The sequence below is a fragment of the Paenibacillus marinisediminis genome, assembly GCF_054343325.1.
Genome location: NZ_JBTGUH010000007.1, coordinates 57672 through 173014, shown reverse-complemented (window position 1 = coordinate 173014; position 115343 = coordinate 57672). Strand labels below are relative to the sequence as shown.

Below are 115343 nucleotides of genomic sequence, written 5' to 3'. Positions count from 1 at the left end.
CATCGCTTGCTCGTACTGTTCCATCCTGCATCACCCATAAAGCCTCCACACCATCCAGGCTGTCTATACATGCGCGGCTCTGCTCGTAAGGCATCAGAAATACGACGGTTGACAGAAAGTCAGCAAGCCCTGAATTCTCGGTTACGATCGTCACAGCGCGGTAATAATCTGCCGGCATCAATGTCTTAGGATCTATTAGATGATGAATTCGTTTGCCATCTACTTCATAGAAGCGCTGATAGTCCCCGCTGCTTACTACAGATCCTTCTTCTATGAATACAGTATCCAGCAAATTATCTTCATCTGTCACCGTAAGCTTATCTGGATTCTGTATGCCAATCCCCCAGCGCTCGCGTACACCATCATAGGGATGTCCAATCGTACGCACATTGCCTCCAGCGCTAATAATCGCAGATTCCAAGCCAGCGGCCTTCATTTCCTGCGCGACGAGCTCAGTTGCATATCCCTTGGCTACTGCTCCAACATTCAAGCTCATGTTTGGATCCGCTAGAAATACAGTGCTATTCTCAACATCCACTATCACTTTATTCATGTCCATATGCTCGGCAGCGGCTTGCAGCTCTTCCATAGGCGGAAGTTTTGCTTGGTCTGGATCGGCAAGGCCAACATCGCGATAGTCCTGCCATATATTCAACACAGTCCCCATAGCGATATTCGTTCCCTCACCCGCTTCTTCGTACCACTTTTTGCAGAATTGAATCAGATCTATGATCTCGGGCGCAACCTTGACGGGTTCTATGCCTGCCTGATCGTTGACTGTCTTCAGATTGTTCAGTCCTTCATAGTTGTTATAGATATCGTACAACTGATGCAACTCTATGAATCGATCATGAATTTGCTTGAAATATTGGTCGAACTCTTCTTTGCTCTTCGTGTAAGCTACGACTTGAATGATGGTGTCGAAAGAATCGAACATCGTGTCACTGTACTTCTGATAGTCGCTATAATCTATTTTTGAGGTGTTCGCACACCCGGTAAGCAGCGTTATGGATAGTAATAGTATAATTAATCGTTTAACTTTCATAAGCAAGTATTTCCCTCCTGCCGAATCCATCCATGTATCTCTTATCTAGATAAAAGGGCTGTCTCAAAATGGGAACGCCCCTTGTTTTTCGGCTCACTAATCGAATAGCTATCTACAGGGGGCGGGAGTGGACACACGAGCCGCTATTTACAGCAAACACCACTAATTCGACATACTAGCGGACCGTATAGCCGTTATTTGACCCGAAAAAGCCGTTTAGTGCTAGTTTTGAAGCTAATAGCGTCATCTGTGTCCGCAAGTCCTCAACAAATACCCCGAAATCATGAAATAGCGACCCCTGTGTCCGTTCAAGCGCGGGTCAATCGGCCTTACTGTCACCGTATGTGCTATCGGACAAAAAACCGCTGATCCAGTCTCATCGACTAGGTAAGCGGTTTTTATTGGTGTAGGAACAAAGATAATAATTACTGTGCTTTAGTGAAAGCTTCGTCAATACCAGCGATGTAATCTTGTACAGTTACAGTTACAGTAGAAGTAAGATCTGCTTCGGCAGGAACAGAAGGATGAGCGTCATCACGCTGTGTTGTCTTCATCCCTTTAATTTCGTCAACTGTCTTGCCTGTCATCCAATCGCCAAGTGCTTTGGCTTGCTCGTACCACTCTTTACCGATGGAAGAAGCTTTTTTCATGCCATATTCGTCGCCAAGCTCTACTTTCGTCTTTAACTCTGCACCTTTGTCAGATGTTACCTTGCCGTCTTTATCGAATTCTACCTTAGTTTGGGCATTGTCGATAATCGTGCCTACAACCTTGCCATCCTTATCAAAAGCGCCTACAACGATAGTTGTATCCACTTGAGCGACAGGAGTTTTATCTCCATTAAGTCCTTTGGACTTTTTAATCGAGATCGATTGTCCAACACCTAGCTTTTCACCGCCAGGCTTCACATCAATCGCGTTATTGTATGCTTTTTCAACAGCAGCGATATAGTCTTGAACCGTTACCGTTACTGTAGATGTCAGATCTGCTTCATCTGGGACTGCTGGATGAGCATCGTCACGCTTTGTTGTTTTCATACCTTTAATTTCATCAACCGACTTACCTACCATCCAGTCGCCGAGTGCTTTCGCTTGCTCATACCACTCTTTACCGATGGAAGAAGCTTTTTTCATACCATATTCATCGCCAAGCTCTACTTTCGTTTTAAGCTCACTGTTTACATCTGTAGAAACCTGAAGATCAGCGCCATATTCTACTTTAGTTTGTGCGTTGTCGATATCAACTTTAACAACCTTACCATCTTTATCAAATGCTGCGGCAACAATAACAGTGTCAACTTGTCCTACTGGGCCTTTGTCACCGTCTTTGTCCTTGGACTTGCCGATGCTAGTGATTGTGCCAAGACCGATCTTTGCGATTTCTCCAGCAGCTGCTTCAGCATCGGAAGCGGCTTCCTTGGAAGCGGGTTCAACTGTTTTAGTGTTTGTGTCTTCAACCTTCGTGTTATCTGTTTCCGGAGCTTTGCTATCTTCCTTAGCACCGCAACCTACAAGCATGGACAAAGCTAATGATGCAACTAGTACAATGGACAACATTTTCTTCATTAAGAAATCCCCCTATGTATTGTTGTTTTAATTGCTTGTGCAAGTGAATACTATCACATAATATACAAGTAATCAATATCAAAAATGGATAATATAGCCGCAAGTTGCTTAATACGAACAATTTAATGAAAATGCTATATTTAGCATATTTACCATGTGAATATGAAATGCAAAAATGGACCTGCAGCAACGTATGAATACGTGCGAGGTCCATCTCTATGAAACTAGGTTAATTTATAGAGCCATGATGGCGTAATGCCTTGCAGCCAGCTGTTGATCTGGGTCAATTGATCGGTAAACAGCAGTATCCCCATGATAATCATCAACACTCCCCCAACCTTCATCATAGGCTCAGAGTATTTGATCAGCCAGCGGGTAGAGCCGATAAAGAATGCCAATACAAAGAATGGAATCGCGAAGCCAATTGCGTAAGCAGTTGATAAACGGAACCATGATCCCGGATCCTGTGCGGCCAAAGTAAGAATGAAGCCCAAAATCGGTCCAACACATGGAGACCAGCCTGCTGAGAAACCGATACCGAATAGAAATGATCCGAAGTAGCTTCCCCTCTTCCCCGTTATCTCCAGCTTCCGTTCCCGCATGAGCAACTGCGGTTTAAAGATCCCCAGCAAGAGCAGACCCATCAGTATGATAAGAATGGCTGATACTTGTCGCACGATATCACGATACTGAATAAGCAACGAACCGAAAGCACTTGCGGTAAGTCCCAACGTATAGAACACAACGCTAAAGCCTAGTATAAAAAAGAAAGTATGAGACATGATCTTCATTCTTACTTCTCGCTTCGTTCTATCTTGCTTTAATTGATTAACTGACATCCCTGTAATGACAGATAGATAGGAGGGATACAGCGGCAAACAGCACGGAGTGATGAATGAAACCATCCCCGCCAGCAATGCTATCCATATTGTAACGCTCATAATCTAGTATGCCTCCATACAATAGTATATATGGATAGTTTAACCTTTAAATCCTCGCCGTACAAGTAACGTCACGATTAAGACCCCGATCAATGTCAACACGATCGTAGCGCCTGGAGCCAAGTTCCATATCCCTGCTACTAATAGCCCGAAGATAACCGATAATTCTGATACAAGTACCGAGATGATAATCGCTTTTTTGAAGCTTCTAGCGACAATTAAGCTCGTCGCCACTGGAATCGTAAGCAGCGCAGAAACAAGCAACGCGCCCACAATCTTGATAGCCGCACTGATTACGAGAGCTGTTAACACCGTTAAGGCTAGATTTAGCCACTTAACAGGCAGACCATTTACAGCTGCCGCATCCTCGTCAAATGTCAGCAGGAACATTTCCTTCTTGAACAGCGCCATAAAGACGATAACAATAGCCGTAACCCCGCCTACGACGAACAAGTCGGTTGTATTTAAGGTATAGATGCTTCCGAATAAGTAACTGGTTACGTTCGTGTTAAAGTTCTTGCCTAATGAAAAGAACAGAGATGCCAAAGCGATACCGCCAGACATAATGACAGCGATCGACAGCTCGGCATAGGTCTTATACGTTTTACGAAGCTTTTCAATGGCTACTGCTCCAATCAGTGCAAATACCATACCCACGCCAAGCGGATATACGCCGATCAAAAAGCCAAGCGCCACGCCCGCGATCGCGACATGGGAAAGCGTATCTCCGATCATCGATAATCGGCGAAGCACGAGAAATATTCCCATTAATGGGCCGGTTATTCCGATAAGCAAACCGCCGATGAGAGCCCGTTGAAAGAAACCTGAATTTAAAATATCTACTATCATGATACGCTCCTCTACATCATCACGCCGTGTGTAAGATCGGGCTCGACACAAGCCGCTTCATGCGAGTGCTTGCAATGGAAATTCAGCTTGCCGCAGGTTGCAGCGGGTGTCTCCCCCAGCCATGCGCGCACCATCTCCAAGTCATGAGACACCATGACAAAGGTCATCTGATGGTGTTCATGCAGATGCTGCAGCAGCTTGAAGAAGTCTTTCTGCGTCTCAGCATCAATCCCTACCGTCGGCTCATCTAGAATGAGCAGCTCCGGCTTGTTCACCATAGCACGCGCTAGAAATACGCGCTGCTGCTGTCCACCGGACAGCTCTCCGATTCGCTTCTGGGCCAGATCATCCACTCGCATGACTTTCATCGCATCCAAGCACTTCGCCTTATCCTCCTTGGATAAACGGCGAAACAGATTTCTGCGATTGTACATCCCGGATTGCACCACTTCCAGTACCGTTGCGGGGAACAGCGGATTAAAGCTGTTCTTCTGCGGTACATACCCGATGCGGTGCCAATCCCGAAATTGCTGTATCGGGGTCCCGAACAGTCGAATTTCACCGCTGGTCGGCTTAAGCAGACCGACAATAAGCCGCAGCAAGGTCGTCTTCCCTGCTCCATTCGATCCGATCAAGCCAACGAAGTCGCGTTCCTGTACTTCGAAATTAACATCGTCGAACACAATCTGATCAGCGTATCGATAACTCACGTGATCAATGGTGATGACGGGCTGATGACAGCCCCCTGTCTGTTTCATTTCCTGTATTCACTTCCTTACTTGGAGCTTTCCTGCTCCTATTGTAACGCCAACAACAAGTTGTTCAAGTTGCGTTCCATCAGAGTTATATAGTTGTCGCCATTCTGTTCTTGCTCTGTCGTCAATCCTTCCAACGGATTCAGCACAAGTGTCTCTACTCCCGCTTCCGAAGCGATCATATTCGCCATCTCGTCGGACACAAGCTCCTCGAAGAATACGTACTTCAGATCTTTCTCCTTCACGAGCTTCGTCAATTCCACGATGTCCTGCGCTCTAGGCTCAGAATCAGCGGAAATTCCCATCAAGGCATGCTGCGTCAGGTTGTAGTCGCGCGCCAGATAACCGAATGCCTGATGTGATACCACGATGTCACGATGCTTCACATTGCTTAACTCCCGCTCATACTTCTGATCCAGATCTACCAGCTGAGCATGCAGCGCTTCATAGCGCTTCTCAAAGTCAGCTTGATGCGATGGATCAACTTGAATCAGAGCATTCTTCACATTCTCCGCCATAACGAGCGCCGACTTCGGACTGACCCAAGTGTGTGGGTCGATGTTGCCATGATCGTGCCCATCTCCTGACGCTTCGTGATCATGATCCTCCTCAGCTGTGGAGATCAGCTTCACACCCTTGCTTGCTTCCACGATCTGTACCTGTGAGTCAGCTTCAAGGCCTTTCTTAAAGTCCTCAAACCAGCCTTCGAAGCCAGCTCCCTGGTATATGAGCAGCTGCGCATTAGAAGCATTCTGCAGATCCTTGCTCTTAGGAGTCCAATCATGAGGCTCAACACCAGTCGGGATCAGATTGATCACATTAACTGCATCTCCCCCAATCTGCTGCGTGAGAAAGTATAACGGGTAGAATGTAGTAACAACATTAACTTTATCCTCAATCAGCTGGGCTTGTTGACTTGTGCCGCAGCCCGCCAGAAATGTCATCATCGTCATCAGTACGGTCAGAACGGCAAGAAGCCCCTTGCTCTTGTGTATGATCTTCATTTCTTCAATCCCTTATTTCGTAATAATTACTATTAAGATTATAAACAGGAGCATTTCACCTGTCAAGTATAGTACTTATAGCATTTGAAGAGGGTTTTCATTTCATACTGAACACAAAAACACAGCAGCTTGCGGCGCAATACCTCAAACGCTGTGTCTTCATTACTTATGGCTCACTCACTAGCTATGATGTTCCCATTCATGCTTGTGAAGCAAATAAGTATTGTAGCTTTCGTTGTCAATCTCCATCCTACTGTGGAATTGGAAACCGCAATGCTGAATCACTCTATTGGATGGCATGTTCGTAACCAGAGCGATCGCGTTCAGCAACTTGACATTGGTATGTTCAAATAAATACGCAACCATTCCCTTAGCAGCTTGAGTTCCATACCCTTTGCCACGATGATCCTTCGATATCGCATACATAATCTCTCGGTTCGGATTCGGCAGCTCCTCCTTCATGCCCGAACAGCACCAGCCGATGAACTGGCCCGTTTCCTTCAAAACGACTCCTAATCGCAACCGAAGCTCCTCCACGTTTCCATCAGCCGCAACAGCGTTGAAAAACAGCTGGTTTTCCTTTAACTCATAGTTGATCAACCAGTCTTCACGGATCTCCTTAGGTACGTTCCATCCAGGTAAATAGTCATATATTTCTGGCTGCCAAGTCAGTGCGTGTAGATCATCTAAATCTTCAACACGATACTCACGTAAAATGACATCCTTGCATTCAATCCTGAGCGCTTCCATTTCTCCCCCCCTATTAACTGTTCTCGTATTCTCCTTATCATTATTCATGATAACAGAGTCCGCTTTCTATTATTGGTAATAATTCATTAATAGTGGAAGTCTCCTTTGGTTTAGCTCGGCTACCAATACAGGGCTGCCCCTCAGTCATAATTCATGTCTGAGAGACAGCCCTGATTAGTTACAGATGCAGCGATTATTTAACTTGAGCACCATTCGGCATGCTGTCCGGAACAGTAGCCAATGTCAATTGGCCGTCCTTCGAAGCGGCAAGCACCATGCCTTGCGACATAACGCCGCGCAGCTTAACCGGCTTCAGGTTCGTCACGCAGATCACCTTGCGGCCAACGAGCTCTTCAGGCTTATAGTACTGCGCAATGCCCGATACGACTTGGCGTACTTCATAGCCTAGGTCGAGCTGAAGCTTGAGCAGCTTATCAGCCTTCGGTACTGGCTCCGCATGCTTAACTTGAGCAACTCGCAGCTCCACCTTCGCGAAATCGTCAATGCCGATCTCCGGCAGCGATTCTGGAGCTTCTTCTGGTGCTGCAGAAGCTGCTGGTGCTGGTGTCGGTGCTGGAGCAGCCTGCTCCAGCTGAGCAGCGGCACCGCCCATTCCTTCTACGATAGCAGCCACTTCTGGTTCCACTTCAAGGCGCGGGAAGATCGGGCTTCCCTTCACTACCTTCGTGCCTGCAGGAATAGCGCCGAATACGCGCGCCGCATCCCATGCCGTTCCTTCACCTTCCGCCAAGCCAAGCTGTTCACGAATCTTGGCAGGAGTTTGAGTCAGGAACGGCTGAATGAGAATCGAGACGATACGCAGGCTCTCCGCCAAGTGATTCATAACCGAAGCAAGCTCATCGCGCTTCGCTTCATCCTTGGCCAGACCCCATGGCTGCGTCTCGTCGATATATTTGTTCGAACGGCTGATCAACTGCCAGATTGCCGTCAGTGCTACAGAGAACTCCATCTTCTCCATGGATTCTTCGACTCGCTCCACTGTTTGCGCAGCAAACTGCTCGAGCACGCTGTCGAATTCCGTCACACGACCTGCATAAGCAGGAATGGTGCCGTCAAAGTACTTATCGATCATCGCAACCGTACGATTCAGCAGGTTGCCGAGATCGTTAGCCAGATCATAGTTGACGCGCTCAACGAAGCTCTCTGGCGTAAAGGTGCCGTCAGATCCGAAAGGCACTTCACGCAGCAAATAGTAGCGCAGCGCATCCAAGCCGTAGCGATCGATCAGCATAACCGGATCCACCACATTGCCCTTGGACTTGGACATCTTGCCGTCCTTCATCAGCAGCCAGCCGTGACCGAATACTTTCTTAGGCAACGGCAGCTTCAACGCCATCAACATGATAGGCCAGTATATAGTATGGAAACGAATAATCTCTTTACCTACAAGGTGAACATCTGCCGGCCAGAATTTATTGTACAGCTCGGATTGCTCTGTGCCGTAGCCAAGCGCCGTGATGTAGTTCGACAAAGCATCGATCCATACATACACAACGTGCTTAGGATCTCCCTTGACCTTGACGCCCCACTCGAACGATGTACGAGACACCGCGAGATCTTCCAGACCAGGCTTGATGAAATTGTTGATCATTTCATTTTTACGCGATTCAGGCTGTATGAATTCTGGGTTGTTCTCGTAGAACTCCAACAATTGATCCGCGTACTTGCTCATACGGAAGAAATAGCTTTCTTCCTTCACGAGCTCCACCGCGCCTCCGCAGTCAGGGCAGCGTCCATTATCAAGCTGGCGCTCCGTAAAGAACGATTCGCACGGTGTACAGTACCAGCCTTCATATTCGCCTTTGTAGATATCGCCTTGCTGCACAAGCTGATCGAAGATCTGTTCCACGACCTTCTTATGGCGATCCTCTGTCGTACGGATGAAGTCATCATAAGAGATGTCCAGCTTCGACCACAGATCTTTAATTCCCGACACAATGTCATCCACGAATTGCTGCGGAGTCTTGCCTGCTTCCTGCGCCTTGCGCTCGATCTTCTGTCCATGCTCATCCGTACCAGTCAAGTAGTGTACGTCATAGCCACGCAGCCGCTTATAGCGAGCCATCGCATCTCCAGCCACCGTTGTATACGCATGCCCGATATGCAGCTTCGCGCTTGGATAATAGATGGGCGTTGTAATGTAGTACGTCTTATCTTGCTTAACCATACTCTATTCCTCCTTCAATAATGAACCTTACTCAAGTCATACTCCGAAGCTCGCTCAACTGCTCACATCACCAACATACAGGATGCCCCGCAAGCTTCAAAACACACAAAAAAACCCCCGTCCGTTTGGGACGAGAGTTGTTACTCACGCGGTACCACCCAATTTTCCATTGAACTCAGCTCAACTTCGTATCCGAAATATGCAGCAGCCCAATAGCTTCATTGTGTCTGCACAGCTATGTATGCAGTCTCTGATTCGATAACGGGAATAAACCGCCGACTGCTTACGCATGCGAGCATTGTGCATCGCCTTCGCTCACAGCCAGTTCCTCAAGGACCATCTTCCACAGCATCATCGTACCGGTTCACAGCAGCTCCGGCTCTCTGCAACGATTTCGCTAAGTACTCATCCTGTCATTGGACATGACTATCTACAGTTAAGTATGATTAATATATCGCATTCGTTGTTCACATGTCAAGGACATTGCACCCCGGCTGTATGTCTCAGCTGCCTTGATGTGATCCCTTCCCCTTGTCTTTGCGCGGTGGTACATAGTCAATACCGCCAGCGCTGAAAGGATGACAGCGCGCTATGCGCTTCATAGCCAGCCAGCTTCCCTTCAACGGGCCGTGGACATCGATTGCCTCAAGAGCGTAGGCAGAGCAAGTCGGATAGAAGCGGCAGGAAGGCGGCGTTAACGGTGAAATACATTTTCGATAAAAATGGATCGGGACCTTGACCACTCTAGCACCAACAGACTTGCGCTTCACAGCTTGCTTCTGTTCACTTTCGAATCCGCTGTCGCCATGTACAACATTTCCGTCATGATCGGTCATGTAGATGCGTCGCCTCTCGTCTCTATATCTTCATCAGCTCTGCAGCCTTCACAGTAGCCGAACAGCTCGTACTTATGCTTCACAACATGAAAGCGCGCCGGCACTTCAGTCAACGGCATCGGACAGAAATGAATCGGGTACGTCTTCTCGCATTGCAGGCATATCAAGTGATGATGATGATCATCCTCTTTACAATGGCAGCGGAACTTCATACCGTCTTCGAACACGATCTGCTCGAGCACCCCTAAGTCATGCATCACCCGCAAATTGCGATAGACCGTATCGAAACTGAGTCCCGAGTAACGTTTACCCATGTACTCATATACATCCTTGGGGGATAAGAATCCGTCCGTGTCCGCAAACAGCTTGGCCAGCGTACGCCGCTGATCCGTGATGCGCAGCCCTTGTTCAGACATCTTATTCAGCATTTCTTCGGCATTCAGCATGATTTATCCCTCCTCTCTTAATAATGCTTCATCCGTTTCTCCTTGTCAAACCTATTAGCAGTTAGCTTTCTAATATAGTGAAAGAGCCATTTCCAGCTGCGGAAATGGCCCTTCGATTCTATATTAAGCTTGAAAGATTGGTTCAGGCATACCTTTGTTCAACAATCGATTCCCCATAACTGTTCGATAGAATATACGTTCACCAATGTTGCAGAATGCATTAAACGTATAGTATATGCAAAGCGCCACTGGATACTGCCAAAATATAGTCAGCATAAACAAGGTGAATGCCAGCGGTAATCCGATTCGTTTAAGAAGCGTGCCAGTTTGATTATTCTGTGGAACGATCGGCAACATCATCACCGTGAACGAACATATCGCGTACAATGTCGGCATAATGTGCGTCGGGTCTGGCTGCGAAAACGACTGAATCCAAGGCAACAAGTCCGATGACATACTCGCACCGTATTGTGAGAAGAGATGATATAAGCTAAAGAAGATAGGCATCTGAAGGAGCGAAAGCCACATTGAACCTCCTACGCCATAATGCTTGTACAGCTTCGATGTTTCTTGCATCAGCTTCTCTTTATTTTCACTGTACTTCGAGCGAATAAGATCTAGTTCAGGACGCATCTGAACTTGCTTCAGCTGCGTTCTCGCCAGCTTCAGATTAAGGAAAAACAGTGCGAGTCGCACCAGTAAAGTCAGCAAGATGATCGAGATTGCCCAATCTCCTGTCCATGCGTAGCACCATTGAATAATCTGGTGTAGTACTTCTATAATTGGTTGAAGCATTTATCAAATCCCCTTTGCATGTCTGTGTATAGTGATATTCACGCAAAGTCTGGGAATGATCTTCTTCCTGAGCCCCTTTGCCGGAGCGCGGGATAATCTTTTGACGAATATGACGAATGAAATCTCTAATCGGATGAGCAGTATAATCGTTTGTCGTTCGACATATGCCTTGGATAAGAGATTCTGAATAATGCAGGCGAGTATGCTGCGGCGGTACAGCGAACCAATAGCCGATCAACAAGCCTGACAAACTGATGATCATAAATATCATCGATAGATCAAACTGTTCCAAGTCACGCACCTGCCTTTCGTCAACGTAGTATTAATCCATTACGTATCGGTATTACGCCCTATATGCTGTTTGGTTTCACACATGAAATATATAACAAAGACGCCCACATTAAATATGGACGTCTTTGAATTGCGCTATAAGTAATAAAGGATGATATCACTCTAATTTACTGATAAATAATAGATATTATGAGTGCTTCTTAGGCAATGGAGTAAAGATCAGATTGACCGGCATGCTGCTGCCAGCTGCTGGTGTAAACCAGATGTCGACTTTTTCTTCACGGTCACCTGTACGATAGACGACACTTGCCTCATTCGAGGTGTTTAACAAACCGTTGTTTGGTGTTTGAACCGTCTGCCCGTTAACCAACAAGGCGCCGGAATAAGAACCACCGCGAGCATTAAACGAGATTAAGGTGTTAGGTGCTACCCGATTGAGCTCTATGTGATACAAAACACCATAGTTGCCGGCATTGACACGGTTATCGCCGTTCATTGTGTCCCAGCCTTTAATGTATGTGTCGATCTTATTATCAGCAAATACTAAACGCGATGCAGTATCGCCTACCAGATCATTAACGACGAAGCTGCGGTCTGCGTTGTTAAATGTTCCACGGATATGGGTACCGTCCGAATCTAGCTTCGGCAGCGTTGGAATGGATTTCCAGATATCCTTGTTCGCATCTAAAGCTACAATCTGATACTGAAGGTTGTTATCACTGTCGAAGTCTGCATACATCGTATAGATTTGACCTGGCTTCAACGGTATATTGCTGAGTTCTGGAACCAGTATCGTCGACTCACCTGGCTTCAACACTTTTTCATACATGGCTCTATTGCCACGGTAGGACTCAAAGTATCGAACAGCCGCCATCTTGCCTGTTTGCTGTGGGTACGGGTTCGGTCCTGCTATCCCAGTGTGCTCCACTCGTACGACTGCATTTTCATCCGAAATATTTTTAGCGATGACGTACAGCTTCATGTCGCGATTCGTTGCATTCTTATGGTGCATCAATACACGAGTCTTGCCGGCGATCTTGTCTTGATACAGGATGCCGTCTTTGACAACGGATTCCGGACTGTTTGAACGATACAGCGTACGCTGCAGATGACGCATCTCCGGATCAATCACCTTCATGTTGGCAATAGAGCTGCCTACAAACGGATATTCATCTCCTACGTTGGTGTATACCAGATAGAACTCATCTATCGTATATAACGTTTCATTGGTAATCGTAATCTTCTTCAAGACCTCGTTGCTTGCGCCATGCTTATCGGTTACACGAAGCGTGATCGTATATTCACCTGGTTCAAAGAATGCCGGCTTATTGTTAAACCATTCACGTTTGACGATAGCATTCTCATCATCTGTACTGAGGTCGTTGTACGTGATGAGCTCACCCATCTTATACTCTTCTTTATCAGTCGTAAACGCCGCTACTGGTGCTTCATTCGGCTTCAATACGGTTATATTCACGCTGTATGGCTTACTCCAAACACCCTTCTCGTCCATAACGCGAAGTGTCACCGTATGAACTCCAGGATCTGAATAATAGGATTCCAAGCCAGTCCACTCAACATCTACGATGGTCAAACCGCGAGGATGGTAGGACTCATTCTTCACGGTCACTTCCGTTTCATTAGCGAATATTTCTTTTGGTACGACCGAGAACTTAGCTACAGGCGCGCTGCTCATTTGCACTATAATACGTTTCGTTGAATTCTCCCAATAATATGGCATATCGAACGCCTTCAACGCTGATGTCAAAGGCACCATAAACGTGTTGTTCTGCAAATAAGATGCACCGCTCATCTTCGTTGGAACGTTATCGACGAGATATGTATCTGTGCCAATCTTATAGCGCAGCTCGCGCCCTCCGCTCGAAATAATGGATTCTTTGGTCTTATTGTCAAAGGTAAGCTTGAATCCAAATCGATCCGTCAGCGTACGCAAGGATACATAGGATACTCCATTCTTCACCGTAATTGGTTCTGGAGCTTTGTACTGTACATTGTTATGAATCATAATGTCGCTATTAGCCAATATAACCAGAACGTCGTCACCATATTTGCTGGTGTCAATATCAGATATTGCAGTTCCATTGCTAATCGACTCTGGCTTAGCGTCGCTTGGGGAGCCATTCCCAACGCCTTGGACTTGCTCTCCTACATTATCTGTTGGTTCCGATTTCGGCTCCTCTTGTGAGGTCTGCTCTTGATCAAGAGCCGTCTTTTCCACTGTATTCGCGTTCTGTTGAACGTTCTGCACTGAACTTTGATCCGAGCTGTGATCCGGCTGTGCCATTGCAGCAGGTACGAATGCAAAGCATTGGATGGCTGCTAAACCACTGATTAACAACCGCTTCCAGAATTGATTCTTATTCATTGTTTGTCTCCCATCCATCTGTTTCTGACTTCATCTTTTTTGTGATTTCATCTGTTTATGACATCATCTGTTATGTATCCCTATGTGATAGTTCATATCAAAATGGCCTATCATAAACGAACAAACGCTATAGGACTTCTGTCCCCTCTGTTCATCTGGACATATAAATAGACGTTCGAAACTAAGAAAAGTTGCTCATTTATAACTATATTAATTTTGATGCTTGTTCTACTTATGACAACAACCCGCATGACCAGCATGCGGGTATAGTAGAAACGAACTGCTTTTCGACTATATTTTCAATCCGCAGCCATAACGAAATTGGTCATTTAACGTTACAGGAAGCTTACCTTGTGCAGTAATAGTTCCGGTCAGTACCTTGGCAAGCGCAGCCATCGTCGCAGGACGGTTCTCATAACAGCACAGATAAGTCTTCACATCCGGGAACTGATTCAGCTCATAGGGGTTGCGTGTCGAAGCTACAACGATGCGTTTATGTCCTTGCAGCTTGCTCAACTCTTTCACGATCTTCACTTGACCCTCATGCAGCTCTGATACCGCATTGTAAGTGACGATTACAACCTGATCAAACTGTCTGCCTAGCTGTATAGCAGTTTCTACTTCTTCTTCAGTTGGACTAGTACCTATTCGGTACTCCTCGACTTCGGTCATCGTTTCCGCCAAAGCAGTTGCAACGGTATACGACTGCACGATCGGTTCATCTACCTCTGTGTGAACGCGCACTTCCGGCCAAATAACAAGCGTACGCGTATTCTGGAGCGGAAGATTGCCATCATCCTTCACCAAGGTGATGCTGCGCTCGCAGATCTCGCGAACCGTTTCCTTCGAAGACGTTGTCCCGAATTGATCTTCGAACGACTCCGTAATGACAGGAAGCGCATGCATATTGCGCTTCTCCTTCAACGCCAATAAGCGATCTACTGAAGCATCAATCTGCGCTTCATCAATTCGTCCGCTGCGTACCGCTTCTACTAACGCTTGAATCGCCGCTACCTGTTCGCTAAACGTATGGCTGATCAGCACGAGGTCCGCCCCTGCTTCAACTGCCATAACTGCTCCTTCCGCGATTCCATATTCCTTCGAGATCGCATGCATCTCGAGACAATCCGTCACGATGACGCCATCGTAGCCTAAACGTGTGCGCAGAAGGTCCGTGATCACGCGGCGGGACAGCGTTGCTGGAACTGAATCTGGCTCAAACGCAGGGAACATCACATGCGCAGTCATAATCATATCTACGCCCTGCTCAATCGCTCGTATGAACGGCACCAGCTCAACCGACATCAATCTCTCCTCGTCATGCGGCACTGAAGCTAACCCATGGTGAGAGTCGACTGCTGTATCACCGTGTCCAGGAAAATGCTTGGCAGCTGCACTTACGTTTGCCTTCTGAAGCCCCCGTATTTGCGCAGCACCGAGCTCAGCTACCAGCTCCGGATTCTCACCGTAGGAACGCACACCAATAACGGGGTTCTTCGCGTTATTGTTCACATCCACACTTGGAGCGAAGTTCATATTGATGCCCATCTTCAACAGTTCGTCGCCGCATATGCGCGCCGCTTCATATGCAAGATCCGTATCACGAGCGGCTCCTATCGCCATATTGCCTGGGATTAAGGTTACCGAGTCCCAATCAATGCGAGCAACCATGCCGCCTTCTTGGTCAATGCATATGAAGAGCGGGATATCGCTTTGCTTCGCTGCCTGCTGCTGAAGGTCTAGAGACAGCTTCGCAACTTGATGCGGATTCTCCACATTTCGACGGAAATAGATAATTCCGCCCACATGATACTGCTCGATTAAAGTTTCTATTTCCTTGGAAATGTATGGTGTTGCAAAGCCTGCCATCACCATTTGCCCTATCTTGTGTTCCAATGACATCTTCGTTCGATCCATGTTCAACCCATCCTAACTCTATCGTATTCATGTGATCGCATATCATAGAATCGACTTGTACCTTCTTGCCCCCTAAATGATGCCTTCTGGATCGCCTTCGCCCGACGTTCCACAAGTCCTTCGTAAAGTCGTGCATAAACGAGCTTATCGAATCGATATTCTTCATCAATCTTGAAATTACCCGAATACCGGACGAAAGCCCATTATAACATTAATCATCATCTTCTCCTATGCAATTGCTCAAAAAGGCCAACCCAATAATCATGGGTAGGCCTTTTCAGACTGCATCGAATATACAATTCAATTATTTCACTGAAGCTTCAGTTTCTCGGCGTCCTTGTTCGATCAAGCGCTTCGCACGCTCAACTTCCTCTTCAGTCGGTGAAGGAACACCTTCCAACGGATACTGCTCGCCAAGCTCAGCCCATTTGTAGATGCCCATCTGGTGGTACGGAAGCAGTTCAAACTTTTCTACGCCTTTGAGCGTACCAATAAATCGTCCAAGGTTCAACAGATCCTGCTCGTCATCGCACTTCGTCGGTACGAAGACGTGACGAATCCACATCTTCTTGCCGTGGTCAGACAGCCAGCGTGCCGTTTCCAACGTGCGCAGGTTAGGAACTCCGACCAGTTCTTGATGCTTTTCATTATCAATATGCTTGATGTCGAGGAGAACCAGATCTGCGTTGTTATACAGCTCTTCAAGCTTCGATACTTCATTGAAGCCGTTCGTATCCAGAGTCGTATGAAGGTTCCATCGCTCCTTAACTTGCTTGAACAGCTCCGTCACGAATTCCGCCTGCAATGTTGGCTCACCGCCGGATACCGTTAGACCGCCGCCGGAAGTGCGATAGTAGCTAAGGTAAGGCTCGATCTCCGCGAGCACTTCGTCAATTGACATTCCCTTGCCGTCAGTATCAGATAAGCTCCAAGTGTCTCGATTATGACAGTACTGGCACTTAAGAGCGCAGCCTTGCATGAACAAGATAAAGCGAATACCAGGTCCATCAACGGTACCGAATGTTTCTACGGAATGAATGCGTCCCATCATCATTATCACATTTCCCTTCTGTCTAACCTATACCGCTTATTATACAAGAATAGAACAGAAAGAGCGCTATGAGCCAAACAAACGACCTGGCGGAACGTTTATTCGGATCGACAGCGCCCTTTCTAATTAGAATGCTCCGTACCATCTACCTGCATGTATGCGCGGCAGACTCATCAGCATTTTTATTACATCGAACCGTGGAATGTACGATGGATAACATCCATTTGCTGTTCACGAGTCAGCTTGATGAAGTTAACCGCATAACCGGATACACGGATCGTCAATTGCGGGTAGTTCTCTGGGTGATCCATAGCGTCAAGGAGCTGCTCACGATCAAACACGTTAACGTTCAGATGATGAGCGCCTTGGCCAAAGTATCCATCCATCATCGATACCAGGTTGGATTGGCGGCTATCCAGTTCTTTACCAAGTGCTTTAGGCACGATAGAGAACGTGTTGGAGATACCGTCCAAGCTGTAATCGTATGGAAGCTTAGCTACAGAGCTAAGGGATGCAAGAGCACCTTTCTTATCGCGTCCATGCATTGGGTTCGCACCTGGTGCAAACGGCTCGCCAGCTTTACGACCATCAGGAGTAGTACCTGTCTTCTTACCGTATACAACGTTCGAAGTGATAGTCAGAATCGATTGAGTTGGCAATGCATTGCGGTAAGCTTTATGCTTGCGAATCATCGTCATGAACTTCTCAACGAGTTCAACAGCGATGCTGTCAACACGATCGTCGTTGTTACCGTAGCAAGGGAACTCGCCTTCAACTTCGAAGTCAACTGCGATACCTTGTTCGTTACGGATCGGTTTAACTTTAGCGTATTTGATTGCGGACAAGGAGTCAGCTACTACGGACAGACCTGCGATACCGCATGCCATTGTGCGCAGAATTTCTTTATCATGCAGAGCCATTTCAATGCGCTCATAAGAGTATTTATCATGCATGTAGTGAATGACGTTCAATGTGTTCATGTACAATTGAGCAAGCCATTCCATCATGTTTGTGAAGCTTTCCATTACTTCTTTGTAGTCCAGAACTTCAGACGTAATTGGACGATACTTAGGACCAACTTGAGCGCCGGATTTCTCGTCTACACCGCCGTTGATTGCATACAGCAAGCATTTTGCCAAGTTCGCACGAGCGCCGAAGAATTGCATTTGCTTACCGATGCGCATTGCGGATACGCAGCAAGCGATACCGTAGTCGTCACCGTAGATCGGACGCATCAGATCGTCGTTCTCGTATTGAACTGCAGAAGTTTCGATGGATACCTTCGCACAGAACTTCTTGAATGCTTCTGGCAGTTGCTCTGACCACAATACAGTCAAGTTAGGCTCTGGAGCTGGTCCAAGGTTGTACAGTGTGTGCAAGAAACGGAAGCTGTTCTTCGTTACGCGAGTCTTGCCGTTCAATTGCATACCACCGATGGATTCTGTTACCCAAGTTGGGTCACCAGAGAACAATTGGTTGTATTCAGGTGTACGCAAGAACTTAACGATACGAAGCTTCATAACGAAGTGGTCAGCCAATTCTTGAGCTTGCTCTTCAGTCAATGTACCTTCTTTCAAGTCGCGCTCAACGTAGATATCCAAGAAGGACGATACGCGGCCAAGGGACATTGCTGCACCGTTTTGCTCTTTAACTGCTGCAAGGTATCCGAAGTATACGAATTGGAATGCTTCTTTCGCATTTGTTGCTGGCTTGGAAATATCGAAGCCGTGCATTTCAGCCATTTTCTTCAGTTCTTGCAATGAACGAATTTGCTCATTGATTTCTTCGCGGTCACGAATGACATCTTCAAGCAATTCTGCAACTTCAAGATCTTTCAGAACTTGCTTCTTCTCGTTAATCAGGTAATCGACACCGTACAATGCGGTACGACGATAGTCACCGATGATACGGCCGCGGCCATAAGCATCTGGCAAGCCTGTGATGATACCCGCTTTGCGAGCAGCGCGCATATCAGATGTATAAGCATCGAATACGCCTTGGTTATGCGTTTTGCGAATATGTGTGAATGTATCTATGATTTCTTCCGGAACTTCGAAGCCATATGCCTTACAAGCGTCGATCATCATGCGGATACCGCCAAATGGTTGCAAAGAACGACGGAAAGGAGCATCAGTTTGAACACCGACGATTTTCTCTTTGCTTTGATCCAAGTAACCAGGTTTGTGGGAAATGATCGTGGATGGTGTATTTACATCAACATCCCAAACGCCGCCGCGCTCACGCTCTTCTTTGGAAAGCTGGCTAACGATTGCCCATAGGTCTTTTGTATCTTGAGTTGCGCCTGCCAAGAACTTGTCGTCCCCGTAGTACGGGTTAATGTTGTGATCGATAAAATCAGCGACATTAACATGTCTTTGCCATTTGCCTGCTTTAAAACCGCGCCATGGGTTTTTAACTTCTGTTTCTGTAGTGTTCTTTTCTAATACCGACATCGAAATCCCTCCGTTAAGTAGGTTTTCTATCTATAGTTTAAATCTAACCTCTATTCACAAGGAACGCAACTGCATCAATTAGCTTCGTTCTTCCATGTCTGCCGCAGCATTTCCTTGCTATGACACTATTGTACTCTTAACAATCGCTATACAATGTGATGAAAATCACAATGAAACAGCTCAAGCATGCTTTACATCACACGAAATGTCTCAATTTTGTGAAATTAATCTCAAACCTAGAAAAGTGGAATATTTTCCATCACCCATTATGTTAAAAAAGGGCAGCAGACATGATGTCTGCTGCCAATCGCTATATCAAAGAGGTGGATGAATCCATTAGCAATTCTTACTCAAAGCGACCGTAGAAAGCATCACGGTATACTTCTGCAAGCTCTGTTACAAGCGGCATCTTCGGATTAGCCGTTGTACATTGGTCTTCGAATGCGCGGTCAGCCAAGCTGTCAACGCCTGCTTCGAATTCCTTCGCGTCGAAGCCGATCTCTTGGAATGTTTGCGGCAAGCCAAGCTGACGGTTCAAGTCACGTACCGCTTCGATCAAGCTCTTCACGCCTTCTTCAGTCGTGCGGCATGGTAATCCAAGGATGCGTGCAATTTCCGCATAGCGCTTATCTGCTACGAAATGATCGTATTTAGGGAAGGAAGCAAACTTCGTTGGCTTCTTCGCGTTATAACGGATTACGTGCGGCAGCAGGATCGCATTCGTACGTCCATGAGGCGTACCGTATTGAGCGCCCCATTTGTGCGCCAAGCTATGGTTAATGCCAAGGAACGCGTTCGCAAATGCCATACCAGCGAGCGTCGAAGCGTTGTGCATCTTCTCACGAGCGACTGGATCTGCTTCGTTAGCTGATTTAACCAGGTTTTCATAAACCAATTGGATCGCCTTGATCGCAAGCGCATCGGAATAATCGCTAGCCATAACAGATACGTATGCTTCAATCGCATGAGTCAACACGTCCATACCTGTATCTGCAACTGCTACGCGCGGCAAGCTGTATACGAACTCTGGATCAATGATCGCCACATCTGGAGTCAATTGATAATCAGCCAGCGGATACTTAGTATGACCATTTTCCTTATCTGTAATTACGGCGAACGATGTTACCTCAGAACCTGTACCCGAAGTTGTTGGAATCGCAACAAATTTCGCTTTTTGACCAAGTACAGGATATTTATAAGTCCGTTTGCGAATATCCATGAACTTCTGCTTCAAGTTATTGAAGTCTGTATCTGGGTATTCGTAGAACAGCCACATTGCTTTTGCAGCATCCATTGGAGAACCGCCGCCCAGTGCAATGATGCAGTCTGGTTTGAATCGGTTCATCATATCAGTACCGCGATTCACTGTGCTAGTGGACGGATCTGGCTCAACATCGTAGAAGATCTCGATTTGAACTGGATTGCGGCGTTTCAGCAAGTAATGCTCCAATTTTTGAACGTAGCCGAGCTTCATCATCATAGGGTCAGTAACGATCATGACGCGATTGATGTCAGGCATTTTTTCCAAGTATTGTGTAGCGCCTTTTTCAAAATAAATTTTGTTAGGAACTTTGAACCATTGCATATTCACAGTACGCTTCGCCACCCGTTTCACGTTAATGAGATTGACAGATGTTACGTTGTTGGATGTGGAGTTGCGTCCATAAGATCCACATCCAAGTGTCAGAGATGGAATATTCGTATTGTAAATGTCGCCGATCGCACCATGAGTGGATGGAGAGTTAACCAGGATCCGTCCTGTTTGCAATCGATCACCGAATTTTTTAATAATTTCATCATTGCGGGAGTGGATAACCGAAGAGTGACCCATACCGCCGAATTGTACGATTTCAACTGCGAGCTCAATACCAGCGTCCGCATTTTTAGCTTTGTAGCAGGCAAGGATCGGGCTCAATTTCTCAGCAGACAATGGGTAGTTTGGCCCTACTCCATCAATCTCAGCAACTAGGATCTTCGTATCTGCTGGAACCTTCAAGCCTGCAAGCTCAGCAATCTTCACTGCAGGTTGACCAACGATTGTTGGGTTTACTGCGCAAGTGCCCGATTTCATGGCAAGACCTTGCAGTTTAGCTGTTTCTTCTTTATTGGTAAAGTAGCAGCCGTTTTGCTGCATCAATTTTTTCACTTCGTTGTAGATCGGCTCTTCAATAATGACAGATTGCTCAGAAGCACAGATCATACCATTGTCAAATGTTTTGGAAAGGATCAAGTCTGTTACAGCTTGGTCGATCTTCGCGCTCTTCTCAATGAAGCATGGAACGTTACCTGGGCCTACGCCGAGAGCTGGTTTACCACAGCTGTATGCTGCCTTAACCATTCCAGCACCGCCTGTTGCCAGGATCAAAGCAACGTCAGGGTGATTCATCAATTCATTGGTCGCTTCCATGGATGGAATCTCGATCCATTGGATACAATGTTCTGGAGCGCCGTACTTGATTGCTGCTTCACGCAGAATGCGTGCTGCTTCCGAGCTGCTGAACTGTGCTGATGGATGGAAGCCAAAGATAATCGGATTGCGTGTCTTGATGGAAATAAGCGATTTGAACATAGTTGTAGAAGTTGGGTTCGTAACTGGTGTAATACCCATTACGATACCTACCGGCTCAGCGATCTGGATGCAGTTATCAAAGTCATTTTCATCGATTACGCCAACCGTTTTGCTATATTTAATGTTGTGATAAATATACTCGGTAGCAAAGATGTTCTTCGTGATCTTATCTTCGTAAACACCGCGCTTCGTTTCTTCAACTGCTGCTTTAGCCAGATACATGTGCTTATCAAGTCCAGCAAGCGCCATTTGTTGTACAATCGTGTCGATCTGCTCTTGATTCATATTCATGAATTCTTCTTGAGCTTTCTTTGCGTTGTCAATGAGCTGTTGAATGTGTGCAGCAACTTGATTCTCTTTGTTTTCTACAGTTGGTTTCACTTCGGTCTTCGCCATCATTCTCCGCCTCCATATAAATTACTTTAACTTCAACACCAATTGTACTTCTTCTTTAAAAACATCCATCTATATGTGTGTGTTAAAGTTATTTGTTTTGTGATTGTTTTCACAATGTAATCATATACGATTGCAACATTGAGGTATGTGATATTTTTCACGTAATTTCATGAATAACATCATTTTTTTAAAATATTCAAAATGCATGCGCTTTCATGCCGAAATTGGTATAATAAGAATGAAGAAGCATCATCCATTCATCTCATTATGCCACTACCCATAAGATGTATTCTATTGTAAAAAGAACAAGGTGTAATTCATCAATCAGGGGTACAAACTTATTTTAACAATCATTACGGGGTTTTACCTAATTATACCTTTTCATGAAAATTTGTCAAAAGTGATTAATATCACCGCACTTTTTTGGAACTATAATTAAATAAAATCGCTAAAGAAATTGACAATTACGTTGTTAACGCTCAATATAGAGGTAAAGAACAAAAAAAGTGAAACATGTCACAAGGTTTGTATGCGTTAGTTAACACTCGCGAATATGAGAACCAACCTTGAACATATAGGAGGGAAACCGAGTGGATCATATGAAGGAGCAATTCCACGAGCACTGTAACATTTCATGCTTCTCGGAACAGAATCAGGATCATCTAATATCTTTAGCTAAAGATCGGACATACCCTGAAGGCTCTCACCTGTTTTGGGAAGGTGACACTGCCGATAAATTGTTTTTGCTCAAGAGTGGGCGTGTTAAGATCACCAAGTCAACAGATGAAGGGAAAGAATTGATTCTCTACATGTATCAAGCTGGCGACCTCGTTGGTCAAGTCGATCCATTCCACAGCACGAAGCATAGCTTCACAGCGGAAGTTATTGAGGAAGGCGAAGTTGGCGTTATCGAACAACGTGATATTGAAGCTTTGATCTGTCAGCATTGTGACTTCTCCATTGACTTTATGAAATGGATGGGAATTCACCATCGACTAACTCAAACTAAATTCCGTGATCTGATGATGTACGGTAAACCAGGCGCATTATGCTCCACTCTTATTCGTTTGTCCAACACTTATGGCCAAAACCTAGATGATGGCGGCATTCTGATTAATAAGAAAATTACGCATACTGATCTATCCAACATGATCGGTGCAACACGCGAAAGCGTGAACCGGATGCTTAGCGATTTACGCAAGCGCGGTGTGATCGAATATGACAACGGCATGATAGTCATTCGTGAGCTTGAGCAGCTGCAGGAAATATGCCACTGTGAGTTGTGTCCGAAGGAAATCTGCCGGATCTAGTCTGGAAGAAATCGTGCAATTATATATGAATAGGCTGTAAGCGCTGTGTAGGAATCGCTCCTCAAATTCAGCGCTTTTCTATTTATTATGATATACTCACCTCTCCCATTCCACCTTCCTTTTCAACCCTTCATTTTTCATAATGGCAGACGGAGAAAGTACATCCTTTGAGCATTTCTAATCACTATATATTGAAGAAGAGGCTTGCCCATAGGTAGAATCATCTACTTATAGGCAAGCCTCCGAACTATCTTATATGTCAGTTTTTCGATACCTTAATGGTGATATTGTCATCAGGTTCCACTCTAATGGCGCTCATTTCCGTTATCTGAAATGGTTGATCATTCATCATCAATTCCACAGCGTAGTTATCCTTCAACGAGAAACCGTTGATCTTAATAATATCCTTGCTGTCCTCAGACAATGTAATGTTTCCGAACTCTTTCAAGACATCGACCAATTTCACTTCTTGTTCTAACGGCATAGCATACGTTGAAGTGATATCCGGCAGCGCTGTACCTCCATCAATCGTTAACGTGACACTCGGAATGATGGCACTGCTCGTATCTACTTCAAGCTCTTTAACATAAACCGTAAGCTGATCATTCTCTTTAATCGGTTGTGCAAGCTTTTCTTTTTGACGGATATTATAATCGTTCAGCATTAGCCCCCAGGTCATCTTCGGATCAAGAGAGATATCTCCTACTGAAGCTATTCCAGAAGAGTCGTTCTTAAGCTTAACAATACCTGTATGTGCCAATGCTTGACTTACCGTCATGCCTTGTTTCCATTCTATCGTTATTCGTTCTGTAATATTAGGGACATAAGAGCCCCCGTCAATCACCACAGTAACCTCTGGAAGCGTTTTCGTGTCTGCAGCCGTTAATGACGTAAGTGGTTGAGACTCTGATGCTTGAGAGCAACCTGTAAGCAGAATTACGCCGATTAAGCTTAACCAGCTTAATCGTTTCCACCAAGCTCGATGGTTATTCATCCGTTCCACTCACCTTCATGCCTAATGTATAAATAATCTGAATATGCAAGCTTATGATTATCATTATGCATGAATGTTGCACATAAAAGGTATCAAACATGTCATAATATTCGCAATTGTCTCGATATCGTTGGATTATCGGCAAGAACCGTGTGTAATTAGAGTTTTTATGTCATATTCCTATTCTCTTCTTAATTAAGGTCATGTACGCTCTTCTCGTAATCAAGAAATAAATATACTGGAATACAATGTAGATTCCAACTATGGTCAGCGCATACCGCATAATATTAGAAAACAAGAGATTGCACAATGTAATCATGGCAACTAGTGTATGGATGCTGCCTACTAAACACGGGAGGAAGAAGATCAGACCCATCTGCAAATTTACTACCTTGCGAATCTCTTCAATGGACAAGCCAAGTCTGGTTAGAGATTTGAAATAAGCTTGATCCTCCTGCAAATCGCTGAACAGCTTGAAATAAATGATGCTGCCGCTGGCAATAAAGAATAGCAAGCTAATGAACATGCCGATAAATAGAGCTAATGAGCTGACCTGATTGAAATCACTTATAGCTTCAATTCTACTACGAACTAGATAACTGTTTTCCCCTGCTTCGTTTAGAATCGCATCAGCTAACAGAAATGAATCTTGCCAATCGCTTATCATGTAACTGTGCACTGTTAATTTAGAATCATCCTCAACACGCTGCTCCAGCTCTTGAAACAAAGAGTCGGGAATGACCATTAGTCCGCTTGCCACATATGCTTCTGAAACAACCGTCCGATTCAGCCGGTCGATAATTGTGAAATTATGATACTGTTCTTCACCAGCTATTTTAATCCGTATATGACTACCCTTCTCAACTACTCCAGACATATCCATCGTCATGGCTCCAAATGGGCTCTGATCTATCCAATATGCCCCTTCTTCAAATGGTGCGATAAGCTCATGATTCAAGGGCTCTGCAAGCTGGTTATACTGGCTAGTACTAATCATGGATACCGTTAACGTCCAAGGAGTGTCTCCTTCAAGTTCAACCTCCAAGAAATTCGTTTCAACTTCAGCTGTAATCTCGTGACCATATTGCTCGGCCAATTCAAATATTCGTTCATTTTCTATCGGAATGGGATGATCAGAATCGCTTCGTATCGTCAACTCATACGGATTAGAATCTGTAATCAACTGTTTGTAGCCATAATTAAAGACGAATACAGTTGCAGTAGCTGTCAGTACTACCGTACTCAAGGTCGCTATCGTGAACAATACTCGAGCATTGCTTCGAATTCGGTGCGCAGATTGAGAGATGAATAGCAGGTTCGTTCCACGGTACATGATTCGTTTACTTCGTGACAGCATTCGAATAAACAAGATGCTGAACTGGGTGAACAGAAAGTAAGTACCTATGATCGTTAACAGTACAGTCGGAACAAAAGTAATGACAATATTCTCCCACTCTGTGTTCACAGCTAAATAATACCCTCCAGCAATAGATGCAATGGATAATAACGCCAATATCCAAGAAAATGAAGGGACTCGCTTTGAATGACGTCGAGATCGAATCAGCTCAATAATCTCTGTTCTGCCTATCTTACGCAGGGAGATCACGGTTATGACGAGGAACAGTGTCAGAAACATCGTGAACGTTAATCGCACAGCATCCCTGGACAAGTAGAACGGCAAGGGGCTGCTTACATATAAGATATGTCCCATGAACATATTGAACAGCTTGCTGAATAATGCTCCCGTCGCAATGCCTGTCACAATTGCAAACACGGAAATAAACAGCTGCTCATAGAGCACCATGCGGCGCAGCTGCCACTTGCTCATGCCAAGCAATGTAAACAGTCCGAGCTCACGCTTGCGAGAATGCAAAAATGAGGAGCTCGAATACCAAGCAAAAAATATAGAGAAGATGAAGATGAGTGCTTCACACATAAATAACAAAGTACTAATCGTCGATCCTTCTGGAAATGTATCGTTCTGCACATCGGGATGAAAGATGAACGAGGCATAAACGAAAAAGATCGCGACCGAAAACACACAGCTAAAGAAATAAGCACTATATCGATGCCAACTCTGCCGTATGTTACGTAATGCGATTTGACGAAAGGTCATCGAAGTTGCCTCCAAGCAAACTTAAAGTATCTAATATTTGTTGAAAAAATGCCTGTCGGTTTGAGCCGCGGCGAATCTCGGTAAACAATCTTCCATCCTTAATAAACAGCACGCGCTTGCAATAGCTGGCTGCAAATGGATCATGTGTCACGATCAGTATCGTACGGTTCGTATGCTCATTCAAATCTTGCAGGCGAGACATTACATCTTTGGCGGCCTTCGAATCCAGATTGCCCGTCAATTCATCGGCAAGCAGCAGTGAAGGACGGTGTATGACCGCTCTCGCTATCGCTGCACGCTGCATTTGTCCGCCTGAGACTTCATATATATGTTTATCTAGAATCGAATCTATGCCCAACCATTGAGCAATTGGAGCGATCCGTTGTTCTATCTCCTTCGGAGACACTTTATCCAGAGCTAAGGGGAGCAGAATATTTTCTTTAATTGATAGCGTCTCAATCAGATTGTAATCCTGAAACACATATCCTAATTCCTTCCGCCGGAATTTGGATATGCTGTGATTAGACAGAGTAGTCGGATCAACGCCGTTGATGAACAATCGACCTGAGGTTGGCTTGTCAAGTGTCGCCAATATGTTAAGCAATGTTGTCTTTCCACTGCCTGATGGCCCCATAATACCGACGAATTCCCCTGCTTCCACATGCAAATTAATATCTTCTAACGCAGTGTAGGTCATCTTCCCCTTTGTCCCATATATCTTGGTAATCTGCTCCGTTCGAAGCACAGTTGTCATTGCCATACTCCTTTCCTAGACGAATCAGTATATGTTTGAACTGATTATTGTTAATAGTCCAGACTTGAGACTGCATCCAATTCACGGTGAATGCTGTCTGATGCGAACCGGATCGTAAATGTTGTTCCTTCTCCGATGACAGACTGTACCGCAATGGTATGCCCCAATCTCGCACACACCTGCTTGACTAGGTACAATCCCATCCCTGTCGCATCTCCTTCCTTGCGTCCATTCTCCCCAGTAAAGAAAGCGTCGAAGACTCGCGGGATATCATGTCCAGCTATGCCGATCCCCTCATCACTCACATGCAGCAATGCTCCAAACGATGTCTGTTCAATATGAAACCGAATCAAGTTGGCATTCTCTTTATCACGCGAATACTTAATTGCATTAGTAATTAATTGCGTTAATATAAACTGAAGCCACTTATCATCGCTCTCTACATGCACGTCCTCACCGGTTATTTTCGGATATATTTGAGATCGAATCAACGATTTCTTGTGCTGATTAATAACCTGTCGGATCACATGCTGAAGGGAAACACGAGCGACACGCAGATCGAGCTCGAACTTTTCAAGTCGAGCTGTATGGAGCATCATTTCCAAGCCGCGCGCCAGTCGTTCTGTCTCTTCACTCACGCTCTGCAGCAAATTCTCCACGTTATCTTCATCCAGCGCCGTTGATTTCTGCTGCGTGATCAGATTCAGCACCGAGACAGGCGTCTTCATGTGGTGAACCCATTGGTTGGTAAAATGAACATGCTGCTCCCGCTGCTGACGCATCATAAGGAGTTCATTCATATAAGCGCTGTATTGTCTATTCATTAATGCCAGCATGATGGACTGCTCCTCTGTTACAGGATTCTGCATGCACAGAGTAAAGTCGCTGTCGGATGTATGCTGGGATGAATTGTTCATTTCTTTATACCATTCCCGCTGGCGCATATAGTCAAACACGAGGCCTCCGGATAAGATGATAAAACCAAGCACGATCGCGTACAAGAAGCTTGATCCGCGCACGAACTGCTGTCCTGTCTCTAGATCCAGATACAGCACCAAAAGTGACATTATCAATGCGAAAAGCCATGCAATAATTAGCACGGCACGATCTTTCAAATATGACATTAGGTTCATACCACTTCACCCGCTTCCGTCCAGCTCGGCAGAAGACGGTAACCTTGACCGCGAACAGTCTCGATGGCCTTCGTTATCCCAATCTCCTCCATCTTCTTCCGCACGCGAGTCACATTGACTGTTAAAGTGTTATCATCTACAAAGTCAACGTCGTCCCACAGGGTCTCCAACAGTGTTTCACGAGAGACGATATGATCGACATGCTCCATGAGGCAATCCATAAGCAGTGCTTCATTCTTTGTTAGATCTACGGTTTTCTCTTGCCACTCGAGCGTGTTCTTCGTCCGGTGCAGCACAAGGCCATGAACCTTCACTTCTTCGCCATTGCCGTTCTGTTGACCTGCATACTCGCCATAAGAGCGTCGAAGCACTCCCTTCACTTTCGCTAACAACACATCCAGATGAAACGGCTTGGTAATGAAGTCATCTCCTCCATTTTCAATAGCCATAACCTGGTCCATCTCTCCCGTTCGAGCAGACACAAATATGATAGGAGCATTCGTCGTCTTGCGGAATTGTCTGCACCAGTAGAATCCATCATATGCAGGCAGATGAATATCCAATAGAATCAGATCTGGTTGTGCGGCGCGCAAGTCAACATCCAACGCTCGAAAGTTAGTCGCTCGTGTAACATGATAATCATATTTCTCAAGAGTCGATTGTAGGATCGACCCGATCTTATCGTCATCTTCCACTATCATAATCCGGTACATCATAATTCCTCCGATTAATAATTTCAGTATGTATTAGACGCACGAGCTTTGTTCATTACTTCATATTAAATAGAAGAAGCATAATACTTATGTAGTATGAGCAAATGCGTAAGCGAGCATGACATAAAAAGGAGACCAACTCCACCTGCCAGGTGATTGGCCCCCTCCTTGAGCTGTATTTAAAATATAAGCTATTATATGCTGAAATTAACTAGTTGCGGTCGGTGCCTGGAACGTAACGAGAATTCCGCCCTCTCCTGCATACGTACCGATCACAGGTCCCATGTTAACGACCATTACATTATCAAATGGATACTTGTCCAAAAATTCGTCCATAAACTTCTTAGCTCGCTCTTCACAATTCGAATGCGCGAATGCGACCCAACCTTGATCCGCATGATGCCAAGCGTCACCTACTTTTTCGATAAGCCGCTTCAGAGCACGCTGTGTTCCGCGCACCTTTTCCATCATATCAATCGCGCCTTCTTCACTCGCACACATCAGGAGCTTAATATTAAGCATCGAAGCTACAGTGCCTTTAATACGGCTTAGGCGTCCCCCGCGAATTACATTCTCTAACGTATCAAGAGTGAAATAAGTTTTAGTCTGTATAATACATTGTTTAATCTTTGCTTGCATCTCGTGCAAGCTATCTCCAGCCTTTGCCATAATCGATGCGCGAATAGCCAACAGCCCAAGTCCAATGGATGCTGTCTTCGAATCAATGACCACTACACGGTTCGGATGGCCCTCTTCTTCATATAAATCTTTCGCCATTAGGGCATGATTGTACGTACTGCTCAATTGTGAAGTCATGCACAGCACGAGAATATCCTTGGAAGAATCCAATGATTGATAAATATTCAAAAAATCGCCTGGTGAAGGGCTCGATGTCTTAGGCAGCTCTTCTTGACCCTTCATCTTGTCGTAAAAATTGCCAGCGTCCATGTTAGAATTACAGGATTCCTGTTCAAAATGCACGTAAAGCGGCACTATGTTAATCCCAAATTGCTCCGCAAGTTCTGGAGTCAGATCAGAGCTACCGTCCGTAATGATGTGAATGGCCATGTTAATCCCCTGTCTTTCATATAGTCGACATCACCTTATCTGTCCCTTATTATTATATAGGTGTCTAGTAGGGTTTACAACGGCTAAAAGAAGGCATTACCGCGTTATTCGACTAATACTAACTTTTATCTCTATATACAAAAAACTGCCTCATGCGCAAGCATGAGACAGTGGATCAACCTTTATTACTTTATTCACCTTGATTATACGGTTGGCTTGAAGACATCATGATCAACATAACGCTCGCCGTTCAGTTCGCTGATGACATTGATCGCAACCTTGGCACCATCGCCTGCCGTAATGATCGTATGCATGCTAGTGCCGGCACCTGTACCTGCCGCCCATACACCAGGCATCGAAGTGCGGCCGTCACTGTCAACGGAAACAACCGTTGCGACCTTTGGCTCGCGGCCAGGAGCAGTTTCAATTCCGCTTGCAGTCACTACATCCATTCCGAAACCAGATGCGATGATCACATGCTTCGCCTCATAGACATTATCCTGTTCCGTCTTCACTTGCAGACCATCAGCTGTGGCCTCGATCATCATCGCTCGATCATCCACGAATACAGCTCCAAACTTCTCAGCCTGCGATCTTCCAATTGCAAGCAAGTCAGGACCCGACAATGCTTCTGTTCCGTAATGATTCTCAAGCCATGCTCGACGGGTTAAGCCTTTGTCATTGTCAATTACAACTACCTTCTTACCTGCTTTAGCCACAAATATAGCTGCGCTGCCTCCTGCTGGTCCTGCTCCGATAATGACGACATCCAACATCACGATCATTCCTCTCTGCCTCTATGGCTGCATCAATTCATTAGGATAATCATTCCTGTCTACCATTAACCGCAATTGTTTTCATGTGAACCAACATTTTCTAAGATGATCGTTCCATGTTATAAGTGTCAGAATCAGAACTTTGATCGCAAGGTGAAACTGCTCCCTGTTCATCTTCAACCCATGTTTCTGCCCAAGTCGAGATCGATTGCATCACGGGCATTAGAGCAAGTCCCTTCTCAGTCAGAGCGTATTCTATACGAACTGGTGTCTCAGGATAGACATTACGTTGAACGATTCCTGCGCATTCAAGATCTTTCATCCGTTCACTCAACATTTTGTCGCTCATGCTAGGGATGAGAGAGGAGATGTCCTTGAAGCGTTTAGGGCCGCTGAGCAGCCCCATTATAAGCAGACCATTCCAACGCTTACCCAATATGCAAAATGCAGCTTCAAATCGCGGACACAGACCTACAGCCTGCTGTTCCATAATTCATTCCTCCTTTAGACTTACAAAATGTAAGCAAATAGATTTTACCATATGTTTAGTAAAAAATAAACATGCTTACATGAAGCAATAGTCATGAAGTTTTTTGAACTTTCTCGTGAAATTCGTTACAATATTTCTATATCAAAACGTACGAAGGAGATGAACTTTTTGAATTTTGATCATACAACTTGCAACTCTGCTGATGTAACGCTGACACATAAGCGACCGCGCATTACTGTAATCGGAAGCTTGAATATGGACTTGGTCACCATTACGAATATTGTGCCGCAAGCAGGTGAAACCGTAAGCGGTGAATCCTTCTTCACGCTATGCGGCGGCAAGGGTGCTAATCAAGCCGTTGCATGCGCCCGACTTGGAGCTGAAGTACATATGCTCGGCTGCGTTGGCAATGACAGCTTCGGTGCTGATATGATTCATAATCTGGAGCGGCAATCCGTCAACTGTGAGCAGATTCGCAAGTTGGATGGCGTCTCATCCGGCATCGCTGTCATAACGATCGCAGATGGTGACAACCGAATCATCGTAGTACCAGGTGCGAACGGCCAACTTAAGCCAGCGGCAATCCTTGAGCAAGAGAAGCTTATAGCTGAATCCGATTTAGTGCTGCTGCAGTTGGAAATTCCACTTGAAACGGTCGCTGAGGCTATACGAATTGCAGCTAAGCACAGAGTGCCGACCATGCTCAACCCTGCGCCAGCAGATCAGTTGACTCCTGAGCTGATGAACAGCATCACTTGGCTAACTCCGAATGAGCATGAATTAAAGCTGATGTTCGCTGCCGTATCCAATGATGAAGCAGAAGAAAGCGATGCAGCCTATCATGAACTCCTCTCACGCATGCCAGAACGAATCATTATGACCAAGGGCGGCGACGGTGCCCTGTGGTGCAATGCCGACGGAGTCATCCGCCACACCAATGGCCATAAAGTCGAAGTTGTCGATACGACTGGCGCTGGCGACACATTCAATGGCGCACTCGCCGTTGCGCTCGCTGAAGGCAGATCTTTACCTGAAGCCGTGGAATGGGCGGTCGCTGCAGGTGCCCTATCTGTTACGAAATTTGGCGCACAGGGCGGAATGCCGCTTCGTTCTGAATTAGATGAGTGGATGACGAAACGATAGACTAATATTAGGCGCTTATTTTTCTGCTTATTATATAGAAGAAACAGAAATGAATAGCGATGGAATAAACCACTGAAGAATGTCCTATCAGTGGTTTTTCTTATTCGTGCGACTTATAGTTAATGGCTCTATGATCGTATCCATAATTAGCCCGCCCACTAACCTATCATCAATAAACTCTGCTAGTTTTACGATTTATGGAGTATATTAGATTAATTAACTACAGATGTAATAAAGGTAATTATTGCTATATATCTATTATTATACTATATTTTACCTATGGATGATTCTGGTAAAACAACTTCATATTAACCTCGCACATCTCACTTTGCCTTCCACACGATGTATCATCCGTCATTCGAATTCGTGGAGGTGAACCAACTAATCCTCGTATTTACGCTATGCTTTCCTGCATCTAAGATGCCTACATCACTAGTTCCCTTAAGTATTACATAAGTTGAGAGGAGAATTATATTTGTTTAAAAAATGGGTATCTGGCATTCTAGCAGCTTCATTGGCGCTAACGCTCTTCTCGACTTCTGCTCTTGCAGCTCCAATTGCTGTTAAAGCACCATTCAAGTCTAACTTGGATATTTCCTCCATCCAGCTTTCTGATGAAGCTAAGGAGCGACTTAAGGCTATCGAATTAGAGCAAAGGCTTAATCTGCCTGCTCGAAACTTTCTTCCGCAGTCTGACGGCAATGAAATAATCTCCGTCATAGTAGAGCTAAGAACAGACCCGCTTATCGTTCATGAAGCGAAGTGGAAGCAGTCTCAATCGAGCTCTTTCTCTGCTCAAGAAGGCTTCGATGTCAATCAATTCGCTGCTCACCTTACTAAAATAGTAACGGAGCAAAGTGAATTTCAGAGCTATACGGAGAATCAACTCCAAGCGCAAGTTACCCAAACTTACGACACGGTATTCAACGGAATGGCGATGGAGATCGCAGCCAACAAAGTTGATGTCTTGCTGTCGAATCCATTAGTTAAGGCTGTATATCCCAACAACGAAATGTTTGCTTCTCCAGTCGAACATGCATCTGCTTTAAAAGCCGAACAAACAGTTGCTGAATATCTTGGCGCCGGTGCATTCTGGAATAAAGGCATTAAAGGTGAAGGCATCAAGGTAGGCGTGTTGGATACTGGAATGGATTACAATCACCCTGATCTTAAATCCAATTATTTTGGCGGCTATGACGCTTATGACGATGATGACAATCCATTTGAGACTCGCCCTCAAGATCGTCCAGCAAATATGCCCCCTGTCAATGAAAGAGGCAATGCTTATGAAACGTCACACGGTACTCATGTGGCAGGTATCATTGCCGGTAGCGGCACTGTTGCAGGCGGCATGAAGGGAGTAGCACCAGAAGCTGATCTGTACGCTTATCGCGTCCTGGGTCCTTATGGTTCAGGGTCTACCGAAACTGTACTATCAGGTATCGACCATGCTGTTAAAGATGGAATGGATGTTATCAATCTTTCTCTTGGATCGGAAGATAACGATCAATACAGCGCAGATTCAGTAGCATTGAACAATGCGATGCTCAAAGATATCGTCGTTGTAGTCTCAAGCGGCAACTCAGGTCCAGGCCATAGCACTGCAGGAACTCCTTCCGTTGCTGAAACTGTTATCTCGGTTGGTAACACCACCCTTCCTACATTAAGTCCTACCATCACAGTATTAGGGAAAACTTATGTAGGGGATATGCTAGCTAATTCCGTAGAACTTGGTGATCTAGTCAATCAATCATTGCCGGTTGTACATGCTGGCCTAGGCAGCGTTAAAGACTTTGAAGGTATTGATGTTAAGGGTAAGATTGCTTTGATTCAGCGCGGGGGATTTTCTTTTGGTGAAAAGGCATCTAACGCTCAACAAGCTGGCGCCAAAGCAGTTATTATCTATAACAATACTGAAGGTTATCTGACCAGCGTAACGTTAGGTGACTATAAAGTAAAAATCCCTGCTATGGGCATCAGAAAAGCAGACGGTGAGTTCTTAATAGCAAGCCTCAAAGCTGATCCAGAGTTAAAAGTAACGCTCAATAATAAGCCTGAAGCGGACTTTGTGAACGACTCCAGCTCCCGTGGGCCTGCTCTTCCGAAGTTTAACTTAAAGCCTGATATTTCCGCACCTGGTTCTGCGATTCGTTCCACTCTCCCTGCATTTGACGGAAAATACGAGAAAGCATACGGCGAGAAGTCAGGCACAAGTATGGCAGCGCCTCAAGTCGCTGGAGCAGCAGCCTTGTTGAGGCAGTACAACAGCGATTGGAGTGCAATGGACATCAAGACACTGTTGATGAATACATCCAAGAACTTGGTTGATCGTACAGGTGCACAATACAGCTACTCCGCACAAGGTGCTGGTCGTATTGATCTGAACAAAGTGCTTGAAGCACATGTCATCGCTAAAGTTAAGGATGTTACAGATGCAGTCTACACAGAAGATGAAACCGACTACATCACAGGCAGCTTGTCATTCGGATTGGTCATACCTGGAAACACCGTGACCAAGAATGTCTATCTATCAAGTATTGATAGTACCCCATATCAATACACGATTCAGACAGAACTAACAACAGGATCCCTTACAACTTCAGTGACAGATCTAGTATACGGTACTAATGCTGACAGAACTGAATTTAAAGTAACCTTAACAGTACCTGAAGGTACTAGTAAGGGCTATTATGAAGGATCTGTCAAGCTGGTAAACGTAGCTGATCCAGCTGACGTTATTCGCTTACCACTCTCTTACACGATAGGTAATCCGCTGCTTACGCGTACTGAATTAAGCACATTCAAAATCTCTCCTAACGGCGATGGTTCATTTGAAGATCTCGACTATCAGTACATGCTGACAACCCATGCTAACCGAGTTGATATTGTATCCGAGATGTTGGACTTAGAGACTGAAGAAATTGCAGGGCAAGATGGTGTAATCTATAGCGAAACAAATTTGAAGCCTAGAGGATACAGGTTCACATGGGATGGCTCTTTCATAGGCGATAGCAATGGTAAAAATGTCGTTAAAGATGGTCTTCATCTATTGACTCCTTATGTAAATGATAAGGTAGTAGAAGGCGATGATTACAGCAATATCCAATTGTACATTGCTGATTCCACTGCTCCGACTTATACCAATGAAACCTTCACCTATTCTTCTTCTGAGAAGAAAGCAAAGATATCTGGTACTATAACAGGTGATTTGTTCATTGACCTAGCTAAGAACGGATGGCTAAGAGATGCATTCGGCTTGAACCTTACCACTCTTCCTCAAGTTGTTGGTGTAGCTGCTGTTGATGCAAATGGTAAGCCACACTTTGCTAAAGTAGATGCTCAAGGCAACTTCACTGTTGAGGTTCCATTGAATGATGGTACTAACAACATCGATGTTTATGTGTACGACATGCTAGATAACGGCTCATATAAACCAGCATTTACAAAAACAGCTAATGTTGGCGGTTCCAGCGGAGGCTACTATCCTACAGTCCCTACCAGCCCGGATGATAACGCCATTAAATCCGGTGTCAAAGTAGTAGGACAATTAAAGAAATCTGCTGACGGTAAAACAGCAGATGCCACAATGAACTCCGACTGGCTGAAAGAGCAATTGAAAGATGAGAAGTCGAAGGCTGTTACATTTGACCTTACTTCCTTGACGTTAACATCTTTCGAACAAGTAAATGTCAAGTTGAGCAAGGATGATTCAGCTGCGCTGATCAAGTCTGGCAAAGATCTGATCATCAACGGCAAAGGCTTTGACATCACGATTCCTGCGGCAGCCCTTGAGCAATTCCTCAAGGACGGTGCTCTGGTTGTATCCTTCGCTGCAGTTGAGAAAGATGTTAACTTCAAAGCTCTTGATGGAACTGTGAAGAAGACTATGGCTTCCCCGCTCGTCACATTAATTAATGTACCTGACAAGCTGAAAGCTGCAGTCACAATTACTTGGAATCCAGGTAAAGATGCATTCGCTGATCTGCGGAAAGCAACCGCATACAGCAAGAAGGCTGATGATGTATGGAACTACCTTGGTCTACAGACTGTTCAACAGGACGGCAGCTTCATCCTAAGCACAACACAATCTGGTACTTATGCAGTAATTGAAAATGTACATTCCTTCACCGATATCAACAAGCATTGGGCAAGCGACTTCATTGAAGTCATTGCGGCTCACAACATCATGAAAGGTCTAGGAAATAACAAATTCTCACCTAATACTGCTGTTACTCAAGCAGAGTTTGCTACGATGCTAGATCGCATTCAAGGCAAAGGTGATACATGGTCTACCCGTTCCAAAGAAACAGGCGCGAATCAGAAGCTGAGCCGTGAAAATATGGTGCAGATGCTGGTAACTGCTCTTGGGGCAGACTTGTCTAAAGTAGATACAAAGCTTAAATTTGATGACCAAGACAAAATCTCGAAAGATGCTAAAGCAGCTGTAGCCTATGCAGTGCAAAACGGTTGGATTATCGGCAAAGGCAATAATAAGTTTGATCCTGCCGGTACTACAACTCGTGCTGAAGCAGCGAAGATCCTGTACACTTTACTGAAACTGAACAAGCATATCTAATTTAAGATGAGCCTGGACTTGCTAACATAGCAAGTTCGGGCTTTTCTATTCACAATTTATTCCTTGCTACGGCCTGGAATATAACATAAAATATATATGATGTTACTTCCATATTTTGTGCATACAACCCAATTACAATTGTAGGAGAAGCTGCTAATGGCTACAATTTATGATATCGCCCGATTGGCGAATGTATCTGCAATGACCGTATCTCGAGTCATCAACAAGACAGGCCGTGTCAGCGAGAAGACACGGGTGAAAGTACAGCAAGTGATGGATGACATGCATTATATCCCCAATTCGATTGCAAGATGCCTCGTAACGCAGGAAAGCAAGGTCATCTCTCTGTTAATTACGGATATCTGCAATCCTTTCTTTACTACGATGGCTCGCGGAGCAGAGGATGCCGCTCTACAGCACGGTTACCGACTGATGTTTGGCAATAGTGATGAGCAGTTATTGAAGGAACGTCATTATGTCGAGATGATCTTATCGATGAAAGTCGATGGGGTGCTGTTCTCAGCCAGCAATGATATGTCAATCGAGCATTTACAGTGGCTTGAGCAGCACAATGTTCCTTTTGTCTTATTGGACCGTGAGGTTCCCGGTATTCAAGCAGATACAGTGCGGGGTGACAGCCGTACAGGAACGAAGCAGATGATATCGAGGTTAATTCAGATGGGTCATACGCGCATCGGACTCGTAAATGGACTGCATCATATTTCAACCGCACGCGAGAGACGGCTTGGATACATAGAGGCTCATGTCGAGGCTGGGATTCCGATTCAACAACGTTACATGACCGAGACTAGTTATATTCCTGGCGATCAGCCTAACCTGATTAAGGATTGGTTCTCGGATCATGAAGATGAGAGACCAACTGCAATATTTGCAGCGAACAATCTGCAAGCGCTATCCATTATGAAGGAAGCTCGTGAAATAGGTCTCCGTATCCCAGAAGATTTATCGGTAGCCTGCTTTGACGAATTAGGCTATCTGGAAGATGCCAATCCTTTCTTATCCGTCGTTTCTCAGCCTGCTTATGAATTCGGTCAGCTTGGATTCAAGCTGTTGCTAGAGCGAATGCTGAATAGCAAGCTCCCTCCACGGATTGAAACACTGCCATGCGAGATTAAGATCCGAGATTCTGTCATCTCCCGTACATCAGTGTCCCCTATTGCCGTTCTCTCCTAGCAGCATTTTCACCCGTACTAGCAGCTTCCTAATCACAATTGGCTGCACTAGGTACGGGTTTATTGCTTTTATAGAGCCCCCCAGGATGCATCGTAAAAATCTGTTTGATATGCAAACAATTTGATTGTCTGCATGGTAAATTGTGCTAACATGATATCAGATTCGAGATTCATGCATGCATGAATGAGGAGGATTGATGATGACGGATTCTGGTAACCCGCAATTCCTCAGTTTAACTGAAGTAGAAACTCCTTTCCTGCTCATCGATGAGAGCCGTGTAGACACGAATGTCTCCCGGATGGCTGAACGAGCAGCTCAGCTTGGAGTGAAGCTGCGCCCGCATATTAAGACACACAAGATGCCTTACTTTGCTCAGAAGCAATTGGAGCAAGGCGCGAGCGGAATAACTGCTGCGAAGGTATCTGAGGCTGAAGTGATGGCTGCACACGGAATGAAAGACATATTTATCGCTTATCCATTAGTCACAGCATCCAAGATTGAACGAGCGTTCTGTCTGATGAAGGAAGCACGGATTCTGTTAGGCCTTGATAGTATCGAATGTGCGAGTCGACTTGAGCAAGCCGCAGCAGCACACCATCTAATGATTGAAGTTAGAATCGAAGTGGATACAGGTCTTAGGAGAACCGGCATTAAAGCCTCGCAGATGTTGGAATTGGCTCAGCATATCGCGAACAGTCCGCATCTGAAGCTACAGGGCATCTATACTTTCCGCGGAGCTATCTTCCAAGATGAACCGACCATGGATCTGAAAATGGCAGGGCATGACGAAGGTCAGACAATGGTTCGTTATGCTGAGATGCTGCGTGAAGTAGGACACGATATTCAGGATGTCAGCGTGGGATCTTCCCCGACAGGACTGTATACGGCTGAAGTTCCTGGAGTCACTGAGATCCGTCCAGGAACCTACATATTTAATGATCGCATGCAGGCTGCATTCGGAGCCGCTGCGCTGCATGATTGTGCAGCATCGGTCATTGCCACAGTTGTAAGCTGCCCGCACGAAGACCTGATCGTTATCGACGGCGGGAGCAAAGCGTTCGCGACAGATGTTCCGCCGAACACAGCACCTCTATTCTTGCAAGGCTACGGCCATATCGTCGGCATGCCGAGTGCTGTACTTCAGCGCTTATCCGAAGAACACGGCATCATTCAAGTTCCGCCTGGACATCCATTTCGCATCGGAGACCGTGTCTCTATTATCCCCAACCATATATGCAGCACGGTGAATCTATATAATGAAGCTTGGAGTGTCAATGCTGACGTCAATGCTGGATCAGTGCGCAAGCTTCCAATCAGCGCCAGAGGCCATAGCTGGTAACCATTGCAGCACATCATATCATTCATCTGCCAGGGAGGAATAACGTATGCTCGACACGATCATAAAGCATGCACGAATCGCTGACGGTACTGGCAACCCATGGTACTGGGGAGAAATCGGCCTGAAAGATGGCATTATTGCGGAAGTTGTTACACCCGGTTCGATCAGTACCGAAGCCAGGCAGCTTGTGGATGCCCGCGGCGAGATCGTTTCACCCGGCTTCATCGACGGTCATTGCCATTCCGATCTCATGATTATGGATTATCCCGATAGCATCATCAAGCTTCAACAAGGCGTAACGACTGAGATCGTCGGCAACTGCGGTCTGGCCCCTGCCCCATTCATGACAGAACGCGCTGATATGCTGATGGAATACATTACACCTGTAATTGGCAGCACAAGTAAGCCATGGTCCTGGAATACTGTCGGACAATATATGGACGCTGTTACTGCCATTAAGCCCGCCGAGCATATGGCTACTTATGTAGCGCACGGCGCGCTGCGCATCGGTGTGATGGGCTTCGAGAACCGGCCGCCAACCGACATCGAGCTCGAAGCGATGCGCGCAATCGTACGAGAAGGCATGGAGGCAGGAGCAATTGGCTTGTCCATCGGGCTGCTGTATGCCCCAGGCAGCTACGCTGATAAACGAGAGATTGCTGAGCTGTGCAAAGTGGTAGCGCAATATGGCGGGATTCTATCCACTCATATACGTGGTGAAGGCATGCATTTGCTAGCATCAATTGAAGAAGTCATATGGATCGCCGAGCATTCGGGTGTCGCTCTGCATATTAGTCACTTGAAAGCCGCAGGCAGACGGAATTGGGGTCAAGTGCTCGCAGCGCTCGAAATGATCGAAGCCGCGCGCAGCCGTGGAATGGATGTGACGTGCGACGTATACCCATATGACGCTGGCTCGACAACATTAACGACTGTTCTCCCCCTATGGATTCTACAAGGGGGTTTAGCAGGAGTGATGGAAGCGCTGCAGCAGCCTGCTGTCCGCAAGCGATTGCATATAGAGCTGGCGGAAGAGCAGCAAGATTGGGATAATCTCGTTGCGTCCACCGGCTGGCACAGCATCGTGATCTCAGCCGTTCACAGTGATCGCAATAAGGAACTGGAAGGCAAATCGATACACGAAGTCGCTGAGCTTCGCGGAATACATCCCATTGATGCGATGATGGATCTGCTGCTTGAAGAGCAAGGCAAAGTAACAATTGTGTATTATCATATGTCTAATGACGATGTAGAACAGGTTATTCGTTATTCACAATCGTTAGTTGCTTCTGACAGCCTGCACTGTGAGACTGGCAAGCCTCACCCGCGTTTGTATGGTACTTTCCCTAGATTGTTTGCGAAGTACGTACGTGAACGCCGCACGCTCAGCTTGGAAGAGGCTGTTCGCAAGGTAACTTCCTTCCCTGCTTCCCGCTTTCGCTTAGGTAAACGCGGACTTCTCGTTCCCGGCTATGCTGCCGATATAACGATCTTCAACCCAGACACGATTCAGGATACGGCTACTTATGCGGAGCCGCGTCAATATCCGGACGGGTTCTCTCACGTATTTGTAAATGGAAAGCATACGTTAGCGCACGGGCAATTTTTGAACCAGCATGCGGGCGGTATGCTGCGTGCTTCACAGACTTCTAGGTGTCGCTGTCACCCATTTTCCACCTAAATATAAGATTCTATTGCGAAGGAGCGAACAGGATATGAGTCGAATAGAACAACGTTTGCAGGAGCTTGGTATCACATTACCAGAGGTTGGTGAACCGAAATTCTCTTACCTTCCCGTTCGCAGAACAGGGCAACTCATCTACACTTCTGGCATGGATTGTCGAGTAGATGGAAAATTAATATATGAAGGCAAAGTCGGCGCTAACCTGTCGATCGAGCAAGGCCAGGAAGCCGCCCGACAATGTGTTATTAATGCGCTTGCTGTTATTAAAATGGAAATCGGCTCTCTCGATCGCGTGAAGCAGGTCGTCAAGATGCTGGCATTTGTGAACAGCGCTCTGGGGTTTGCAGATCAGCCATACGTCATTAACGGCGCTTCCGACTTTCTGATTGAAGTGTTCGGCGACGCAGGCAAGCACGCCCGCTCCGCTATTGGAACGAGCGATCTACCATTTCACACACCAGTCGAGATTGAGATGATTGTAGAGGTCGAGTAATAGTCGAATTCACTGCGAAGCAAGCCCTTCAGCACTACATACCTGCCGCACCCTTTCAACTGTAATAGTTGGAAGGGTTTTCTTTGTTGATTGCTATTTATGGAATTACTTACTATTTGACCTATCGAAAAATAATAGGTAGAGTATACATAACTTTTTACTATTTCTTTATTACATAAAAGCGTGTAAGCATAAATGGGAGAACGCACAAAAGAGAGAAAGTAAACGAGACAAACAAAAATGAGGCATCGCGAATAAAGGAGCAGTCTGCCAGATGTCATCATTCAAGGGGTGAACAACAATGAGTTCAGAGCAACACGACACATCCTCAGACTCGCTTCGAGAGGAATCTATTTCAAACACCGTTACATTCAAACAGAGCTTAATTATTTTCATACTAGTAATGAGCTGGCTTCTGCTAACCATTCTAGTTTGGAAAGCAGAACCACACCTGCCACTATTAATCGCAACGGTTGCAACTGGTATTGGACTTATGCTGTGCGGTCAATCCTGGAAGCAAGTCGAGCATTCTTTGATCAAGGGGCTGCAAGCTTCCGTGATGCCTGCGATCCTGCTCGTATTAATCGGCATCTTGATTGCCGTTTGGATGATGAGCGGCACCGTTCCAACGCTGCTTGTATATGGAGCTAATTGGTTTCAACCCCAATGGTTTGCGTTAAGCGCCATGCTGTTGACGATGATCGTATCCATGTTCGTCGGCAGCTCGATCACAACAGTCGGCACATTCGGCGTAGCCTTAGTTGGGATGGCAGCTTCCATGGGCATTAATACGCAGCTTGTTGCGGGAGCGGTCGTTTCTGGCGCATGCTTCGGCGATAAGATGTCGCCATTGTCCGACACGACCAACTTTGCATCAGCAGTAGCAAGAGTACGCATGAACGATCATATCCGCAACATGACGAAAACGACGATACCAGCCTTCCTACTTACATGTGCAGCCTTCTTATTCTTCGGTCATGTTGAGAATACGGATCTGACGCAGTTGGAGGCGATGCAGCAAGCGATGAACGGCTCATTTCATATTCATCTCATCGCCCTGCTGCCGCTCCCTATCGTCCTGATAGCAGCGATACGCCGTGTTCCTATTCTGCTTACATTGCTGATTGGAATCGGCAGTGGTCTGCTCGTCGTCGGTATTATCCAAGGAAACTGGGATATCCCGAATTGGCTTCAGGTGATGCAGTACGGCTTCAACGCCGATATCGCCAATGAATCGGTAGCACGCATCGTTAATCGCGGGGGCATCATGTCGATGATGGGCTCGATCGCCTTAATCGGCATCGCGTTTGCCTTCGGCGGCCTTCTGCAGAACGGCGGTGTCATTCAAGCCTTGTTCAACCGCATCATTCAACCGATCAAACGCAAAGAAACGCTCGTTGTGTCGACTGGCATCAGCGCCATCGGAGTTAACTTTTTAACGGGGGAACAGTACATGTCTATCCTGCTGCCAGGACAGATGTTTGAACAGGAGTACGAGCGTCGCGGCATTCCACGTTTAACGCTGTCACGAACATTGGAAGACTGCGGGACACTCGTGAACCCGCTCATCCCTTGGGGAGTAAGCGGCGCTATGATGACAAGCGCGCTTGGGATGACGGTGATGGATTATGCGCCATATGCCTTCTTCCTCTGGATCTCGCCGCTTTGTACGTTCGCATTTGCGCTTCTGCCAGGGTTGAAACGTAAGACGCTGAATGAATAGCTGAAACTGTACTACCATCGTAGTAGCCATTATATTGACTTATCTGTCCGTACACCTACGCGAATGCAATGGATGTGCGGACTTTTTATACCTATATAAGAAGAGAGCCCCTGCTACGCATCAGCATGGGGCTTATTCATGTTTACCGCCATTGGCACTTGAATCTGATGCTCCTTGCGATAAACGGTGGGCGACTCGCCATATGAACGCTTATACATCTTAGAGAAATACAATGCATCTAGATACCCTACTGAGGATGCTATGTGCTCTACGGGCAGCTTCGTCGTGATCAGAAGCGTGCGTGCGCGCTCCATCCGAAGCCGAATCAGCATCTGAATCGGTGTCTCTCCCATAATCTCATGAAACATCTTTGAAAAATAAGTCCGATGATAACCAAATTGCTGTGCTAGCTGCTCGATCGAAATCGGAGTGTTGTACCGCAACGTCATGTATCGTACAGCCTCTTCTACTTGTCGTTCTAAGTCGGAGCGCACTTCATGGCCAATCGCATGATGATGCTGCTTGGACTTGCTGATTTCAACCAATGCCAGCCTTAATAGAGCTTCTGCTTCAAGATCCCCCATCTTACCGCCGCATATAAGCGCCTGCTGAACACGTCGAAATAGATGTGTCACGTGATCATCTTGTTCAAGATGAATATTGGGAAGATGAGGTCCTACTCCTATGTCCGACATTAAGCTTTCAGCCAACGTTCCACGAAAGGCAATCCAGAGATAAGACCAAGGATCTTTCTCGTCAGCCCGATATGTGACCAACTCACTCGGAAATATAAAGAAGCAGTCTCCTTTATGTAAATGATAGGTGGTGCCGCGAGAAGTAAACGTACCGCTTCCGGAAACAACTATATGTATAAGTACATAATCTAGAATGGTGGGTCCAACGGAGTGGCCGCCATCGGTTTGCGAATGGCCACCAAACAATACCGTTAATTCCCCTTTGCTGGGCGAATGATTAATCGTGAGCTGTGCTGTTTCAGACACGGGACGGCCTCCCTAATATAATATGAATATACTATAGCCTCTGTATTGCTTCTATTGTATCTTGTTTGCGCTCTCAAGACTACTCCATTCCTAAGCACAAGAAACAGCACCGCATCATAAGCTGTATACACAGATCCTTTTGCTTTCATTCATCGTTTTGATATTGTTATCCCGCCAATAAGAAGGGGCTTTACCTTGTTGTTCATGTTCGAACGCCAAGGTAAAGCCCACAGCAAGAATCAAATATTCAACTTATAAATTCCATATTTCGTTGCACTACGCGCTATGGGCATCAGCTTTCACATGCGCAGAACCCTTGCGTTTCTTACTGAGGCCGACTAGGACAACAAATGCGATAACAAGTGCCTCGAATCCGTACTTGATGATCGGATCTGTAAAGAATGGTGCCAGAAACTTCTCGCCTACAAACATTTTAGCAGCCGTCCAGCCCAAAACTGCCGAACCAATCAATATGATCCATGGGAAACGCTCGATGAGCTTCAGTACGAGTGTACTTCCCCAAACGACGACAGGAACCGAAATAGCAAGACCTAGTATAACGAGAAGATTATCGCCATGTGCCGCGCCTGCTACAGCCAATACATTATCAAGCCCCATTGCGGCATCCGCAATAATGATCGTTCGAATCGCTGCCCATATGCTGCCGCCAGCTTTGACATCGTGATCTTTATCTTCAGCTACGAGCTTGATCGCGATCCAGATTAATAACAGCCCACCGATAACAAGCAAGCCGGGAATCTTAAGCAGCCACACGACAGCCATTGTTGCGATGGCACGGATGATTACGGCTCCAACTGTCCCCCAAATAATAACCTTCTTCTGATCTGCCTTCGGCAAATTGCGAGCAGCAAGACCGATAACTATCGCGTTATCCCCTGCAAGCACTAAATCAATGAGGACGATCGACATCAACGCTGTTAAGAAATCAATGCTAAACACTTCCACCCATACTCCTCCTCCGAATTCTCTTCGTATTCTTTAGTGCTCTAACATGAAAATACCGTTACCCCCACGAGGTAACGGTCAAATAAAAAGAGACCTCTACCGTCAATGGGCAAAGGTCTCGCAAACAACGTTCTACGTTGCCAGCAAAGCCGAGGATCGCAGCCCGCGATTCCCGTAGTGACGACTTTACTGTATAGCTACTCCCCTTCAAGGAGATAATCATGTTTTTTAATGCTCTTATAATATCATGCTATTTTTTTCAGTTCAAGAGAAAAAATTCTAATTTCTAAACCATTTTGTTGAGATAATGGCCTGAATTGGGTAATATAGGCTCATACGCAATGAAGGAGGTAAGAAGGCATGAGTTCTACACATAAGGCCTCAACCTATGAACTAGCTACCTTTGCTGGAGGTTGTTTCTGGTGTATGGTGACACCCTTTGAACAACTCCCTGGTATTCAACGAATAGTATCCGGATATACAGGTGGACAAACGCCAAATCCCACATATAAGGAAGTATGCACAGAAACAACAGGACATGCAGAAGCCGTCCAGATTACCTATGATCCTGAAATATTCCCTTATGAGAAGCTGTTGGACATCTTCTGGCAGCAGATCGATCCTACAGATATTGGCGGTCAGTTCTTCGATCGCGGTTCTTCTTACCGCACAGCGATCTTCTACCACAACGAGAAGCAGCGCGAGCTTGCTGAGCGTTCGAAGCAAAAGTTAGAAGCAAGCGGCCGCTTTGCGAAACCAATCGCGACTGAGATCGTTCCAGCCGGCACCTTCTTCGAGGCGGAAGATTACCATCAGAATTATCATTTGAAAAATGCTGCTCACTACAAGCGTTATCGCAAGGGTTCTGGCCGAGATGCATACATCAAACAGCATTGGGGAATCAGCGAAGGAGAACGCGCTCTACTCAAAGAACGCTTAACTCCCATGCAGTATCATGTAACGCAGAAGAACGGCACCGAGCCCGCGTATCAAAATGAAATGTGGAATCACAAGGAAGCTGGACTTTATGTCGATGTCGTCTCAGGTGAACCCTTGTTCAGCTCCACTGATAAGTTCGATTCCGGCTGCGGTTGGCCAAGCTTCACGAACCCAGTAGCTCCCTTCCATGTCGAAGAGAAGATGGATCTGTCACACGGAATGATTCGCACTGAGGTTCGCAGTAAATTGGGAGATTCTCATCTTGGACATGTGTTTGATGACGGACCAGGCCCCAACGGTCTACGCTACTGCATAAATTCCGCAGCACTCCGATTCATTCCAGCAGCAGATCTGGAGAAGGAAGGCTATGGACAATTCAAGTCCTTGTTCAACTCTAAAAAATAAACGACAGCCCTTGCAGCCAATCGGAAATGTATCCGCTTCTGTAAGGGCTGTATGCTATACTCCACTTCTCAATTGCCAGTATTAGGAATAGTTTTACTCGTGATTGATGAACACAATTCAAGTATAATAGGATATGGTATGCATACAACACATCGGATTCGAAGTGTAAGCAATCAGGAGGGACATACATGGCATCCATTAAGATATTTTCGGATAGCACTTGCGATCTGCCCCGATCGTTAATTGAACAATATGATATTGGCATTGTACCTTTATATGTAACATTTGGTGATACAGCATACAAGGATGGCGTGGATATGAGTCCAGCTAAATTATATGAGCAGGTTGAGCAGTGCGGATCGCTTCCTAAGACAGCTTCTCCTTCACCTTCAGATTTTATGAACCTATTCAATCCCGTAGTATCTAATGGAGATGATATCATTTACATTGGGCTGTCATCCCATCTCTCGTCAACGATTCAGAATGCATGTATCGCATCGCAGATGCTGGAAGACGAACCTGGCAAGATTACGGTGATTGACTCCTTGAATCTGTCGACTGGTATCGGACTGCTCGTGCTGCGCGCGGTAAAAATGGCTAAAGAAGGTCACTCTGTAGACGACATTAAAGCGCATATTGAAGAATTGCGCGAACATGTTGAAACTGAGTTTATCATCGATACATTAGATTACTTGTACAAAGGCGGCCGCTGCAGCGGTTTGCAGAATCTACTTGGCACATTGCTGCGCATACGCCCCGTTATTAAAGTCATCGACGGCAAGATGACACCGACGAACAAGATTCGCGGCAAACGTGAGAAAGCGCTGGAGCAGCTGCTGAACAACGCATTGCAATTGAAGGATCAGATGGATAACGATACGATATTCGTCACGCACTCTTTCTCCGATACAGACGCGAAGTATCTGAAGGAGCAGTTGGAGCTTCATACAGGCGCCAAGCACGTATATATGTCTGATGCAGGCTGTGTCATCTCCAGTCATTGTGGTTCGAATACGATTGGTATTGTGTTCACGAAGAAAAGCTCATAATTGACGAAAGATACATAAGGCGCAGTATCCGCCCCATGTCTCAACATGGTTATGGATGCTGCGCCTCTATGTTGTCGATAGCTGCAATTCCTTAGCCCTGTTCAGGACCTTGCCATTTGACGGCCTGCTTGTAGGGATCATTCTTTGCATCTTGATCATATTCACGCTTGAGAATACCCATGCTCACGATGTCATGCCGTTGACCGTTTCGGTATAGTCTTTCCCGCATGCGGCCTTCCTCTATAAATCCACATCGCTTATAGCAGCGGTATGCGCGTTCATTATAGCTGTAGACGTCTAATTGAATGCGATGAAGACCAAGTTGCTCATACGCTACTGCCATTAACAAACGAATCGCCTCTTCACCGATTCCCTTTCCCTGTTGATCCTTAACTCCAATCGAAATGCCGATTGTCCCTGTGCGATTCTTCCAATCCACCGACATATCGATCTGTCCTATGTAGGCCTCGGTTTCCCGATCCGCGATAATATACGCTTGCAGATTCGGATTAGATGACATCATATCCTGAATGAATGCTTCTGTCGTCTTCTCAGCATGCGGTCGCAGGAACATATCATGCAGCCCTGCTGTAACTTCACCGTCATTCACCCATTTTCGAATATGCTTCAAGTCGTCCATACGATACTCTCTTAATCTTATTCGATTACCAATCCAGTGGGGCATGATCTGCCTACCTCCCTTATCTTAAAATCAGAACAACGGCCAAAGCTTAGCTACAACCTTTCCTTCGACAGACGATAAGGGTACGGATCCGAAAGCGCGGCTGTCTTTGCTTATCTCACGATTGTCGCCAATGACGAACAGTTCTTGATCAGGTACAGTATAAGGCAGTGTCATGCCGTTGGGATAGGTTTCCCCCCATACATAAGGCTCGTCCTGTACAACGCCGTTCACGATTAAATGACCATCTCTCATATCAATCGTATCGCCAGCGGTAGCGATTACACGCTTAATTAGCCTTCGGCCCGTCTCTGGCTCGTGTAGAATGACGACCTCGCCTTTCTGAGGGGACTCCAAGTGATAGATCCACTTATTCTCCAATAGGCGATCACCCGGGTCATATGTATGCTGCATCGATTTCTGATTCACTACGATTTGCGCATATGCGACCTCCTGAATCAGAAAACTAATGCCAACCCCTAACATGATAATTAGCGCATATTGTCGAATTGCTTTCCAGTTCATTCGTTTCGTCCTTTCGCCTTGGAATAATAATAGCTAGCAAATCTAGTACCTGCTAGATAAAGCGATAGCCAGCACTCTTAAACCTACTATAGCAATCGAGCCAGCTGAAATACGAATCCCTATGAAAAAGAAGGGAATATATAGTATTATACTGAACTGTGTAATAATCTTCTACATTCGGCAAAAAGGCCAAGTTCATAAACACATGATCATGAACTTGGCCTACTAGAAATGCTATATGCTATTGTTTATTCAAACTAGCGTTTGCCTGCCTCATACGGAGTTCCGAGCGCAGCTGGTGAATGCGAGCGCTTAGACGTAAAGATCAATACGACCAAAGTCGCTACATAAGGAAGCAGGTAGAACACTTCTGTCGGGATACTCTGCGCGAAATCGAATAACTGCATCTGGTCTCGAAGTGCTTGCGCAAATCCGAAAAACAATGCCGCTCCCATCGCACCAATCGGATGCCAGCGGCCGAAGATAACCGCTGCAATCGCAATAAACCCTTGACCTGATATTGTATGGTAGGAGAAGAAGCTCTGTACGGTCAGCGTAATCGTAGCACCGCCGAGAGAAGCTACCATACCCCCGACTAATACTGCCCAGAACCGCATCCGGTTTACTCGGATACCTGCTGTATCCGCAGCGCCTGGATGCTCACCCACCGCGCGAAGCCGCAGCCCGATTGGTGTACGGAACATGATGTAATATCCTATACCACACATTGCAAGCGCGATATAAGTCACGGGATAAGCCTTGAAGAATACCGTTCCTATGAATGGAATATCCGACAAGAATGGCACGTTCCATTTATCGATCTTAGTCATTAACATCGGCGTATCAGCCGCACCATCAAACAGCAGCTTCACCAAGAAGAAGGTGGAGTTGAGCGCCAGCATGTTGATGACGACCCCGCTGACAACCTGATTAGCCTTGAATGTAACGGATGCAACTGCATGCAACAAGGCGAACAGCAATGTAAAGATCGGTGCTGCAATAAATCCAATCCATGGCGTTATCCATGGAATTGATTCAAACAATCCGGATGACTCTGCATAATGAGCGGCAACCCCAGCCGCGAATGCACCTGATATCATGAAGCCTTCGAGCCCTAAGTTAATAACACCTGCACGCTCTGTTATCAATCCACCGAGCGCGGCGAATATTAACGCAGTTGCAAACGCTAACGAACCATTAAGCAGAAATGCTATTGTTTCCATCCGAGCTCACCTCCTTTCGCGATTTGCGAGAACGGAAGTTCAACAGCATTCGGATAATGCCTGGAGCTGCTGAGAAGAAAATGATGATGGAAATAACCATCCGAATAACTTCACCTGGTACATCTGCACCGAAGCTCATTCCCGTTGCGCCGTACATTAATACGCCGAACAATGTTGCCGCGAGCAATATGCCAATTGCCGTATTCATCCCCAGCAAGGAAACGGCGATACCATCGAAACCGAGTCCCGAAGTAGCTGGTGAAATAGCCATGTACTTGAATACGCCCAGAATCTCGAATGTTCCGACCATACCGCCGAGCATACCGGAGATAAAGAAGGAGCGCTTAATGACTGTATTTACTTTAATACCTGCATAATGCGCTGCATGCGGATTAGATCCTACAGCGCGGAATTCGTATCCCCATGTGGTCTTATTCATGAAGTAGGCATAGAAGATCAATGCCAGAATAGCCAGCAGGAAGCCCCAGTGAATACGTGCGCCGTCCATTAGATTAATGAGCCATGGTATATCGATGCTTGCAGAATCCTGGATCAACTTCGAACGCTGTGTGCCAGATTCCTCCATGAAGACGCGAATCACGATATGACTGATATACAGTGCGGTCCAGTTCAACATGATACAAGTAATAACTTCATTGATGCCGCGGCTCGTCTTGAGCCAGGCAACCAGCCAACCCCATATGCCCCCTGCAATAGTACCTACGATGATAGCTACAATTCCGTGCAGTACTGGCGGAAGATCTACGAAGTAACCTACAAGCAGTGCACCGAGGGAGCCCATTACGATCTGGCCTTCTACCCCGATATTAAACATCCCTGTACGGAACGCGATTGCAACTGCTAAGCCAGTCATGATCAATGGGACGATGGTTCGCAGCGTTTCCCCGAAATCATATAGGTTACCTACAACCGTATCAAACAAGGAATAGTAAGCTAATAACGGGTTATAGCCCCCTATCAGCATGATAACTGCCCCTATGAGCAGACCTATCAAGATCGAAAGTAATGATATCCATACAGATTCTTTCGCTAAGCGTGACAGCAAAGTCTGTTGTTTAGACATGCGCAGCACCCCCTACTTGCTTGCCAGCCATCATAAGTCCAAGCTCTTGCTCATTCGTCTTCTGCGGCGTCGTCTCCCCAACGACTTGCCCGTTAAACAAGACGATGATACGATCCGCAACGTTCATGATTTCTTCAAGCTCAAACGATACTAGCAGAACGGCCTTGCCAGCATCGCGCTCTGCAATCAGCTGTTTATGCACGAATGATATAGCCCCTACGTCCAAGCCGCGTGTCGGTTGAGCCGCTATCAGCAGCTGCGGCATACTCTCGATCTCGCGAGCGATAATGACCTTCTGCTGATTACCGCCGGATAATGAGCCAGCTGTCACTTCACTGCCAGGAGTTCGAATGTCGTACTCTTCGATATATCGATCCATTTCTTTACGAATCGCATCATGATTCAGGATACCCTTGCGGCTCCATGGAGACTTGAAATACGATTTCAGTACACCATTCTCACTTAGGGTGAAATCCAGCACTAATCCGTGCTTGTGGCGATCCTGCGGAATATGGCCGACACCGCTCTCCGATACTTCGCGCGGCCCCTTATTGTTTATCTGCTTACCGTTAAGGAGGATAGAGCCCTGATTGATCTTCCGCATCCCGCTGATCGCTTCAACGAGCTCCGACTGGCCGTTGCCGTCGACTCCCGCGATGCCGACGATCTCCCCGGCCTTCACATGAAATGATAGATTGTTCAGCTTCTGATAACCTGAATCATCTGGCGCGCTAATCCCTTTTACCTCGAGCATCACTTCGCCAGGATGAGCTTCGCTCTTATCCACCTTCAGCTTCACGTCATGTCCAACCATCCGCTCAGCAAGCTGCTGTGGGGACGCTTCAGCAACCGTCAACGTATCGATAACCTTGCCTCTTCGGATAACGGTACAACGGTCAGCCGCCTCCATGATTTCTTTCAGCTTATGAGTAATGAGAATGATCGACTTACCTTCACTCGCTAATTTGCGCAGTATGCCGAGCAACTCTGTAATTTCTTGCGGAGTTAATACGGCTGTCGGTTCATCGAATATGAGGATGTCCGCGCCGCGGTATAAGATCTTCATGATTTCGACTCGTTGCTGCATGCCTACAGAGATCGAATCTATTCTAGCATTGGGCTCCAGATTAAGCTTATAAGCATCTGACAGCTCCTTAATTCGCTTGGCAGCCGTCTTCTTATCAAGACTAAGCCCGCGCTTCTCTTCCATTCCAAGCATGATATTCTCGGTAATAGTGAAGGTTTGTACCAATTTAAAGTGCTGATGCACCATTCCTATACCCAGCTCAATCGCTTTACTCGGCGTATCCATCGCAACTTGCTTGCCATTAACCCATATTTCGCCTTCATCCGGCTTATACAAGCCGAATACCATATTCATCAAGGTGGACTTCCCTGCTCCGTTCTCGCCGAGCAGCGCCAGTATCTCACCTTTATGCAGCTTCAAATCGATATGATCGCTAGCCAGCACACCTGGAAACCTTTTGGTAAGTCCCTTCAGTTCTAATACTACTTCCTGCTGTTCTGCCATGAGAATTCCCCCTTACAACAGGGGCTGTCTCAAACCTATGAGACAGCCCTCATGCCTTAATATGCCAACTTGTCGATCCAATCGTCGAGTTGCTTAACCTAATTATTCAGTAGGTACTTTGATTTCACCGGAGATGATCTTCTCACGATACTCTTCCACTTTCTTCAGAACATCCTCTGGAACGTTCTTAGAGGAAGTTGGAGCGATGTCTACTCCCTTTTCCTTCAGACCGAAATACAATGTTTGTCCTCCTGGGAACTTACCATCTTGCATCATCTTGGATACCTGCAATACGGCTTCGTCTACGCGCTTAACCATGGATGTCAATGTAATGTCGTCACCATGTGTCAACGACTGGTCCATATCTACACCGATAACCCATACATCTTCGCCGTTCTTCTTGCGCTCTTTAGCTTCAGTAAATACGCCGTTTCCTGCTTGGCCCGCTGCATGGAAGACGATGTCTGCTTTTTTGTTATACAGTGTGTTTGCAGCATTTTTACCTTTGTCAACGCTGTTGAAATCGCCAACATAGATTGCATCTACTTTTGCATTAGGATTTACAGCTTGAACGCCAGCTTTGAAGCCTGCTTCAAAACGCTTGATAACCGGCAGTTCCATACCGCCTACAAAGCCGATCGTATTCGTCTTCGTCATAGAACCAGCGATAACACCTACCAAGAAGGAACCTTCATGCTCTTGGAATAAGATCGAAGCCACGTTAGGCCCCTTAACTTCAGCATCTACGATGGCCATTTTACTGTCCGGATTCTGAGCGGAAACTTCAGCTACAGGATCCATCATTGTCATACCTGTCGCCCAAGTCAGATCGTATTTATCCTTAACGAATTTGTTTAAGCTCGGAACAAGCTCGCTGTCTTTCTTAGGTTCCACATACTTAACCTTAATGCCCGTATCCTTCTCTAACTGCTGCAGCCCTTCCCATGCGCTTTGGTTGAAGGACTTGTCATTGACACTTCCAAGGTCTGTAACCAAGCCTACCTTCAGATCGCTTTGCTTACCGCTGCTATTCTTCGATCCGCAGCCTGCGAGCACTGTAGACAGCATCAATACGCTGATCAACGTCAGCAATAACATTTTTTTCTTTGAACCTTTCATTCTTGTTTCCCCCTTATGATTTACTAGTCTTCATTACCCCAAACGAATCAACATGTAACCGTTCCCAATCCAGTGCGACTGCAGTGTTTCCAGAATATTTGACCATCTGCAGAAAATGCAGCGCTCACCTCCTTAATCAAGTCAACGGGGTCTCGTTAGGTTTCACCTAAGATTGACCATAGGTTCAATAAGCCCGGATTATCATGTATAATGAGAGATGTATTACTTCTATTGCTATTAACAAATGAGGATGGTGCTCATGATAACGGATCTACGTCAGGTGTACTTATTTCAAGAGTTGCCGGACCAAGCTTTGCAGGAGCTCGCTCCTAAGCTAAAGCCAAGACAATTCAACAAGAACCATACCCTCATTTATGAGGAAGATACGAATAGAGATGTATATATTATCCGGTCCGGTTCAGTTAAAGTGTTCAGTTTACAGGATGAGAAAGAAATCATATTCAACTTCTTCTTCCCAGGTGAAACAGTTGGAGAATTCGAAGCGCTATACCCTAGTCATTCTCGCATCGCTTCTGTTGAAGCTATGGAAACTGTCCACTCCTGGATGCTCACGAAAGATGAGTTCTTGAGTGTATCGGAACGCTATCCTTCTGTTCTTAGACGAGCGTATTCGCAGCTAGTAGACCATCTTCGCGTCCTTAATCGCAAGGTCGTTTATTTATCCAGTATGGATGTTAGACGCAAAGCAGCTAACCTGCTTGTAGACCTCTACTTTAATATGGGAGTCGAGGAAGAAGGCCAACTGTATATCCGGTATAGATTAACGCACCATATTCTTGCGAACATGATCGGTGTTACTCGTGAATCACTGTCTAAAGTAATGAAGGAATTCCAGGATGAAGGACTCATTCATATGAAGCAAAAAACGATATATATTGTCGATCTTGATCGCCTCATGAAGCTGTGCGAGGCAAGCATCATCCAATCTCACCAGCGCAAATGGCGCGGCGAAGAAGTTGACCAGCACATTTTTCCTGTGCAATCGTAACGAAAAATTGTGTTAGCTGCCGGCGATTATTATCCGGTTATGGCGTTTAATTAAACGTTATTAGCTCTATTGTATATGCGGGACATTTCCTTTGCAGTAATGACCCCTACCTTTTTTTTGTAATGAAATTCACATTTTTGGATCCGCTTTCATTACAGAATTTGTAGAATGATTCATGTTAACCTCGAATTATTCACACGATCTTGAGTAAGAATATGGTCATGCAAGTTAAATGGTCTTTACAACTAGAAATATGAAATGGAGGATTTTGATGAGTATCCATATTGAAGCCCGTCATGGTGATATTGCTGAGGCGGTATTACTTCCAGGAGATCCATTGCGCGCCAAGCATATCGCTGAAACGTTCCTAGAGCAGGTTGAATGCTATAACAAAGTCCGCAATATGTTTGGATTTACAGGTATGTATAAAGGGCATCGTATATCCGTTCAAGGTTCTGGTATGGGAATACCGTCCTTCTCCATCTATGCTTCTGAGCTGATGAAGGATTATGGCTGCAAGACCTTGATCCGAGTAGGCACCTGCGGAGCCATTCAAGAAGATGTAAAGATAAGAGATGTGCTGATGGCGCAAGGCGTCACGACAGATTCTTCTATAGTAGAGCACTTCTTCCCAGGCGTTGCTTTCGCTCCGATCTCCGACTTCGGGCTCTTGCATCAAGCCTACACGATCTCGCAAGAACGAGGCATCAAGGTGCGTGTCGGAAACGTTCATTCATCCGATCATTTCTATTCCGAACACCCGGAATGGACGAAGAGACTCGGCGATTACGGGGTAATGGCTGTTGAGATGGAGACTGCAGCATTATATATTCTAGCGGCAAAGTATAAGGCGAAAGCATTGGGGCTCTTCACGGTAAGCGATCACATTCTCACTGGAGAAGAAACTACGCCTCAAGAACGCCAAACCAGCTTCAATCAGATGATTGAATTGGCGCTTGATACTGCAATAGCTAAGCAAGCTTAATAGTCACATTCAAGCAATAGGATCGGTGCATGCACCATCGGTCCTATTGCTTTTTTTTCTATCATTTTCGATTATCAATAGCTGTCCACCCCCAACAGACATGGCTCTCCCAGTCGTGATCACCCAATCCCCCCAACTCCCCTCTCACCATACATTTTATAACAACCCCTTGCTCACCTAACGATAGATGTATTGCAATAATATACGCATTGCAGTATGTAATTTCACCTTAGAGATTTCATTTATCGACCATATAAAGTTAAGTTATGACCATTTATGGCATTTCGTGGTTTGCTATTTTATGTTATTTATATTTACATATTTCTACATTAAATGCATTTTATATGTCGTTTGTTTGTACAGAAAGGAAGATTGTTCATCATATAACGACATTTTTCTTAAAAAACTTGAAAAAAGGTAAAGACTCTTCGCGAAGCTTGTGCTATTATATGTTTCAAGCCAATCAGTAACTTTTCTTTAGCAAGTGTATAATGTAAAGTTAATATTTGGTTTAGGAGATAAATTCATCCAGAAAGGGGAACATCATTGCATGAGAAAGAAATCGACACTGGTACTGCTTTCACTCGTTCTAGCTTTTAGCGCATTATTAAGCGCATGCGGTAGTTCTTCAGACTCAGCGAAATCAAACGACGGTGCTTCGACGAACGGAGCAAGCGGCAAGCCGCAAGAATTCAGCTTTAACTTGGGATCAGAACCACCAACATTGGATCCCGCACTTTCCCAAGACGCACCATCATTCACGGTTATCGGAGCAATCTTCGAGGGTTTGACACGAGTAGACAAAGATAACAACATTCAACCAGCTGCGGCTGAGAGTTGGGATATATCAGAGGATGGCAAAACATATACGTTCCATCTTCGCAAAGATGGAAAATGGTCTAATGGCGATCCTGTAACGGCTCACGATTTCGAATATTCCTGGAAACGAGTGCTCGATCCAAATATGAAGAAAACATCACCGTATAACTATCAGATGTACTACATCAAGAACGGTGAGAAATTCTTCAACCAAGAAATTACGGATCCAAGTCAAGTTGGTGTAAAAGCAACTGACGATTACACATTGCAAGTTGAGTTGGAGAACCCAACTCCATATTTCTTGCATCTGACAGCGTTCCAAACGTACTTCCCGGTTAACAAAAAAGTAGTTGAAGCTGATCCGAAGTGGGATCTCGAAGCAAATACGATCGTTTCTAACGGTCCTTTCAAAATGACCAAATGGGAACATTCCAATGTGATCGAGCTCGTGCAAAATGATCAATACCATAGCCTGGATGAAATTAAGTTGACTAAAGTGGATATCAGCATGGTCAATGATTCCAATACGGCAATGAATATGTATGAGACAGGCGCACTTGACTACGTAGGACCTCCGGGTATTGGAGTACCTACTGATCAGATTCCATTGTTGAAGCAAACGAAGCCAGACGAGTTGAGCATCAACCCTCAAGCGTCGATCTACTATTACTATTTCAACAATAAAGAAAAGCCGTTCGACAACAAGAACATTCGTAAAGCATTATCGATGTCGATCGATCGTCAAATGCTAATCGACAAAGTTACCCTTGGCGAACAAAAACCGGCATTCGGTGTGGTTCCTCCAGGAATCAATGCTGTTGATGGCTCATACCGTGATCAGTACCCAGACAACTATTTCAAGGAAGATGTTGAAGAGGCGAAGAGATTGCTCGCTCTAGGCTTGCAAGAATCGGGTATGACAGAATTGCCAGAAATCACACTTACCTATAACACTGACGATGGTCACAAGAAGATCGCTCAAGCCATCGCAGATATGTGGACAAATAATCTTGGCATTAAAGTTAGAATCGAGAACGTAGAATGGAAAGTATTCATTGAACAACGTCATACTTTGAACTATGACGTTGCACGAGCTGGCTGGAACCCAGATTACAATGATCCAATGACGTTCCTTGATATGTTCCTCACAGGCGGCGGCAACAATGATATCGGCTTTAGCAATCCAGAATACGACAAACTGATCAAAGGTGCTTATGTTGAGCCAGATCCACAAAAACGCATGGACATGCTCGCTCAAGCTGAAAAGATTCTAGTAGAAGATGAAATGGCTATCATGCCAATCTACTATTACACTGCAGTTACATTGATGAAACCAGAATTCAAAAATATCTTCGTTGATGCTATGGGTAACTTCAACTTTACACGCGGATATGTAGAGTAGAAAGATAGATTCATACTCATGAAGACTGGGATACATGCCAGCGATTCGTTCGCATGTATCCCGAATTTTTTTACTCCCATTTTATGATTTATTCATAAAACAAAATATTACCGGCGGTGAAAATGTGATGGCACGCTACATTATAAATAAAATTATATTTTTTATCGCATCTTTGTTCGTACTGGCGTCAATCACTTTTATATTGATGAATGCCATCCCGGGTGATCCATTCTCTTCCGAAAAGGCGGTTCCGCCTCAGGTTCAAGCGAAGTTGATGGAGCAATACGGCTTAGATAAACCCTATTACGAACAATATGCTATTTATATGACGAACTTAGTGCAAGGTGATCTCGGTATATCGATGAAGATGGCGGATCGCGAAGTCACTGACTTCATTAAAGACTCCTTCCCTTACTCGCTTAAGCTGGGGATTGTAGCTGTTATCGTTTCTGTAATTATCGGTGTATCGCTTGGTTTGCTGGCTGCATTTAATCACAGGAAGATGATCGACACTTCCGCAATGATAATAGCAGTAATTGGCGTATCGGTTCCAAGCTTCGTGCTTGCCGCACTTATCCAGTGGCTGCTCGGCGTTCAGTTTCCAATCTTCAATGTTGTTGGACTTAATGAAGCGAAAGACTATGTGCTTCCAACGATGGCGCTGTCAGCGATGCCGATCGCCTTTATCGCTCGTCTGACACGTTCAAGTATGCTGGAAGTTCTCCATGCAGATTACATTAAGACCGCTCGTTCTAAAGGATTGAATAATTGGACGATCATGCGTCGACATGTTATACGCAACGGTATTCTACCAGTTATCACTTATCTTGGACCGCTTACAGCGGGTGTTATTACGGGTTCATTTGTTATTGAGCAAATCTTCGGTATCCCTGGATTAGGTAAAGTTTACGTTACTAGTATCGGTAACCGTGACTATTCACTCATTATGGGTATTACGATCTTCTATGGTCTGATTCTGATGACTGCTCGCTTTATTACAGATATTGCATATGGCTTGATTGATCCACGGATCAAACTTGGCAAGCAGAAGGAGAGCTAATCATGATAACAACTAACAATTCCAATACTCTCCCACAGCAGCCACTCACACCGGAGCAGTTTCAAAAGGCAAGCCCAGATGAGCATGCTGCTGAGGTAATCCAGCGTGAAAGTATCTCTGCTTGGCGCGATGTATGGCTGCGACTCCGTACCAACAAGGCTGCCATGACAGGACTTGTCATTCTAATTTTGCTTATTATTATGGCTATTATTGGCCCTTGGTTAACTTCATACGATCCTAATAAAAATGATCTCATGTCAACGAACTTGCCTCCATCTTCAGAGCATTGGTTCGGTACCGATGACCTCGGTCGCGATATGTTCACTCGTACTTGGATGGGCGCTCGCATCTCATTGATCGTAGGTTTCGCAGCAGCTTGCATCAACTTGGTGATCGGTGTTATCTACGGTGGAATCATGGGATACGTCGGCGGAAGAGTCGATGATTTTATGAACAAATTCTCGGAAATTGTTTATTCTATCCCTGACATGCTGGTTGCAATCCTGCTCGTTGTTGTATTTGAACCGAGCTTGTTAACGATCATTATCGCTCTATGTTTAACAGGTTGGATAAATATGTCCTGGATTGTTCGCGGACAGATCATGCAATTGAAGAATCAAGAATACGTGTTGGCCGCTCGTTCCTTGGGCGCTTCCGGTCCGCGCATTCTATTGCGTCATTTGATTCCGAACTCGCTTGGTCCAATTATCGTAACCATGACACTTGCTGTACCATCTGCTATCTTTAGCGAAGCCGTGCTTAGCTTCCTCGGCTTAGGTGTTCAGCTTCCAGCTGCATCTTGGGGTACGATGATTAACGAAGGGATCAAGGTAATGGTTATCTATCCGTGGCGCTTGATATTCCCAGCAATTATGATCAGCTTGACAATGCTCGCATTTAATATGTTCGGAGACGGCTTGCGTGACGCGCTTGACCCGAAATTGAAGAAATAATGGTCTAGGAGGAATGGACATGCATAAGACAGAGCCCCTATTAGAAGTCAACGATCTGCACGTCTCCTTCAAAGCGCGCGGCGGTGAAGTTAAGGCAGTACGCGGTGTTTCTTTCCATGTAAATCCGGGAGAAGCAGTAGCCATTGTAGGAGAATCGGGATGCGGTAAGAGTGTAACAGCACAGAGCATTATGAGACTGCTGCCAACGCCGCCATCCTTTGTAAAGCACGGTGAGATCAAGTTTAATAGTAGAAACCTGCTGAGCTTGAAGGAAAAAGAGATGCAAGCGATTCGCGGAAAAGACATCGGGATGATCTTCCAAGATCCGATGACATCCTTGAATCCGACTATGACTGTAGGTAAACAGATTACTGAGGTATTAACTAAGCACAAAGCTATGAATTCTGCACAAGCAAAAGAAGAAGCAATCCGAATGCTGAAGCTCGTAGGTATTCCACATGCGGAATCCAGATTCCATCAATATCCGCATGAGTTCTCCGGCGGTATGCGTCAACGTGCGATGATCGCCATTGCACTGTCCTGTCAGCCTTCCCTGCTGATTGCGGATGAACCTACTACAGCGCTTGACGTAACGATTCAAGCACAGATCTTATCTGTTATGAAAGATCTGCAAGAGCAATTCCATACTTCGATCATCTTGATCACACATGACCTCGGGATCGTAGCTGATGTATGTGATCGTGTTATTGTTATGTATGCTGGCAAGATTGTGGAAACGGGAACGAAGCATGAAATATTCAAAAATCCACAGCATCCTTATACAAAGGGCTTGCTGCAGTCCTTACCGCGTATTGATCAGAAGAAGGATGAGCCATTGGTTCCTATCCTTGGTACACCGCCAGATTTGTTAACGCCGCCTGCTGGCTGCGGATTCTGCGCACGCTGTGATCACGCGATGAACATATGCAAGACCCATGATCCTGAATACACCACCATTAGTGACAAGCATCAAGCACGCTGCTGGCTGCTCCATCCTATGGCGAAGGAGGCGGTAAAATGACACAATCTCAACCACTTATACAGGTCGAGAACCTGAAGAAATATTTCCCTGTCAAAAATGGCGGAACTCTCAAAGCCGTAAATGATGTGAGCTTTGAGATTCGAGCAGGCGAAACTCTCGGGATGGTCGGCGAATCAGGCTGCGGTAAATCGACAGTTGGACGTACCGTTCTTCGCTTGTACGAGCCTACGGCAGGTCAAGTCAAATTCAATGGTACGAATATATATAGCTTGAACCGCTCGCAGATGAAGGAATATCGCCGCTATATGCAGATGATCTTCCAGGATCCATACGCTTCACTGAATCCAAGAATGACCATCTCCGATATTATCGGCGAAGCCCTTGATATTCACAAGTTGGCGAGTCGCGGTGCGGAACGCAAACGCCGCATTGAGGAATTGCTGGATCTGGTTAACCTTAATCCTGACCATGCAAACCGTTATCCGCATGAATTCTCTGGTGGTCAGCGTCAACGGATCGGGATAGCTCGCGCACTTGCAGTTGATCCGAAGTTCATCATCTGTGACGAACCAATCTCTGCCCTGGACGTTTCGATTCAAGCCCAGGTTGTCAACTTGCTGAAAGAGCTTCAAGGCCGCATGGGTCTGACTTATCTGTTTATTGCCCATGACCTATCAATGGTTAAACATATCAGTGACCGTGTTGCTGTTATGTATCTTGGAAAAATGGTTGAGCTTGCTGAAAGTGAGGCCCTATATTCCGATCCGCTTCATCCATACACGAAAGCCTTAATGTCCGCGATTCCGGTTCCTGACCCTGACATTGAAGCTTCTAAGGAAAGAATTGTGTTGGAAGGTGAAATTCCAAGCCCAATCAATCCTCCATCAGGCTGCTTCTTCCGCACGCGCTGTCCGTATGCAACAGAACGCTGTGCTAAGGAAGCTCCGGAATTCCGCGAGGCGAAGCCAGGACATCATGTAGCTTGCCACCTGGTTTGACACCATCACGATAGGCAATACCGACGATAAGCTTGGTATTGCCTATCGAATGGTTTCACCTCCTCCAACATCACTTTGCCAGCTCCTTGCTCTGACTCTCCCCCTTGCCATCAGACAACAACGGCGCGTACATCATTAACGCGTGATTATCCGCTATACTTTCATCCCTTAACCATGTTCCATCGAGTGAATACACTTGGCGATACAGCTCATTATGGCGCATATGACCGCCCCATGGCTCCAACGTCATTCGATGGTTGCGTTCCTCTATCTTATAATGATATCGGGGAGCAGCAGTTGAACGCCATTCTCCTTGCAGATGAGTCTCCCCTACTTTAAGTACTAGCTGATACCTCTCTTTTGTCGAATTACGAATCATAAGATCTAAATAGTTATAAGCACATGTCGCGCCGCTGCCAAACGGCTGCGTCCGATTTGCATCCGGAAATACATCATAGGAATGTCGATAACGTTCCACTACTTCTAATGGAGAGTGCAGTGTAATCCAATAGATCAGGTTAGATAACTGGCACAGTCCCCCGCCTATACCAAGTTTCATCTGACCGCAATACAAGATCATACCTGGCTGATATCCCTTGCGCTTCGTCGGCTTACCGATAAGACGCCAGTAGGAGAACACCTCTCCAGGCTCTAGTACGATGCCATTCAATCGTTCAACAGCGATACGCAGATTATGTACTTTGGCTTCCTGCACGCTGCGGTCGACCTCGTGGAGCTCTCGATAGAGCGGTGTGCTGTGTTCAGCAATGAAACATGCTAGCTTATCTTGGCTGCGGACCAGCGCAAACTGCTCTCTCATCTTCCACCAACGCGCATAACGGTTTAGACGATAATAAGTCTTCCCTGCTGCTAATCTAATAGAAGAACGTTTAATAGGTCGATACTTAAGCATGAAATCCATGTGTACCACCTTTCTCCAAAATAACCATTTCATTGATTATAACAGAATGTTGAATGCAGGATGTGGTTATGATATAGTAGGTTTCTTATTCCCATTTTCCAGTAGCCATACAACAGTAAAATGGACCACTATTATTCTTAGGAGGTAACTGAAGGTGAACGACACATTTCAAAGTGCCTATCAAGAAGAGCACCAACGTCTTGAACAGACACTGCTGGAAATTAGCAAGCAGTATGAAGCACTTCGGCGTATCCCTGTTTACACGGGGAATAATTTCACCGAGCAGGTTCTCGAAGATGCGCGTGAGCAGCGTCGGCAGCGGCTGAAGCGTGCCGAACGCGAGCCTTACTTCGGACGCATCGACATTCGAGAAACAACTCGAACGAACACCATCCCGCTGTATATCGGCAAGCACGGCGTAGGTATGGACAGCAAGACGCCTATACCATTGTCGGCAGGCTCACTCGGCAAGGAAGACGAAGATTTGTATCCCCTTGTCATTGATTGGCGTGCACCCGTTGCGAGCTTGTTCTACTCTTTCACTGGCGGTAATGTTCCCGCTTCTTATGAATCGCCAGAAGGCACGATTGAAGCAGAAGTATTTCTCAAGCGCAACCTTGTCGTGCGCAAAGAACAGCTGCAGCGCGTCGTCGATACCTACAATCGCGATTCCAGCGAAGAACACGTTACGGACGAATTCCTCGTTTATCGCCTTGGTGAGAACAAGGACAATCGATTGCGGGACATCGTATCTACGATTCAAGCTGAGCAGGATCTCATTATCCGCGCCGCTAAGAATCAAGCTTTGTTCATTCAAGGTGTGGCAGGAAGCGGTAAGACTACCGTAGCTCTTCACCGATTGGCTTATCTCCTATATCAATATCATGAGCAGCTGAAGAGTGAGCGCATGATTATATTCGCGCCGAACCGTATGTTTCTGGACTATATCAGCGACGTTCTGCCTGAACTCGGTGTGGGCGACATTCAACAGCGTACATTTTCTGATTGGGCATTAGAACTAACTGGTCTTGATGAACGCGTTCAATTGGCCGATGTGATGGACGAGATTGAGCATTGGTACGGCTCGATCGCGAAACGACCGGAGTTCACATCCGAAACCGTCGGCAGAATCAAAGGATCTTTACGCTGGATGAAGCTCTTGGATGAGCATATCGAGCGTTGGGTGGAGCATGCCGTCCCAGAAGAGGACTTCTCGCCATGGGATAACCACACCCTTCCTCGGGCTACGATTCTGGAATGGTTCACTCACGATTACAAGTCCTATGAACCTGCCAAGAGGGTTGAGCGAATTCAAGCTCGCATCCAGCGCTGGATTGAGATGGAGCTCAAGCTGATACGCAATCGCACGCAGCTTCAAGATAATAAGAAGAAATCGACTTCTCGCCTCAAGGCTTATATGAAGAAGTGGCCTAACACTGACGTCTTGCAGGTCTATAAATCATTGCTTCAATCGGAAGCAGCCGAGCAGCTGCTGCCTGCTTCTGCAGTCAATGAAACGCTTAAACATATAAAAAAGAAATATATTAAGCCTGAAGACCTGGCGTCGCTTGTCTATCTTCATATCAGCCTATATGGCATCGAATCTTCTGACCGCTTCGACCACGTTGTCATCGATGAAGCGCAGGACTTCTCGCCGCTGCAGATCGCTCTTCTTGATCGTATGGTTAAGACCCACTCTTTTACCGTTCTTGGCGATCTATCACAGGGCATCCACGCTTATGCGGGAATTGAAGATTGGTCCGAGATGCGCGAGCTGTTCGGGCCTGAACTGTCATCCTACTACGCGCTTACTCGCAGTTATCGTTCAACGATGGAAATCATACATTTCGCCAACACGATTCTGAAGCGCGGAGTTCAAACCAGCATGCTGGCGGAGCCTGTGTTCCGAGGCGGAAATCGTGTGCGTATCGTTCATATGAACTCACAAGAGACTGTATCCTGGATAAAGAGCGAGCTCGAACGTCACCTTGAGCAAGGATATCAAACAACGGCCATCCTGACTCGTACAACGGATGAAGCTCGAAGCTTGTACGAACAACTGCAGAGTATGGGCGTTCAAGTCAGCCTAATTGATGGCAGACAGCAAAAGTATACGGGCGGTGTATCTGTCTTGCCTGTTTATTTGTCCAAAGGCCTAGAATTCGATGCTGTCCTGCTGACAAGCGCCGATGCTGTCCATTATCAGGCGAACCCATTGGAAGCACGGCTTATGTATGTAGGCTGCACACGCGCCTTGCATGAATTGACATTATGCGCAGAGGGCAAATTAAGTCCGCTAGTTCCCGAGAACGATGATGAATGGACTGAACATGTTCAGCTCTAAGAGCTTTTCCTAGATGAAACCTTTAAGTACCCAGACAAAGACCTTGTGTCTAGTCTGGGTATTTTTGCGAAAGAAGAGTGATATGGGGGAGTATTTGTAGAATAGTATAATATTTTCTTACTTAATTCTATGTCTTGTTTATAAATTTCGATGTGATTCTATTTAATTCTAGAAGTTACACTCGGATTGTGTCGAAACATGGATTATACTCTGTTTAACCCGTTTTTGTATTCCCTGAACGGATGTTTGCATCCCCTTAATAGACATTTTTCGGATTCAGCTGAAAATTTTACATGACGACTTCAAATTTGTATGGTATTATATGGTACAATCCAACTGTCAATCATCCCCTGAGCATGTCTAGCCTAGTCATTGACATTGGCAACATATTGAATCCGAGAGGGGTACAAAGACACATGAAGAGAAGATCCTTGCTGCTGGTACTAATGCTAGTGCTTGTTGTAAGCGCATTCGTAAGTGCTTGCGGAAACAACTCGACGAAAACAACTGAGCCGCCAAAGACGGAAACTAAGACAGAACCCAAGACAGAGACCAAGAAGGATGATCCTCCTAAGGAAGCCGCGAAAGAGCAAGTATTCCGTTTCAACCTTGGTACTGAGCCGCCTACGCTGGATCCAGGTCAATCTCAGGATGTGACATCATTTACTGTACTATCCGCGACCTTTGAAGGACTAACTCGTGTCAACGAGAAGGATGAAGTATTGCCGGGCATGGCAGAAAAGTGGTCCATTTCCGATGATGGCAAGACGTACACCTTCAATATTCGCAAGGATGCCAAGTGGTCGAATGGCGACCCTGTAACCGCACATGACTTCGTGTATGCTTGGCAGCGAGTGCTTGATCCTGCAACAGAGCCTGCCCCGCCGTATAACTATCAGCTCTTCTATCTGGTGAATGGTGAAGAATTCAATACGAAAAAGATTACAGATGCTAACCAAGTCGGAGTTAAAGCAACCGATGATTATACATTAGTAGTCAACCTAGTCAACCCTACTCCATACTTCTTAAATCTACTCTCCTTCCAAACCTACTATCCTGTTCATAAGTCAGTGAAAGACAATCCAAAAACATGGGCAAGTGAAGCGAATACGATCATTTCTAACGGTCCATTCAAGGTCTCGAATTGGGTGCACCAATCTTCGCTCGAGCTCGTGCCGAATGAGCACTATTATGCGAAAGATGAGATCAAGTTCACTAAAGTATCCATGACCATGGTCGAAGACTCCATGTCACAGCTCAATATGTATGAGACGAATGCGCTTGATTACGTTGGACGTCCAACAGGAACGATTCCTGCAGATCAGATCCCGGTCTTGAAGCAGACGAAAAAGGATGAACTCATCATTCAGCCGGAAGCAGGATTGTATTATTACCTGTTCAATAACAAAGTTAAGCCGTTTGACAATGTGAAGATACGTAAAGCGCTGGCAATGGCGATCGACCGTAAAGCCATCGTTGAGAATGTGACTTTGGCTGGGCAGGTTCCAGCCTATTATATGGTGCCATTGGGTATTAACGGTGTCAAAGGACAGTACCGCGATGAGGTTCCGGTCAACTATTTTAAAGAGAATGTAGAAGAAGCCAAGAAGCTGCTAGCTGAAGGCTTAGCTGAATCTAACTTGACGTCAATGCCAGAGTTCACGCTTACTTATAACACCAATGACAATCACAAGAAGATAGCGCTCGCCATCGTCGACATGTGGAAACAGAATCTTGGCATCAACGTCCAGATCCAGAATCAAGAGTGGGCCGTATTCTTGAAGGATCGTACTGCATTGAACTACCAGGTTGCACGTGCAGGCTGGTCGCCGGATTATAACGACGCGATGACCTTTATGGATCTATATACGACAGGCAGCGGCAACAATGACCTCGGCTACAGCAATCCGAAATTCGACGAGCTGATCATTCAAGCGAAGAAAGAAGCTGATCCAGTAAAGCGCAGAGAGATTATCGCGCAGGCGGAACAGATTATCATCGGCGACGATATGGCCCTGATGCCAATCTACAACAACAGTATGGTCGGTATGATGAAGCCTAATGTCAAGAACGTATTCTTCGACTATCAAGGCATGCTCCATTTCACAAGAGGTTATCTGGAATAACTCCAGCCTCACCATAAATATGCAAGTCGGGATGCAAGCGGCCTAGCTGTCTTGTATCCCGTTTTTGCAATACTCATTCGAATGAGGCGGTGATATACTCAGATGCTGCGATATATATTAAACAAATGTTTCTTCTTTCTCGTATCCATGTTCGTGTTAGCCTCCATCACCTTCGTACTCATGAAAGCGATTCCAGGTGATCCATTTACTAAAGAGAAAGCTGTAGCTCCCGAAATAAGAGAGCGACTGTACGCTCAGTACGGGTTAGATAAGCCATATTTAGAACAGTATCGTGTTTATTTGGCCAATCTCCTGTCAGGCGACTTAGGAATATCCATGAAAATGCATGATCGAGAAGTCATACAGTTCATCCGAGATTCCTTCCCCTTCTCGCTTCGCCTAGGAATCGTAGCTGTTATCACAGCTGTTCTCGTTGGGGTCACACTCGGAATGACCGCAGCGTTCCATCATCGAAGGCTATTGGATACATCTGCAATGGTTCTAGCTGTTATTGGCGTGTCCGTCCCAAGCTTCGTGCTGGCTTCTTTGATGCAATGGCTCTTAAGCGTAAAGATTCCAATCTTCAATGTGGTCGGATTAAATGAGGCGAAGGACTTCGTCCTCCCTACAATTGCACTATCTGCACTTCCTATCGCCTTTATCGCGCGATTAACACGATCTAATATGCTCGAGGTACTGCATTCCGATTATATTAAGACGGCTCGTTCCAAAGGCTTAAGCACGTGGACGATCATGCGGAGGCACGTGCTGCGCAACGGCATATTGCCAGTGGTCACCTATCTCGGACCGCTTACAGCCAACGTGATTACGGGTTCATTTATTATCGAGCAAATATTCGGCATAGCCGGACTAGGCAAGATATATGTCATGAGCATCGGCAACCGCGATTATTCGCTTATCATGGGAATCACCATCTTCTATGGCTTAATTCTGATGACGGCTCGATTGATTACCGATATCGCTTACGGCTTCATCGATCCTCGCATTAAGCTCGGGAAGCGAAAGGAGCGTGCGGCATGATTTCATTTAACAAGCCGAATCCGATCCAACCGACTTCACTGACACCTGAACAGTTTCACAAGGCTAATATTGACGAGCACGCTTCTGAAGCTATTGAACGCGAGAGCATATCCGCTTGGCGGGATGTGTGGCTTAGATTGCGCTCCAACTGGGCTGCAATGACAGGACTAGTCATTCTAGTGCTGCTCATCATTATGGCGATCGTTGGTCCGTTTCTGACACCGCACGACTTCTCCAAGACGAATCTAATGCTAACGAATAAACCACCCTCGGCAGAGCATTGGTTTGGAACGGACGATCTAGGTCGAGATATGTTCGCGCGAACATGGATGGGAGCTCGCATCTCCTTGCTGGTCGGATTTACAGCTGCGATTATCAACTTGATATTTGGGGTCATTTACGGCGGTATTATGGGCTATCTCGGAGGTAAATTAGATGAATTGATGAACAAAGTATCTGAGGTTATCTATTCTATTCCGGATCTGCTCGTTGCCATCCTGCTCGTCGTCGTATTCAAGCCGAGTCTGCTGACGATCATTATCGCGTTGTGCCTGACCGGATGGATCAATATGTCTTGGATCGTTCGCGGCCAGATCATGCAGCTCAAAACACAAGAGTATGTGCTGGCATCACGCTCCTTGGGCGCATCAGGAGCGAGAATCATATTCCGTCATCTGATCCCGAACACACTAGGACCGATCATCGTAACGTTAACACTAGCAGTACCTTCATCGATCTTTGCTGAAGCTGTGCTCAGCTTCTTAGGTCTCGGCGTTCAGCTTCCTGCAGCCTCATGGGGAACAATGATCAATGATGCGATGCAGGCCATGATCTTATATCCATGGCGCATGCTGTTCCCTGCTATCTTAATTAGCTTAACGATGCTCGCCTTCAACTTATTCGGTGATGGCATGAGAGATGCGATTGATCCGAAGCTCAAAAAATAAGGACAAGGAGGAAACCGCATGGAAAAAGTGCAGCCCATATTAGAAGTCAAAGATTTACATGTTTCCTTCGATGTCCGCGCTGGCGAGGTTCAAGCAGTACGAGGTGTGTCCTTTCATGTGAATCCGGGTGAAGCGGTTGCTATCGTCGGGGAGTCAGGCTGCGGCAAGAGTGTTACTGCCCAAAGTATTATGCGTCTCCTGCCATCTCCACCGTCTCGTGTCAAGCACGGGGAGATTCTATTTAACGGTATTGATCTGCTGAACTTGAAGGAGAAGGACATGCAGGCCTATCGCGGCAAAGAGATCGGTATGATATTTCAAGATCCTATGACTTCACTGAATCCAACGATGACAATAGGCAGACAAATTACTGAGGTGCTGGAGAAGCATAAGAAGATGCGCCGATCGCAAGCGAAGCAAAGGGCAATCGAGATGCTTTCGCTAGTGGGAATACCTAACGCCGCATCCCGCTATAATCAGTTCCCACATGAATTCTCGGGCGGTATGCGTCAAAGAGCTATGATCGCAATTGCACTGGCTTGTCACCCTTCGCTGCTTATTGCGGATGAACCGACAACCGCACTTGATGTTACCATTCAAGCACAGATTCTAAACGTGATGAAGGATCTGCAGGAGAAATTCAATACCTCCATTATCTTAATCACGCATGATCTCGGCATAGTAGCCGACTTATGCGATCGCGTAATCGTCATGTATGCCGGTAAAGTAGTGGAAACAGGGACGAAATGGGAAATCTTCAAAAATCCAAAGCACCCCTATACGAAAGGACTGCTTCGTTCCCTTCCGCGGATCGATCAGCAGAAGAGTGAACCTCTTATCCCGATTCACGGAACGCCGCCTGATCTGCTAAAGCCGCCCGCAGGCTGCGGCTTCTGCGCGCGATGCGAGCATGCGATGAATATCTGCAAGACGCATCAATCGGAGCTTATCGACATTTCCGAAACCCATCAATCACGCTGTTGGCTGCTCCATCCGATGGCACAGGAGGTTTCCCTATGACACAATTGGAAGCGCTCGTACAAGTGGAGAGCTTGAAGAAGTTCTTTCCTGTTAAGCACGGTGGATTGCTGAAGGCAGTTAATGATGTCAGCTTTAACGTGCATCGCGGGGAAACGCTGGGGATGGTCGGTGAATCCGGCTGCGGCAAATCGACAGTCGGCCGTACGATGCTTCGACTGTATGAACCTACCGCAGGACAGGTTCGTTTCAATGGATCAAACATATATAGATTGAACAGAACGAGTATAAAGGCTTTGCGTCGTCAGATGCAGATGATATTCCAAGATCCGTACGCTTCGTTGAACCCGCGTATGACGATCACGGATATCATCGGCGAAGCGCTCGACATTCATAAGCTTGCTGCAAGCCGTCCCGAGAGGAAGCGCCGCGTAGAGGAATTGCTCGATCTAGTCGGCTTGAATCCGGATCATGCGAATCGTTACCCTCATGAATTCTCAGGCGGACAACGGCAGCGAATTGGAATTGCGCGCGCGCTTGCTGTTAATCCGCAGTTCATCATCTGCGATGAGCCCATCTCCGCGCTTGATGTATCGATCCAAGCGCAGGTTGTGAATCTATTGAAAGAGCTGCAAGAACGCTTAGGACTAACGTATTTATTCATCGCGCACGACTTGTCCATGGTCAAGCATATTAGCGACAGAGTCGCCGTAATGTATCTGGGCAAGATGGTTGAACTGGCAGATAGCTCAACTCTGTATTCAGACCCGCTTCATCCTTACACGAATGCGCTGATGTCAGCTATACCAGTCCCCGACCCGGAAGTCGAAGCTCAGAAGGAGCGAATCGTCTTGCAGGGAGAGATCCCAAGCCCGATCAATCCACCTTCCGGCTGTCACTTTCGCACTCGTTGTCCTGCTGCTAGCGTACTATGCGCGAGGGAAGCGCCTGCTTTCCGAGAAATGAAGGCTGGACATTTTGTAGCTTGCCATCATGTATAATTCATAAACGAAGGCAGTGCACGCTCCCATGGGAGTATGCACTGCCTTTCGTATATGCGACACTTAGTATTTCTCCGAAACGAGCTTCGCTTGTGTGAAGAGCAGCAAGTAATCCCTGCCCCCTGCCTTCGAATCGGTACCTGACATATTGAATCCGCCAAATGGATGAACGCCTACGAGTGCGCCGGTACATTTGCGGTTAAAGTACAGATTACCGCAGTGCATCCGTGCTCTTGCATATTCCAGATGCTCACGGTTGCTGCTGAATACAGCACCTGTCAATCCATATTCCGTATCATTGAAGATATCGATCGCTTGCTCGAAGCTGTCTGCCTTGCAGAGGGCCAGCACTGGTCCGAATATTTCCTCCTGCATAATGCGAGCTCGCGAATCAACGTCAGCGAATATCGTAGGCTGAATATAATACCCATTACCTTCCGCAGCCGATCCGCCCGCGATAAGCCGGCCCTCTTGCTTGCCGATTTCCAAGTACTCTAATATCTTGTCGTAGGCATTCTTATCGATTACAGGACCAATCGCTTTGTTGATATTGGCAGGGCCAATCTCGAGTGACTTCGTCTTCTCTACAACCCGCTCCAGCACTTGGTCATATATCTCCGCGTGAATGATCGCTCGCGAGCCAGCAGAGCACTTCTGACCTTGGAATCCGAAGGCGGACTGTACGATGGCTGTTGCCGCTTCCTCCACGTTGGCACTTTGATCTACGACGATACCGTCTTTACCGCCCATTTCCGCGATAAGCCTCTTGATCCACAATTGCCCTGGCTGAGTACGAGCGATTCGTTCATTAATGCGCAGGCCTACATCTCTAGAGCCCGTAAATGAGACGAAGCGGGTTTGCGGGTGATCGACCAGCAAATCTCCGATCTCAGCGCCCGATCCAGGAATGAAGTTGATCACACCTGCAGGGAGCCCTACTTCCTCCATTAGCTCAATGAACTTAGCGGCGATTACAGGAGATGTTGACGCTGGCTTCAGGACAACCGTGTTGCCAGACACAATAGCAGCAGTCGTCATGCCTGCCATGATCGCCAACGGGAAGTTCCAAGGCGGAATGACAACCCCTACTCCAAGTGGAATATAGGTTAGACGATTGTCTTCGCCTTCCAGCGGCGTCAAAGGCTGCGGACCAGCTAAACGCACCATCTCCCGCGCGTAGAACTCAAGGAAATCAATCGCTTCCGCCACATCGGCGTCAGCCTCTCCCCAATTCTTGCCGACCTCGTATACGAGCCATGCTGAATATTCGAATTTGCGTCTGCGCATCACAGCTGCAGCCTTGAATAGGTACCCTGCTCGCTCATCTGGGCTGACATACTGCCATCGCTGAAATGCTTCGTGTGCTGAAGCAATGGCTTGCAGAGCTAACGCTTGATCCGCTTGTGCGACATGCCCGATCACTTGATCGATATCGCCAGGATTGATGGATACTGACGTCTTATCCGTCATGATCTTCTCTCCGTTGATCGTTAAGGGATACGTGCGCCCTAACTCGGCAGCTACTTTCTGCAAAGCTGCTTCCATCAGCAGCTTATTGGCTTCCACAGCAAAATTCGTAAATGGCTCATTGCGAAATGGCATCATCGTCATCTTCGGATCCTCCCTACATTCATTTCATATATAAAGCAGATTAGGACTTGAACATGGACTTCAATACGAACCAAACATTAGCTGGACGCTCCGCCAATCGGCGCATAAAATACCCGTACCAATCATCGCCATAGGGCACGTATACCCGCATCGTATAGCCTTCCTTGGCTAATTGCTGCTGCGCTTGAACTCGAATTCCGTACAGCATCTGAAATTCAAATTGCGAGATTGGGATTCCGTTCGCCTTCACGAACGTTTTTACATGGTTTAAGATCTGATCATCATGTGTGGCTATAGCGGCATAGTGACCTTTGAGAAGGTGCTGCTCTATGATCCGCACATAATTGCGGTCTACGTCTTCTTTGTTCGGGAAAGCCACTTCGGGAGACTCTTTGTAAGCACCTTTTACGAGGCGCAGATTCGGGCGATGCATACTCAGCTTCTCGATATCCGCTTCACTCTTATACAAATAGGCCTGGATTACAATTCCTACGGTATCTCCGTATTCCTTGCGCAGCTCGTTAAAGATTTCAAGCGAGATCTCGTTATGAGCATAATCCTCCATATCGATGCGTACGAAGTTGCCGTAAGTGCGTGCTGTGTCCAAGATCATACGCATATGCTTCATGCACAGCTCCTTCGAAATATCGAGTCCAAGCTGGGTCATCTTGATGGACAGATTCGACTTCACGCCGCTCTTCGCAATCTCATCCAATGTGCGAATACAGCACTGAACGGCTTCTTCCGCTTCTTGAGGCGTGGAAATGAACTCTCCAAGATGGTCCAGTGTGGCAACGATCCCTTTGTTGTTCAGCTCACGTACCGCTGTAATCGCTTCCATAATTTGAACACCAGCGACAAATCGCCTTGCACCGAAGCGGAGACCGTATTTCTTGGCTGCACGGTTGACCGTTCTATTCTTCGAGAGAAACAAAAAAGCATTACGCAGCATGCTTTCCATTGGCAGCTATGCCCCCTAATACAAATGTGTACAATTTTCAAACACTTCTTGTTGTTGTGTTTAATTATAATCATTAATGGTTTATTTTGTAAATACATAAATTAGAATATTATGGAATCAGCTGATTCAAGTAAATGAATTGCAATCATAAGATTCCTTTGCCATAATATGGACAATAACTATAAGACGGAGATGACTTCTTATGAGACAACAGGCGGATGTGTGGGCTGCGCCGCAATTGCAGTCGCTGTTTAACGGACTTCTCGATGCTGTCAACGATGCTGTAACCGTGGTTGATCCGGAAGGAAACGTTATCTATTGGAATCGGCGCGCAGAAGAAATGTACGGCATAGCACAATCCTCGATCGTTGGAAGACGGATCGCAGAGTTTTTTCAACGGGAGTCTGTCATGCTATTTCAGGTCATGGAGAGCGGTACACCCATACGCCAGCTGTATCACGAACCGAGGCCTAACGTTCATGTGATGATTAACGCTTCCCCGCTATGGAGTGACGAAGGCACGCTGCTTGGCGCCGTATCCATAGAGAACGATATGACTTCCTTCGTTAAACTAAGCGCGGAAATGTACAGGGGTGCGGAGGCTGAGAAGCTATCATCCCCTGCATTTCCGTTCAAGCAGGAGCATTTATCGTCTGCCAAGCTAATCGTGGAGCGAAGCAGACCGCTGCTCCTCATTGGAGAAATCGGTTCAGGCAAGCGAAGCATTGCGGATTGGATATATGAGGAACTGGAATTGACGGGATTATTCGTCGCCATGAGCTGCTCGACCATTCCGGAAGGCTTGCTCGAAGCGGAGTTATTCGGCTATCAAGGAGATGCGGAGCGCACGGGAAAATTTGATCTTGCATCGGGCGGCGTTCTGTACCTTAAGGATGCGGACTGCTTGCCGCTCACGCTGCAGGAGAAACTGCTGGATGCGCTGGTCAGCGGAAGCTTCACTCGCATGAGCGGTGTGAAGCGAGTCTCGGTCCAGTGCCGAGTCATCGCCTCTGCTGCAAGCGGGCTGTATTCGTTAGGCGAGGACACGGCGGATGGCTGGCTGCCGGAGCTGTACTATGCGTTCGTGCAGCAGCCGGTGCCCGCAGTACGCGAGCGTGTGCAGGAGCTTCCCGAACTGTGCAGCCTCTATTTAGCGGAGGCTGCTGACAAGTTCGGGATTATCCGGCCTGTGCTGCGGCAAGATGCGCTTGCCGCCATCGCAGCCTATGACTGGCCGGATAACCTGCCGCAGCTGCGCCATGCGATGGAGCAGGCCGCGCTTGCTGTGCATGCGCAGGGCGGCACGGCTATCGCCGCGAAGGAGCTGCCGGACTACGCGCGGCTGACAACGTTAGCGGAGCTGACGGAGGACGATCTGCCGCTCAGCGTCCATTCGGAGGAGATGGAGCGCGGCAAGATCGCGGATGCGCTTAAGCGCGCGCAGGGCAACAAGGCGCGCGCCGCACGCCTGCTCGGTATCTCGCGCGGCGCGCTCTACTATAAGCTGCGCCAGTATGGATTGGATTAGGCGTACAGCAGCGCACCTACGCTCTGTAAGAGGCTTTTCCCCCGTTACAGTGTAGATAGCGCTCTCGATAATGGAGATAACGGGGGATTTCCCTCTTACGCGGCCTTTTGCATAAGCAATCAGCAGCGTTGCTGTAAGATAACGGGGATTTCCCCTGTTACAGCGCGAGAATCACGCCAGCGATAGATTGTAACTGGGTAAAACCAAGTTACAAGAATACCTAACCTAAAAAGCGTTCTCCGTGCTTACTCGCACGAAGAACGCTTTTTCAACCTCTCACACTAACTTTTTCTTCAGCAGAATGCGGTCACAGCAGACGAGGCCATTTTCGATGATTGGTTCATCATAATGTTTGGTGAAATAATCCGGCTCCACACCCACAATCCGGAAGCCAACCTTCTGGTAGAGGTATAGCTGACCGATCGATGAATTGCCCGTGCTGACTTCCAGTATCGCATAGCCATTGCTTCTCGCCCATTCGGCCGCTTCACGCAGCAGCCGTTGTCCGCAGCCCTGCCCTTGCATTGCAGGATCTACGGCTAAGTTCATCACTTCCAGCGTATGCTCCGCAATGTCACGAAGCACACAGACACCAATGACACGTGTCTCATCAAGCAGCTCTATAATAACGCTGTCGTTAATGTACTTTTGAATCATTTCCACACTTGGGTCAGCCAGCATCAACAGCTCATATGGAATCTCCTCACCTGAACCCAGCATGCGGATCGTCAAACTTGTCAATTTCATACATGATTCCTCCATAACACACGATCAAGTATCCCATAGATAATAGCGGCAGCTATGCCGAACGGGCTAACGCCAAAGCCAATTCTAATCATGCCTACTGGATTATCTACTGGGTTACCTAAGCCCATTATTAATACAGTGAGAATAGAAGCGATAAAACCTGCCACCGCATAGCTCAACGTGAATATAGCGACACGAACCCATCTGCTCTTATCCGTCAGACTCTTCATTAACCGATCAATCCCGAAGGAAGCGAGAATGCCGAACACAAGACAAGCAACCATCGTATAAAAGAAAATAACGAGCGCGACTACGTAGAAGCTTAATTCCTTAGAGAAGAACGCGCCTAGCAATGCAGCCAGTAGAATTGCGACTAAGATGGAAGTTATTATCTTCTTCCCGATGATCTTGAAGATCGGTATGAGAAGCCCTCCTATTGTCAGGTTAACTATATGTCAGGATATCGTTTCTATATTCCTAACTTTCCAAACCATCTCGATCTCATCTTCAATGATACGACCAGTCTTGCAAAACCCAACTTGTTCATACATATGCTCCGCATGCTCATTCCCCGGCACATAGCTGAGCACAATCTGCTCTGTGCAATCCGGCAACGCCGCTAGCTCATTTATCGCACTTACGAGCGCCGCTTTGCCATACCCGTGTCCTTGATGCTCCTGCGCGATCATTAGCCTTGATATCCAATACCTGTCGTCATCAGGATCCTTACCATACATGATAAATCCAACCATCACGTCCTGAAAATAGACACCCATCGGCTTATAAGAAGGTTCATATGCAGCTTGTGCCAAAGAAAACACATTACTCGCTACATACTTTTCCTGATCCTTCCCTACTCTCAAACCTACACACTTTAACCAGTTCTGTTTATGAATTGGTCTTAACTCTATATTCAACTGAACTCCCCCTCCATATTATGCGAATGACTAGCTCTTTTTTTGCTATTAAACTGGAATCTCATCCATATATTTGCTTGGATAGCTACATTGTAGCAAATGGCGATTGGAGTGTCTGTTCATTTTCACGGAAAGCTCGGATATAACTATTTTTTACAGCATGAAAATGATCCCACAAAAAAAACAGCAGCCAAGGTCCCACCCTTAACTGCTGTGTTCCAATTCATCAATAATTGGCTTGCCTATCCGATCTATCGGATCAATAAGCCGCTTGCTTCAGACTTAACGCTTCCTCCGCGGGAACATAAGGATATCCGAGATCCCTGGCCACCGCATGATACGTGATCGAGCCATTAGCAACGTTCAATCCTGACATCAAGGCTTTGTTCTCGCGCAGCGCCTGCTGGAGTCCCTTGTTGGCTATAAGCAAGGCATAAGGCAAGGTGACGTTCGTCAACGCCATCGTTGATGTTCGCGATACAGCGCCAGGCATATTCGCGACTGCATAATGAATAACACCATGCTTCACATACGTCGGCTGGTCATGAGTCGTCACATGATCAACCGTCTCGACGATACCGCCTTGATCAACAGCCACGTCGATGACGACTGATCCTGGCTGCATCGAGCGTATCATATCTTCACTCACTAGCTTCGGCGCTTTAGCGCCAGGTATGAGCACAGCGCCAATCACGAGATCCGATTCCCGCACGGCGTCCGCGATGTTCATCGGATTAGACATTAGCGTATGGATGCTCGATCCAAATATATCATCCAGCTGGCGCAGGCGATCGGCGCTCATATCGATAATCGTCACATCAGCGCCTAAGCCGACAGCAATCTTGGCCGCGTTGGTACCTACAACACCGCCGCCAATAATCGTTACCTTCCCGCGCCGCACACCTGGAACGCCGCCCAGCAATATGCCTTTGCCTCCATGCGGCTTCTCCAGCATCTGAGCACCGACCTGAGCAGCCATCCGCCCAGCCACTTCACTCATAGGCGTGAGCAGCGGCAATGTTCGGTTGACCTCGACGGTTTCATAGGCGATAGCTGTAACCTTGTGGTCCAGCAGCGCTTTGGCCAACTTAGGCTCTGCCGCCAAGTGCAAATATGTGAATAAGATCAGCCCTTCACGAAAATAACCATACTCAGCCGCTATTGGCTCCTTAACCTTCATCACCATGTCGGATTCATTCCATACAGCCGCGGCATTCACTGAGATGATTGCTCCCGCAGCAGCGTAATCGCTGTCATTGAATCCGCTGCCAAGGCCAGCACCCTGTTCAACTCGCACTTCATGGCCTGCTTGTCGAAGGGCAAATACGCCTGCTGGAGTAATCGCTACACGATTTTCATTATTTTTAATTTCTGTCGGTATCCCAATTTTCAATGCGAAGCCCCCCTGTAAAGCTTTATTAATTCACTACTAGTATAGTATTGTGACAACTTGTTTAACTTTAGTAACTATTCCAAAATAATAAACAGGCTCTTGTGATAATTATACAAAAAGCCTGTCTCTAAAGCCATTGATTCAGCTTCAGTTCTAAGTAAAGTGTAACCTTGTCGTCCATGCTGTCCAGATCAATCTCACCGATCTCCGATGCACGCTTCATCCGGTACACCAATGTATTCGTATGAACATGCAGCATTTCTGATGCCTGCTTCACATTACAATCCTGCGACAGATAGACATACAGCGTCTCCAGCAGATTTGTATGATGCTGCTCGTCATATCGACGCAGCTTCATAAGACTAGGGTGTGCAGATGGATGCTGTTCATTCACCTTAGCCATCGAAGGCAGGAAGCGATAATAGCCTAAGTCGGCATAGTTATGGCTGTGCATCGTTTCTTTTGGAAATCGCAGCTTCGAATGGATAACGGTTAAAGCCTCCTGATAGCTTGCGGGCACCTGTGTATATTGATCACGATAAGAACCCCCGCCGTGTCTTATCGGTGCTATGCCAAAGCGCTGCTTCCATTGCTGCAGGAATTGAGCCCAATCCGCTTCGCCAATCATCTGCTCCTTCATTCCGTCCTTAGGCGAGCACAGCAGAATTAACTGATGCTGATGAATAAGCTGCAGCGCGATCCGAATGCGCTGTACCGACCACATCGTGATCGGAATTCGTTCAAGCTGTCGAAGCAGCAGCCCGTCTTCGAACTCCAGAACTTTAATCTGATAACGTACGGGCAGCTTGACCCCCAACTGCAGCGCTTCATCTCGAATGGCAGACTCCTCATGCAGTTCTCCTGTCAGCAGATTCCAGAAGAAGTCCTGCATATGCTGCTCCTGCTTGCGGTGCAGATGATGATGCTGCAGGAGCTTCTTACTCGCTGCCGATGCAGCCCGCAGGAGATAGGAATAAGCTTGCTCATCATTCATTTGAAGATCATCCATAGCCCATATATAGCCGAGAATATCTTGATTGTTGCGAATGGCGACAGCGATGCGTTTCTGCAGGCCGACCTCGTCAATGCGATCTATCCGAATCGGTTCCTTACTAGCCATCAATCGTTGTATGATCCCTTCACGCCACAATACATGGATAACTTCATCCGGCACCTTGCGGCCAATGATTGTCGCGATTCGAACGGGATCGGTCTCAGGCTTGTGAGAGCTGTATGCGATCAAGCGATGGCTGGCATCCTCAATCGTTACCGGACATTGCAGTACCTCGCTGATCGTGTCAGCAATCTCTTCCAAATGCTCGAAATGCTTCTCGAAAGGATCTTGGTTCTTATTCATCCGGATGACCCCTTATCATTCTACTTATGCGTTGGTTCTTTCCATTTCATCATAGTAGAAGAACAGGGGAAATGTACAGATATTTACATATTTTCACTCAAATTAAGAATGAAATATCTATATTGAAAATGGTCTTCATCAGTATGTTAAGCAGCGTGTTATTTCATATCCTCAACTACGGTATTCTTCGTCATGACCTCTACTTTCTTAATGCGATGTCGTTCCTTTTCCAGGATAGTAAACTCAATTCCTTCAACAGTCATCGTACTGCCCTTCTGTGCGTCTGGGAACTGGGTATAGAGCCATCCTCCAATCGTATCAAAGTCTTCACTGACCAAATGAATATGCAGCAGCTCATTTAGTTCGTCTAACAGCACTTTCCCATCTACGCGAACATGGTCTTCACTCACAATCTCAATCCTTGCTCGCTCATCTGCATCGAATTCATCTCGAATCTCGCCTACAATCTCCTCTAATATGTCCTCAATCGTTATCATACCGGAGGTTCCGCCATATTCATCGGCTAGTATGGCAAGCTGGCTTCTTTCCTGCTGCATAAAGTGAAGCAGCTGCTTCACTGGCATCGCTTCAGAAACGGTCATCACAGGTTGAGCTAGCTCCTTGGCAAGCTTATCGCCAACATTCCCATCCTCCAGAAATAGCTGCTTCGTATTTACAATGCCTATGACGAAGTCCTTATCATCTTTAATAACAGGATAACGAGTATAGCGCTCACTCTTCATGATCGACATATTCTCATCAATCGTCCGTTCACCATCCAAGCAGATCATATCGGTGCGCGGCACCATGATCTCTTTTGCCAACAGATCATCAAATACGAAGATCCGGCTTACATAACCGTATTCTGTATTATTGATCATCCCGCTCTCATAGCTCTCGTTGATAATGAGCTGCAGCTCTTCTTCAGAATGTGCTTCTTCATACTCGCTAACTGGCTTCATCCCGAATAGTCGAATGATGCCGTTGGCAGAGCCGTTTAACATCCAAATAAACGGATACATCACGGTATGAAACCAAATAATCGGCTGAGCAAACAACAGTGTGATCGTTTCAGCCTTCTGAATCGCCAATGTTTTGGGTGCGAGCTCTCCCAAGACAACATGTATATAGGTAACGGATACGAAAGCGATGATGAAGGAAATAAAATTATTGATCTGCACGGGCATGCCAAGCGACTCAAACAAGGGATGCAGCACCTTTTCTACCGTCGGTTCACCTAACCAACCGAGACCGAGCGCCGTGATCGTGATGCCCAACTGGCAAGCTGAGAGATATCCATCCAGATCGCTGATCACTTTCTTAGCGTATATCGCCCTTCTATTGCCTTCTTGCACTAATTGGTCAATGCGGCTTGTGCGAACTTTAACGATCGCAAATTCAGTCGATACGAATAAGGCTGTAAATAAAATAAGCACGGCAATTAGCAAAAAATTTTGAGTGGTGCTGTCCATCGTCAAGCAGCAGCTCCTTTATCCAACAGATATCACGTTTCGACCAACGCTCAGTATGAGCTGGAGATCGGTACATATGCTGAGCAGTTATCAGGTAGTATGCCCACAACATTGAGAAATGTCGTCAGCAATATCGCCGCTTGAAACCAACAATTCTCCACACAAAAAGCCTCTACAAGCTCAAGTCAGAACATAATTGTCCTGCCAGCGCTTGAAGAGGCTCTTATTTTGAATAATCGAATTATTGCTCCGCTGCAAATCGATTGGTCAATGAACCAAGCTTCTCGATTTCGATCGTGACGACGTCGCCTGGCTGCAAGTAAACCTGCTTCTCCGGCGGCAATCCAAGCACGACACCTTCAGGTGTTCCTGTCAAGATGATATCGCCAGGGACAAGCGTCATGTGACGGGACAGGTAGCTCACGATCTCATCACAGGTAAAGATCATATCTGCTGTGTTGGAGCTCTGACGAACTTCACCATTAACGATCGCGCGAATCGCGAGCTCGTTAGGATTCCCTACCTCATCTGCTGTAACTAGGTAAGGACCGAGCGGACTGAAATCGTCACAGCTCTTACCAAGCAGCCATTGTGGTGTACGGAGCTGAAGATCGCGAGCAGATAGATCATTTACACAGCAATAGCCAAATACATGGTCTAATGCTTGATCCCGTTCCACATCCTTCGCGCGTTTGCCGATTACGATAACCAGCTCCGCTTCATAATCTAATTTGTCCGTAACACGCGGGATGGCGATGTCCGCCAAATGTGAAGTCAGCGTATTATTGAATTTATTAAATATGATTGGAAATTCCGGAATTGGGGCGTTCGTCTCTTCAGCATGCTTGCGATAATTAAGCCCGATACATATAATCTTGTTCGGGTTCGTAACGCAAGGCCCCCACTGTACGGCTTGCTCATCGTACACGTAAGCAGGCTTATCGTTCAACGGAAGCGAGTCAATGAACTCCTGCAGCGCTTCAACTGCTGAAGAGCCTCCTTCAATGACTTCCATAACCGTTAATGGGATGCCAGCAGCTGCATTCATTTGTACTGCCTCAGCAATGTTTACGATACCTTGCTCCGTCTTAACCCCAAGCTCTGATTTGCCGTTGTTCATGAGTGTAACTAGTTTCATAATTGATATACTCCTCTCATCTGCGACCGCTCTCGTCCATTATGCGTTCTTGCCAAATACAACCCCGCCGTCCACATAAACGGGAGAACCCATCATGAACTTGGACTCATCTGAAGCGAGAAATAAAGCCGCCCGCGCTACATCCTCAGGCGTTCCCATCTGTCCGCTCAATTGGCGCTGCTTCAGGGATTGAACTGCTTCTTCTGGATCCGAATAGGATGTTCGCAGATAATTCTCTACGAACGGAGTCATAATCGTTCCCGGAAGCAGCGCATTCACGCGAATGTTGTACTTCGCATAATCAACCTGCATCGACTTCGTCAACGCAAGGATAGCGCCCTTCGAGGCTGCGTACGGCGCGCGTTTAGCCAGCCCGATCTCAGCGATGCAGGAAGACATATGGATAATGGAGCCTGATTGCTGCTCGATCATATGAGGGATTACATATTTGCTGGTCAAATATACACCCGTCACATTGACGCGCATTACTCGATCCCATACATCCTCTTCAATCTCATGCAGAACGCCGACTCCGCTGATTCCAGCGTTGTTGAAGAGTACATCAATACGCCCATAACGTTCAATAATCTCGTCAGTCATCACCTTCACTTGTGCTCCATCGGTTACATCCGCGCCGATGAACACTGCATTGCCGCCATCATGAACAATCGCGTCTACTGTTGCCTGACCATGGTGCTGCGATATGTCGTTTACAACGACGATTGCACCTTCACTCGCAAAGAGCTTAGCTGTGCATTCGCCGATACCTGAACCTGCGCCGGTTATAAGTACCACTTTTCCGGACAATCTCACATCGACACACCACCTGAAATTATTTAGTTATGGGTTCATATAGCTAACCAGATACAATCAATATGTTCGCATATGGCGCCGAATCCCCAGTCCGGATCACGGCACGCGATTCTGAACCCATTTCTTTGAACTGCACATGCGGAACTGCTTCCAAGCGAAGATGAGGAAATTCGCGTTTCATATCTGCATAACGCTCCGGACTAGCAGCTATCATTTCTTCAGCAATAACAACGAAATCAATGACGAACTCATCATCTATCGCTCGAAGAACATCCATCACGGTCGGAATGTCATCCGTCAACGCGAGATCAATGCGTTCAATGCCCATCGGCACTGGAAAGCCGCGATCGCATACCGTCAGCATATCCGTATGTCCAGTCTCTGCCAATACTCTGTTCAACACAGGATGTAGAATCCCCTTCTTTTTCATGGGATATCTTTCCTTTCAAGCGCTCGTTCACGCTGCTGCAGCGTGATTCGATCTCTGAGCGGCATCTCGGGACGCTTCAGATAGAACACCTCCTGCTCCATCTTCCACACTACATTCACGAGCTCCCAGCCTTCCTGTCCCCATTCATTCAGCTTGGAGCCATCCGTTTCGATTCGGTATTCCCAACGTTTCATCATAAATGAAGTCCCCGTAAACTTAGTGTTCCATATGGTCGTCAGGCTGCGCTGCTTTCACGGTTAAGCCGCCGTCGACCATAAGCAGATGACCGTTTACCTGCATCGCCTCTTCAGAGGCTAGGAATACAACAGCATCACCGATCTGCTTCGCGGTGCCGAGGCGTTTCATCGGATTCGCTTGAACTTCTAGCTCGCGAATTTTAGGATCCGCCAAATAATCTGTGCACATATCCGTATCCACCGTGCTCGGTCCTACGCCGTTCACGTTAATGTTATACGGTCCAAGCTCAATCGCCATGCCTTTTGTCAGCATATGGGCTGCTGCCTTGGAAGATTGATAGTGCGGAATAACTGGGCTAGTTACAACAAGACTTGCCGTGGACAGCACGTTGACGATCTTGCCGTTTCTGCGCTTAACCATGCCTTTAGCCGCACGCTGTGAGCACAGGAAGATCGACTTCACGTTCGTGTTATAGGTGCGATCCCATGTTTCTTCCGATACCTGGAGAAAAGGTTCAAATGGAGCGATTCCCGCATTATTGACCAAAATATCAACTTGACCGAACTCAGCCTCTACCTTATCGAACATGGCATGAACTTGTTCGGATACCCCTACATCAGCCTTCACAATGTAAGCGCGGCGCCCCATCGCTTCGACTGCAGCCTTAACCTTCTCAGCGGCTTCTGTGCTCTTGCTGCTAAAATAGTTAATAACGACATCCGCGCCTTCTTCCGCCAAACGATAGACAATCGCTTCGCCTATTCCACGGCTTCCGCCTGTTACAAGTGCAATCTTAGAATCTAATCTTCCCATTCCTAATTCCTCCTCGTTATGGTTCGTCTCAACTCGTTGTTTAGAGTGTTGGTCCAATTCGATTGATGCTGAATTCTTGATGTCCAAGTAACTCAGCCTTCACTTCCTTGCCATCCGCAACGTCTACAATCTCACGCCAGATGTCTTCGCCTGCTGCCGCTAGGCTGACAGAACCCTCAAGCATCCCGCTCACATCGACATCCATGTTGTCCTGCATAAGCTGAGCAATCCGTTTGTTGCCGGTAATCTTAATAACCGGAATAGCTGCAGCTCCCGTTGGAGTTCCGCGGCCGGTCGTAAAGCATACAAGATGTACCCCGCTCGCCGCCATGCCGGAAACGCACTCAATATCGTTGCCAGGTGAATCCATGAAGTACAATCCCGTACCAGGGATCGGCGCAGCATATTCAAATGCTCCTACCATTGGTGAAGTACCGCACTTGCTGATGCATCCCAATGATTTCTCTTCGATGGTAGACAAGCCGCCAGCGATATTGCCGGGACTTGGGTTGCCTCCGCGCATATCAGCGCCCATGCGGTTAATTTCCTTCTCGAAGCGATCAATATATTTATATAATTGCTCCGCGATCTCAGGGCTGCTGCAGCGGGCAGCCATCACATGCTCTGCACCGATGATCTCGGTCGTCTCACTTATGACGACTGTGCCGCCTTCAGCGATCAGCATATCTGAAGCAACGCCCAGCGCCGGATTAGACGCCATGCCTGATGTAGCATCCGAGCCGCCGCACTTTACGCCGATACGCAGCTTGCTGAGCGGCATCTCCACCTTCTGCTGCTGGTCAAGCTCAGCTCGCAGACGCTTCGCGATCTCAGTTCCTTTTTGAATCGCTTTAATGGATCCGCCGGATTCTTGTATTTCAATGACCTCTACAGGTTTACCGCTAACCCTAATTGCAGCAGCTAATTCATGAGGATCAATCACCTCGCAGCCCAAACTTACGATGATGACCGCGCCTACGTTGGGATTGAGTCCTGTCCCAGCTAAAGTATCAAATGTACGATCCTTGTCCGCCCCGATCTGGGAGCATCCGTGCTGATGCGGAATCGCAACTGTTCCATGAACGAGCTGGCTAATGCGGCTGCACACCTGATTAGCGCATATGACGGTTGGAATAAGTAACAGATGATTGCGAATGCCGTACTCACCGTTCGCTCGCAAATAACCTTTTATTGATTTCATGTTCTGCCTCCTCTATCAATCCTTAGCGGATCATACCTTAGCCTTGATGCTGATCGCCGCGGCCGCGAATACCTTCTAGGTTATGCACATGCACATGAGATCCTGCCACGATATCTTCCGTCGCGCGGCCGATGACTTCGCCATACTTCTTCACTGTGTCACCTGACTGAATCATCCGCAGCGCTACCTTATGTCCGAACTGGATGTCTCCGTTCAATGTAATCGCTTGCAATTGTCCGTTGAACCAATAGTGAACAGACTCGCCAGCAGCGGCATCACGAATCAATGTAGCGACATCATCCTTCTCATCTACTACCAACGCATCCGCACCGGACTTAATCTCTCCTGCCATCAAACCTCCACCTTTCTCAATTTTGGGGTTACCGATATCTCAAAATTAGCAAGAAAAACATTTGTAGTCAAGTAAAAAAAAACGGTATGATAGGGATATCCCATCATATGATCCATACACATCAAGATGGAAGTCTACGTGGGGAAAGGATAATGGCATGGTTACGATATACGATATAGCAAAGAAAGCGAACTGTTCTGCCATGACCGTTTCTCGAGTTATCAATAACACGGGAAGAATAAGCGACAAGACGAGGCAGCGGGTCAAAGCCATTATGGAAGAAATGAATTATGTGCCGAACGCGATGGCGCGCAGCCTTGTGTTGCAGGAAACGAAGCTGCTGTCACTGCTCATTTCTGATATTACCAACCCATTCTATACGACGCTTGCACGCGGCGCCGAAGATGCTGCCAAGCGGCTCGGATACAGGTTGATGTTTTCAAATAGTGATGAAGATACAGTAAAAGAGAGCGAGTATGTCGATACGGTGCTGTCGGCGCGGGTTGATGGTGTAATTATCGCTCCGGCAGGAGATTCTTCGCTTCCTCACTTAGAGAAACTGCGCAGTCACAACATTCCGTTTGTACTCGTTGACCGAGAAGTTCCGGGTATCGACTCAGACAGTGTATTAGGTGACAGCAAAGAAGGAACGCGCAGGCTTATTGAGCATCTGCTTGAGCTTGGTCATAAGCATATTGCCCTCCTAAACGGTTCGTTGCAGATCTCTACCGCTCGATTGCGGGAGCAAGGATATGTGGAAACATTGCGATTGCACCAGATTGAGATCAATCCGCAATACATCTGTGAAGTTGGATATGCACATTCCGACGGAGATAATGCAGTGTCAGCGCTTCTTGAGCTTAATCCTCGTCCTACCGCGATCTTTGCAGCCAACAACTTCATTGCGTTAGCTGCTATCCGAGCACTTAGAGCTAGAGGATTAGAGGTTCCACGCGACATGTCGGTCGTCTGCTTTGACGATATGGAAGCTGATTACGTGATTGATCCGTTCTTGACAGTATCCTCGCAGCCAGCGTACGATTTCGGCAGCATGAGCATGCAGATGCTGGTCGATCGCATACAAGGCACGGCTCATGACTGGCGAGAAGTTGTATTGCCGTCCAAGCTTGTCATTCGACACTCGAGCGCCGCTCCTCCGAGTGAACAAACTTAAGGTACGCCTCAAAGTCCAACGAATAATAGGGGTTGTTTCGCTAATGATAGGATACTAGTGGAACAACCCCTATAATATATGCAGATCAAATTGAATTAAGTTATAGTTAATACGAAATATAATGAATCCCACATATATTCTACTAAGGAGAAGAGTCAGCATGGCATTCGGAGTATCGCGAGAAGAGCTTGCAGCTTGGAAGCAAGCGGTTCTGCGCGGAGACATTGCTTTTCTAACCCATTATTGGATCGATAATCGCTTTCCACAATACACTACCGTTACGAAGGTCGGCTGCTCCGATCTGGATAAGCTGACGAGCTGGTGCCGATCTCATGACCTGAATCCGCGCTACATTCATCATCGTCCGCCGTATCCTCACTTTGATCTCATTGGACCACGGCAGAAGATCATATTGGAGCAGGAAGGGCTTGTGTCACATATTGAGCGCTTTCGATTATAGCTCGTTCGCCATCGCTACCCCTCTGCTGATATCCGCACATGTTCCGACTTGATCGGGTTGAGGAGCAGACAGAGCAGGGCTAGCAGCATACTGCCAGATGCGACGATAAATAGAGAGACATAACCGAGGCTGTCAACTGCTAATCCTAGAAGCGGCGGAGATAGTATCGCTGCTAACGATGAGACCAAATAATACAGCCCCGTTCGTGTACCGATGCTTCTCTCGGTGCCTGTAGATACGACTAATGGATATGAGTTTATATTAATACATGCCCAGAATACTCCTCCAATCGCCAACAGGAGACGTAACACGAGCAAAGTATTAACAAGAGGAACGAGAGCGAATACGAGGAACAATCCGCTTATTCCGATCAAGATGATCTTCTTCTTGCCGAACATCTTCCCTAGCCATCCGCTCGGAATGGCAAAGAGCACGAAGAATAATGAGAAGAACGTCAGCGAGAAGGCGGAGTCGCTCTCTGAGAGTCCCATATGATTTTTGCCATAAAGCGTGAACAAGGACTCTACCCCTTGATACGCCACGAACCAGAAGAAGATCGCCGCGAGCAGCATAACCGTCGTTCGGTCCAACTCTCCTCTTAGTCTAATCCGCTCCTTATCCTCAGAGATGTGCACTACAGAATCACGCTTTTCCTTAATAAATGTAAACAAGATGAACATCGCGATTAGTGTAATAATTGCAGCTGCGATAAATGGGAACGCTTTATTCTGTCCGTACAGCATGGACCCCGCGCCAAACGCGATGATCCCCCCGACACCGCCCATGAAGTTAATAATTCCGTTAGCCTTCGTTCGCTTATCTTCAGTAGTAATCTCTGGCATTAATGCAATCGTCGGAGAACGATAGATGCTCATAGCCAGATTCATCAGCACCATAAACAAGATGAGCGTGATAAAGCTGAAATGGAACGGTAGGAGTGTTACAAACAGCGCGCCCAACGGCATACCGATCAATAGATATGGCATGCGTCTTCCGAACCGAGTGTCGGTCTTGTCGCTTCGATTGCCGATCCAAGGCTGCAGAAATAGGGCAAAATAGTTGTCGATCGTCATCATAAATCCAATTAATGCAGTGCTGCTGAGGAATGATTCAAGAAAATACGGCACAAATGCATTGTAGAGCGCCCACGTGATGCTAATACTGAAAAAACCGAAGCCTAACAGCCATGTCTTCTTCATCCGATCATCTCCTCACGAATCAGGTAAGGTTCCACCACACACCTTCCATTATTATACATTAATTTGAATGATGGACAATCTGAAATATTGAGCTGCACGAAATACATCCAAGTAAATCAACCGTTGAAGCACGTGCACAGCAAAAAACAGCCGAGGGGAGCGAGCCCCTTCGGCTGTTTGGTTTAAGCTATGCTCGCTGTCTGCAAGTTCAGCCACGCCATCTCTTGCGGCGTGAGGCTGATCTGAACTGCGCGGAAGCTGGACATCAGCTCCGCGACCTGGTACGGCCCGATCAGCGCGCAGGTTGGGAACGGTTGATTCAGCACGTAGGCGAGCGCGATCTGGTTCGCATCTGTGCCCTTCTGCTTCGCGAGCTCTTCAGCTCTTGCATACCGTTCCCAATTATCGTCGCTGTAGTATACGCGCACGGCTTCCGGGTCTTCGCGCTTATCAGGCGAGAAGCGACCGGTAAAGAAGCCCCCCGCTTGCGAAGACCAACTGAGCAGCGGCAGCTGCGTATGCGAGTGCCACTCGATATCTTGGGCGCTTGCGGATACGCAGTCTTTCCAGCGCGGCTCGTTCGGCACAGCCAGACTGAGGTTCGGGCTGTTGCAGGCAAGCTTGGTCAGCCCGTTTCGCTCGGCATATTCATTAGCCGCTTGAATGCGAGCGGTCGTCCAGTTCGAAACGCCAATCGCTTGGCAGCGTCCTGATTCTACCTGTTCATGCAGCCATTCCATGATGGCGCCAACGGGCACTTCAGGATCGTCGCGATGAAGCATATACACATCTACCGCTTCCAGCTGCATGCGCTCTAAGGAGACTAGTAGATCCTCCGTGATCGCTTCGCGATTCACTCGCGGACCGTTCCCATCGAAATGTGCGCCTTTGCCAATAATCATGATGCTGTCTCGATTCTGACGCTCCTTCAGCCATAATCCCAGCGCTTTCGCGCTGCTTTCCCCATATATATGGGCAGAATCGATCATATTGCCGCCGATCTCAGCGTAGGCGTCAAGCAGTTCCATAGACGCTTCCAGACGATCCAGACTGAGCATCGTCGAACCTAATACGAGCCGTGAGCAAGGTAGCTTCAATCCATCGATGTTGATATACGGCATCGAACCAGACAACTGGTTAACCTTATCAATCATTGACCATTCTCCTCTCACTATCGAGACAATTCACCTAGCTAAGGCCGATCTGACAGCACGATCCGGCTTCTTTCTCGCGCAGCATGCAAGCATGCTTCCAGCAGCTTCATATTGTGTACGGCATCATCTGCCGCAAGCGGCAGTGTCGGTTGACGCGCGACAGCGCGGGCAAAGTTATCCGCTTGAGCGACGTAAGGATTAGTCGGCTCCGGCACTTCTTCACGCTCTATTCCACGGCTGATAACGCGATACGCGGCGTTGTCCACCCCCGCAGAGTAAGCCACTGGAAGGACAATTCGTCCATCTGTGCCGAGAATCTCCAACGTCTGCCGATTGTCAGCCCACATGCCACAGTCAAACGTCAGCGCGATGCCATCCGAGAATTCAACCAAGCCGGAAGCCATCATATCGACATCTCCATGTTCAGCGGAGAACATCGCATGCACGGTCACCGCCTCTGGCTCGCGTCCTAGGAAGTAGCGCGCCGCGCTGAGCGGATAGCAGCCCACATCATACAGTGAGCCGCCTCCCCAATCTACGCGGTATCGAATATTGTTAAAGTCGCGGGCATTATTGAACGTGAATGCCCCGTGGATGCCTCGAATCTCACCGATCTCGCCAGCATCGATCAGGCTGCGGATCTGCTCCATACGCGGGTGGTGGCGATACATGAACGCCTCCGCCAGATGAACGCCCGCTGCGGCACAGCCAGCAACCATCTCGCGCGCTTCAGCCGCGTTCAGCGCCAGCGGCTTCTCGCACAGTACATGCTTGCCCGATGCTGCGGCTCGCAGCACCCATTCCTTATGGAGATGATTCGGCAGCGGAATATATACCGCATCAATCTCCTCATCCGCCAACAATTCCTCATAGCTGCCATATGCCTTTGCAATCTTGAATTGTTCGGCCATCTGCTTCGCCTTGCCTAAGTCACGGCTCGCAACAGCTTCCAATATGCCATGCTGTGATTGCTCAATTGCCGGAATGACTGCACGAGCTGCGATATATGCGGTACTCATAATTCCCCATCGCAGCGGCTTGATCAAGTTCATCCACGTCCTCTCATTAATGATCTATTCGTCTTCTCCAAATACAGGCATGATGCCTAATTCGAAGCGGAACGCCTTCTCATTCAGCTGATACTTTTCGATCAAGCGAGGGCCGCAGGAGTTTGAGCCTACACCACTCATCTTATAATCGAGATGTACAATCGTTTCGGGTCTGCGCGTCAGCTCAATATTATGCTCAGCAGCCGTCAAATCTGCAGGCGTATAATGGGACGCGTTGAAGGAGAATGACGCTGGCGCCGTGAACTTCAAGCCCATTCTCAGCGGATTGCTTACAACTGCCCATTCCGTTCCATAGCGCGATCCATTCTCTTGCGGCATGATGTAGTCTTCATGCATCTCATCCACAGTGGTGAGGTATAAGCCTCTTTTTGCGCTAAGGCGCTTATCGATATAGCTCTCATGTGGACCATAGCCATAATAGGAAACGGCTTCATTCCCCTTCGGCATCGTGAGCTGCAGACCGAAGCGAGGCAGGAATTCATTTTCCTCGCGCACACTGACATCTGTCGCCAGCTTAATCTCACCGCTCGACTTAACCGTCCACACTGCTGTTCCTCTTACGAAGCTTGCCGTTGTGTAGCCGCCCAGTGAATATTCAACCTCAATACGAACTTCATCCGCGTCAATCTGGCTCCAAGCTGTGCGGTATACCTTCGTTACCGCGCGGTCATAGCCTTGAGCGGACCATGTATGCCGCACGTTCCGATCATTATCCGCCGGCGCGCGCCATACTTGGAACAGTGCCGGTGCTTGGATCATCTCGACGCCTTGCTTCGAGATGCGTGTAAAGGCGCCTAGACTGAGATCGAACGCATGCTCAAAGTCGAAACCAGTTAACGTTAAGCATGTTCTATGCTCAGCTGCGTTTATGCCGCCTCGGTGAGCATTCCAATAAGAAGCATCCGTCGCGTTATCAGTGGAAAGAGCATCTTCAGAACTTACTTCAGCTGTCGCATTCAGCACAAACTGCTCGAATCCCAGCTCATAACCGGCTTCAGCCCATACCGTATCTTGATTCAGTACACAGCTAACGGTCAGATCCAATGGTCCATTCACATGAGGCAATGAATATCCCAGATCAATCACAGCTTCGCCGTGAGGCTCTATTGCAGGCGCGGCCATGTGACCTTGCTCCAGCAGCACACCTTGGGATTCGATTCGCCAGCGAATATCCATCTTCGACAGATCGCTGAAGTCATAGCGATTCGTTACGCTCAGCTTGCCGCTCGACAGGTCCATCGCTTGCATCCGTACTGGGGCATAGACCTCTTTCAATTCCAACAAGCCAATTTGCGGCTTGCGATCCGGCGACACCAGACCGTCGAGGCAGAAGTTGCCGTCATGCGGCTTTTCACCGAAGTCACCTCCGTATGCGTAGAATGGTTTGCCTTCAGGCGTGAATGTGCTGATACCGTGATTCACCCATTCCCATACACAGCCGCCCATCAGCTTCGGATAGGCATCAATTACGTCCCAGTAATCCTTCAGATCCCCTGGGCCGTTGCCCATCGCATGGCTGTATTCGCACAAGAACATCGGCTTCGTATTCGCTTCATCCTGCGCATATTCTTCAAGACCTGGTACCGACATATACATGCGGCTTTCGATGCCCAGAGCACTCTGATCGAATCGATGCTCTGAATCCCAGCAAGCTCCCTCATAATGCACTATGCGAGAGTGATCACGTTCATGAGTCCAATTCGCCATCGCGACATGATTCTGGCCGTAGTTCGACTCATTGCCAAGCGACCAGATGATGACGCAGGCATGGTTCTTGTCCCGCTCTACCATTCGAATCTGCCGATCCAAGAACGCCTCTTTCCATTCCGGCAGCCTCTGAAGTCCCTTGTCTGTGTAGCACAACACGTCGCCATGCGATTCAAGGTCTGCTTCATCTACAACGTAGAAGCCGTATTGATCGCACAGATCAAGGAATCGCGGATCGTTAGGATAGTGCGATGTCCGAATCGTATTAATGTTGTGCCGCTTCATCAGCAGGAGATCATCGATCATATGCTGCAGCGGGATCGTCTGACCGAGCTCTGGATGAGAATCATGGCGATTCACGCCCTTGAGCTTCACCGCGCGGCCATTGATACAAAATATGCCGTCAACCACTTCAATACGACGGAAGCCTGTCTTGAACAGGATCACTTCCGTACCGCTAGTCAATACGATATCGTATAAGTACGGATGCTCTGCGTTCCACAGAACTGGCTGTGACACTTGAATCTCAAACGTATGCGCCCCGTCCACGACATTTTCCTGAATAGATAAACTCTTGCCTTCACGGTCTTTCAACTCAACCTTAACTTGAGTCGAGCCAACAGATTCAATCTCCACCTTAATCGTTCCTGCGACATAATCATCAGCAAGCTCGACTCGGTTGAACACGTCGCGAATGTGTGCATGATCGCGTGCCAGCATATACACATCACGGAAAATGCCCGTATAGCGCCACTGATCCTGATCCTCGAGGTAGGAGCCGTCGCACCATTTGATAACCATTACCGCGATGCGGTTCTTGCCTGGGCGTACATATGATGAGATGTTGAACTCCGCCGGAACGCGGCTGCCTTGGCTGTAGCCGACTAAGCTGCCGTTTACCCACACATAGAAGCAAGCGTTTACGCCTTCAAATACGATATACTTATCCTTTTCCTGCCACTGGCTGCCAATCTGGAACTCTCGCACATATAGACCGGCAGGGTTGTTGTCTGGAACATACGGCGGATCATATGGAAATGGATAATTAACATTCGTGTATTGCATCTGGTCATAGCCCTGCACCTGCCAACAAGAAGGAACGATCATATCATTCCAACTGCTTACATCGTATGTACAATCCACCCACTCGTCCCGCACATCCTTCGCGCGCGGATGAAATTGGAATTTCCAATTGCCGTTTAAGGTTTGGAACCAGGGCGAGCGGCCTCGCTTGCCTGCGCTTGCTGCTTGCACATCACCATAAGGAATGTAAGCGGAGCGCGGACGTTCACGGTTCAGTTGAAGCATTTGCGGATCTTCCCAATAAGCTTGAATCGTCATCTAGTAGCACCTCTCCTAATAGCAGACACCGTGCATTTGAAAAGGAATTAAACAATTTTCTTATCAAATAGAACTGCAACTGGTGCATGCATCTGGTATTATATATAGAATTATAACGCTGTTGAACATGTAGTTATAGATTCGGATTTTCGTATTTATTTAACGATTTTCGTATTCTAGTAGAAATGAGGTTAGATGAGAATGAGGGACACCTTCGGATTTCTTATGCAATCGGATACGGAGGCCAAGCTTCCTATATATATGGCAGGCGCCGGGCATTGGGAGAACCAGGACCCGGTTGATAGACCGGATGGATACCCGTTGTATCAATGGCTGCACTGCTTGTCTGGCGAGGGAGAATTGAGGGTCAACGGACACACCGCGCGCGTCAAGCCTGGAACAGGGATGTTTCTGTACCCAGATGAACCGCATGCTTACAGCAGCATACAATCTCCTTGGGAGGTATGTTGGATCACATTTTCGGGAAGAGAAGCAGCAGCAATGGCGCGTGTCGCTGGCTTGACCCATTCAGGCGTATACGGCGTGAGCAGTCAAGAGTTAATCGTGAATCATATGAAAAATGCGTTATCGCTGACACTGTCGGGTAAACCGCTCGCAGGCTTAGAAGGCTCTAAGCTCGTCTACACGTTTCTGATCGATATGATGAAATATATGACGGTACAGCAGCCATCTGTCGATCAGAGCTATTTTCGCTTGCAGCCTGTGTTCGACTATATGGAGCAGCACTACAGCCGCGATATTACACTAGAAGAGCTGGCGGATCAGCTTGGCTTATCGGTTCAGCATCTGTGCTTGCTGTTTCGTCGAATATTGAATAAACGGCCTGTTGAGTATTTGAACCAGCTGCGCATTCATAAGAGCAAGGAAATGATGCTTCAGTCGCCTGACGCCAGAATCGGCGAGATCGCGCGGATGGTGGGATTCGAGACACCGGGATATTTCAGCACGCTGTTTAAGCGATATGAAGGCATGACGCCGGAGACTTTCCGCAAACTGAATTGGCTGCGATGAGAAGCAGCTCAGATTAAAGAGGGCATGCCCACGTGATAGTTGAGTTTAGTATACTAAACCTAGTTTATTATTCGAAGTAGAGTGTGACATTTGTCATACATCCCTTGATTGCCTCCATTTTACGATGAAATCAGATCATGGATAGGAGTGAAGTACAGTGAACCTGCCAATGCGCGGTATTATGCCGCCAGTCTCAACTATATTCAAACCAGATATGACACTTGACCGCGAAGGGATGACCCTTCTCATTGAACACTTGATCAAGCAAGGTGTTCACGGCTTATTCTTTATGGGTACCGCAGGCGAATTCGCCAACATGTCGATGGATCTGCGCAAGGAAGTTACCCGCTTCGCAGTTGAAGCCGTAGGCAAGCGCGTGCCTGTATGGATCGGTACAGGAGCTAACAGCACAGACGAAGTGGAAGAGCTGTCTAGATATGCGGAAAATGAAGGTGCGGACGGAATTATCGTCATTAATCCTTCCTACTATACATTAGGTGAGGCACAGCTATGGGAGCATTTCTCTCGAGTTGCTCGTTCGGTCAAGCTGCCGATTATGCTGTATAACTTTCCGATGCTGACGGGTCAAGATCTGACTCCTGAATTCGTTAAACGTCTTGCAACGACTTATTCGAATGTTGTAGGTATCAAGGATACCGTTGACCGGCTTGCGCATATGCGTGAAATGATACATACAGTGAAGTCCGTTCGTCCTGACTTCTCGGTATTTGCGGGTTATGATGAGTATCTAGCTGATGTACTCATTCTTGGTGGAGACGGCGCAATTCCGGCAAGTTCGAACTTTGCGCCTGAACTGACGCTTGGCATCTGGAACGCCTTCCATAAGAAAGACATGAATGAGCTTATGCAGATTCAGCGTAAGCTCGCGTACATCCCTTACATGTACGCGCTCGATGCGCCATTCGTCAACGTCGTGAAGGAAGCCATTCGCATGCGCGGATTGGACATTTCCACACAGGTGTTGGCTCCTGCACTGCCGTTGCCTGAGAGCAAGAAGGCTGAGCTTCATAGAATTCTTTCGCAAGCGGGCTTGATGAGTAACACGCCAGAACCAGAATTCGTGCCTGTATTCTAATTCAAACTAAAGGGTCGCGCCAGCATGAACATCTTCATGCAGCACGACCCTTGTTCGATTTATAAGAGAGAAGACAATTGCACCGCCAAGCGACTGAGCTCGCTTCGCGCCAGCTCTTTCTTCGCGTCCCATTGTCCGATCGGGATCGAGAAGCTTGCCGCTGCAAGAACGCGCCCGAATACATCGGTAACAGGCACCGCCAAGCAGCAGAATCCCGCTGCCACTTCTTCAAGATCCTCAGCATATCCCTGTTCTCGTATACACGCCAGCTGCTGCTGCAGCTCGTTCACATCCTTCAACGTGTTGCTAGTCAACGGAAGGAAGGCTTGATCGCGATATAAGCGCTCCACTTCTGCATCTTCTCTTGCAGCAAGCAGTACTTTACCTAATGCCGTAGTATAAGCTGGAATCCGCCTTCCCGGCTCCGAGAGCAAACGAACTGGAGTTGGCGCTTCCACCTTAGCAAGGTAGACGACATGGTCTCCTTCAAGCCGCGCCAATTGCGCTGTTTCGCCAACAACAGCTACCGCCGCCGCAGCATGCTGCATGAAAAGCTTCACGACGTCCATGTTGGAGAAATAAGCGTTGCCGAGATACGCGAAGGTCGAGCCTAATGAATACGTATCACCCTTCTCACGCTCAACCCACTCCAACGACTCCATCGTATGCAGCAGCGAGAACATCGTGCTCTTATTAATCCCTGTTGCCGCGCACAGGTCAATCAACCTCAGCTTCGAAGGATTACGCGCGATACAAGTCAATACTTCATGCCCGCGCTCCAACGCGGGCACCCAATACTTTCGTGTCATATCCTGCACCTATCCTCTATTAGCCGATCATTTGCCGTACTATACTCGAACGACTTCAGCTATTCTGCTGTCTGGGTCCTGTGTAAAATGGGTCCGATACTCTACCCGCCCGATCTCACAGCCCGGTCCAATCGTGATTTCATTGCCGCGTACGACGTTTGCACATGTATGCTCAAGACTAATCCGATCGCCTTCAATAATGTCCGATTTCAGCTTAGCATCAGGCATAACCTTCATGATGCTTGGCAGAAAGGAGATCAGATTTTTAAGCATGCTGCCCTTGCGAACTTGAATCCATTCACCGCCGATTTCTCTCACTTCGCTCGGCCAGTTCACACTCATGTCGAGACGCCCAACATTCAACAGCCCCTTAATGTTGCAGGAACCCGCTACATCCATAGTCTCGACCGCACAGTTCGCTTCTACTGTAAGGCCACCTTTTACGTTCAATCGCTCACTTCGCAGGCATCCTCCAACGGTCATCATGCCGCTGATACTGCCCTCTCTAAAGTTCGCGTCGCCCGCAACGTCGGACTGGCCTTGAATCATCAGCTTCCCAGCAATGAGCTCTCCGAGTACGTTTAGGTTTCCACGCACCTTCATCTCCTGCGTACTTAACGCACCCTTTACATTGGCATTGCCCGTACAAGAGAGCAGGCTGCAATCCAGATTCCCATTAATCGTTCCGTCACCCGTGATCTTAGCTTGCTGGTATGCCCCTCCAGGCGAGCTTGAGGAGCCTATAATCTTGAGATCTTGCTTCGCATGCTGTGCCATTATATTGCCTCTCTTTCCATGTTAGATAAATAGTTACCCGCTACATTCTTATCCGATTATATACACGAGCACGATCGTCTACGAACAGCTCGGAATGATATTCAACATGATCGATCTCGCAGCCTGGTCCAATCGTGACGCTGTTGCCTCGTACGGTCTTGGCCTTCGTATTCTCCAGCGCAATGCGATCACCTTCGACCGTGTCGACCAGCAGCTGAGGATTACCAAATACCGACGAGATCATCTTGTTCATGATGTCATGCTTCTGCTTGCCTCGTTTTACCACTATGCTTTCTCCGCCCATACTGCCCACCTTGCACTTGGCAACAAACTCGAGATAGATCTTCTCCGCGTTAAGCAAGCCGAATATATCGACCTTTCCATGAGCTACAAATTCCTCCGCCTGACAATCTCCATCAACGGAAATTGCGCCATTCACTTCAATCTTCTCAGCAGAAGTTCTCTCTTCCATCGTTGCGCTGCCATCAATACGAATCTGCTCCGCTTGAACGGCATGCATGAACTTGCATAGTCCCTGTACGTGGATGGACTTCGCTGCTATATTGCCCTTCACTTTGCCCTTGCCGTTGCATTCAAACAGATTGCATGTGACATCGCCGGTTACTTCCGCAACTCCATCAATCGTCACGCGATTAAATTCGCCGCCATATATCTTCCCGATCCCGCTGATCGTGTTATCTCCCAACATATGATCCGTCATATGAACTCCTCCACTTTAAGTAAGTTTTGCTTTCAATTGTTCCAGGCACCCTGACACAGATAGCTGAGCGATTACTTGCGCAGCGCTGTCTACGTACAGCTCATGGGGACTAGAGATGAGCATGAATGTTGTTACATTCAGCTTACGAATGATAAGGAGATCGCATGCCTTCCCTTGAAAATGGGTGTACTTCTCATTGAGAAACAGGAGCAGATCGCGGCCTTCCGTCAGATCAACGGCATCCATCGCCAATACCTGATCAAGCAAATACATGTAAATAACCTTTTCAAAGGTAAATGCCTCTGCATCACCCATCTGCGAGATATAAAGATCAAGCGCTCTAGGCGATATAATCTCTCGCTGAATGAGATCTGACTTATGCTGTGCGGTGTTAATGGGACTCAAGGAAAACACAGCAGCCAGCTCATCGAGTGACAAGCTGTCCTTCATGCTGACAATCTTATCTATGCGTTCTAATATCTTGCGTTTTGGAAAATACGTTTCTTGCCCTGTGAACGTCGACTTCCGAATAAACCAATCATCCGGAATGATGTCCTTGCGCTTCCAGCGATATAATTGACCGTACGAGATTCCTGTCAGCTCGAGCAATTCCTTCTTGGATATTAACGGTTCTTCCATCTTCATGCACCTCCTCACTCTTGAGTGCAACATTGTTATGCATACATCGTAACATTGTTACACCGATAGTGCAACAGTGTTTTATCCATAGTATGCGTCTTTCTCATCGTAAACAATAAAAGGGATGATCGACCGTTCGATCATCCCTGCTTATAGCTCGATAGTCAGCCTCAGAGCCCAAGCGACTGCTTATGTGCTTGCCGTTTATCCATTCTGCGAGTAAGCAAGATAAGCACAATCAATTCGCCTAACGTTCCAATAGATTGCGTTAAAGCGCCCAGCACACCGTTCCACTGCGGTACTGCGACAATCAATAGGAGCATAACGGAGATCGTGACCGTCACGTTGCCGATCTGCGAATACATCATCAAGCGCGTCTCTTTGCGAAGCATAACCAAGCCATTGAAATAGTCCACCCAAGGAAATACGAGCGCCAATATTACAAATATGCCAAGCACGCGCAGGCTCTCCTCCAGCAATCTGCCATTGCTTCCGATAATGCTGCCTACGAGCCATTCTCCTATCGGTGTGAAGGCAACCAAGCTGATCAGAACGGCTGGTATCGCATGGAACATAAGTCCAAACCGCCTTACAGCTCTAGGATCCTTCTCATAGAAATTAAGCACAATCTGATGCACATACCCGAAGAATGTGATAATCACGTATGTAATACTTAGTGCGACAGAATACGATGAGATCGCAAGCTCAATATCCGCAGTCTTGCCGAGCAAGGCATTAATGAACGGACCGATAATGACGGAGATAAATGACGTTACCAAGAGTGGACGGTAAAATGGAAATACATCCTTCATTGTTCGCACCTTAGATTGCATGGAGCGTTCTGGAATATGTCGGAGTATTCTCCGCCCCTCGAATATGCTGACGATGGCTTCGATCATCATCCCCACGAGAAAGATAACTGCTCCTGTGTACGCGCCGATCGTTATATTTCCGTTCATAAAGACTAGCGCCGCCGCATACATTCCCGCGATTCGTATGATCATCCCGATCGTCAGCCACTTCGTCTGCATATTGCGAATGATGATTCCATGATACAGGCATCTTATCGCCGAGAATATCGTGACAAAGATTAATATTGAATACGAGCTCAGCACCTCGACCATCAGTGCTTCGTCTACATTAAATACAGTGCTTATGACTCTATGTCCCAATGGAGTATAAGAGATAAACAATCCGACCACCATCGTAACGAGTAGGATGATACCGGCAATCTTGCCCACGGATCGGAAGGCTGTCCGATCTTCCGCAAGCGCAGAGCAAGTCTGGCGCAGAAACACGGCCGGACGTTCCGTGATCGTAAATAGGCTTGAAGCAATGGAATAACCAGCTATCGTTATTTCAGGGCTCGGGGCATGCGCCAACGTACTATTAATAATGAGATGCGATAAGGACACGAGGCTGGCCGATATGCCGAGCGGTATAAAAAACGCCATGATTTGCTTCAAAGGTACTGTCGTTCTCTGATGAACGCTATCCACATAATCGTTCCCGACCCGTGTCATGATGCCACATTCCTTTCAGATGATGTAAGATGTTAATTATATTATCTCTGTTTCCCATCTATTTACAATATAAAGTTTGAAAAGCTGCCTACCATAAAAAACAGCAGCTCAGGGCAATTACACCCTTAAACTGCTGTTCCTCAGTTAACATCTATTTGACTTTTATTTTCTATAAATATACGCGTTTGTTCGTTTTGCCTGATTCATAGATGCCTGCGACAAGCTTCTGTGTTTTAATCGCTTCATACCCATCAATCGCTGCCTTCTTACCTGTATCAATCGAATGATAGAAGTCCTTAATCTGCTTGCTGTGGCTAATGCCCCAGTACTGCTTCACGCCTGCGCCATAATCCATAGTCTCGTTCGGGTCCTTATCAGCGGATAGTGTAGTTCCATTGTGATATTCAACCGTTCCACGGTCACCATAGACTCTGGCATAACCGTTCTCGCAGTGCAATTCTATTTCCACCGGCGCGTCGCAGCTGTGATAGGTCATCGTATAGAACGAGGCGGCCACACCATTTTTAAAGGAAATGATCCCTTCTGCACAGTCTTCCACTTCTATATGCTCATGGGTGCGATTGGAGATATTGGCGCTGACGAAGTCGAGCTCATCATCGACGAACCATCTCATCAGGTCTAGTGTATGTATAGACTGGTTTATAATGACGCCGCCGCCTTCTTGCTCCCATGTCCCTCTCCAGTCATCCTGGCTGTAATATTCATCCGTACGCTTCCACGTTACAGAGCATCTGGCGCCTAAGACCTGCCCCAATCGACCAGATTCCAGTTCCTTCTTAATAAGCAGCGAGCCTGGGTTATATCGATTCTGGAAGATGACTCCGAACGTGACGTTATGATCTTCACATGCTTGAATCATTGCTTCTGCATCTTCAACCGTGATACTCATCGGCTTCTCGGTTATGACATGCTTGCCTGCTCTAGCAGCGGCGATGACCATCGGAGCATGTAAATAATGCGGGGTGCATACGTGAACAACATCGAGCTTCGCTTCTTCCAGCATCCTATTGTAATCTAAATAATAGTCACAATTGTAAGCTTGAGCTGCCGTTTTCGCGCGTTCCTCGATCACATCGCAGACTGCAACCACTTCAGCCGCTCCACTAAGCTGCACTGAAGCCGCATGCATCGGAAATATATTGCCACAACCGATTATGCCTACCCTCTTCTTCCTCATGCTCAATCATTCTCCTTTACGCTGGTACATGAATGCTCTTCATTGGCAAGTGTACAAGAGTTCCTATTGAACTTCAATCCCCTAGAGCCAGAGTATGAAAAGAGGATTGTACGCCTCTTATCATGCCATGCATATGCACATATACCGTACACTAAAGTGAAAGACTATTCCTCGAACGGAAGATTTCCTCTGTTTACAGGTTGATCTTCAAAGTTAAATATTTAATAATAAAACTATTGGAATTCAGCAAGTCCTTAACCAAAGGAGAAGGTGTTTAAGATCGGTATTATTGTAGTGGAAATATGTACGAATAACTGGCTTGCGGGATATCATTTGGAGGAACTGGAGCTGAAGTATCCGGAAGTTGCTGTATTAAGAACTGAATGTCTTGGCTTCTGCGGGCTATGCAAGATGCGCCCCTACGCGATCGTCAATGGCAAACGGATCAGCGGAAAAACGATAGAAGAGTGTGTTGAGCTTATTAAAGCGGCTATCGAAGCAGAGTTGGCGGCTCTTAATGAGGTATAAGATGCCAGATACGAGCCATATATATGAGGTATATGAGCTTCACGATATTCACATAAGATTCTATCGTTTGACCCTTATGATAAGATCTGTTGACTATACATTTCATAGCTATTTTATTGACTAAAATTTTGCTTTTGATTACACTGAAGTCATACCATATTTTTCAAGATGGTATGATTATAATACCTTATACTCCAGTATAAGAATGAATTCACATCATCCCCGCTTCATTACTTGAAGTGCATGAACTGCAGGTGAACCTAATGCAAACAGAACGCATTCAGAAAGCTATCGCTCAACTAATTGACGAAGAATACGAGAAGCCCCTTGTTGATATCGGGCTGATTCGTGACGTCTTGATACGTGAGCAGTCTGTTGCACTGACGATGCTTATGAAGGAAGAAGACAGTGACAAGCAGGCAGCTTACCGCTCAGCTATCACGGATGCTCTGAACAGAGTTGACGTACAGGATGTGCATGTCCGCATCAAGCTGATCACGAAGGATGAGAAGGACCGAATCGTTGCAAGCAGGCTCACACCGATTGCGACGCCTCCTAAACCTGTTCAGAAGCAATCGCCTCTGCTTAATCCGGAATCAGGAGTTCAATTTCTATCGATTGCAAGCGGCAAAGGTGGCGTTGGCAAATCCACGGTAACGGTTAATCTTGCGTTAGCTTTGCACCGAGCAGGCAAACGAGTCGGCATCATCGATGCAGACATTTACGGCTTCAGCATTCCAGACATGCTGGGCATCACGGAGAAGCCTATGAAAGAGAACAATCGAATTGTGCCGGTGGAACGCATGGGAGTACACGTTATCTCAACAGGATTCTTTGTTGACTCCAACAGTCCCGTCATCTGGCGCGGACCATTACTAGGCAAGATGCTCTCCACTTTCTTGAATGAAGTAGAATGGCCTGCACTTGATTATATATTAATAGATTTACCGCCAGGTACAGGTGATATTCCGCTATATGTGCATCAGAACATACCACAATGCTCTGAGATCATTGTAACCACGCCGCACTCTACAGCTAGCTTTGTTGCTGCCCGTGCAGGCGCAATGGCTCAGAAGACGAATCATCACATCTTGGGAGTCGTTGAGAATATGGCTTACTTTGAGGATGATTGCGGGAAGAGGCATTACCTCTTCGGCCAGGGCGGCGGTACTCAATTATCTGAGCAATTGCAGACGAAGCTGCTCGCTCAGATACCGATCTCCGCACCTGATACGAACGTTGCTGAAGCTGAGTTTATCCCATCTGTGTATGAATCCGATACTCGAAACGGAGTCATATACGAGGAATTGGCACAGCAAATTATACATCATTTTTAGTACTACAAATATTTTGAAAAGGGACTGAGGAGACATGGCATTTGTTATTACTGCAGGTTGCCAAGATGAAAAAGCTGCGGATTGCGTAGATGTATGTCCGGTTAGCTGTATCGAAGAAGGTCCGGATCAATTCTATATCGATGCTGACACTTGCATCGATTGCGGCGCTTGCGAAGCCGCTTGTCCGGTAGGCGCAATTGCTTGGGAAGATGATCTGAAGGATGACGAGAAGATCTTCATTCAAAAAGCACGTGACTTTTTTGCTTCAAAATAAGCACTTATACGTTGAAACGACAAGGGGCTTGCCTATAAGTAGCCATTCTACTTATAGGGCAAGCCCCTTCTTCATTGCTATGCATCATGAAGTCATCAATCGTGTCTGCATGAATACCAGCTCATGCGCAAGCTTGTCGATACGCTGCAGCACCTCTGGATCAACAATTTCTCTCTGCTCATTAAAGTGTGAATCGTGCAAATATACATAGCTCGGCGCTACGAAAGCTCGGAAGAAGCCCGCAATCGGCTTCAACTGGTTCTCGATCACAAGATAGTGCTGATACGTTCCCCCATTGGCCAAGAAACCGATCACTTTATTTTGAAATGCGGATACTGGCACCAGATCAAACAAATTTTTGAGTACACCAGTCATAGATGCTTGGTATATAGGCGTCCCGATCAGGTAGAAATCCGCTGAGCTCACCTTCTCAATGACCGTCTGGGTATCCCCTGTGTACGTAGATGGATTGCGACCATCGCAAAATTGAACATCATAATCCTTCATATCCAACAATTCCACTTCAATATCGGGATAGTTGCTGCGCACAACATCAAGTGTACTCTGAATGCCAATTCGTGTCTTCGAGCCTGCAATCGCTCCTGAAATACCGAGTAGTTTCATGTTCTCTCTCCTGCACTATAGTATAATTATTATACATTTATATATAATAATTATCTGCTTGCTACTAAGTTTTGTCAATATGATACCACAATAGGTACTAAACTATTTATACATATATGTTGACTTTGTAACATTTGCTTCATACAATGAAATGTATAATTTCCACATGTTTAGAGTACAAGCATACACGATCATGTGAACTAGTGAGGTGATTGGTTGTGCAGCAGCCATCTGGCTCTTCCACTCGCAAGCAAGTCATGCAACTTCTCAAGACGAATGGAGAACTTAGCGCTAAAGATCTAACAGCTAAGCTGGGCATAACAGGCATGGCAGTTCGGCGTCATCTCGACGCTTTAGAGCGGGACGGATTAATTGAGTTTCGCACAATCCGTCAGCCTATGGGTCGACCAACCGCCTTATACCGCTTGACCGAGCTTGCAGAGAGTCATTTCCCGAAAAATTATCATACCGTCGCGCTTGATCTGCTTGGCGAGCTAGAGGGTGAAGCCGGTGAAGGCATGGTGAACCGTCTATTTGACCTCCGCAAGGAAACACTCCAGCATAAATATGCAGAAGCATTAGAGAATAAAGGATTGCACGAGAAAGTTCAGACATTAGCCGAGATACAAAATGAGAACGGTTATATGGTAGAGCTCCAACAGGAGAGCGACGATACATTCTTATTAAAAGAGCATAATTGTCCAATCGCGCAGATCGCCAATCATTATAATCATGCCTGCCAGTGTGAACTCAATCTGTTTGAGAGCTTGTTGAACGCTAATGTTCACCGAACGGAGTGTCTTGCTAAGGGAGATAATAAGTGCGTATATGTCATTAAGAAAAAAGATGATCTGAACTCGTAATTACATACAAAGCGCCGACTCACGAGTCGGCGCTTTGTTCATTTCCATCATACTTTTATTCGCAGTATACCGATAACACCATCAGCTATTCCAACTTCTGATTGCACGGGGAGTATCAAGAATCTATCAAACAGCCGTTTCCCTCGATTTCCCAGCTGCTAAATTTTATTTAAGCTTTCTATGTACGATTTATCGTACATGCCCCCTCTTCAAGTGCATACCATTCCAAAAAAACCTTGATACAATCAGCTTTTTTCGCATTATCACACGATTTTCGACAGTCGCTGACAATACCTTTTGGTCTTCAGCATGAAAAGAAACAACTCTAGCAAACAATCGACAAGATCTCATATTATTCGTATAATGGTGTCTAGTTGAATACTTCAATATTGGCGGTGAAACTATTGATTTATGCATTGGCTTTTCTTATTTCATTTATAATAGTATATTTATTGATCCCACCATTAGGGAGAATAGCATTCCGTCTTGACTTTGTGGATAAGCCTAGGAAAGATGCTGAGCGCAAGATTCATCGAGAACCGATCCCGCTGACAGCGAGCTATGCGATATTTGCTGGATTCTTTGCGACTTATCTGCTGCTGACTCGTGAATTTACGCTTGAAACCGCGGCTCTATTCTTCGGAGGAATTCTGCTGCTGACGATCGGCACATTGGACGATTGGTATAAGACGAAGGGCAAAGACTTTCCAGCCCTGCCTAAACTGATCGTTCAAGTATCCGCAGCAGTTCTCGTATTCGCTTCTGGCGTCGCATTTACAGGTTTCTTCAACCCGTTCACGGAAACTTATATATTGCTGCCGGTGTGGCTGCAATTCATTCTAACGATTCTATGGATATTCGGGGTAACCACAGTTATCAATTTTACAGACGGCATGGATGGACTTGCAGGTGGTTTGTCCGCTATATCAGCGGCAACCTTGTTTATCGTCGCTCTCGTGATGGGACAAACGAATTCTGCCATCATGGCGATCATCTTAGTCGGTGTGACGGTCGCTTATCTGCGATATAATCGAGCGCCAGCGAGGATCTTCATGGGAGATGCCGGTGCAACCTTTATCGGCTTCATCCTAGCTGTTATCGCACTCGACGGCGCGTTCAAGCAAGCGACGGTATTGTCGCTGTTCATTCCGATTCTTGCGCTCGGCGTACCGATTTTCGATAACATCTTTGTCGTGATCCGCCGCCTAATGCAAGGCAAAGCGATCTATCAGGCTGACGCGAGTCAAGCCCACTACCGCTTGCTGCGCGCTGGTTTGAGCCAGAAGCAGGTCGTGATGTTCCTGTATCTGATCGGAACGTGCTTCTCGTTGTCCTCGATCATCTTATTACTGCTGCAGGTTTAGGTGATCTGGCTCATTTGGCACAATTGAACCAGAATAACAATAAGGATAGTGAATTCAGAATGACTTCTGATTCCTATCCTTTTTTTGTTTGGATTGTGGTGTACTTTATTCTATGCCTAGGTCTTCTCATAAGTTAGACTCTCTTATCTCTTGGAATCCCGCCATTTTTTTAAACGAAAATATGTGCTATGCTCAGAATTGGCGGATAATAAATAGGCATTATCCAGTTATAGCTGCCGTCTGCCTGCAGATTATCCCAGTCCTACCGTACCGTCATCTGCCTCCTGCAGTCTCCACTGTCCGCTGTAACGGTGTAAAAACCTGTTAGCTCGCTCTGGACTTCCCACCCGTGCATGGCCGCGACTCTGTAACATGGTAATTCCCCGTTATCTCACCTAAACTGCGAGTCTCGCCCGCTGTAACGGGGAAATAACCTGTTAGCTCGCTCTGGCCTCTCCCTTCTCTGCAGTGTCTCGACTCTGTAACACGGTTATTCCCCGTTATCTCACCTAAACGGCGAGTTTCGCCTGCTGTAACGGGGAAATAACCTGTTTCTCATTGATAATTCAAGCGTTTTAGCCACTCTCTTCGGAGTCCCAAAGCAATTCAAAGGTGAATCCTTTCAAATCATTTGCCTCGACCGCCTCTTTAAAAGAGTCTGTGACAAATACACGTAGTCAATTAACTTATCTATCTCGAACATTTACTTGCATAGATGTTTATCAATCCATTCCTTTGACTTTTCGAGCATCCTGATTGTAACATGATGGTTCACATTAGAATACTCAACTAATTGCAAGTAATCTGAAGGTATATTGTATTTAGACATTGTCTTCGTAAAATACCTTTGACTTTCGATAGGTATTGTTGTGTCTTCCTTGCCATGAAGTAGCAGCATTCCTCTATTACAATCCAATTTTAAGTGCGACGCAGGGTCATGTTCTTCTAAGGTACGTCTTTCATTTGAAGTCATTGGACTCCTTTCGTCTTTTTCACGAAGTAACTCTTCAACTTTAACCCATGCACAAGAACCGTTGATAACAATAGAAGCTTGTAAACGAGGGTTTTTCGAGAAAACTCCTGCGGATATAAAGCCGCCTGTTGAGTGTCCAACAACCCCAATATTTTCATCCATCCTGGTCAATTCAGACACTATTACATCTGCTTCCCTAACGCCTTGTAAAATGACTTTCCAAAAATATTTTTGCAAAACTAACGTATCCAAATAATCAATATTCCCTCTTTCACCGTGATACGGTAGTTCAGGAACAATAACCTTATATCCCCAATTTGAAATTAACGATGCAAAGAAAGAATAATCATTTATATTTGACACCCATCCGTGATACAAAAGTATAGTACCTTTGGGTTTCATTGAAGGATTTACTTGTAAACATGGAATACCACAAATGTTTGTTTGGAAACTCATCGTCTACTTCCTTTACCTTTTTTGGTATAAGACCAACATATTCTTCTAATTCGATGAAGTATTCTCATGTTCCTTGCTGTCAATTTAACGCAACCACGCTAAATAAATTCCAAACAGGGCCGACTCCGCCTCCGCGAAGTCAGCCCTGCTCAGATCAGGTACTTATTTGTTTTCCGCTTTCCAAGCATCTAACTGCTTTTGCTTCTCCGCCATAATCGTGTCGGCACCTGCCTGCTGCAATTTATCCAAGAATTGTGGCAAGTACTTCTCAGGATCTACAGAACCGCTGGAAAGTGCATAATAAAGCTCATCTATAACCGCATCCACGTTCGCTTTCTCCGTCTTGACTGGCGTAAAATCGAATACAAATCCGAGCGCGTTGGATGGCGTCGCGTTTTTGTTCAGCTCGATCCACATATTCGTGAACTTGTTGTCAACCTCTCCACCTTTTGGATCTCCTTCGAATAAATAGGTTAGTGACATGTTGCCGAATTCCCATGGGGCAAAAATTTGGTAACCGCCATCTTTATTCGTCTCGATCCGGTTGTCTGCGACTTTCTTGTAATGCTTGCCTTCAACTCCCCATACCAGCGTATTGTAAATTTCCTTGTCCGTATTCAGCAAATTGAGAAACATCATCGCTCTCTCCTTGTTCGGGGAGCTGGCGGAAATCGCCGTTATGGTCGCGGCCGCCTTATCGGTCGTCAGCAACGGCTTCACGAATTGGAAATCATAAGAAGGCGCATCTGGATTGAAGTTGGACATTCTGCCCGACGCTTCCATGCCGGCTTGCTCGAAGGCCAAGGTGTCGATATCGATCTGACCTATCGTAAGCGCGTTCTTTCCAGCCTTTTGGTCCGCTAAATTCTCTTTTAAGGTTAACGCGTCTTTCCTTAAATATCCCTTGCTGAACCAGTCTCTCATCATGGTTAAGTAGGCTTTGAATTCCGGGGTCGCGTACTGGTTCACAACCTTGCTGCCGTCATTTAAGTAAATATCTCCCGGAGTCTTAGAATCGCCTAACGCTTCCAGTCCGAACATCGGCGGAGCGGTTAAGAAGGGATCGCTATTCTGCGCATAACCCCAAGGGATTAGATTCGGCTCATTCTTCTTTACTGCTTCTAGGAAAGGTGTCAAATCCGATAATTGCTTAACCGATTTCCAGTCAAGTTGATACTTGTCCGCTACGGCTTTCTGGATCAAATAACCGTATCCGGCAGTCGACTGCTGAAACACGGGAACGCCGTAAATTTTCCCTTTTACTTTCACAGCATCCCAGAACATGTTGGGAATTCCTTGCTTCGTTTCGGGAGCGTATTTGTCGATTAATTCATCCAGGGGTGCGTACGCTCCGTTCGCCACGTTCTGGAAATAGTTATTGAACCCTGCGGCAGTCCAGGCTAGATCGAATGATTCGCCTGAACCCATCATGACTTTCATTTTTTCCTCATACGCGCCCCAATCAATCAACTTGAGACGAATCGTGGCATTGATTTTTGGCTGAACGAGCTTGTTCAGAGCATCCTCAACGGTCTGCAAATCTTTCTGCGGCGAGTTCGGGAAGTAATACGTCAGCTCTACCGGCTCCAACGTATCCGAAGAAGTCTTTTCATCCTCTACCGCCTTAGTATCTGCCGGCGGAGTCGTGCTCGGTGAAGCCGAGTCGTTCGACTTGCCTGAACCGCAGCCTGCGAGCATAATCGCAAATGCGACTATAAAGATCAATACCTTTTTCGTTTTCGCCATGTCTGCCAAGACCTCCATTTTTATATTCTATACGGGACGATGCCCGGTAAAGCCTCTATCAAGATTTCACTGCACCGAGTGTAAGCCCTTTAGCGAAATATTTCTGCAGGAAGGGGTATGTGAGCACAATCGGCCCTACTGCCAAGACGCATGTCGCCATCCTGGCCGTCTCATCTGGCTGCATTGCGGCTGCCTGAGTGGTCAAGGCATTTCCTTGGAGGAACGCGATATTGTTCATGATGGATTGCAAGAGAAACTGCAGCGTGTACAATTTGCTATTCTCTATGAAAAGGGCGGCTGTAAACCAATCGTTCCAGTAAAACACCGCGACGAATAGGCCGATTGTTGCCAGCACTGGCGTAGACAAGGGAATAACCAGTTTGACAAACGTGTTGAATTCACCTGAACCGTCGATTCTTGCGGATTCGATGATCGATTCCGGGATCGTCCTGAAAAAATTTCTCATGATCAAGACATTAATTGATGAAACCAAGTAAGGCACGATCAGCACGAAGATTGTATCTTTCAAATGAAGGTATTTCGAGAGCAGAATATACCAAGGAACCAATCCTCCGTTGAACAGCAGGCAAAACACGACCAGAAAAGAGACGATGTTCCGGTACTTGACCTCGTTTCTGGAAAGGCTGTAAGCGAACAACGAAGAGATGATCAGATGCAGCAGCGTGCCAGTCAAGGTAACTATAATGGTAACTCCGTACGCTTGAAGAATCGGGGAATTCCCCATCAAAATATAGCGATAAGCTTCAAGGCTGAACTTCTCTGGAATGATGTTGTAACCGGACTGGAAGATAGATTGTTCATCGGTTAAGGAAACGGACAAGACAACTAGAAGCGGAATCAAGCAGATTACGGAATATACCATGAAGATCAAATTGAGTACGATTCTTGAAACATTCATTCGATTCATCTCTTCATCCTCCTAGAACAAAGCGCTGTCTCGGTCATATCGCCGAATCAAATAGTTTGACGCCACGACAAGAACGAACCCTACGCAGGACTGGTATAATCCGACAGCCGAGGACATGCCGAAATCGCCCATCGTTTTTAGTGCCCGATATACATAGGTATCGATTACGTTGGTAGAGCTGAACAACACGCCCGATTCCTTGGGTAGGTTATAAAACATGCCCCAATCTCCGAATGCGGCATAAAAAATTTTACCCGTTTGCAAGAGAACGAGCGTAATGGCGATCGGAGCAAGCATCGGAATCGTGATTCGGATCGCTTGCTGAAACTTGTTCGCACCATCCATTTTTGCCGCTTCGTAATATTCCGTGGAAATCGCGGAGATACCTGCTGCGAAAATAACCGAGAAATACCCCACGTTTTTCCATACGTACGCAGCCGGCAAAATAAACCGCCAATATATCGGTTCCGTATACCACTGAACAGGCTCTATTCCGATATATTGAAGAAGCTGGTTCAGCATCCCTCTATCTACGCTGAGGAAGGAAAATAACAAATATTCGGCAACGACCCAAGACAACAAATAAGGAAGCAGCAAAATACTTTTGTACGCTCCGCCAAGAAAGCGGTTACCGACTTCATCGATCAAGATGGCGAACACGAGCGCCAGGCCGATGCCAAGAATGATGAAAATGACGTTGTAGAAGAGCGTATTGAACGTAATTTGAAAAAACGCATCCGATTTGAATAGAAACTCGAAATTTTTAAAGCCGATCCACGGACTCCCGAATATGCCTTTCATTGGGTTGTATTGCTCGAACGCAATCAAGACTCCGAACATCGGCAAGTAATAAATTACGAGAATGAAGATCAGCCCGGGAAGCATCATGGCATAGAAAGTTCTGTTTTTCATGATTTCACTAAAAAAAGGTATTTTTCGGCGAACGCTGACTCTTGGGGTTTCGGATTTCATCGTTACAGATCTCATCGGTGATCTCCTCGATTTCGATTTGGTATATGGTCATCCTAATTTCACGACGCCAAAAAAGAAACCACAACATTCGAACGAAACTCCATTTTTTGAATCATGCCGCTCTAAGAAAAATGAGAATTCTCTAAAATTTGATGTTATTAACAGCAAAGAGGATATTTCCGTTCCTTTTTAATTCGCAATCCGATACAATAAACATTATATTCCATTTATGTTCAGATAAAGAGAGGGTCGAATGCATTGAATGGGAAAGCTTCCTTTATAAGCCGCACAAGCATGTATACGAGACTACTCATCTCCTTCGTGGCGATTATCATCAGCTTGATCCTGATCCTTTCTTTCAGGTTGTATTACAATTACAACTCTTCATCCATCTCCATGCTGAAAGAAATGAAAGCCGATATTTTATCCAAAACGAGCTACAGTGCCATATTCATGGACAACATCTCAAGGAAATTTAGCCAATCGCTCTCGCTGAGCAATCCTATTATTGCTTTCGCCAACAGCAACACCGAAGATATCCTGAACATAAGTAAGGCGATTCGAACGTTGAGCGCCCTGGCCATTCCAAACACGTATATCCAATCCGCCTACATCTATAACAAAAAAATCGATACGATCATTGCCACCCCGTCGGACACGTTTTACAACAGCTCCGACTTCTTCGACCAAGAAATCATTGAGATGCTGAACGGCTCACAAAGCAGCAAAATTCCAAATCTTTACCCGATTCCAAGGAAAGCCTCCATGCCCGAGGGATCAACCAAGCAATTCGCCAACGTTTACACGTATATCTTGTTCGATGCAAACGATAATCGGGAAACGTTCAACAGCGCGATCGTATTGAATGTCGACGCCGATTGGCTGAGGCTCACGATTTCCTCCATCGACTCCAAAATGGGCAGCGAAGGCAGCGAGTTTTTGGTCGTCAATGAAAGCGGTCTCATCGTCAGTCACCCGTCGCCGGACATGTTCATGGAAAGTATAGCGGATCAAAACTACTTCAAAAAAATTCAGGTTTCCAAGGATGCTTCCGGTACGTTTTTCGAAAATCTCGACCACAAGAAATACGTCATTTCCTATGATAATACCCAAGCTCTTGGATGGACGTTCCTTAGCATCACGCCGTACGAAACCGTCTTTGCGAGCGTGCAAAAAAATCGAACCATTACCGTCGTGTTTTGTTTGATCGTCCTGCTTCTGGGCTTGTTTTTCGCTTATCTCGCATCCAAAAAGCTTTATCATCCGATCGGCGCGCTTACGAACGGCATCAAGCAAAGACTGAACCCAGATGGCAAACCGGACGGCAGCATGGATGAGGTAGGCTTTCTCGCCAGCGCGTTCAGCGGCATCATAGATAAAGTGGCTTATTTGGAAAGCATGAATCGAAACAGCGCCCCCCTCTTGAAGAACGAGTATTTGAAAAACGTACTGAGCGGCCAGAGCAATATTCCGAACTTCAAGTCCGGCGTTCCAAAAAAAGAGCACAATATCGAAGTTGATTTTGCAAGCCGTCTGTTTATTTACGCATTAAAAATCGACTACCACAAACAGTTCGTTGACAAACACAATGAGAAGGACAGAGCCCTATATAAATACGCGATCGCTAATATCGCCAAAGAACTTACTTCCGTTTATTGCCGAAACGAAGTGATCGTGAACGATTCCGACCAGTTTATAGTTCTGGCGGACCTGCATGAGCGGCCTTTCGACCCAAAGCTGTTGTACGAAACGTTCCACGCCATCGTTTCCGACATTCAAATTCAGGTTCAACAGCATTTGAACATTTCGATATCCGGAACGCTGGGCTACGTGATTGAATCATCCGAACATATCAAAAACATATACGAGGATACGCTTAGCCTGTCGATGTACCGGATCAAATATGGGCACCTCAGCATTCTCACGCCGGATATATTGCTCAATGTCGATGGCAGCCACTTCGTCTTTCCAACGTCCAAAGAGAAACAGCTGATCGACTTTTTGAAATTGGGTAAAGGCGACGCGGCGAAAGACAAATATAAGGAAATCATCCAAGCGATCGAGAGTTCCACCTATGACAACATCATGTCTTCGATCATCTATTTGTTTTATTCGATTTACAATTCTTTGCATCATATCGTGGATGGTACGCCATCCAAGCTGAATTACATCTCTATCGATTTTCTCGGCAAAGTAACCGGCATGGAAACGCTGAAGGAAATCGAACATGCGTTTTTCGGCTTGATCGATGAAATCATCCATTTGAAAAGCGGGTCCAAAAGCAAGAAAAAAAATGAGATCGTCGACGCCGTCATTGAGCTCATCCATACCCATTATGCGGATAAAAACCTCTCGCTTGCCCATTGTGCGGAAGCCTTGTCTTTATCGTCCGTTTATCTTGGTAAGCTGTTTAAGCAAACAACAGGCAAATCCGTGGCCGAATACATCTCGACGGTCCGCATGGAGCAGATCAAATATTATCTAGAAAACAGCAGCATGCCCATCCACGATATTTTGGAAAACTGCGGCATGGAAAAGTCGAATTATTTCTATACGACCTTTAAAAAGTATTTTGGCGTCTCGCTAACGGAATACAGACTAAAGGCTGTTAAG

The 115343-nt window shown here is 46.6% G+C and carries 98 protein-coding genes (2 of these 98 cut by a window edge); 35 read left to right on the top strand and 63 right to left on the bottom strand.

Annotated features, from left to right (window positions below):
* From ACXX53_RS16495 to adhE, 16 genes are all read right to left on the bottom strand, one after another.
* A protein-coding gene (locus ACXX53_RS16495) for an FAD:protein FMN transferase (protein ID WP_458569835.1) crosses the window boundary here: on the bottom strand, positions 1-1045 show its 5' portion. It extends 50 nt beyond the left edge of the window; only the first 1045 of its 1095 coding nucleotides appear in the window; it begins with the start codon at positions 1043-1045; the stop codon falls past the left edge of the window.
* 425 nt (positions 1046-1470) lie between these two features.
* A complete protein-coding gene (locus ACXX53_RS16490) occupies positions 1471-2610 on the bottom strand; it encodes an LptM family lipoprotein (protein WP_458569756.1) in 1140 nt (379 codons plus the stop codon).
* A 224-nt stretch (positions 2611-2834) separates the two neighbouring features.
* Positions 2835-3554, bottom strand: coding sequence for a cytochrome c biogenesis CcdA family protein (locus ACXX53_RS16485; RefSeq protein WP_458569834.1), 720 nt, complete (start codon positions 3552-3554; stop codon positions 2835-2837).
* Between the two features lie 36 nt (positions 3555-3590).
* Positions 3591-4400 (bottom strand): metal ABC transporter permease, encoded by an 810-nt coding sequence (locus tag ACXX53_RS16480; RefSeq protein WP_458569755.1) that lies wholly within the window; start codon positions 4398-4400, stop codon positions 3591-3593.
* An 11-nt stretch (positions 4401-4411) separates the two neighbouring features.
* Entirely contained in the window at positions 4412-5158 is a 747-nt protein-coding gene (locus ACXX53_RS16475) for a metal ABC transporter ATP-binding protein (protein WP_458569754.1), read from the bottom strand.
* A 38-nt stretch (positions 5159-5196) separates the two neighbouring features.
* On the bottom strand, positions 5197-6159 hold the full coding sequence (locus tag ACXX53_RS16470) for a metal ABC transporter substrate-binding protein (RefSeq protein ID WP_458569753.1): 963 nt from the start codon (positions 6157-6159) through the stop codon (positions 5197-5199).
* 180 nt (positions 6160-6339) lie between these two features.
* Positions 6340-6909, bottom strand: a complete 570-nt coding sequence (locus ACXX53_RS16465; protein ID WP_458569752.1) for a GNAT family N-acetyltransferase — start codon at positions 6907-6909, stop codon at positions 6340-6342.
* A gap of 193 nt (positions 6910-7102) precedes the next feature.
* Positions 7103-9097, bottom strand: coding sequence for a methionine--tRNA ligase (gene metG, locus ACXX53_RS16460; RefSeq protein WP_458569751.1), 1995 nt, complete (start codon positions 9095-9097; stop codon positions 7103-7105).
* Positions 9098-9600: 503 nt separating this feature from the next.
* Positions 9601-9867, bottom strand: a complete 267-nt coding sequence (gene yidD, locus ACXX53_RS16455) for a membrane protein insertion efficiency factor YidD (protein ID WP_458569833.1) — start codon at positions 9865-9867, stop codon at positions 9601-9603.
* A gap of 62 nt (positions 9868-9929) precedes the next feature.
* A complete protein-coding gene (locus ACXX53_RS16450) occupies positions 9930-10379 on the bottom strand; it encodes a Fur family transcriptional regulator (protein WP_458569750.1) in 450 nt (149 codons plus the stop codon).
* A gap of 123 nt (positions 10380-10502) precedes the next feature.
* Positions 10503-11174, bottom strand: a complete 672-nt coding sequence (locus tag ACXX53_RS16445; RefSeq protein ID WP_458569749.1) for a YidC/Oxa1 family membrane protein insertase — start codon at positions 11172-11174, stop codon at positions 10503-10505.
* A gap of 478 nt (positions 11175-11652) precedes the next feature.
* The gene (locus ACXX53_RS16440) at positions 11653-13851 is read right to left on the bottom strand and encodes a stalk domain-containing protein (RefSeq protein WP_458569748.1); all 2199 of its coding nucleotides are present in this window, start codon (positions 13849-13851) and stop codon (positions 11653-11655) included.
* 291 nt (positions 13852-14142) lie between these two features.
* A complete protein-coding gene (nagZ, locus tag ACXX53_RS16435; RefSeq protein WP_458569747.1) occupies positions 14143-15768 on the bottom strand; it encodes a beta-N-acetylhexosaminidase in 1626 nt (541 codons plus the stop codon).
* Positions 15769-16072: 304 nt separating this feature from the next.
* Positions 16073-16822, bottom strand: a complete 750-nt coding sequence (pflA, locus tag ACXX53_RS16430; protein WP_458569832.1) for a pyruvate formate-lyase-activating protein — start codon at positions 16820-16822, stop codon at positions 16073-16075.
* 182 nt (positions 16823-17004) lie between these two features.
* Positions 17005-19272 (bottom strand): formate C-acetyltransferase, encoded by a 2268-nt coding sequence (pflB, locus tag ACXX53_RS16425; RefSeq protein ID WP_458569746.1) that lies wholly within the window; start codon positions 19270-19272, stop codon positions 17005-17007.
* A gap of 346 nt (positions 19273-19618) precedes the next feature.
* Positions 19619-22240, bottom strand: a complete 2622-nt coding sequence (adhE, locus tag ACXX53_RS16420) for a bifunctional acetaldehyde-CoA/alcohol dehydrogenase (protein WP_458569745.1) — start codon at positions 22238-22240, stop codon at positions 19619-19621.
* A 596-nt stretch (positions 22241-22836) separates the two neighbouring features.
* Between adhE and ACXX53_RS16415 the strand changes: the two genes are divergently transcribed.
* A complete protein-coding gene (locus ACXX53_RS16415; RefSeq protein ID WP_458569831.1) occupies positions 22837-23547 on the top strand; it encodes a Crp/Fnr family transcriptional regulator in 711 nt (236 codons plus the stop codon).
* Positions 23548-23806: 259 nt separating this feature from the next.
* On the opposite strand, the gene ACXX53_RS16410 is transcribed toward ACXX53_RS16415, so the two are convergent.
* The 8 genes from ACXX53_RS16410 to ACXX53_RS16375 form a co-directional block, all read right to left on the bottom strand.
* Positions 23807-24541 (bottom strand): hypothetical protein, encoded by a 735-nt coding sequence (locus ACXX53_RS16410; RefSeq protein WP_458569744.1) that lies wholly within the window; start codon positions 24539-24541, stop codon positions 23807-23809.
* 172 nt (positions 24542-24713) lie between these two features.
* Positions 24714-26657, bottom strand: coding sequence for an ABC transporter permease (locus tag ACXX53_RS16405; RefSeq protein ID WP_458569743.1), 1944 nt, complete (start codon positions 26655-26657; stop codon positions 24714-24716).
* Entirely contained in the window at positions 26629-27411 is a 783-nt protein-coding gene (locus ACXX53_RS16400) for an ABC transporter ATP-binding protein (protein WP_458569742.1), read from the bottom strand. The genes ACXX53_RS16405 and ACXX53_RS16400 overlap by 29 nt, the downstream gene beginning before the upstream one ends.
* 50 nt (positions 27412-27461) lie before the next feature.
* Entirely contained in the window at positions 27462-28478 is a 1017-nt protein-coding gene (locus ACXX53_RS16395) for a sensor histidine kinase (protein ID WP_458569830.1), read from the bottom strand.
* Between the two features lie 62 nt (positions 28479-28540).
* Entirely contained in the window at positions 28541-29257 is a 717-nt protein-coding gene (locus ACXX53_RS16390) for a response regulator transcription factor (protein ID WP_458569741.1), read from the bottom strand.
* Between the two features lie 207 nt (positions 29258-29464).
* Complete coding sequence (locus ACXX53_RS16385) at positions 29465-30325, bottom strand: DegV family protein (protein ID WP_458569740.1); 861 nt, start codon at positions 30323-30325, stop codon at positions 29465-29467.
* A gap of 203 nt (positions 30326-30528) precedes the next feature.
* On the bottom strand, positions 30529-31101 hold the full coding sequence (locus tag ACXX53_RS16380; protein ID WP_458569829.1) for an FAD-dependent oxidoreductase: 573 nt from the start codon (positions 31099-31101) through the stop codon (positions 30529-30531).
* Positions 31102-31201: 100 nt separating this feature from the next.
* Complete coding sequence (locus ACXX53_RS16375; RefSeq protein ID WP_458569739.1) at positions 31202-31591, bottom strand: winged helix-turn-helix transcriptional regulator; 390 nt, start codon at positions 31589-31591, stop codon at positions 31202-31204.
* 168 nt (positions 31592-31759) lie between these two features.
* Here ACXX53_RS16375 and rbsK point away from each other — a divergent pair, with 168 nt between their 5' ends.
* The 7 genes from rbsK to nhaC all read left to right on the top strand — a co-directional run bounded on the left by rbsK (position 31760) and on the right by nhaC (position 43743).
* Complete coding sequence (rbsK, locus tag ACXX53_RS16370) at positions 31760-32734, top strand: ribokinase (RefSeq protein WP_458569738.1); 975 nt, start codon at positions 31760-31762, stop codon at positions 32732-32734.
* Between the two features lie 475 nt (positions 32735-33209).
* Positions 33210-37310, top strand: a complete 4101-nt coding sequence (locus tag ACXX53_RS16365) for a S8 family serine peptidase (protein WP_458569737.1) — start codon at positions 33210-33212, stop codon at positions 37308-37310.
* A gap of 156 nt (positions 37311-37466) precedes the next feature.
* Positions 37467-38504 carry a LacI family DNA-binding transcriptional regulator gene (locus ACXX53_RS16360; protein WP_458569736.1) on the top strand — a complete coding sequence of 346 codons (1038 nt, stop codon included), beginning with the start codon at positions 37467-37469 and terminating at the stop codon, positions 38502-38504.
* A gap of 199 nt (positions 38505-38703) precedes the next feature.
* A complete protein-coding gene (locus ACXX53_RS16355; protein ID WP_458569735.1) occupies positions 38704-39843 on the top strand; it encodes an alanine racemase in 1140 nt (379 codons plus the stop codon).
* A 46-nt stretch (positions 39844-39889) separates the two neighbouring features.
* Positions 39890-41524, top strand: coding sequence for an N-acyl-D-amino-acid deacylase family protein (locus ACXX53_RS16350; protein ID WP_458569734.1), 1635 nt, complete (start codon positions 39890-39892; stop codon positions 41522-41524).
* Between the two features lie 34 nt (positions 41525-41558).
* Positions 41559-42020, top strand: a complete 462-nt coding sequence (locus ACXX53_RS16345) for a RidA family protein (RefSeq protein WP_458569733.1) — start codon at positions 41559-41561, stop codon at positions 42018-42020.
* Positions 42021-42321: 301 nt separating this feature from the next.
* Complete coding sequence (gene nhaC / locus ACXX53_RS16340) at positions 42322-43743, top strand: Na+/H+ antiporter NhaC (RefSeq protein WP_458569732.1); 1422 nt, start codon at positions 42322-42324, stop codon at positions 43741-43743.
* A 113-nt stretch (positions 43744-43856) separates the two neighbouring features.
* On the opposite strand, the gene ACXX53_RS16335 is transcribed toward nhaC, so the two are convergent.
* Both ACXX53_RS16335 and ACXX53_RS16330 read right to left on the bottom strand, forming a co-directional pair.
* The gene (locus tag ACXX53_RS16335; protein WP_458569731.1) at positions 43857-44744 is read right to left on the bottom strand and encodes an AraC family transcriptional regulator; all 888 of its coding nucleotides are present in this window, start codon (positions 44742-44744) and stop codon (positions 43857-43859) included.
* Between the two features lie 276 nt (positions 44745-45020).
* Positions 45021-45710 carry a TerC family protein gene (locus ACXX53_RS16330; protein ID WP_458569730.1) on the bottom strand — a complete coding sequence of 230 codons (690 nt, stop codon included), beginning with the start codon at positions 45708-45710 and terminating at the stop codon, positions 45021-45023.
* 360 nt (positions 45711-46070) lie between these two features.
* Between ACXX53_RS16330 and msrA the strand changes: the two genes are divergently transcribed.
* Both msrA and ACXX53_RS16320 read left to right on the top strand, forming a co-directional pair.
* On the top strand, positions 46071-47054 hold the full coding sequence (msrA, locus tag ACXX53_RS16325; protein ID WP_458569729.1) for a peptide-methionine (S)-S-oxide reductase MsrA: 984 nt from the start codon (positions 46071-46073) through the stop codon (positions 47052-47054).
* Between the two features lie 188 nt (positions 47055-47242).
* Positions 47243-48103, top strand: coding sequence for a DegV family protein (locus tag ACXX53_RS16320; RefSeq protein ID WP_458569728.1), 861 nt, complete (start codon positions 47243-47245; stop codon positions 48101-48103).
* A gap of 91 nt (positions 48104-48194) precedes the next feature.
* Here ACXX53_RS16320 and ACXX53_RS16315 read toward each other — a convergent pair whose 3' ends face one another.
* From ACXX53_RS16315 to ACXX53_RS16290, 6 genes are all read right to left on the bottom strand, one after another.
* Positions 48195-48788: a GNAT family N-acetyltransferase gene (locus ACXX53_RS16315; protein ID WP_458569727.1), complete on the bottom strand. Its 594-nt coding sequence runs from the start codon at positions 48786-48788 to the stop codon at positions 48195-48197.
* Between the two features lie 27 nt (positions 48789-48815).
* Positions 48816-49310, bottom strand: a complete 495-nt coding sequence (gene lepB / locus ACXX53_RS16310; protein WP_458569726.1) for a signal peptidase I — start codon at positions 49308-49310, stop codon at positions 48816-48818.
* A 257-nt stretch (positions 49311-49567) separates the two neighbouring features.
* Positions 49568-50533 (bottom strand): ABC transporter permease, encoded by a 966-nt coding sequence (locus ACXX53_RS16305; RefSeq protein WP_458569725.1) that lies wholly within the window; start codon positions 50531-50533, stop codon positions 49568-49570.
* A complete protein-coding gene (locus ACXX53_RS16300) occupies positions 50508-51617 on the bottom strand; it encodes an ABC transporter permease (RefSeq protein WP_458569724.1) in 1110 nt (369 codons plus the stop codon). The genes ACXX53_RS16305 and ACXX53_RS16300 overlap by 26 nt, the downstream gene beginning before the upstream one ends.
* Positions 51610-53148 (bottom strand): ABC transporter ATP-binding protein, encoded by a 1539-nt coding sequence (locus ACXX53_RS16295; RefSeq protein WP_458569723.1) that lies wholly within the window; start codon positions 53146-53148, stop codon positions 51610-51612. The genes ACXX53_RS16300 and ACXX53_RS16295 overlap by 8 nt, the downstream gene beginning before the upstream one ends.
* Positions 53149-53250: 102 nt before the next feature.
* The gene (locus ACXX53_RS16290; RefSeq protein ID WP_458569722.1) at positions 53251-54267 is read right to left on the bottom strand and encodes a BMP family lipoprotein; all 1017 of its coding nucleotides are present in this window, start codon (positions 54265-54267) and stop codon (positions 53251-53253) included.
* A 259-nt stretch (positions 54268-54526) separates the two neighbouring features.
* On the opposite strand from ACXX53_RS16290, the gene ACXX53_RS16285 reads away from it, so the two are divergent.
* The 7 genes from ACXX53_RS16285 to ACXX53_RS16255 all read left to right on the top strand — a co-directional run bounded on the left by ACXX53_RS16285 (position 54527) and on the right by ACXX53_RS16255 (position 62475).
* Positions 54527-55276 carry a Crp/Fnr family transcriptional regulator gene (locus tag ACXX53_RS16285; protein ID WP_458569721.1) on the top strand — a complete coding sequence of 250 codons (750 nt, stop codon included), beginning with the start codon at positions 54527-54529 and terminating at the stop codon, positions 55274-55276.
* 271 nt (positions 55277-55547) lie between these two features.
* Complete coding sequence (gene deoD / locus ACXX53_RS16280; protein WP_458569720.1) at positions 55548-56261, top strand: purine-nucleoside phosphorylase; 714 nt, start codon at positions 55548-55550, stop codon at positions 56259-56261.
* A gap of 550 nt (positions 56262-56811) precedes the next feature.
* A complete protein-coding gene (locus ACXX53_RS16275) occupies positions 56812-58482 on the top strand; it encodes a peptide ABC transporter substrate-binding protein (RefSeq protein WP_458569719.1) in 1671 nt (556 codons plus the stop codon).
* A gap of 127 nt (positions 58483-58609) precedes the next feature.
* A complete protein-coding gene (locus tag ACXX53_RS16270; protein WP_458569718.1) occupies positions 58610-59542 on the top strand; it encodes an ABC transporter permease in 933 nt (310 codons plus the stop codon).
* A gap of 2 nt (positions 59543-59544) precedes the next feature.
* Entirely contained in the window at positions 59545-60495 is a 951-nt protein-coding gene (locus tag ACXX53_RS16265) for an ABC transporter permease (RefSeq protein WP_458569717.1), read from the top strand.
* A gap of 19 nt (positions 60496-60514) precedes the next feature.
* Positions 60515-61516, top strand: coding sequence for an ABC transporter ATP-binding protein (locus ACXX53_RS16260; RefSeq protein ID WP_458569716.1), 1002 nt, complete (start codon positions 60515-60517; stop codon positions 61514-61516).
* Entirely contained in the window at positions 61513-62475 is a 963-nt protein-coding gene (locus ACXX53_RS16255; protein ID WP_458569715.1) for an ABC transporter ATP-binding protein, read from the top strand. Before ACXX53_RS16260 ends, ACXX53_RS16255 begins: the two co-directional genes overlap by 4 nt.
* Positions 62476-62545: 70 nt before the next feature.
* On the opposite strand, the gene ACXX53_RS16250 is transcribed toward ACXX53_RS16255, so the two are convergent.
* Positions 62546-63397, bottom strand: coding sequence for a VanW family protein (locus tag ACXX53_RS16250; protein WP_458569714.1), 852 nt, complete (start codon positions 63395-63397; stop codon positions 62546-62548).
* A gap of 154 nt (positions 63398-63551) precedes the next feature.
* Between ACXX53_RS16250 and ACXX53_RS16245 the strand changes: the two genes are divergently transcribed.
* From ACXX53_RS16245 to ACXX53_RS16220, 6 genes are all read left to right on the top strand, one after another.
* Positions 63552-65741 (top strand): HelD family protein, encoded by a 2190-nt coding sequence (locus ACXX53_RS16245; RefSeq protein ID WP_458569713.1) that lies wholly within the window; start codon positions 63552-63554, stop codon positions 65739-65741.
* Between the two features lie 416 nt (positions 65742-66157).
* On the top strand, positions 66158-67867 hold the full coding sequence (locus tag ACXX53_RS16240; protein ID WP_458569712.1) for a peptide ABC transporter substrate-binding protein: 1710 nt from the start codon (positions 66158-66160) through the stop codon (positions 67865-67867).
* A gap of 102 nt (positions 67868-67969) precedes the next feature.
* Complete coding sequence (locus ACXX53_RS16235; protein WP_458569711.1) at positions 67970-68908, top strand: ABC transporter permease; 939 nt, start codon at positions 67970-67972, stop codon at positions 68906-68908.
* Positions 68905-69855: an ABC transporter permease gene (locus ACXX53_RS16230; protein ID WP_458569710.1), complete on the top strand. Its 951-nt coding sequence runs from the start codon at positions 68905-68907 to the stop codon at positions 69853-69855. Before ACXX53_RS16235 ends, ACXX53_RS16230 begins: the two co-directional genes overlap by 4 nt.
* 27 nt (positions 69856-69882) lie before the next feature.
* Positions 69883-70875: an ABC transporter ATP-binding protein gene (locus ACXX53_RS16225; protein ID WP_458569828.1), complete on the top strand. Its 993-nt coding sequence runs from the start codon at positions 69883-69885 to the stop codon at positions 70873-70875.
* Positions 70872-71834, top strand: coding sequence for an ABC transporter ATP-binding protein (locus ACXX53_RS16220; protein ID WP_458569709.1), 963 nt, complete (start codon positions 70872-70874; stop codon positions 71832-71834). The genes ACXX53_RS16225 and ACXX53_RS16220 overlap by 4 nt, the downstream gene beginning before the upstream one ends.
* A gap of 63 nt (positions 71835-71897) precedes the next feature.
* Here ACXX53_RS16220 and pruA read toward each other — a convergent pair whose 3' ends face one another.
* Positions 71898-73445: an L-glutamate gamma-semialdehyde dehydrogenase gene (gene pruA, locus ACXX53_RS16215; protein ID WP_458569708.1), complete on the bottom strand. Its 1548-nt coding sequence runs from the start codon at positions 73443-73445 to the stop codon at positions 71898-71900.
* A 40-nt stretch (positions 73446-73485) separates the two neighbouring features.
* Positions 73486-74406: a proline dehydrogenase family protein gene (locus ACXX53_RS16210; RefSeq protein ID WP_458569707.1), complete on the bottom strand. Its 921-nt coding sequence runs from the start codon at positions 74404-74406 to the stop codon at positions 73486-73488.
* A 202-nt stretch (positions 74407-74608) separates the two neighbouring features.
* Here ACXX53_RS16210 and ACXX53_RS16205 point away from each other — a divergent pair, with 202 nt between their 5' ends.
* Positions 74609-75934: a sigma 54-interacting transcriptional regulator gene (locus ACXX53_RS16205; RefSeq protein ID WP_458569706.1), complete on the top strand. Its 1326-nt coding sequence runs from the start codon at positions 74609-74611 to the stop codon at positions 75932-75934.
* A gap of 276 nt (positions 75935-76210) precedes the next feature.
* On the opposite strand, the gene ACXX53_RS16200 is transcribed toward ACXX53_RS16205, so the two are convergent.
* The 13 genes from ACXX53_RS16200 to ACXX53_RS16140 form a co-directional block, all read right to left on the bottom strand.
* Positions 76211-76681 carry a GNAT family N-acetyltransferase gene (locus ACXX53_RS16200; protein ID WP_458569705.1) on the bottom strand — a complete coding sequence of 157 codons (471 nt, stop codon included), beginning with the start codon at positions 76679-76681 and terminating at the stop codon, positions 76211-76213.
* Complete coding sequence (locus ACXX53_RS16195; RefSeq protein WP_458569704.1) at positions 76678-77034, bottom strand: hypothetical protein; 357 nt, start codon at positions 77032-77034, stop codon at positions 76678-76680. Before ACXX53_RS16195 ends, ACXX53_RS16200 begins: the two co-directional genes overlap by 4 nt.
* A 102-nt stretch (positions 77035-77136) precedes the next feature.
* The gene (locus ACXX53_RS16190; protein WP_458569703.1) at positions 77137-77598 is read right to left on the bottom strand and encodes a GNAT family N-acetyltransferase; all 462 of its coding nucleotides are present in this window, start codon (positions 77596-77598) and stop codon (positions 77137-77139) included.
* A 259-nt stretch (positions 77599-77857) separates the two neighbouring features.
* A complete protein-coding gene (ald, locus tag ACXX53_RS16185; protein ID WP_458569702.1) occupies positions 77858-78991 on the bottom strand; it encodes an alanine dehydrogenase in 1134 nt (377 codons plus the stop codon).
* Between the two features lie 127 nt (positions 78992-79118).
* Positions 79119-80348 carry a PucR family transcriptional regulator gene (locus tag ACXX53_RS16180; protein ID WP_458569701.1) on the bottom strand — a complete coding sequence of 410 codons (1230 nt, stop codon included), beginning with the start codon at positions 80346-80348 and terminating at the stop codon, positions 79119-79121.
* A gap of 158 nt (positions 80349-80506) precedes the next feature.
* Positions 80507-81820 carry a hemolysin family protein gene (locus ACXX53_RS16175; protein WP_458569827.1) on the bottom strand — a complete coding sequence of 438 codons (1314 nt, stop codon included), beginning with the start codon at positions 81818-81820 and terminating at the stop codon, positions 80507-80509.
* 241 nt (positions 81821-82061) lie between these two features.
* A complete protein-coding gene (locus tag ACXX53_RS16170) occupies positions 82062-82958 on the bottom strand; it encodes a fumarylacetoacetate hydrolase family protein (RefSeq protein WP_458569700.1) in 897 nt (298 codons plus the stop codon).
* Positions 82959-82997: 39 nt separating this feature from the next.
* Entirely contained in the window at positions 82998-83771 is a 774-nt protein-coding gene (locus tag ACXX53_RS16165) for an SDR family NAD(P)-dependent oxidoreductase (protein ID WP_458569699.1), read from the bottom strand.
* 43 nt (positions 83772-83814) lie between these two features.
* Positions 83815-84201, bottom strand: a complete 387-nt coding sequence (gene rbsD / locus ACXX53_RS16160) for a D-ribose pyranase (protein ID WP_458569698.1) — start codon at positions 84199-84201, stop codon at positions 83815-83817.
* Positions 84198-84398, bottom strand: a complete 201-nt coding sequence (locus ACXX53_RS16155) for a hypothetical protein (RefSeq protein ID WP_458569697.1) — start codon at positions 84396-84398, stop codon at positions 84198-84200. The genes rbsD and ACXX53_RS16155 overlap by 4 nt, the downstream gene beginning before the upstream one ends.
* Before the next feature lie 19 nt (positions 84399-84417).
* Positions 84418-85212, bottom strand: a complete 795-nt coding sequence (locus tag ACXX53_RS16150; protein WP_458569696.1) for an SDR family NAD(P)-dependent oxidoreductase — start codon at positions 85210-85212, stop codon at positions 84418-84420.
* A 40-nt stretch (positions 85213-85252) separates the two neighbouring features.
* Positions 85253-86413: a UxaA family hydrolase gene (locus ACXX53_RS16145; protein ID WP_458569695.1), complete on the bottom strand. Its 1161-nt coding sequence runs from the start codon at positions 86411-86413 to the stop codon at positions 85253-85255.
* 37 nt (positions 86414-86450) lie between these two features.
* Positions 86451-86765, bottom strand: a complete 315-nt coding sequence (locus ACXX53_RS16140) for a UxaA family hydrolase (RefSeq protein ID WP_458569694.1) — start codon at positions 86763-86765, stop codon at positions 86451-86453.
* A gap of 157 nt (positions 86766-86922) precedes the next feature.
* Between ACXX53_RS16140 and ACXX53_RS16135 the strand changes: the two genes are divergently transcribed.
* Positions 86923-87939, top strand: a complete 1017-nt coding sequence (locus ACXX53_RS16135) for a LacI family DNA-binding transcriptional regulator (RefSeq protein ID WP_458569693.1) — start codon at positions 86923-86925, stop codon at positions 87937-87939.
* A 160-nt stretch (positions 87940-88099) separates the two neighbouring features.
* Positions 88100-88399 (top strand): hypothetical protein, encoded by a 300-nt coding sequence (locus ACXX53_RS16130; protein ID WP_458569692.1) that lies wholly within the window; start codon positions 88100-88102, stop codon positions 88397-88399.
* Between the two features lie 14 nt (positions 88400-88413).
* On the opposite strand, the gene ACXX53_RS16125 is transcribed toward ACXX53_RS16130, so the two are convergent.
* The 4 genes from ACXX53_RS16125 to ACXX53_RS16110 form a co-directional block, all read right to left on the bottom strand.
* The gene (locus ACXX53_RS16125; RefSeq protein WP_458569691.1) at positions 88414-89598 is read right to left on the bottom strand and encodes an SLC45 family MFS transporter; all 1185 of its coding nucleotides are present in this window, start codon (positions 89596-89598) and stop codon (positions 88414-88416) included.
* 182 nt (positions 89599-89780) lie between these two features.
* The gene (locus ACXX53_RS16120; protein WP_458569690.1) at positions 89781-90752 is read right to left on the bottom strand and encodes an aldo/keto reductase; all 972 of its coding nucleotides are present in this window, start codon (positions 90750-90752) and stop codon (positions 89781-89783) included.
* Positions 90753-90790: 38 nt separating this feature from the next.
* Entirely contained in the window at positions 90791-91804 is a 1014-nt protein-coding gene (locus ACXX53_RS16115; RefSeq protein ID WP_458569689.1) for a Gfo/Idh/MocA family protein, read from the bottom strand.
* Between the two features lie 21 nt (positions 91805-91825).
* Positions 91826-94870, bottom strand: a complete 3045-nt coding sequence (locus ACXX53_RS16110) for a glycoside hydrolase family 2 TIM barrel-domain containing protein (protein WP_458569688.1) — start codon at positions 94868-94870, stop codon at positions 91826-91828.
* Between the two features lie 195 nt (positions 94871-95065).
* Between ACXX53_RS16110 and ACXX53_RS16105 the strand changes: the two genes are divergently transcribed.
* Positions 95066-95902 carry an AraC family transcriptional regulator gene (locus ACXX53_RS16105; RefSeq protein ID WP_458569687.1) on the top strand — a complete coding sequence of 279 codons (837 nt, stop codon included), beginning with the start codon at positions 95066-95068 and terminating at the stop codon, positions 95900-95902.
* A gap of 157 nt (positions 95903-96059) precedes the next feature.
* Positions 96060-96998 (top strand): dihydrodipicolinate synthase family protein, encoded by a 939-nt coding sequence (locus tag ACXX53_RS16100; RefSeq protein WP_458569686.1) that lies wholly within the window; start codon positions 96060-96062, stop codon positions 96996-96998.
* A 59-nt stretch (positions 96999-97057) separates the two neighbouring features.
* On the opposite strand, the gene ACXX53_RS16095 is transcribed toward ACXX53_RS16100, so the two are convergent.
* The 6 genes from ACXX53_RS16095 to ACXX53_RS16070 all read right to left on the bottom strand — a co-directional run bounded on the left by ACXX53_RS16095 (position 97058) and on the right by ACXX53_RS16070 (position 102665).
* Positions 97058-97807, bottom strand: a complete 750-nt coding sequence (locus ACXX53_RS16095) for an IclR family transcriptional regulator (RefSeq protein ID WP_458569685.1) — start codon at positions 97805-97807, stop codon at positions 97058-97060.
* A 39-nt stretch (positions 97808-97846) separates the two neighbouring features.
* The gene (locus ACXX53_RS16090) at positions 97847-98584 is read right to left on the bottom strand and encodes a polymer-forming cytoskeletal protein (protein WP_458569684.1); all 738 of its coding nucleotides are present in this window, start codon (positions 98582-98584) and stop codon (positions 97847-97849) included.
* Positions 98585-98624: 40 nt separating this feature from the next.
* Positions 98625-99305 (bottom strand): hypothetical protein, encoded by a 681-nt coding sequence (locus ACXX53_RS16085; protein WP_458569683.1) that lies wholly within the window; start codon positions 99303-99305, stop codon positions 98625-98627.
* Positions 99306-99320: 15 nt separating this feature from the next.
* Positions 99321-99944, bottom strand: a complete 624-nt coding sequence (locus tag ACXX53_RS16080; RefSeq protein WP_458569682.1) for a YhbD family protein — start codon at positions 99942-99944, stop codon at positions 99321-99323.
* A gap of 170 nt (positions 99945-100114) precedes the next feature.
* The gene (locus ACXX53_RS16075) at positions 100115-101467 is read right to left on the bottom strand and encodes a multi antimicrobial extrusion protein MatE (protein ID WP_458569681.1); all 1353 of its coding nucleotides are present in this window, start codon (positions 101465-101467) and stop codon (positions 100115-100117) included.
* A 169-nt stretch (positions 101468-101636) separates the two neighbouring features.
* On the bottom strand, positions 101637-102665 hold the full coding sequence (locus ACXX53_RS16070; protein WP_458569680.1) for a Gfo/Idh/MocA family protein: 1029 nt from the start codon (positions 102663-102665) through the stop codon (positions 101637-101639).
* Between the two features lie 279 nt (positions 102666-102944).
* On the opposite strand from ACXX53_RS16070, the gene ACXX53_RS16065 reads away from it, so the two are divergent.
* The 3 genes from ACXX53_RS16065 (at position 102945) to ACXX53_RS16055 (ending at position 104804) form a co-directional block, all read left to right on the top strand.
* Entirely contained in the window at positions 102945-103193 is a 249-nt protein-coding gene (locus tag ACXX53_RS16065; protein WP_458569826.1) for a DUF1450 domain-containing protein, read from the top strand.
* Positions 103194-103456: 263 nt separating this feature from the next.
* On the top strand, positions 103457-104530 hold the full coding sequence (locus ACXX53_RS16060) for an Mrp/NBP35 family ATP-binding protein (RefSeq protein WP_458569679.1): 1074 nt from the start codon (positions 103457-103459) through the stop codon (positions 104528-104530).
* A 34-nt stretch (positions 104531-104564) separates the two neighbouring features.
* Positions 104565-104804 carry an indolepyruvate ferredoxin oxidoreductase subunit alpha gene (locus tag ACXX53_RS16055; RefSeq protein WP_458569678.1) on the top strand — a complete coding sequence of 80 codons (240 nt, stop codon included), beginning with the start codon at positions 104565-104567 and terminating at the stop codon, positions 104802-104804.
* A gap of 84 nt (positions 104805-104888) precedes the next feature.
* On the opposite strand, the gene ACXX53_RS16050 is transcribed toward ACXX53_RS16055, so the two are convergent.
* A complete protein-coding gene (locus ACXX53_RS16050; RefSeq protein ID WP_458569677.1) occupies positions 104889-105428 on the bottom strand; it encodes an NADPH-dependent FMN reductase in 540 nt (179 codons plus the stop codon).
* A gap of 218 nt (positions 105429-105646) precedes the next feature.
* On the opposite strand from ACXX53_RS16050, the gene ACXX53_RS16045 reads away from it, so the two are divergent.
* Positions 105647-106291, top strand: coding sequence for a helix-turn-helix transcriptional regulator (locus tag ACXX53_RS16045; RefSeq protein ID WP_458569676.1), 645 nt, complete (start codon positions 105647-105649; stop codon positions 106289-106291).
* A 404-nt stretch (positions 106292-106695) separates the two neighbouring features.
* Positions 106696-107655, top strand: a complete 960-nt coding sequence (locus ACXX53_RS16040; protein WP_458569825.1) for an MraY family glycosyltransferase — start codon at positions 106696-106698, stop codon at positions 107653-107655.
* A gap of 703 nt (positions 107656-108358) precedes the next feature.
* Here ACXX53_RS16040 and ACXX53_RS16035 read toward each other — a convergent pair.
* The 4 genes from ACXX53_RS16035 to ACXX53_RS16020 form a co-directional block, all read right to left on the bottom strand.
* On the bottom strand, positions 108359-109084 hold the full coding sequence (locus tag ACXX53_RS16035) for an alpha/beta hydrolase family protein (RefSeq protein WP_458569675.1): 726 nt from the start codon (positions 109082-109084) through the stop codon (positions 108359-108361).
* 162 nt (positions 109085-109246) lie between these two features.
* Positions 109247-110830, bottom strand: a complete 1584-nt coding sequence (locus ACXX53_RS16030; protein WP_458569674.1) for an ABC transporter substrate-binding protein — start codon at positions 110828-110830, stop codon at positions 109247-109249.
* Positions 110831-110888: 58 nt separating this feature from the next.
* Positions 110889-111758: a carbohydrate ABC transporter permease gene (locus ACXX53_RS16025; protein WP_458569673.1), complete on the bottom strand. Its 870-nt coding sequence runs from the start codon at positions 111756-111758 to the stop codon at positions 110889-110891.
* 12 nt (positions 111759-111770) lie between these two features.
* A complete protein-coding gene (locus ACXX53_RS16020; RefSeq protein ID WP_458569672.1) occupies positions 111771-112670 on the bottom strand; it encodes an ABC transporter permease in 900 nt (299 codons plus the stop codon).
* Here ACXX53_RS16020 and ACXX53_RS16015 point away from each other — a divergent pair.
* Both ACXX53_RS16015 and ACXX53_RS16010 read left to right on the top strand, forming a co-directional pair.
* Positions 112669-112923, top strand: coding sequence for a hypothetical protein (locus ACXX53_RS16015; RefSeq protein WP_458569671.1), 255 nt, complete (start codon positions 112669-112671; stop codon positions 112921-112923). The two genes, ACXX53_RS16020 and ACXX53_RS16015, sit on opposite strands and share 2 nt — an antisense overlap.
* Positions 112924-113024: 101 nt before the next feature.
* On the top strand, positions 113025-115343 hold the 5' portion of the coding sequence (locus ACXX53_RS16010) for a helix-turn-helix domain-containing protein (RefSeq protein ID WP_458569670.1). Its footprint extends 15 nt past the window's final position; 2319 of the gene's 2334 nt are visible here — the first part of the coding sequence; its start codon is at positions 113025-113027; the stop codon falls past the right edge of the window.

Coding starts and splice junctions, on each gene's coding strand:
- ACXX53_RS16490 (WP_458569756.1), bottom strand. CDS start 2,610: ATGAAGAAAATGTTGTCCATTGTACTAGTTGCATCATTAGCTTTGTCC.
- ACXX53_RS16480 (WP_458569755.1), bottom strand. CDS start 4,400: ATGATAGTAGATATTTTAAATTCAGGTTTCTTTCAACGGGCTCTCATC.
- ACXX53_RS16475 (WP_458569754.1), bottom strand. CDS start 5,158: ATGAAACAGACAGGGGGCTGTCATCAGCCCGTCATCACCATTGATCAC.
- ACXX53_RS16470 (WP_458569753.1), bottom strand. CDS start 6,159: ATGAAGATCATACACAAGAGCAAGGGGCTTCTTGCCGTTCTGACCGTA.
- ACXX53_RS16465 (WP_458569752.1), bottom strand. CDS start 6,909: ATGGAAGCGCTCAGGATTGAATGCAAGGATGTCATTTTACGTGAGTAT.
- metG (WP_458569751.1), bottom strand. CDS start 9,097: ATGGTTAAGCAAGATAAGACGTACTACATTACAACGCCCATCTATTAT.
- ACXX53_RS16450 (WP_458569750.1), bottom strand. CDS start 10,379: ATGCTGAATGCCGAAGAAATGCTGAATAAGATGTCTGAACAAGGGCTG.
- ACXX53_RS16445 (WP_458569749.1), bottom strand. CDS start 11,174: ATGCTTCAACCAATTATAGAAGTACTACACCAGATTATTCAATGGTGC.
- ACXX53_RS16440 (WP_458569748.1), bottom strand. CDS start 13,851: ATGAATAAGAATCAATTCTGGAAGCGGTTGTTAATCAGTGGTTTAGCA.
- nagZ (WP_458569747.1), bottom strand. CDS start 15,768: ATGGATCGAACGAAGATGTCATTGGAACACAAGATAGGGCAAATGGTG.
- pflA (WP_458569832.1), bottom strand. CDS start 16,822: ATGATGATGGGACGCATTCATTCCGTAGAAACATTCGGTACCGTTGAT.
- pflB (WP_458569746.1), bottom strand. CDS start 19,272: ATGTCGGTATTAGAAAAGAACACTACAGAAACAGAAGTTAAAAACCCA.
- adhE (WP_458569745.1), bottom strand. CDS start 22,240: ATGATGGCGAAGACCGAAGTGAAACCAACTGTAGAAAACAAAGAGAAT.
- ACXX53_RS16415 (WP_458569831.1), top strand. CDS start 22,837: ATGAAGGAGCAATTCCACGAGCACTGTAACATTTCATGCTTCTCGGAA.
- ACXX53_RS16410 (WP_458569744.1), bottom strand. CDS start 24,541: ATGAATAACCATCGAGCTTGGTGGAAACGATTAAGCTGGTTAAGCTTA.
- ACXX53_RS16405 (WP_458569743.1), bottom strand. CDS start 26,657: ATGACCTTTCGTCAAATCGCATTACGTAACATACGGCAGAGTTGGCAT.
- ACXX53_RS16400 (WP_458569742.1), bottom strand. CDS start 27,411: ATGACAACTGTGCTTCGAACGGAGCAGATTACCAAGATATATGGGACA.
- ACXX53_RS16395 (WP_458569830.1), bottom strand. CDS start 28,478: ATGTCACTTTTGGTGCTGTATCTGGATCTAGAGACAGGACAGCAGTTC.
- ACXX53_RS16390 (WP_458569741.1), bottom strand. CDS start 29,257: ATGTACCGGATTATGATAGTGGAAGATGACGATAAGATCGGGTCGATC.
- ACXX53_RS16385 (WP_458569740.1), bottom strand. CDS start 30,325: ATGGCCATTCACATCATTACGGACGGTAGCTCTGATCTGACTCCAGAA.
- ACXX53_RS16380 (WP_458569829.1), bottom strand. CDS start 31,101: ATGTTGGATGTCGTCATTATCGGAGCAGGACCAGCAGGAGGCAGCGCA.
- ACXX53_RS16375 (WP_458569739.1), bottom strand. CDS start 31,591: ATGGAACAGCAGGCTGTAGGTCTGTGTCCGCGATTTGAAGCTGCATTT.
- ACXX53_RS16360 (WP_458569736.1), top strand. CDS start 37,467: ATGGCTACAATTTATGATATCGCCCGATTGGCGAATGTATCTGCAATG.
- ACXX53_RS16355 (WP_458569735.1), top strand. CDS start 38,704: ATGACGGATTCTGGTAACCCGCAATTCCTCAGTTTAACTGAAGTAGAA.
- ACXX53_RS16350 (WP_458569734.1), top strand. CDS start 39,890: ATGCTCGACACGATCATAAAGCATGCACGAATCGCTGACGGTACTGGC.
- ACXX53_RS16345 (WP_458569733.1), top strand. CDS start 41,559: ATGAGTCGAATAGAACAACGTTTGCAGGAGCTTGGTATCACATTACCA.
- nhaC (WP_458569732.1), top strand. CDS start 42,322: ATGAGTTCAGAGCAACACGACACATCCTCAGACTCGCTTCGAGAGGAA.
- msrA (WP_458569729.1), top strand. CDS start 46,071: ATGAGTTCTACACATAAGGCCTCAACCTATGAACTAGCTACCTTTGCT.
- ACXX53_RS16320 (WP_458569728.1), top strand. CDS start 47,243: ATGGCATCCATTAAGATATTTTCGGATAGCACTTGCGATCTGCCCCGA.
- ACXX53_RS16315 (WP_458569727.1), bottom strand. CDS start 48,788: ATGCCCCACTGGATTGGTAATCGAATAAGATTAAGAGAGTATCGTATG.
- lepB (WP_458569726.1), bottom strand. CDS start 49,310: ATGAACTGGAAAGCAATTCGACAATATGCGCTAATTATCATGTTAGGG.
- ACXX53_RS16305 (WP_458569725.1), bottom strand. CDS start 50,533: ATGGAAACAATAGCATTTCTGCTTAATGGTTCGTTAGCGTTTGCAACT.
- ACXX53_RS16300 (WP_458569724.1), bottom strand. CDS start 51,617: ATGTCTAAACAACAGACTTTGCTGTCACGCTTAGCGAAAGAATCTGTA.
- ACXX53_RS16295 (WP_458569723.1), bottom strand. CDS start 53,148: ATGGCAGAACAGCAGGAAGTAGTATTAGAACTGAAGGGACTTACCAAA.
- ACXX53_RS16290 (WP_458569722.1), bottom strand. CDS start 54,267: ATGAAAGGTTCAAAGAAAAAAATGTTATTGCTGACGTTGATCAGCGTA.
- ACXX53_RS16285 (WP_458569721.1), top strand. CDS start 54,527: ATGATAACGGATCTACGTCAGGTGTACTTATTTCAAGAGTTGCCGGAC.
- deoD (WP_458569720.1), top strand. CDS start 55,548: ATGAGTATCCATATTGAAGCCCGTCATGGTGATATTGCTGAGGCGGTA.
- ACXX53_RS16275 (WP_458569719.1), top strand. CDS start 56,812: ATGAGAAAGAAATCGACACTGGTACTGCTTTCACTCGTTCTAGCTTTT.
- ACXX53_RS16270 (WP_458569718.1), top strand. CDS start 58,610: ATGGCACGCTACATTATAAATAAAATTATATTTTTTATCGCATCTTTG.
- ACXX53_RS16265 (WP_458569717.1), top strand. CDS start 59,545: ATGATAACAACTAACAATTCCAATACTCTCCCACAGCAGCCACTCACA.
- ACXX53_RS16260 (WP_458569716.1), top strand. CDS start 60,515: ATGCATAAGACAGAGCCCCTATTAGAAGTCAACGATCTGCACGTCTCC.
- ACXX53_RS16255 (WP_458569715.1), top strand. CDS start 61,513: ATGACACAATCTCAACCACTTATACAGGTCGAGAACCTGAAGAAATAT.
- ACXX53_RS16250 (WP_458569714.1), bottom strand. CDS start 63,397: ATGGATTTCATGCTTAAGTATCGACCTATTAAACGTTCTTCTATTAGA.
- ACXX53_RS16240 (WP_458569712.1), top strand. CDS start 66,158: ATGAAGAGAAGATCCTTGCTGCTGGTACTAATGCTAGTGCTTGTTGTA.
- ACXX53_RS16235 (WP_458569711.1), top strand. CDS start 67,970: ATGCTGCGATATATATTAAACAAATGTTTCTTCTTTCTCGTATCCATG.
- ACXX53_RS16230 (WP_458569710.1), top strand. CDS start 68,905: ATGATTTCATTTAACAAGCCGAATCCGATCCAACCGACTTCACTGACA.
- ACXX53_RS16220 (WP_458569709.1), top strand. CDS start 70,872: ATGACACAATTGGAAGCGCTCGTACAAGTGGAGAGCTTGAAGAAGTTC.
- pruA (WP_458569708.1), bottom strand. CDS start 73,445: ATGACGATGATGCCATTTCGCAATGAGCCATTTACGAATTTTGCTGTG.
- ACXX53_RS16210 (WP_458569707.1), bottom strand. CDS start 74,406: ATGGAAAGCATGCTGCGTAATGCTTTTTTGTTTCTCTCGAAGAATAGA.
- ACXX53_RS16205 (WP_458569706.1), top strand. CDS start 74,609: ATGAGACAACAGGCGGATGTGTGGGCTGCGCCGCAATTGCAGTCGCTG.
- ACXX53_RS16200 (WP_458569705.1), bottom strand. CDS start 76,681: ATGAAATTGACAAGTTTGACGATCCGCATGCTGGGTTCAGGTGAGGAG.
- ACXX53_RS16180 (WP_458569701.1), bottom strand. CDS start 80,348: ATGAATAAGAACCAAGATCCTTTCGAGAAGCATTTCGAGCATTTGGAA.
- ACXX53_RS16175 (WP_458569827.1), bottom strand. CDS start 81,820: ATGGACAGCACCACTCAAAATTTTTTGCTAATTGCCGTGCTTATTTTA.
- ACXX53_RS16170 (WP_458569700.1), bottom strand. CDS start 82,958: ATGAAACTAGTTACACTCATGAACAACGGCAAATCAGAGCTTGGGGTT.
- rbsD (WP_458569698.1), bottom strand. CDS start 84,201: ATGAAAAAGAAGGGGATTCTACATCCTGTGTTGAACAGAGTATTGGCA.
- ACXX53_RS16155 (WP_458569697.1), bottom strand. CDS start 84,398: ATGATGAAACGTTGGGAATACCGAATCGAAACGGATGGCTCCAAGCTG.
- ACXX53_RS16150 (WP_458569696.1), bottom strand. CDS start 85,212: ATGGGAAGATTAGATTCTAAGATTGCACTTGTAACAGGCGGAAGCCGT.
- ACXX53_RS16145 (WP_458569695.1), bottom strand. CDS start 86,413: ATGAAATCAATAAAAGGTTATTTGCGAGCGAACGGTGAGTACGGCATT.
- ACXX53_RS16140 (WP_458569694.1), bottom strand. CDS start 86,765: ATGGCAGGAGAGATTAAGTCCGGTGCGGATGCGTTGGTAGTAGATGAG.
- ACXX53_RS16135 (WP_458569693.1), top strand. CDS start 86,923: ATGGTTACGATATACGATATAGCAAAGAAAGCGAACTGTTCTGCCATG.
- ACXX53_RS16130 (WP_458569692.1), top strand. CDS start 88,100: ATGGCATTCGGAGTATCGCGAGAAGAGCTTGCAGCTTGGAAGCAAGCG.
- ACXX53_RS16125 (WP_458569691.1), bottom strand. CDS start 89,598: ATGAAGAAGACATGGCTGTTAGGCTTCGGTTTTTTCAGTATTAGCATC.
- ACXX53_RS16120 (WP_458569690.1), bottom strand. CDS start 90,752: ATGATTGATAAGGTTAACCAGTTGTCTGGTTCGATGCCGTATATCAAC.
- ACXX53_RS16115 (WP_458569689.1), bottom strand. CDS start 91,804: ATGAACTTGATCAAGCCGCTGCGATGGGGAATTATGAGTACCGCATAT.
- ACXX53_RS16110 (WP_458569688.1), bottom strand. CDS start 94,870: ATGACGATTCAAGCTTATTGGGAAGATCCGCAAATGCTTCAACTGAAC.
- ACXX53_RS16105 (WP_458569687.1), top strand. CDS start 95,066: ATGAGAATGAGGGACACCTTCGGATTTCTTATGCAATCGGATACGGAG.
- ACXX53_RS16095 (WP_458569685.1), bottom strand. CDS start 97,807: ATGACACGAAAGTATTGGGTGCCCGCGTTGGAGCGCGGGCATGAAGTA.
- ACXX53_RS16090 (WP_458569684.1), bottom strand. CDS start 98,584: ATGGCACAGCATGCGAAGCAAGATCTCAAGATTATAGGCTCCTCAAGC.
- ACXX53_RS16085 (WP_458569683.1), bottom strand. CDS start 99,305: ATGACGGATCATATGTTGGGAGATAACACGATCAGCGGGATCGGGAAG.
- ACXX53_RS16080 (WP_458569682.1), bottom strand. CDS start 99,944: ATGGAAGAACCGTTAATATCCAAGAAGGAATTGCTCGAGCTGACAGGA.
- ACXX53_RS16075 (WP_458569681.1), bottom strand. CDS start 101,467: ATGACACGGGTCGGGAACGATTATGTGGATAGCGTTCATCAGAGAACG.
- ACXX53_RS16070 (WP_458569680.1), bottom strand. CDS start 102,665: ATGAGGAAGAAGAGGGTAGGCATAATCGGTTGTGGCAATATATTTCCG.
- ACXX53_RS16060 (WP_458569679.1), top strand. CDS start 103,457: ATGCAAACAGAACGCATTCAGAAAGCTATCGCTCAACTAATTGACGAA.
- ACXX53_RS16055 (WP_458569678.1), top strand. CDS start 104,565: ATGGCATTTGTTATTACTGCAGGTTGCCAAGATGAAAAAGCTGCGGAT.
- ACXX53_RS16050 (WP_458569677.1), bottom strand. CDS start 105,428: ATGAAACTACTCGGTATTTCAGGAGCGATTGCAGGCTCGAAGACACGA.
- ACXX53_RS16035 (WP_458569675.1), bottom strand. CDS start 109,084: ATGAGTTTCCAAACAAACATTTGTGGTATTCCATGTTTACAAGTAAAT.
- ACXX53_RS16030 (WP_458569674.1), bottom strand. CDS start 110,830: ATGGCGAAAACGAAAAAGGTATTGATCTTTATAGTCGCATTTGCGATT.
- ACXX53_RS16025 (WP_458569673.1), bottom strand. CDS start 111,758: ATGAATCGAATGAATGTTTCAAGAATCGTACTCAATTTGATCTTCATG.
- ACXX53_RS16015 (WP_458569671.1), top strand. CDS start 112,669: ATGATTTCACTAAAAAAAGGTATTTTTCGGCGAACGCTGACTCTTGGG.
- ACXX53_RS16020 (WP_458569672.1), bottom strand. CDS start 112,670: ATGAAAAACAGAACTTTCTATGCCATGATGCTTCCCGGGCTGATCTTC.